Genomic DNA, 115343 nt, shown 5'->3' with positions numbered 1-115343 from the left:
CCGCAATAGGATCTTGCATGCTCATATTAGCTTACTCCGTGACAAGTGCTTACCAGCTGGCCTTACGCAGACCAGGAACTTCACCACGCATGGTTGCTTCACGCAGTTTGATACGGCTCAGGCCGAATTTGCGCAGGAAACCATGAGGGCGGCCAGTTTGATTACAGCGATTGCGTTGACGCGATGCGCTTGAATCACGTGGTAGAGCTTGCAGCTTAAGAACCGCATCCCAACGAGCTTCGTCAGAAGACTCAGGGCTGCTGATGATAGCCTTAAGAGCTGCACGCTTTTCAGCATACTTGGCCACGAGCTTTGCACGTTTTGCTTCACGTGCCTTCATTGACAGTTTTGCCATTTCGCTACCCCTTATTTCTTGAATGGGAAGTTGAAAGCATCAAGCAAAGCGCGACCTTCTTCGTCAGTATTCGCGGAGGTAGTGATAACAATATCCATACCACGAATCTTATCGACTTTATCGTAGTCGATTTCTGGGAAGATGATCTGCTCGCGCACGCCCATCGCGTAGTTACCACGGCCATCGAACGACTTAGCGCTCAGACCACGGAAGTCACGGATACGAGGGATTGCGATGTCAACCAAACGCTCAAAGAATTCCCACATACGCTCACCGCGCAGGGTTACTTTACAGCCAATAGGGTAGCCTTCACGGATTTTAAAACCAGCAACTGACTTACGAGCTACAGTCACAACTGGTTTTTGACCAGCAATAGCAGTCATATCACGGACAGCATTTTCCATGATTTTCTTGTCAGCTACGGCTTCGCCAACACCCATATTCAGGGTGATTTTCTCAATCCGAGGGACTTGCATGACACTGGTATAACCGAACTTTTTAGTCAGTTCAGCAACAACAGTCTCTTTGTATCTATCATGCAGTTTCGCCATCGTTTACTCCAGTTACTTAACGAGTTCACTGTTCGATTTGAAGAAACGGACTTTCTTACCGTCTTCGAATCGGAAACCAACACGATCCGCCTTGCCAGTGACAGGGTTAAAGATCGCAACATTAGATGCTTGAATCGGTGCTTCTTTCTCAACGATACCACCAGTCACACCCAGTTGTGGGTTAGGCTTCTGGTGCTTCTTAACGAGATTGATGCCTTCAACAATTAACTTACCGGTAGTAAGTACACGAGTAACCTTACCGCGCTTACCCTTATCCTTACCGGCCAGTACAATTACTTCGTCTTCACGACGGATTTTTGCTGCCATTTTGAAGCTCCTTACAGTACTTCTGGTGCCAGCGACACAATTTTCATGAATTGCTCAGTACGCAGTTCACGTGTCACAGGTCCAAAGATACGAGTACCAATCGGGGCAAGGTTTGCGTTAAGCAATACCGCTGCATTCCGATCGAAGCGAATGACAGAACCGTCTGGACGACGTACGCCTTTCTTAGTACGGACTACCACCGCGTTATACACATCACCTTTCTTCGCTTTAGCGCGAGGAATGGCTTCTTTAACAGAAACCTTGATGATGTCGCCGATACCGGCATAACGACGATGAGAGCCACCCAAGACCTTAATACACTGAACTCTGCGCGCGCCGCTGTTACATGCGACATCGAGAGTCGATTGCATTTGGATCATTTTAAGTGCTCCGCTATCGTTACTACACAATCCCCACCATGGGGCTAAATAAACACCACTTTTGCCGTTCAAATCGGTCAAAAATGGCGCGCAAGTATAACACCATAAATAGAGAATGGATAGTATTAAAAAACAAACGGCCCCGAAAAGGAGCCGTTTACCAGTTTACCTAATATAAATTAGGCCTTGCTTACTACTTCAACCAGAGTCCAAGACTTAGTCTTAGACAGAGGGCGACATTCGCGAATAGACACGAAATCACCTTCTTTACACTGGTTTTGTTCGTCATGTGCATGGATCTTAGTAGTACGTTTGATGTACTTACCGTAGATTGGGTGCTTAACTTGACGCTCAACAGCTACAGTGATGGACTTGTCCATCTTGTCGCTGATGACTTTACCCTGCAAAGTACGGATTTTCTCAGACATTATGCACCTGCCTTAGAAGTAATAATGGTCTTAACGCGCGCAATGTTACGGCGCACTTGCTTCAGCTGGTGAGTTTGTGCCAGCTGACCAGTGGCGTGTTGCATACGCAGGTTAAACTGCTCACGCAGCAGACCAAGCAGTTCAGCGTTCAATTCCTCAACGCTCTTTTCTCTCAGTTCGCTCGCTTTCATTACATCACCGTCTTAGTTACGAAGGTAGTCTTGATAGGCAGTTTAGCAGCGGCCAGTGCGAAAGCTTCGCGGGCCAGCTCTTCTGAAACGCCATTCATTTCATAGAGTACCTTACCTGGTTGAATCTGACATACCCAGTATTCAACGTTACCTTTACCTTTACCCATACGCACTTCAAGAGGCTTAGAGGTAATTGGCTTGTCAGGGAAAACCCGGATCCAGATTTGACCTTGACGCTTAACGTGACGTGTCATTGCACGACGGGCAGATTCGATCTGACGTGCAGTCAAACGGCCGCGGCCAACTGCTTTCAGACCAAATGTACCGAAGCTAACTTCAGTACCGTTCGCCAGACCGCGGTTGCGGCCTTTGAACATTTTGCGAAACTTCATACGTTTAGGTTGCAGCATTGCCGGCTCTCCTATTTACCACGAGGCTTGCGCTTAGGTTGCTGCTTCGGCTCTTCGATCTGAGGCATGATACCGTCCAGAACTTCACCTTTGAAGACCCAAACTTTAATGCCGATCACACCGTATTGAGTGTGACTTTCAGAGGTTGAATAGTCGATGTCAGCACGCAGTGTATGCAGAGGCACACGGCCTTCGCGATACCACTCGGTGCGCGCAATCTCAGCGCCGCCTAAACGGCCACTAACTTCAACTTTGATACCTTTAGCGCCCAGACGCATAGCGTTTTGTACCGCACGCTTCATAGCGCGACGGAACATAACACGACGTTCCAGCTGTTGAGCGATAGAATCAGCTACCAGCTTGGCGTCCAGCTCAGGCTTACGGATCTCAGCGATGTTAATTTGCGCAGGAGTGCCAGTAATTTTGGCAACTTCAGCACGCAGAACTTCAACGTCTTCACCCTTCTTACCGATCACAACACCTGGACGGGCAGTGTGAATGGTAACGCGGATGCTTTTCGCTGGGCGTTCGATAACGATCTTAGATACTGATGCGGCTTTCAGTTTCTCTTCGAGAAACTTACGCACTTCCCAGTCGCCGTGCAGATTAGCAGCGTAGTCTGCTTTATCAGCGTACCAGGTAGAGATCCAAGGCTTAGTGATACCCAGACGGATACCATTAGGATGTACTTTCTGTCCCATTGCTCTCTCCTAGCGATCTGATACAACCACAGTAATGTGGCTGGTACGCTTCATGATACGGTCGGCGCGGCCTTTAGCACGTGGCATGATGCGCTTCATAGTTGGACCTTCATCAACGAAGACTTTTCCAACTTTCAGTTCATCAATGTCAGCACCTTCGTTATGCTCAGCATTGGCAATGGCTGAATCCAGTACTTTTTTGACCAGTACGGCGGCTTTCTTGGGGCTGAAGGTCAGGATCTCGAGGGCCTTAGAAACAGGCAGACCGCGGATCTGATCAGCTACCAGACGAGCCTTTTGAGGCGACGTACGGGCAAAACGATGTTTAGCTAAAACTTCCATCTTACTCCTCCCGTATTAGCGCTTCTTCGCTTTCTTATCAGCAGCATGGCCGCGATAAGTGCGAGTTGGTGAGAATTCACCAAGTTTGTGGCCGATCATTTCGTCAGTTACGAACACAGGAACGTGCTGACGACCATTATGGACAGCGATGGTCAAACCAATCATGTTTGGAATGATCATTGAGCGACGTGACCAAGTCTTAATAGGCTTTTTGTCACCTGCTTCCACCGCTTTCTCTACCTTCTTCAGCAAGTGCAGGTCAATGAATGGACCTTTCTTGAGAGAACGTGGCATGGCGAATCCTCTTACTATTTATTACGACGACGTACGATGTACTTGTCAGTGCGCTTGTTACTACGGGTCTTGTAACCCTTAGTTGGCACACCCCATGGAGTCACTGGGTGACGACCACCAGAAGTACGGCCTTCACCACCACCATGTGGGTGGTCTACTGGGTTCATTGCAACACCACGAACTGTTGGGCGTACGCCTCTCCAGCGCTTGGCACCAGCTTTACCCAGCTGACGCAGCATATGCTCGGCGTTACCAACTTCACCCAGAGTCGCGCGGCAATCAACTGGCACTTTGCGCATTTCGCCAGAGCGAAGACGCAGAGTGGCATAAGCGCCATCACGAGCTACAACTTGTACATAAGCACCGGCGGAACGTGCAATCTGAGCACCTTTACCAGGCTTCATTTCAACAGCGTGAACTACGCTACCAACTGGGATGTTACGCAGTGGCAGGGCGTTACCTGTCTTGATTTCAGCTTCTACGCCAGAAACGATCTTGTCACCAGCCTGCATGCCTTTGGCAGCCAGGATGTAGCGACGTTCACCGTCTGCGTACAGTACCAGCGCGATGTGCGCAGTACGGTTTGGATCGTATTCCAGACGCTCAATCTTCGCTGGGATACCATCTTTATCACGTTTGAAGTCAATCAGACGGTAGTGTTGCTTATGACCACCACCAACGTGACGAACAGTGATACGACCAGTGTTGTTACGGCCGCCACTCTTAGATTTTTTCGCCAACAGGCCAGCAAAAGGTTTACCCTTGTGCAGGTCAGTGTTCACCACTTTAACGACGTGGCGACGACCTGGAGAGGTTGGCTTACACTTAATAACTGCCATGAGTAATCTCCTTACGCTTCAGCGCCGACGAAATCGATGTCAGCACCCTCAGCCAGAGTAACATAGGCTTTTTTCCAATCGCTGCGACGACCAACACGGGCACCGTGACGCTTGGTTTTGCCTTTGTTCACCAGAGTGCGAACTGAATCAACTTCAACTTCAAACAGTTTTTCAACTGCAGCTTTGATCTCAGCTTTAGTGGCGTCGATAGCTACACGGAAAACTACAGTGTTGTTCTTCTCAGCAACCACAGTGCTCTTTTCAGAGATGTGTGGCGCCAGAATAACTTTCAGTAAACGTTCTTCGCGGATCATGCCAGCATCTCCTCGATTTGCTTAACAGCATCAGCAGTTACCAGCACTTTGTCGAACGCGATCAGGCTTACTGGGTCGATACCAGCAACATCACGAACATCAACCTTGTACAGGTTGCGAGCTGCCAAGAACAGGTTCTCGTCAACTTCGGAAGTCACAATCAATACGTCTTCCAGACCCATGTCTTTCAGCTTGGCCTTCAGCTCTTTAGTTTTAGGAGCTTCAACAGCAAACTTTTCAACAACGATCAGACGTTCTTGACGTACCAGCTCGGACAGGATGCTCTTCAGAGCGCCGCGGTACATTTTCTTGTTGACTTTCTGGCTGTGATCCTGGGTTTTAGCAGCGAAAGTTACGCCACCGCCACGCCAGATTGGGCCCTTGATACCACCCGCACGAGCGCGGCCAGTACCTTTTTGACGCCATGGCTTCTTGCCAGAGCCAGTCACTTCAGCGCGAGTTTTCTGAGCACGAGTGCCCTGACGCGCGTTTGCAGCGTAAGCTACAACTACCTGATGAACCAGTGCTTCATTAAAGTCACGGCCGAAGGTAGTTTCGGAAACTTCAAGAGCGCTTTGCGCGTCTTTCAATACCAATTCCATTACTATCTCCTCAGACCTTAGGCTTTAACGGCAGGCTTGATGATCAGGTCGCCATTGGTAGCGCCTGGAACAGCACCTTTAACCAGTAGCAGGTTACGCTCAGCATCTACACGTACTACGTCCAGATTTTGAGTGGTAACACGCTCAGCACCCATGTGGCCTGACATTTTTTTGCCTTTGAATACGCGACCTGGCGTCTGGTTCTGACCGATAGAACCGTTAGCTCGGTGCGCCAATGAGTTACCGTGAGTCATATCTTGAGTACGGAAGTTCCAACGCTTAACGCCGCCTTGGAAACCTTTACCTTTTGATTGACCGGTAACATCTACTTTCGCTACGTCAGCGAAGATATCTACGTTCAGCTCAGCACCAACTTCAATGCCTTCGCCTTCACCGTCTGCCAGACGCATTTCCCACAAACCACGGCCGGCTTCAACGCCCGCTTTGGCAAAGTGACCTGCTTCTGGTTTAGTGATGCGGTTGGCTTTTTTGGCACCAGTTGTAACTTGAAGTGCACGATAGCCGTCGTTTTCCAGAGTTTTCACCTGAGTAACGCGGTTTGCATTTACTTCAATTACAGTAACAGGGATAGACACGCCATCTTCGGTGAAGATGCGGGTCATACCCACTTTACGACCAATAAGACCGATAGCCATCTCTCAAACCTCTTCTAAGGATCTCAATTAACCCAAGCTAATCTGTACGTCGACACCAGCCGCAAGATCCAGACGCATCAACGCGTCGACTGTCTTCTCAGTTGGCTCTACGATGTCAACCAAACGCTTGTGAGTACGGATTTCGTATTGGTCACGAGCATCTTTATTAACGTGCGGAGAGATCAAAACGGTATAACGCTCTTTGCGCGTAGGCAGTGGGATAGGACCACGTACCTGGGCGCCAGTACGCTTAGCAGTTTCAACGATTTCCGCAGTAGACTGATCAATCAAACGATGATCAAATCCTTTCAAGCGGATACGGATTCTTTGGTTCTGCATTGACCAGAGCTCCTAAAATGGACACATAAAAAATCACCCTCTAGCCATTTCCTTTCTTGGAAAGACAGAGCGAGATGATTTAACCGTTCGACTCCCAATCGGAGTCGCTGTATTTGTGTTTAGCCCCTAGGGCTAAATCAACTATATCGCTTACTCAAGTTAAGCGAGGAGGCCATTATACTCATCCAGTGAAGGATTACAAGTCTGCTGTCGGAATTATCAACAGCCATAATGCCATCAAAAAGTGGCGCAGATTATACTGGCTTTAAATTAGATTGCCAACCGTTTTTAAATGGCTGGCAAAGGTCAAATAAAAAGGCGACCCTAAGGTCGCCTTTTTACATTAGCTCAGATCTGCAATTAAGCGATGATCTTGGCTACAACACCAGCACCAACTGTGCGGCCACCTTCACGGATAGCGAAGCGCAAGCCTTCGTCCATCGCGATTGGGCAGATCAGGGTAACAACCATCTTGATGTTGTCACCTGGCATTACCATCTCTACGCCTTCTGGCAGTTCGATAGTACCGGTCACGTCAGTTGTACGGAAGTAGAACTGTGGACGGTAGCCTTTGAAGAATGGAGTGTGACGTCCACCTTCTTCTTTAGACAGTACGTAAACTTCTGATTCGAACTTGGTGTGTGGAGTGATGGTACCTGGCTTAGCCAGTACTTGACCACGCTCTACTTCATCACGCTTGGTACCACGCAGCAGGATACCACAGTTCTCACCGGCACGACCTTCGTCCAGCAGCTTGCGGAACATTTCTACACCGGTACAAGTAGTCTTGGTAGTATCTTTGATACCTACGATTTCTACTTCATCACCAACTTTGATGATACCGCGCTCTACACGACCTGTTACTACAGTACCGCGACCAGAGATTGAGAATACGTCTTCGATTGGCAGCAGGAATGGCTTATCGATATCACGCTCTGGCTCAGGGATATAGGTATCCAGTGCTTCGGCCAGTTCAATGATCTTCGCTTCCCACTCTGGCTCACCTTCCAGTGCTTTCAGAGCTGAACCCTGAATTACTGGCAGGTCATCACCTGGGAAATCGTACTCAGACAGCAGTTCACGAACTTCCATCTCTACCAATTCCAGCAGCTCTTCATCGTCTACCATGTCACACTTGTTCATGAATACGATGATGAAAGGTACACCTACCTGACGAGACAGCAGGATGTGCTCACGAGTCTGTGGCATTGGACCGTCAGTAGAAGCTACTACCAGGATTGCGCCGTCCATCTGGGCAGCACCGGTGATCATGTTTTTAACATAGTCAGCGTGACCTGGGCAGTCTACGTGGGCGTAATGACGAGTTGGAGTGTCATACTCGATGTGAGAGGTATTGATGGTAATACCGCGCTCACGCTCTTCTGGAGCGTTATCGATCGCTGCGAAGTCACGAGCCTCACCACCGTAAGTCTTAGACAGTACAGTTGAGATAGCAGCAGTCAGAGTGGTTTTACCATGGTCAACGTGACCAATGGTGCCCACGTTAACGTGGGGCTTGGAACGTTCAAATTTAGCTTTAGACACGATATATTCCTTTCTTTTCAGAAGAGTCCGGCGCTGCCGGACACCATCAATCAAAATAACAGTTAATGCCGTTACCTAAATCAGGTACGAGCTTCGATAACTGCTTTAGCAACGTTTTGCGGCGCTTCAGAGTACTTCAAAAACTCCATGGAGTATGAAGCCCGACCCTGAGTCGCTGAGCGCAAATCTGTTGCATAACCAAACATTTCAGCCAAAGGTACCACAGCTCGAATGATCTTGATACCGGCGACGCCGTCATCCATACCTTCGATAAGACCACGACGACGGTTCAGATCACCTACTACGTCACCCATGTAGTCTTCTGGGGTTGTCACTTCAACCTTCATGCAAGGCTCGAGCAACACAGGGTTAGCTTGCAGCGCCCCCTTCTTGAAGCCCATAGAACCTGCAACTTTGAACGCCATTTCGTTCGAGTCCACATCATGATATGAACCGTCGAACAGAGTGACCTTCACGTCCAATACAGGGAAGCCGGCGACAACACCGTTCTTCATCTGTTCTTGGATACCTTTGTCAACCGCAGGGATGTATTCCCTAGGAACTACACCACCAACGATTTCGTTGACAAACTCATAACCGGCACCCTCTTCACGAGGCTCCAGTTTCAGCCAGACATGACCGAATTGACCACGACCACCAGACTGACGCACGAACTTACCTTCCACTTCCACAGCACTGCGGATAGTTTCACGATAAGCCACCTGAGGTTTACCAACGTTACATTCAACGCTGAACTCACGGCGCATACGGTCGATGATAATGTCCAAGTGTAGCTCACCCATACCTGAAATCAGAGTCTGACCCGACTCCTCATCAGTCTCAACCCGGAAAGAAGGATCTTCCATTGCCAGCTTCTGCAGCGCAATGCCCATCTTTTCCTGGTCGGCTTTGGAACGAGGTTCCACAGCAATGGTAATTACTGGCTCGGGGAATTCCATCCGCTCCAGAATTACCTTATGGTCTGGGTCACACAGGGTGTCACCGGTTGTCACATCTTTCAGGCCGATAGCAGCAGCTATATCACCTGCGCGCACTTCTTTCAGTTCTTTACGGTCGTTGGCGTGCATCTGCACGATACGACCGATACGCTCACGCTTCTCTTTTACAGAGTTGTAAACGGCTGAACCCGACTCCAGGACACCTGAGTAAACCCGGATAAAGGTCAAAGTACCCACAAATGGGTCTGTTGCGATTTTGAATGCCAACGCAGAGAAAGGTGCATTGTCATCAGAAACACGCTCAACTTCCTGTTCTCTGTCATCGATGCCCTTAATCGCAGGAACATCAACAGGAGCAGGAAGGTATTCAACAACGGCATCGAGAACTGCCTGTACGCCTTTATTTTTAAAGGCACTACCACAGGTAGCCAGCACAATTTCGTTGTTGATAGTACGTTGACGAAGCGCTTTTTTGATCTCTTCTTCTGTGAGCTCACCTTCTTCAAGGTATTTGTCCATCAGCTCATCAGAAGCCTCTGCGGCACTCTCTACCAGGTATTCGCGCATTTCGGTTGCCTTGGCAAGCAAATGCTCTGGGATCTCTTCGTGAGTGAAAGTCAGGCCCTGGTCTTCTTCATTCCAGTTGATGGCTTTCATCTTGATGAGATCGATAACCCCGCTAAAGTTTTCTTCTGTACCAATATTCAATTGAATAGGTACACAAGTTGCACCGAGACGGTTACGGATCTGTCCTACTACGCGATCAAAGTCGGCACCGGCACGGTCCATCTTATTGACGAACACCAGACGGGGGACATGATACTTGTCGGCCTGACGCCATACGGTCTCAGACTGAGGTTCCACACCAGAAGAACCACAAAAGACCACTACAGCACCGTCAAGTACGCGCAGAGAACGCTCTACCTCAATAGTAAAATCGACGTGACCTGGGGTATCGATGATATTGATACGATGCTCAGTAAACTGGGCATCCATACCGCGCCAGAACGTGGTAACAGCCGCAGAGGTAATAGTAATACCCCGCTCCTGCTCCTGAACCATCCAGTCAGTGGTAGACGCACCGTCATGGGTTTCACCCATCTTGTGGTTTACCCCTGTATAGAACAGGACTCGCTCTGTGGTAGTAGTTTTACCTGCGTCAACGTGAGCACAAATACCTATGTTGCGATAACGCTCAATTGGAGTTGTACGAGCCACGATTATACCCTCTTGACTAAGATAAAAATCTTAGCAATGTCAGAGAAAGCGCGGGCAAGCCCGCGCCCGATATTACCAACGGTAATGAGCAAACGCTTTGTTGGCTTCTGCCATACGATGCACGTCTTCGCGCTTCTTAACGGCAGTACCTTTGTTTTCGGAAGCGTCCAGCAGTTCACCTGCCAGGCGCAGAGCCATAGATTTTTCACCACGCTTACGAGCAGCTTCAACCAACCAGCGCATCGCCAGTGCGTTACGACGAACTGGACGAACTTCACATGGAACCTGGTAAGTAGAACCACCAACACGGCGAGACTTAACCTCTACCGCTGGGCGAACGTTTTCCAGGGCTGCTTCAAGGATAACCAGATGCTCTTCGCCTTTCTTATCGGCTACAACATCCAGTGCTTTGTAGATAATTTTTTCAGCAGTCGACTTTTTGCCGTCCTGCATAATGACGTTGATGAACTTAGCCAGCAACTCACTTTGAAACTTTGGATCAGGTAGGATTTTACGTTGTCCTACTACGCGACGTCTTGGCATAACTATTCTCCGTATGCTTCAGGTATTTCCAAAACTGGAATTTATATTTAGCTTGGCCTTACTTAACGGAAAACCATTAAGACTTAGGACGCTTAGCACCGTACTTAGAACGAGCTTGGCGACGTGAAGTCACACCAGCACAGTCCAGGGCGCCACGAACAGTGTGATAACGCACACCAGGTAAGTCTTTAACACGACCACCACGGATCAGGATTACACTGTGTTCCTGCAGGTTGTGGCCTTCACCGCCGATGTACGAAGTTACTTCGAAACCGTTGGTCAGACGCACACGAGCTACTTTACGTAGTGCAGAGTTAGGTTTTTTTGGAGTAGTGGTGTACACACGAGTACAAACACCACGCTTTTGTGGGCACGCGTTCAACGCAGGCACGTTAGTCTTTTCGACTTTAGGTGCGCGAGGCTTACGTACCAACTGGTTTACAGTTGCCATGTATAGCTCCGAATCAGTTGATTTCAACTCAACAATAAGGTGTGAAAAATCTAATCCCACAATAGTGGGACGCGGAATTTTAGAAAGGTAAGGCTTGGCTGTCAAGAAATAGCCAACTTTTGCAGCGTATTCCAATGAAAAAGGCGCCTTTCGGCGCCTTTTGTAACATCTATGCTACTTATTCCTGACTGCCAGCCAGGTTCAACAGATCGGCCAGGTTCTGTTCGGCTTCACTGGCGCTGATGCTAGGTGCTTCAGTCGCTACTTCACCGCGAGCCTGGTTACGGTTGTTGTGGTAAGCATAACCGGTACCGGCCGGGATCAGACGACCCACGATCACGTTCTCTTTCAGACCGCGCAGGTTATCACTCTTACCGCCTACTGCCGCTTCGGTCAGCACGCGAGTGGTTTCCTGGAACGAGGCTGCAGAGATGAAGGATTCGGTCGCCAGAGAGGCTTTGGTAATACCCAGCAGTTCGCGTTCGAACTTGGCCGGAATCTTGCCCTGCTCTTCCAGTTCGCGGTTAGCGATCTTGACGCGGGACACCTCAACCTGCTCCCCTTCGAGGAACTCAGAATCACCGGCTTCAGTGATCAGACACTTACGCAGCATCTGGCGAATGATCACCTCGATGTGCTTGTCGTTAATCTTCACACCCTGCAGACGATATACGTCTTGTACTTCATTCACAATGTAGTTGGCTACGTTGTGGATACCGCGCAGACGCAGAATATCGTGAGCAGACTCTGGACCATCGGCGATCACTTCACCACGTTCGACTTTTTCACCTTCGAACACGTTCAGGTTACGCCACTTAGGGATCATCTCTTCGTATGGGTTACCGCCTTCAGCAGGGGTAATGACCAGACGACGCTTACCTTTGGTCTCTTTACCGAAGGAGATAGTACCTGTGATTTCCGCCAGAATCGCAGGCTCTTTCGGCTTACGGGCTTCGAACAGGTCAGCAACCCTTGGCAGACCACCGGTAATATCGCGAGTCTTGGACGATTCCTGAGGAATACGAGCCAGTGCATCACCGACGCTGATCTGAGCATTATCTTCCAGGTTTACGATCGCATTGCTGGGCAGGAAGTACTGCGCAGGTACGTCGGTACCAGGAATGGTCAGGTCATTACCGTTTTCGTCAACCAAACGGATCATTGGACGCATTTCTTTGCCGGCGCTTGGGCGCTGGGCAACATCCAATACCACGATGGAAGACAGACCGGTCAACTCATCGGTTTGACGCGAGATGGTGACACCGTCAATCATCTGCTCAAACTTCACATAACCCGCCACTTCAGTGATGATTGGGTGAGTATGTGGATCCCAGTTGGCGATAGTCTGGCCAGCGTTAACTTCAACACCTTCCAATGTTTCCAGCACAGTACCGTAAGGCACTTTATAGCGCTCTTTCTCACGGCCCAGATCATCGATAATCGCCAGTTCAGAGGAACGCGATACGATAACCAGCTTACCATCGCTGTTCTTAACGAACTTGGCGTTGTGCAGCTTCAGGTTACCGGCGTTCTTCACCTGGACACTGTTTTCTGCAGAAGCCCTGGATGCCGCACCACCGATGTGGAAGGTACGCATCGTCAGCTGTGTACCAGGCTCACCGATTGACTGAGCAGCGACAACACCGATGGCTTCACCTTGGTTGATCAGGTGACCACGAGCCAAGTCGCGACCATAACACTTGGCACACACACCGAAGTCGGTATCACAGCAGATTACAGAACGTACTTTAACTTCGTCGACGCTGTGCTCTTCCAACTTATCACACCATGCTTCATCCAGCAGGGTGTTGCGTGGCGCCAGGACTTCGTCGGAACCAGGATAATAAACATCCTCGGCAACAACACGACCCAGTACGCGTTCACGCAGCGGCTCAACCACGTCACCACCTTCAATCAGCGGCTTCATGATCAGACCTTCGTGAGTACCACAGTCATCTTCGATAACGACCAGATCCTGAGCAACATCCACCAGACGACGAGTCAGATAACCTGAGTTCGCAGTCTTAAGTGCGGTATCCGCCAGACCCTTACGAGCACCGTGAGTAGAAATAAAGTACTGCAGTACGTTCAGACCTTCACGGAAGTTCGCCACGATGGGCGTTTCGATGATAGAGCCGTCTGGCTTGGCCATCAGACCACGCATACCCGCCAACTGACGGATCTGAGCGGCACTACCACGAGCGCCTGAGTCGGCCATCATGTAGATGCTGTTGAAGGAAGCCTGTTTCTCTTCTTCACCGTCGCGGTTGATAACCACTTCGGAAGACAGGTTTTCCATCATCGCCTTGGAGACTTTCTCGTTGGCGCTGGCCCAGATATCGATAACCTTGTTGTAACGCTCACCGGCAGTTACCAGACCAGACTGGAACTGTTCCTGGATTTCCAGAACTTCGGCTTCTGCGTCGGCAACCAGCTTGTACTTGGCTTCCGGGATTTCCATATCGTTGATACCGACAGAGGCACCTGAGATAGTGGCGTATTGGAAACCTGTGTACATCAATTGGTCAGCAAAGATAACAGTATCTTTCAGACCCAGCTGACGGTAGCAGGTGTTCAGCAAACGGGAGATCTGCTTCTTGCCCATGTTCTGGTTAACCAGATCAAAAGACATACCGGCTGGCAGGATCAATGACAACAGAGCACGACCTACTGTGGTGTCGACAATGCGGCGCTGCTGGGTGCGCTCACCGTTCTCATCGATATGAGTTTCGGTGATACGAACTTTAACCCGAGCGTGCAGCTCGGCGGCACCTGTGCGATAAGCTTTTTCGGCTTCGGCAACAGACTCAAAGGCCATACCTTCACCGCGGCCATTTACGCGCTCACGGCTCATGTAGTACAGACCCAGTACCACGTCCTGAGAAGGAGTGATAACCGGCTCACCGTTAGCAGGTGACAGAATGTTGTTGGTTGACATCATCAACGCACGGGCTTCCAGCTGGGCTTCCAGCGTCAGAGGCACGTGTACCGCCATTTGGTCACCATCGAAGTCGGCGTTATAGGCCGCACACACCAATGGGTGCAGTTGAATCGCTTTACCTTCGATCAGTACAGGTTCGAACGCCTGGATACCCAAACGGTGCAGTGTTGGTGCACGGTTCAGCATCACAGGGTGTTCGCGGATCACTTCATCCAGTACGTCCCAAACCTCGGCAACTTCACGCTCAACCATCTTCTTGGCAGCTTTGATGGTAGTGGCCAGGCCACGACCTTCCAGCTTGCCGTAGATGAATGGTTTGAACAGTTCCAGCGCCATTTTCTTCGGCAGACCACACTGGTGCAGACGCAGAGTTGGGCCCACGGTAATTACCGAACGGCCTGAGTAGTCAACACGCTTACCCAGCAGGTTCTGACGGAAACGACCTTGCTTACCCTTGATCATGTCGGCCAAGGACTTCAGAGGACGCTTGTTGGAACCGGTAATGGCACGACCGCGACGACCGTTATCCAGCAGGGCATCAACAGATTCCTGCAGCATACGCTTTTCGTTGCGAACGATGATATCCGGAGCAGCCAGATCCAGCAGACGCTTCAAACGGTTGTTACGGTTGATCACGCGGCGATACAGATCGTTCAGATCTGAAGTCGCGAAACGGCCGCCGTCCAGTGGAACCAAAGGACGCAGATCAGGTGGCAGAACCGGCAGCACCTTGAGGATCATCCACTCTGGCTTGTTACCTGAATGGTAGAAGGCCTCAACCAGCTTCAAACGCTTGGTGACTTTCTTGCGACGGGTCTCAGAGTTAATAGATGGCAGCTCTTCGCGCATCTGCTCAACTTCTTTCTCCAGATCGATAGCGCGCAGCAGTTCCAGAACCGCTTCGGCACCCATCTTGGCTTCGAACTCGTCACCATACTCTTCCAGCGCATCCAGGTAGGTTTCTTCGGTCAGCATTTGACCGCGCTCCAGGCTGGTCATGCCTGGCTCGATAACCACATAAGATTCGAAGTAGAGTACTCGCTCAATATCACGCAGAGTCATGTCCAGCATCAGACCGATACGGGATGGCAGTGACTTGAGGAACCAAATGTGGGCAACTGGGCTGGCCAGTTCGATGTGGCCCATACGCTCACGACGTACTTTGGTCTGGGTCACTTCAACGCCACACTTCTCACAGATCACACCGCGGTGCTTGAGACGCTTGTACTTACCGCACAGACACTCGTAGTCTTTGACTGGGCCAAAGATACGGGCACAGAACAGGCCTTCACGCTCAGGCTTGAATGTACGGTAGTTGATGGTTTCAGGCTTCTTAACTTCACCAAATGACCAAGAACGGATCAGATCAGGCGACGCCAGGCCGATCTTGATGCCTTCAAATTCTTCAGTCTTGCTTTGCTGTTTCAGAAACTTTAATAAGTCTTTCACGTTTCTCTCCTGAAGGAGTTAAACCCGGTGCCCCGCTCTCGCGGAGCACCAATTCGTTGCCAAACGCAGGCTTTAAACCGCGTCTTACTCTTGATCCAACTCGATGTTGATACCGAGAGAACGGATCTCCTTCAGCAATACGTTGAAGGACTCTGGCATTCCTGGCTGCATCTGATGGTTACCGTCAACGATGTTCTTGTACATCTGAGTACGACCGTTAACGTCATCCGATTTCACTGTGAGCATTTCCTGCAGAGTATACGCAGCACCGTATGCCTCCAGGGCCCACACTTCCATCTCACCGAAACGCTGACCACCGAACTGAGCTTTACCGCCCAGAGGTTGCTGAGTAACCAAGCTGTACGAACCGGTAGAACGGGCATGCATCTTGTCATCAACCAAGTGGTTCAGTTTGAGCATGTACATGTAACCTACGGTCACAGGACGCTCGAACTGGTTACCGGTACGACCATCAAACAGATTCAGCTGACCAGAAGTCGGCAGACCTGCGAGCTCAAGCATCTGCTTGATCTCTTTCTCTTTGGCACCGTCGAAGGCTGGGGTTGCCGTTGGCAGACCATCCTTCAGGTGTTTGGCCAGACGCAGAACTTCATCATCGGTAAATGAATCGATATCCACGCGCTGCTTCACTTCATCGCCCAGTTCATAGACCTGTTTGATGTAGCCACGCAGTTCAGCCAGCTCACGCTGTTCTTCCAGCATAGTATTGATGCGATTACCAATACCCTTAGCCGCAGCACCCAAGTGAACTTCCAGTACCTGACCAATGTTCATCCGCGAAGGTACACCCAGAGGGTTCAGTACGATGTCGACAGGGTTACCCTGCTCGTCGTATGGCATATCTTCGATAGGACAGATCTTGGAGATCACACCCTTGTTACCGTGACGACCCGCCATCTTGTCACCAGGCTGGATGGTACGCTTAACCGCCAAGTAAACCTTAACGATCTTCAGTACACCTGGAGCCAGATCATCACCTTGGGTGATCTTGCGACGCTTGATTTCAAACTTCTTGTCAAAGTCGGCTTTCAGCTCTTCGTGCTGTTCAGCCAGCTGTTCCAGTTCGGTTTGCTTGGCTTCATCGTCGATAACCTGAACCAATACGTCTTTGCGTGGCAGTTCGGCCAATTTGGCTTCACTGAAACCAGCGCTCAGCAGCAGGTTACGGGCACGGCTCAGAACACCCTCTTCGAGGATCTTGAACTCTTCAGTCAAGTCCTTACGGGCTTGAGCAATGTGCATCTCTTCGATTTCGATGGCGCGCTTGTCTTTTTCAACACCGTCACGGGTGAAGACTTGCACGTCGATAACGGTACCCTTCACTGAGTTAGGTACACGCAGAGAGCTGTCTTTAACGTCAGACGCTTTCTCACCGAAAATAGCCCGCAGCAGTTTCTCTTCCGGAGTCAGTTGAGTTTCACCCTTAGGCGTTACCTTACCAACCAGAATGTCACCGCCTTTAACTTCGGCGCCGATGTAAACGATACCGGATTCATCCAGCTTGCTCAGTGCAGACTCACCCACGTTAGGGATGTCGGCAGTGATCTCTTCGCTACCCAGCTTGGTATCACGAGCGATACAGGACAGTTCCTGAATGTGGATAGTGGTGAAACGGTCTTCCTGCGCTACGCGCTCGGAGATCAAAATCGAGTCTTCGAAGTTGTAACCGTTCCAGGTCATAAATGCGATGCGCATATTTTGACCCAGAGCCAGGTCGCCCAAGTCGGTTGATGGACCATCGGCCAGCACGTCGCCACGAACAACTGGATCACCTACGCTACAGCATGGACGCTGGTTGATGCAGGTGTTCTGGTTAGAACGGGTGTACTTGGTCAGGTTGTAGATATCGATACCGGCTTCACCTGGCATCAATTCATCTTCGTTAACCTTGACCACGATGCGACTGGCATCAACATAGTCGATCACGCCGCCACGCTTGGCGGCCACAACTACGCCTGAGTCAACAGCCAGCGTACGTTCAATACCAGTACCCACCAGAGGCTTCTCTGACTTGAGTGTTGGTACTGCCTGACGTTGCATGTTCGCACCCATCAATGCACGGTTAGCGTCATCGTGTTCAAGGAATGGGATCAAAGATGCCGCCACAGAGATGATCTGCTGTGGAGATACGTCCATATACTGGATATCGGAAGCACGCATAAAGGTGGATTCACCCTTGTGGCGACAGGCAACCTGCTCTTCCACAATACGGCCTTCGCTGTCGAGTTCGATGTTGGCCTGTGCAATCACATAACGGCCTTCTTCGATGGCAGACAGGTATTCCACTTCATCGGTAACCACACTGTCGATCACCTTGCGATAAGGTGTTTCCAGGAAGCCGTATGAGTTGGTACGGGCAAAGGTGGACAGCGAGTTGATCAGACCAATGTTTGGACCTTCAGGGGTCTCAATTGGACACAGACGACCATAGTGAGTTGGGTGCACGTCTCGAACTTCGAAGCCGGCACGCTCACGAGTCAGACCGCCGGGACCAAGAGCCGAAATACGGCGCTTGTGAGTCACTTCTGACAGTGGGTTGTTCTGATCCATAAACTGCGACAGCTGAGAAGAACCGAAGAACTCTTTCACTGCTGCAGAGATTGGCTTGGCGTTGATCAGATCTTGAGGCATCAGTTCGTTCAGATCGCCCAGAGACAGACGTTCACGTACTGCGCGCTCAACACGTACCAGACCAACACGGAACTGGTTCTCGGCCATTTCGCCAACACTACGGATACGACGGTTACCCAGGTGGTCGATATCATCGACTTCATCAAAACCGTTACGGATTTCGATGATCTTCTTCATTACGGCAACTATGTCTTCTTTGGTCAGTACACCGGTACCTTCGTTCTCGTCGATTTCGAGACGACGGTTGAACTTCATCCGGCCCACTTTAGACAGGTCATAGCGCTCTTCGCTGAAGAACAGGTTCTGGAACAGAGCTTCGGCGGCATCCTTGGTTGGTGGCTCGCCAGGACGCATCATGCGATAGATTTCAACCAGGGCTTCCAAACGGTTGGTGGTTGAGTCAATACGCAAGGTGTCAGAGATGTAAGCACCGTGATCCAGCTCGTTGATGTACAGAGTGCTGATCTCTTTGATACCGGCCAGAGACAGATTGGCCAGGTCTTCCAGGCTGATCTCGTTGTTGGCGGTAACCAGTACTTCACCTGTGTCAGGATCGATATAGTCCTGAGCCGCTACTTTACCAATGATGTACTCAACCGGAACTTCCAGTTCAGTGGTATTGGTTTTTTCCAGTTGGCGGATATGACGGGCAGTGATTCGACGACCTTTCTCTACCAGCACTGTGCCTTCTGAATCCTTGATGTCATAGCTGGCAGTTTCACCACGCAGACGATCAGGAACCAGAGTCATGACCAGAGAATCTTTCTTGATCTTGAAGTCGACACGCTCAAAGAAGATGTCGAGGATATCCTGAGTAGAATATTCCAGGGCACGCAGAATGATACTGGCAGGCAGCTTACGACGACGGTCAATACGTACAAACAACGCATCTTTAGGGTCGAACTCGAAGTCGAGCCATGAACCGCGGTAAGGAATAATACGCGCGTTATACAACACCTTACCTGAGGAGTGTGTCTTACCACGGTCGTGGTCGAAGAACACACCTGGGCTACGGTGCAGCTGAGATACGATAACACGCTCAGTACCATTGATAACAAAGGTACCGTTTTCAGTCATCAGAGGGATATCCCCCATGTAGACTTCTTGTTCTTTAATATCTTTTACAGTGCCAGCGGCAGCTTCACGATCATACAGCACCATGCGCAGCTTAACGCGCAGTGGAGCGGAGTATGTCACACCGCGGATTTGACACTCTTTCACATCAAAAACAGGCTCGCCCAGCTTATAGCTGACGTACTGCAGTTCTGAATTACCAGAAAAGCTCTTGATGGGAAAAACGCTACGGAAAGCGGCCTCTAGGCCACGCTCACCGGTAGGATCTTGATCGGTGAACTTCTTAAAAGAGTCTAACTGAATAGACAACAGGTAAGGGATATCCAACACTTGTGGACGCTTACCGAAGTCTTTGCGAATACGCTTCTTTTCAGAATAGGAGTAAACCATGGGTTTCCTCTGCTTGCGAGATGTGACCAAGACTGAATCAACACAGTTAATCCAGCACGTTTGCCCATCACCGTTGATGGCAAGAACCTAACCAATAATCACTGCTAGGGACTGCAAAATCTGGCGACAAACGGTGAAAAAAATCGCCAACGCTTACAGCGCAAAAAAGGCCGACGGTCAAAAAACCGCCAGCCTCCACCCAATTGGCTTGGGTGATTGTAAGTCAATATGACTTACTTGATCTCTACTTGAGCACCAGCTTCTTCGAGTTCTTTCTTCAGAGCTTCAGCTTCTTCTTTAGAGATGCCTTCTTTAACAGCTACTGGAGCAGATTCAGCCATAGCTTTGGCTTCTTTCAGACCCAGACCTGTGGCACCACGTACAGCCTTGATCACAGCAACTTTGTTGTCACCGTGAGAAGTCATAACTACGTCGAACTCGGTTTTCTCTTCAGCAGCAGCAGCTTCACCAGCGCCGCCAGCAACTACTGCAGCAGCAGCAGATACGCCGAACTTCTCTTCCATAGCTTCGATCAGTTCAACAACTTCCATTACAGACATAGCTGCAAAGGCTTCAAGGATTTGGTCTTTAGTGATAGACATAACAAATGTTTCCTATTGTTCTGAATTCAATTCTGTTAAGCAGCCAGCTTGAAATTAAGCGGCTTCTTGTTTTTGATCGCGCAGAGCGGCCAGTGTACGAACGAACTTGCCAGCAGATGCTTCTTTCATAGTCATCATCAACTGTGCCAGTGCTTCTTCGTAAGTTGGCAGTTTTGCCAAACGATCAATGTCAGCTGCAGGGATGAATTCCCCTTCATAAGCTGCACCTTTAACTTCGAAAGCGGCTTGCTCTTTAGCAAAGTCTTTTAACAGACGAGCTGCAGCACCTGGGTGCTCGTTAGAGAAAGCGATCAAAGTTGGGCCAGAGAACACCTCTGTCAGACACTCAAAAGCAGTGCCTTCTACTGCGCGGCGAGCCAGAGTGTTACGTACTACACGTACGTACACACCGTTTGCGCGAGCAGTCTTACGCAGAACTGTCATAGCACCTACAGTCACACCGCGTGAATCGGCGACAACTGCAGAAAGCGCACCTTTGGCAGCTTCGTTGACTTCAGCAACAATCGCTTTTTTGTCTTCGAGTCTTAATGCCATTGGCTTTACTCCTGGATTCTACCTGGGGAATCCCCAGCGTTTACCATACTGAACACAAATGTACTCAGTTACTTACGGTGCAGATAATCCAGCAGAAATAAATCTATCTGGGGCCTGACACCGTCTACGCAGGAAATTAAGTCTTCCAAATGGGCAACACCTGCGGTCTTGGACGGAAGCCCATCTGAGTGAAAACACTCGTCATAGGCTCCAACCCACAAAAGTGCGCGCATTATAGGCTAACACGCGCATTTTGTAAAATTAGTTAGCAGCGTCCAGAGAGTTCTGGTCGACAGCTACACCTGCCCCCATAGTGGTGGAGATGCTTACCTTCTTCACATACTGACCTTTGGCTGCAGCAGGCTTAGCCTTTCTCAGCGCAGACAGCAGTGCTTCCAGGTTTTCTTTCAGTTGAGCAGTTTCGAAGTCCACTTTACCGATGGTAGTGTGGATGATACCGTTCTTGTCGTTACGGTAACGAACCTGACCAGCCTTGGCGTTCTTAACAGCTTCAGCAACGTTAGGAGTTACAGTACCGGTTTTAGGGTTAGGCATCAGGCCGCGTGGGCCCAGGATTTGACCCAGCATACCAACAACGCGCATTGCATCAGGAGATGCGATAACTACGTCGAAGTTCATTTCGCCGGCTTTCACCTGCTCAGCCAGATCTTCCATACCTACCAGTTCAGCACCAGCTTCTTTCGCAGCTTCGGCATTGGCACCTTGAGTGAATACAGCAACACGTACTTCACGACCGGTACCGTGTGGCAGCACAGTGGCACCACGAACGTTTTGGTCAGATTTACGAGGATCAACACCCAGGTTAACGGCAACGTCTACGCTCTCAACGAACTTGGCAGTAGCCAGTTCTTTCAGCAGAGCAACAGCTTCGTTGATGTCGTATGCTTTGGTTACGTCCACTTTCTCGCGGATGGTGCGCATGCGCTTAGTCAGCTTTGCCATTATATTAGTCCTCTACTACCAAACCCATGGAACGCGCAGTACCTTCGATTGAGCGAGTCATCGCTTCAATGTCAGCACCAGTCATATCGGTTGCCTTGGTTTCAGCAATTTCCTGAACCTGGCTACGCTTGATAGTACCCACTTTCTGAGTGTTAGGACGAGCAGAACCTGACTTCAGACCAGCGGCTTTCTTCAGCAAGAAGGCGGCAGGTGGAGTCTTGGTTTCGAAAGTGAATGAGCGATCGTTGTAAACAGTGATCACTACTGGAATTGGCATACCTTTTTCGAACTTTTCAGTACGAGCGTTGAATGCTTTACAGAATTCCATGATGTTCACACCTTTCTGACCCAGAGCTGGACCAACTGGTGGAGACGGGTTTGCAGCACCGGCTGCTACTTGCAGCTTGATGTAAGCTTCAATTTTCTTTGCCATCTGACATTTCCTCAGTTTGGGTTCAAACGCTCAGGCAACATGCCTTGAGCTCCCCGAAAACAACGGGTGCGGATTATATAGAAATCCACACCCGTTGCCAAACGGATTTTGTATTTTATTTAATCAGGATTTTTCGACCTGATTGAAGTCCAACTCAACCGGAGTTGAGCGGCCGAAGATCATCACAGACACCTTAACGCGGTTCTTGTCATAATCCACTTCTTCAACAGTACCGTTGAAGTCGGCAAAAGGACCATCGGTAACCCGAACCACTTCGCCGGGTTCGAACATAACGCGATGAGTCGGAGATTCTGTTGTTTCCTGAAGGCGACGCAGAATAGCTTCGGCTTCTTTATCGGAAATAGGAGCAGGGCGATCTGATGTTCCACCGATAAAGCCCATCACACGAGGGATGCTCTTCACCAAGTGCCAGCTTTGATCGTTCATTTCCATCTGTACCAGCACATAGCCGGGGAAGAACTTACGCTCACTCTTACGGCGTTGGCCGGCACGCATTTCTACGACTTCTTCGGTAGGAACCAGCACTTCGCCGAAGAACTCTTCCATACCATGCATTTTGATGTGTTCAAGCAAAGACTTACATACACGGCCTTCGTAACCGGAAAAAGCCTGAACCACATACCATCTTTTCTTAGCTTCTTTAGCTTCAGTCATTCTAGTGCCTATACGCCAGTAATAAAGTTAACAATGCGCAGCAATACCGCATCCAGTCCCCAAAGGATCAAGGCCAGGATACCTGTCGCAGCCAGTACGATAAAGGTGGTATTCAACGCCTCTTGACGAGTCGGCCATACGACTTTGCGTACTTCGATTTGTGACTCACGGGCAAAGGCCAATGCTTGCTTACCCTTAACGGTTTGTAAGGCAATAAAACCAGCAATAGCGAATACGACAACCACACCCGCGGCGCGGATTGGCGTAGTGAAGACTTCGCTGTCGTTGTACATCTGGTTGCCGACGATCGCCACCGCCACCAGTAGTATAGCTATTACCCACTTTACGATATCCAGAGAGTTGCCCTGGTTTTCAGTATTTGTTGTCATCGGTTAATTCCGTTACTCATTACGACCTGAGCCAAGGGACAGCTGAGTAAGTTTAAGGCTTAAATCAGCGCCAGCCCGCTTTCGAACTCGCCCCTGACGAGAATTCTCCGGCTCAGGGCACAAAAATCGGCCATAGATTGTATTCTTAATCAGCTTTGTTATCAAGGATACACAGGGCGAAACCAGGAGAAAGCCTGACACTTTGCGCCAGCAAGCAAAAAAGGAAGCCGAAGCTTCCTTTTCAAAGTAACCTGTCTCGCAATTAAGCGATGATCTTGGCTACAACACCAGCACCAACTGTGCGGCCACCTTCACGGATAGCGAAGCGCAAGCCTTCGTCCATCGCGATTGGGCAGATCAGGGTAACAACCATCTTGATGTTGTCACCTGGCATTACCATCTCTACGCCTTCTGGCAGTTCGATAGTACCGGTCACGTCAGTTGTACGGAAGTAGAACTGTGGACGGTAGCCTTTGAAGAATGGAGTGTGACGTCCACCTTCTTCTTTAGACAGTACGTAAACTTCTGATTCGAACTTGGTGTGTGGAGTGATGGTACCTGGCTTAGCCAGTACTTGACCACGCTCTACTTCATCACGCTTGGTACCACGCAGCAGGATACCACAGTTCTCACCGGCACGACCTTCGTCCAGCAGCTTGCGGAACATTTCTACACCGGTACAAGTAGTCTTGGTAGTATCTTTGATACCTACGATTTCTACTTCATCACCAACTTTGATGATACCGCGCTCTACACGACCTGTTACTACAGTACCGCGACCAGAGATTGAGAATACGTCTTCGATTGGCAGCAGGAATGGCTTATCGATATCACGCTCTGGCTCAGGGATATAGGTATCCAGTGCTTCGGCCAGTTCAATGATCTTCGCTTCCCACTCTGGCTCACCTTCCAGTGCTTTCAGAGCTGAACCCTGAATTACTGGCAGGTCATCACCTGGGAAATCGTACTCAGACAGCAGTTCACGAACTTCCATCTCTACCAGTTCCAGCAGCTCTTCATCGTCTACCATGTCACACTTGTTCATGAATACGATGATGAAAGGTACACCTACCTGACGAGACAGCAGGATGTGCTCACGAGTCTGTGGCATTGGACCATCAGTAGAAGCTACTACCAGGATTGCGCCGTCCATCTGGGCAGCACCGGTGATCATGTTTTTAACATAGTCAGCGTGGCCTGGGCAGTCTACGTGGGCGTAGTGACGAGTTGGAGTGTCATACTCGATGTGAGAGGTATTGATGGTAATACCGCGCTCACGCTCTTCTGGAGCGTTATCGATCGCTGCGAAGTCACGCGCCTCACCACCGTAAGTCTTAGACAGTACAGTTGAGATAGCAGCAGTCAGAGTGGTTTTACCATGGTCCACGTGGCCAATGGTACCCACGTTAACGTGGGGTTTACTACGTTCAAATTTAGCTTTAGACATGGTATTGCCTCAATCTAAGATTTTCTGGTGGTGAAACCATATATAGTGAAAAAGTCCGATGCAAATGAATGACATCGAACAGATTATAAAAGGTAGAGGTAAAATCTAAGATAGGCTGGTGCTGATAGGCAGATTCGAACTGCCGACCTCATCCTTACCAAGGATGCGCTCTACCACCTGAGCCATATCAGCATGCAAATTTGGAGCGGGCAGCGGGAATCGAACCCGCGTTATCAGCTTGGAAGGCTGGAGTAATACCATTATACGATGCCCGCGCAACCTAACTTAAGGCTACCTACTTACCTTGAAAATGGTGGAGGGAGAAGGATTCGAACCTTCGAAGGCGGAGCCGTCAGATTTACAGTCTGATCCCTTTGGCCACTCGGGAACCCCTCCGATAAAATTGGTGCCGGCACCAAGAGTCGAACTCGGGACCTACTGATTACAAGTCAGTTGCTCTACCAACTGAGCTATGCCGGCACTTCATTTCGGTAGCGGATATTAGGTAAATGTCGGGTCGAGTGCAATAGGAAATTAGTTTTTTTTTCGAAAAAGACCCTAACCGATGCTTTTTCATCCTAATTAAGAGCGGGATTTACACGCGCCGATGATTCTTTATACACAGGGGAAAGAATTCAACCTTACTCTGGGATTTTTTATTGTTCACGAATAATTCATGGTGTACTGTGCCTTGCCTGAGCAGAGGAAATCAGATGACAACAACCAACTCAATTCAACAGGCATTGTATATGCCGTTTCATCGCCAGCAGTGGGCCGAGCTTCGAGAATCGGTACCTTTGACCCTGAGCGAAACCGAATTGAAAAAGCTACGGGGGATAAACGAAAAGGTTTCCCTCACAGAAGTCACCGACATCTATCTGCCCCTCAGCCGCCTGCTTAACTTGATCGTTGGCGCCAAGCAGCAAAGAGGTTTGGTGTTAAATGAGTTTTTGGGGCAAACCCCGGCCAAGAGCCCTTACATTATCAGTATTGCCGGCAGTGTCGCCGTGGGGAAAAGCACCACAGCCCGTATCCTGCAAGCACTGTTGAGCCATTGGCCCGAACACCCTAAAGTCGATCTGATTACTACAGATGGTTTTCTTTATCCCTTAGCAGAGCTGAAACAAAAAGGGTTACTGCAGCGTAAGGGATTTCCAGAAAGCTATGATATGAAACTCTTGGTGGAGTTTATCGCCGCCATCAAATCAGGCGCCGAATTGGTCGAGGCTCCGCTATATTCCCACATCAGTTACGACAGGCTTCCCGAAGTGCAGCAGGTCAGACAGCCGGATATTTTGATCCTGGAAGGCTTGAATGTACTGCAGACAGAGCTGGATTCTCCCGTGAGCATCAAGCGGCCATTTGTCTCTGATTTCGTAGACTTCTCTATCTATGTAGATGCCGATGAATCACTGCTGAAGCATTGGTATATAGACAGATTTTTGCAGTTCCGGCATACGGCGTTTGCCAATGAGCGCTCCTATTTTCACCACTACGCCAAGCTGAGCGATGCCGAAGCCGAACATATAGCCGCCAATATCTGGGACACCATCAACGGCCCGAACCTGAATCTGAATATTGAGCCCACCCGCGAGCGGGCACATCTTATTCTGAAAAAGGGTCAGGACCACCTGATGGATCAAGTGCTACTGCGAAAATAATCAAGCGCTGCGTAAGCTTATTTCTCCACCGACAAAATGCTGTGTGCCTATATCTGTCTGCAGGATAACACCGCCTTGCTCATCCACTCCAAGGTAGTGGCCGTTAATCAGTTGCTCACCCAGCAGCAGTTTGACCTGTTGACCGGCAAAGATATCAGCACTCTGCCACCTGGTGCTGAATGCCGCCAATCCCTGAGTCTCAAACAGCTTAATATCTTTCAATAACTGTTGGTGAAGATTGATAGTCAATTCAGTCTTGTTCGGCATAGATTCAAGCCCACAGAGATCGCTCCAGGGTTGGTCCAGTTGTTCACCCAGTTCAGCAGGCATAGCCATATTCAAGCCTATCCCGATCACCAGATCGCATTCGCTGTCGGCAGTACCACTCATTTCAATCAGTACACCGGCAAGTTTACGGCCATCGAGATAGATATCGTTGGGCCACTTCACTCCCAAACCGGCAATACCGAAAGACTCCAACACGCTAACCAGTGAACAGGCAACCACCAGACTCAAGCCCATCGCCTGAGAAAGGCCTTGAGAGAACTGCCAGTACATAGAGAAATAGAGGTGACTGCCGTAGGGCGACAACCACTGGCGTCCTCTACGCCCTCGTCCGGCAGATTGGTACTCGGCAATACAGAGATCGCCATTACTCAATTCATCGACATGGTTGAGCAGAAATGTATTGGTACCACCGAGTTCATCAAAGTAGAAACAACGGTTATCTATAGTGGAAAGCAAACGCGGCTTATCAATAAGATGCAGGCTTCTCGTTAACTTATAGCCTTTGCCTTTCACGCTGAAGATATCGATCCCAAAAGCGGTCAAGGCACTGATATGTTTGCTGACAGCCATACGGCTGATACCCAGTTGCTCGGCCAGCCTTTCACCGGAGACAAACTCACCCTGCTGCAACAGCTGTAATATTTCCCGTTTGCGCTTCCACTGTTCGGTCATCGTCAGAGACTCCTCTCTCCTGTTGCCGCAAAAATTCGCGGTTCGGGCTGCAATTCAACACCGAAGCGCGCTTGCACTTGCCGGATAATTTCCCGCGCCAAATTGGCCACATCTTCACCGCTAGCGCCGCCTTTATTCACCAGCACCAAGGCTTGCTTATCATGAACTGCGGCTGCTCCCATCTGGAAACCTTTCAAACCTGCCTTATCGATAAGCCAGCCTGCGGCCAGCTTAACCCTTCCATCTTGCTGAGCATAACCCACCAAATCAGGAAAGCGTTCGGCCAACTTAAGATAGTCGGCAGCAGCAACCACAGGATTCTTGAAAAAGCTGCCGGCATTGCCAAGCACTACAGGATCCGGCAGTTTTTCCTGACGAACCTGACATACCCGCTCAAAAATCATGGTCGCGGTCACCTCAGTCTCTTCAGCGAGCGACTGCAACGGCCCATAACTCAGTTTCGGCTGCCAGGCTTTAGGCAGTTTCAAGCCGACAGAGGTGATCACAGCCTTACCCTTGAGCTCATTTTTGAAAATTGACTCACGATAGCCAAAATCACAATCAGCGGCCTCGAGACGAGTTAGCGCGCCGGTCTGCAGGTCTAGATACTCGACCCAGTCACACAACTGACACAGCTCAATTCCATAGGCGCCTATGTTTTGAATGGGCGCTGCACCAACCGTGCCCGGGATCAGAGCCATATTCTCAAGCCCCGGCATCCCCAGCTTAAGCGTTTCGCAGACCAAATCGTGCCAGTTTTCACCGCCGGCAACCTTTAGATAAAAATGCTCTTGATCCTCACAGACATCGATTCCCTTGGTAGCGATTTGAATCACTGTCCCTTGATAATCTTCAAGCAGCAATAGATTACTGCCACCCCCGAGGATCAACATAGGGATCTCATCGCCCTTATGCTGCATACAAGCCTGGACAAGCTCCGCGGTAGAACTCGCTCTGATGAGTTCCCGACAGTAACAGTCGATTCCAAAGGTGTTCAAAGATTTCAGGGAGTGGACTAGAGTTGGCATCTAAAGCTTTCACTGCAAATAAAAGCAGCATTGTAACGGGATTAGCCGGCTATTTCAGCCGCAAAACACCCATAAGCGAATATCCAGCAGCAAGCTACTCGGCTGCTACCGACTCAAAGCTGGATTAAGGCAAATCTCACGGGCCCTAACGCAAAAAAGCCACCTTATTCAGGTGGCTTCTCTACTTAAGTCTCGAGTACCTTCATTGAGGATGCTGGTCAGGTTAAATCTCTGGAGCACAGAGATTTAACCTGACCAGACAAGTGAGTTGAGCCATTCTCAATATCTCCACAGCACCATCTCACATGGGGGCGAAAGACATCTGCTCATCAAGCACAGCTTGATAGATGGCTGTAGCGCGAAGCAGCTTGGCTGCGAGCTGAGGGGCCCGCACTGCGTAAGCAGCTTTGGGCTGCATGTTAAGTCGTGCTCGCTGGAAGCGAGACAAACAAAAAAGCCCTAGCATTTAGCTAGGGCTTTTTTGTTTGTTAGGCGTCTGGCGATGACCTACTCTCACATGGGGAGACCCCACACTACCATCGGCGCGATTGCGTTTCACTTCTGAGTTCGGGATGGGATCAGGTGGGACCACAATGCTATTGTCACCAGACATAAAATTGTACGGAACAAATTTTAAACGCGCTTTAGCGCGGCCCGTTAGGGTCAAATACAGGGATGTATTTGATAAATTCATTCCTAAATTCAGAAAGCTGTGCTCTTTTCAGAGCTTGAGTTCAAACTTCAATCAAGTATCGACTTCTTCAAGTCCGTAAAACCCATCTGGGTTGTATGGTTAAGCCTCTCGAGTCATTAGTACAGGTTAGCTCAACGCCTCGCAACGCTTACACACCCTGCCTATCAACGTCCTGGTCTCGAACGGCTCTTCAGAGGTCTCTAGGACCTAGGGATGACTCATCTTGGGGCTCGCTTCCCGCTTAGATGCTTTCAGCGGTTATCGATTCCGAACGTAGCTACCGGGCAATGCCATTGGCATGACAACCCGAACACCAGCGGTTCGTCCACTCCGGTCCTCTCGTACTAGGAGCAGCTCCCCTCAATCATCCAACGCCCACGGCAGATAGGGACCGAACTGTCTCACGACGTTCTGAACCCAGCTCGCGTACCACTTTAAATGGCGAACAGCCATACCCTTGGGACCGACTTCAGCCCCAGGATGTGATGAGCCGACATCGAGGTGCCAAACACCGCCGTCGATATGAACTCTTGGGCGGTATCAGCCTGTTATCCCCGGAGTACCTTTTATCCGTTGAGCGATGGCCCTTCCATTCAGAACCACCGGATCACTATGACCTGCTTTCGCACCTGCTCGACGTGTCTGTCTCGCAGTTAAGCTGGCTTATGCCATTACACTAACCGTACGATGTCCGACCGTACTTAGCCAACCTTCGTGCTCCTCCGTTACTCTTTGGGAGGAGACCGCCCCAGTCAAACTACCCACCAGGCACTGTCCCTAACCCCGATTAGGGGCCCAGGTTAGAACATCAACACTACAAGGGTGGTATTTCAAGGTTGACTCCAACAAGACTGGCGTCTCATCTTCATAGTCTCCCACCTATCCTACACATGTAGGGTCAATGTTCAGTGCCAAGCTATAGTAAAGGTTCACGGGGTCTTTCCGTCTAGCCGCGGGTATACGGCATCTTCACCGCAATTTCAACTTCACTGAGTCTCGGCTGGAGACAGCGTGGCCATCATTACGCCATTCGTGCAGGTCGGAACTTACCCGACAAGGAATTTCGCTACCTTAGGACCGTTATAGTTACGGCCGCCGTTTACCGGGGCTTCGATCATGAGCTTCTCCGAAGATAACCCAATCAATTAACCTTCCGGCACCGGGCAGGCGTCACACCGTATACGTCATCTTGCGATTTTGCACAGTGCTGTGTTTTTGATAAACAGTTGCAGCCACCTGGTATCTGCGACTGCCAGCAGCTTACGACGCGAGGTCTTCACCGCCGGCAGCGTACCTTCTCCCGAAGTTACGGTACCATTTTGCCTAGTTCCTTCAGCCGAGTTCTCTCAAGCGCCTTGGTATTCTCTACCCGACCACCTGTGTCGGTTTGGGGTACGATTCCTGCTAACCTGAAGCTTAGAAGATTTTCCTGGAAGCATGGCATCAACCACTTCATCCCCGTAGGGACTCGTCATCAGCTCTCAGTGTATGTGTGCCCGGATTTGCCTAAGCACACCACCTACTACCTTAAACGCGGACAACCAACGCCGCGCTGGCCTAGCCTTCTCCGTCTCTCCATCGCAGTTAGCAGAAGTACGGGAATATTAACCCGTTTCCCATCGACTACGCCTTTCAGCCTCGCCTTAGGGGTCGACTCACCCTGCCCCGATTAACGTTGGACAGGAACCCTTGGTCTTTCGGCGAGGGGGTTTTTCACCCCCTTTATCGTTACTCATGTCAGCATTCGCACTTCTGATACCTCCAGCGTGGGTTACCCCTTCGCCTTCAACGGCTTACAGAACGCTCCTCTACCGCACTGATGCAAGCATCAGTACCCGTAGCTTCGGTGAATTGCTTAGCCCCGTTACATCTTCCGCGCAGGCCGACTCGACTAGTGAGCTATTACGCTTTCTTTAAATGATGGCTGCTTCTAAGCCAACATCCTAGCTGTCTAAGCCTTCCCACATCGTTTCCCACTTAGCAATTACTTTGGGACCTTAGCTGACGGTCTGGGTTGTTTCCCTTTTGACGACGGACGTTAGCACCCGCCGTCTGTCTCCCGGATAGCACTCTTTGGTATTCGGAGTTTGCAAAGGGTTGGTAAGTCGGGATGACCCCCTAGCCTTAACAGTGCTCTACCCCCAAAGGTGTTCGTCCGAGGCGCTACCTAAATAGCTTTCGAGGAGAACCAGATATCTCCCGGTTTGATTGGCCTTTCACCCCCAGCCACAAGTCATCCGCTAATTTTTCAACATTAGTCGGTTCGGTCCTCCAGTTGATGTTACTCAACCTTCAACCTGCCCATGGCTAGATCACCGGGTTTCGGGTCTACACCTAGCAACTAAACGCGCAGTTAACACTCGGTTTCCCTACGGCTCCGCTATTCGCTTAACCTCGCTACTAAATGTAAGTCGCTGACCCATTATACAAAAGGTACGCAGTCACGGTCTCAAGTACCGCTTCCACTGCTTGTACGTATACGGTTTCAGGTTCTATTTCACTCCCCTCACAGGGGTTCTTTTCGCCTTTCCCTCACGGTACTGGTTCACTATCGGTCAGTCAGGAGTATTTAGCCTTGGAGGATGGTCCCCCCATATTCAGACAACATATCACGTGTGCCGCCTTACTCGTTTTCATCTCTGGTTAGTTTACATGTACGGGGCTATCACCCTGTGCCGCTGTGCTTTCCAACACATTCCACTAACACCCCAAAGACTTAAGGGCTAATCCCCGTTCGCTCGCCGCTACTTGGGGAATCTCGGTTGATTTCTTTTCCTAAGGGTACTTAGATGTTTCAGTTCCCCTCGTTCGCCTCAATACGCTATGTATTCACGTATTGATGACACCTTATGGTGCCGGGTTTCCCCATTCGGACATCGCTGGCTCAAATGCTTGTTACTAGCTCACCAACGCTTTTCGCAAGTTACTACGTCCTTCATCGCCTCTGACTGCCAAGGCATCCACCGTATACGCTTGGTCGCTTAACCATACAACCCGGATGAGTTTTCATCGGTTTGTATTGCAACCAGCTTAGGTTTACTTGTCTCACCTCCGGGTTAAGGAAGTGGACTCGCCTTGAAGAATTTCCAAAACACTTGATTGAAGTGTTTGAGAACTCAATTTGTATGCATCAAATCCAACTCCTAAGAGTGGTTTTGATGTCTACTATCAGCTTTCCAAATTGTTAAAGAGCGGGCTTAAAAAAGCCAAAGATAAATACTGACTTATCTTTGGCGTCTCTCGTCCTTTGTAGAGTGACGGTTCCAGCACTTCCAAGGGAAGTGGTGGAGCTATGCGGGATCGAACCGCAGACCTCCTGCGTGCAAGGCAGGCGCTCTCCCAGCTGAGCTATAGCCCCGTATTTAATTCCTTCGCCAACTAAACCGAAACCGGTTTAACACAAACAGCGGAAGAATTGGTGGGTCTGAGTAGACTCGAACTACCGACCTCTCGCTTATCAGGCGAACGCTCTAACCACCTGAGCTACAGACCCCCATGCTCTACTTCTTTTATCAAGCAATCTGTGTGAACACTCAACAAACACCAATTATCGCTTAGGTAAGGAGGTGATCCAGCCCCAGGTTCCCCTAGGGCTACCTTGTTACGACTTCACCCCAGTCATGAACCACACCGTGGTAAACGCCCTCCCGAAGGTTAAGCTATCTACTTCTGGTGCAGCCCACTCCCATGGTGTGACGGGCGGTGTGTACAAGGCCCGGGAACGTATTCACCGTGGCATTCTGATCCACGATTACTAGCGATTCCGACTTCATGGAGTCGAGTTGCAGACTCCAATCCGGACTACGACCGGCTTTATGAGATTAGCTCCACCTCGCGGCTTCGCAACCCTCTGTACCGACCATTGTAGCACGTGTGTAGCCCTACTCGTAAGGGCCATGATGACTTGACGTCGTCCCCACCTTCCTCCGGTTTATCACCGGCAGTCTCCCTAAAGTTCCCGGCATTACCCGCTGGCAAGTAAGGATAGGGGTTGCGCTCGTTGCGGGACTTAACCCAACATTTCACAACACGAGCTGACGACAGCCATGCAGCACCTGTCTCAGAGTTCCCGAAGGCACCAATCCATCTCTGGAAAGTTCTCTGGATGTCAAGAGTAGGTAAGGTTCTTCGCGTTGCATCGAATTAAACCACATGCTCCACCGCTTGTGCGGGCCCCCGTCAATTCATTTGAGTTTTAACCTTGCGGCCGTACTCCCCAGGCGGTCTACTTAATGCGTTAGCTTGAGAGCCCAGTGTTCAAGACACCAAACTCCGAGTAGACATCGTTTACGGCGTGGACTACCAGGGTATCTAATCCTGTTTGCTCCCCACGCTTTCGTGCCTGAGCGTCAGTCTTTGTCCAGGGGGCCGCCTTCGCCACCGGTATTCCTCCAGATCTCTACGCATTTCACCGCTACACCTGGAATTCTACCCCCCTCTACAAGACTCTAGTTTGCCAGTTCGAAATGCGGTTCCCAGGTTGAGCCCGGGGCTTTCACATCTCGCTTAACAAACCGCCTGCGCACGCTTTACGCCCAGTAATTCCGATTAACGCTCGCACCCTCCGTATTACCGCGGCTGCTGGCACGGAGTTAGCCGGTGCTTCTTCTGCGAGTAACGTCACAGCTAGCAGGTATTAACTACTAACCTTTCCTCCTCGCTGAAAGTGCTTTACAACCCGAAGGCCTTCTTCACACACGCGGCATGGCTGCATCAGGGTTTCCCCCATTGTGCAATATTCCCCACTGCTGCCTCCCGTAGGAGTCTGGGCCGTGTCTCAGTCCCAGTGTGGCTGATCATCCTCTCAGACCAGCTAGGGATCGTCGCCTAGGTGAGCCTTTACCTCACCTACTAGCTAATCCCACCTGGGCTTATCCATCAGCGCAAGGCCCGAAGGTCCCCTGCTTTCCCCCGTAGGGCGTATGCGGTATTAGCAGTCGTTTCCAACTGTTATCCCCCACAAATGGGCAAATTCCCAGGCATTACTCACCCGTCCGCCGCTCGTCATCTTCAAAAGCAAGCTTTTGAAATGTTACCGCTCGACTTGCATGTGTTAGGCCTGCCGCCAGCGTTCAATCTGAGCCATGATCAAACTCTTCAATTAAAGTTTTGGTTGAACCCGAAGGTTCGACTCAATGAATTCTGTTCGTATGAACACTCTTCATCGAGTTAAATCGTTTTGTCGATTTCTCAATGCCTGTGAGTGTCCACACAGATTGCTTGATAGATTGTTAAAGAGCAATCCCTTAGGCGCTGTGGCCATCGGGTCAGGGCTGCGTATTCTACGCTTTCCTGCTGCGGCGTCAAGAGGTATTTACCATCTTTTTTCGCCTGTCGTTGAAAGGACTCGAGAGCCTCTTTTCTTCGACCCTGTCACGTCTTTCGCGTTGCCGCTGTGCCGTGTCAGTGGGAGCGCATTATAGGGAGCCAAAACATTTACGCAAGGGCTTTTTCCCCCACCAAGCACCAAGCGAACACCTTTTCATCACACTGATTATTAACCGTCCTCCCAACCTCAAATTCGTTCAAAAAACAGCCTTATCATTATTCAAAAATGAGAGCAAAGGTCATTTTTTGGGCATCAGTCTGGTTTAAAGGTAAATAATTCATTACCATAGTCATCGCTGTTAACAGTAATTTATCAACTCTTCTTCACTGAGAACATTTTTTATGCAAAAGTCATTTTTGATTGTGCTGGGTATCGCCATTCTTGGAGCATTTGCGATATACCAGTTCACACCTCAACTGCCTGCATTTTTAGCCTTCCCCATTGGAGCCCTTCTTGCTGCCGCTGTATATACCTTTACTTCTAGCCCAAGTCAGGTTCAAGCAAAAGGACAAGAAACTTATAATGGTCCGACTATGACCCTCTACGTGGGTAATCTGCCTTATAGAGCTCACGATACTGAAGTAAAGTCATTGTTTGAGGAATATGGTCCGGTAAATTCGGTTCGCTTGGTCAGAGACCGCAAGACCGGCAGACGCAAGGGGTTTGGTTTCGTGGAGATGTCTGAAGCCGGTGCTCAAAAGGCAATGACCAAATTAAATGACTTCATCTTTCAGGAACGCACCCTGAAAGTACGCGAAGCCAAATCACAAGAGACAGATAAACAAGAGTAGTCTCAACCCCCGTTCGACTCTATCACGCTGGTCGAAGTCTTGGCCGTTTGAACAAAACCATACTCGGCCAGCGTTGATTTCAATCCTTCTGTAATATCCTTACTGGTATAGAAGGCCCGCTCATTATCGATTTGCTTTAAAGCAGTCGGCTCTTGCTGATATTGCAGCAAGCTCTTGACCCGTTTTGCAATCGCCTCGCCAGAATCCAACAACTGCACACCCGTGCCAACTATTTGTTGTATCTCAGACCTCAACATAGGGAAATGAGTGCAACCAAGTACCAACACATCCAATTCACTGTAGATGACAGGTTGCAGCAACCTTGCAATTTCTTCTATATCGATCACCTGGCCGGCTGCCTTAGCCTCCGCAAGCAACACCAGCTCAGAGCAACCAAAGAGCTCGACTCGGCAATCATCGGCAAAGTGGTTGATCAGCTCCTTAGTGTAAGCTCTCTTGACTGTGCCTGGGGTGGCCAACAAACCTATATGTTTGCGCTTGGAGATAGCCGCCGCCGGTTTAATTGCCGGGACAACACCAACAACCGGGATCGTCAGTTGAGCCCTCAACTCGGGAAGAACCAAGGTGCTGGCCGTATTGCAGGCGATGACCACTATCGCGGCATCTATCTGTTTAGCCATAGTCACAACCAGATTTACACACCCACTTATCAACTCGGCTTCCGCCAACTCACCGTAGGGCAAGCGCGCGTTATCAAACAGATAGCAATACTGTCTCTGTGGTAATAGCTTGCGGATCTCCCCAAGCACAGACAGGCCACCTATGCCTGAGTCAAAAACCAGTATGGGTCGCGACAAGTTGAGCCTCTAAACGATATACAAAAGATGTCGTGGCTTGAGGCCACAACGGCAGATGAAGCGCTATTTTTTCATAGCTTGGGCAAAAGCACAAAGGCGTGAAACTGGACATCGGCGCCACGTAGTATAATATTTGCGCCCCCGTTTGAAGCCAAGAGTGAATATTATGAATTTAGAAGCAATGGACCCAAGTCAATATGATGCGCAGCTGGAACAAAAGCGCCTCAAACTGGAACAGGCCTTTGCCCGCTTCACTCCCCCAGCTCTGGAGGTGTTTCCCTCTGCTCCACAACACTACCGTATGAGGGCTGAATTCCGGGTTTGGCATGACGGGGAAGATCTCTACTACTATATGTTTGACCAACAACAAAAAGCTAAGGTTCGTTGCGATCAGTTTCTGCCCGCCAGCGCGCTAATCAATCAAATGATGCCAGCACTGATGGCCGAGCTGCGCCCCAACTGCATACTGAGGCACAAGCTGTTTCAAGTAGACTTCCTCTCTACTTTGTCCGGCGAGATTTTGGTGTCACTGCTGTATCACAAGCAGTTGGATGATAACTGGCTCAATGAAGCCACGGCGTTGAAACAGAGGCTCGAGAAAGCATTCAAGGTCGACATTATCGGTCGAGCCCGCAAACAGAAGTTTGTGTTGGACAGAGATTTCGTCATCGAACGTCTGCAAGTCAACCAGCAGGAATACATCTATAAACAAGTAGAAAACAGCTTCACCCAGCCCAATGCCCAAGTGGCAACCAAGATGTTGGAGTGGGCGATAGACTGTACCCGCCACAGTAGTGGCGATCTGCTTGAGCTTTATTGTGGCAACGGTAACTTCTCCATCGCCCTGGCACAAAACTTCAACAAAGTGCTGGCAACCGAGTTAGCTAAACCCTCGGTCGATTCCGCTCAATACAATATTGAGCAAAATGGCACTGAGAATCTGCAGATCATTCGTATGTCGGCCGAGGAATTTACCCAGGCCATGACGGGGGAGCGTAGCTTCAGACGTCTGGAAGGAATTGACCTCAAGAGTTACGACTGCAACACCATCTTTGTTGATCCACCGCGAGCCGGCCTAGATCCCGATACTGTTAATCTGGTGCAGGGCTATGAGTCCATCCTCTATATTTCCTGCAACCCGCAAACCCTGGCCGATAATCTCGAACAGTTGAGTCAAACTCACGAGATCAAACGCTTTGCCCTGTTTGATCAGTTCCCCTATACCGACCACATGGAAGCGGGTGTACTGCTTTCCAGAAAAAGCCTATAGATTAGGCGTAGCAAGCCCAATAAGACACTGGCCGATACCATGAAAGACTGCAGAACCTGCAAAGCGATTATCAAAACGGCTTTGCGGGCTCCGCATAAGCGTCACCGTCCAGTTCATAGAGGGACGTCCCCCCTTTTTAACTGCAGTTAAAGAGGAAAGGACTACCGAAGCAACTCAAAGAAATGTGGGACTGCACAGATAAAGCAGAGGTCATAGATGGAATGGAGACTTCAACGGTTCATCCATTACCCCCCTGCCGACTGGAAGGGATGAACCAAACAAAAGAGCCCCGAAAGGCCCTTTTGTTTTGGCAAAAAATTTTTATCAGCGGCTATCGCGCTTTTGCTGCAACGCTTCGGCGCCCGTTGCCACCATTCGCAACTGAGTCACCAGCCGGTCGGCCAGAATCTTGCGATCGGCACGTTTCATATCCAAGGCGGCGGCGCCGGCATTGAACACCAGAGTCACCAATGCCTCGGCCTGTGCCCTGGCCAATTCAGGGCTGCGGCCGGCTGTGTCCTCGGTGTAGTGCGCTAATTCCGAGATAAAGTGTTCTATCTCCCGCGCCACGGCGGCACGAAAGGCGGCCGAAGTGCCAGAGCGCTCATGCAGCAAGATCCTGAATACGTTGGGGTTGGATTCCAATACTTCCATAAAGGTGTCGACCGAGATGCGGATAACACTGCCGCCGGCCTCTGCGCGCTGACGTCCCTTACGCATCATCTGTCTCAACGTCAGGCCACCTTCATCGACCATGGTCAGTCCTAACTCATTCATATCCTTGAAATGACGGTAGAAAGAGGTCGGCGCTATATTGGCTTCTCTGGCCACTTCCCTAAGACTCAGACTGGAAAAGCTACGCTCGGCACTCAATTGATTGAATGCAGCATCCACCAAGGCGCGGCGGGTCTTCTCTTTCTGCTGTGCTCTGATTCCCATCTTTATTCCGTTCGCTGGATCTGTTGCGCAAATAATACAGGCTTTACTCAATAATCACATCCTCGGCTGGTGTCACTGTGATTGTGCTCTAATAGCAACTTAGCGTACACTTGTTAGCTTAAAGTGTTTTGGAAGTCATCATAATGAAAAAACCTCCCCTCATCTGGACCAACCTGATCCTCTTCCTGCTGACGTTTGCCGGTGCCTGTATTTTGGTGCCTTGGCGAGGCATCAGTCATGGCTTTGAACTCAGTGAATGGTTCACCTTTGTGCTGCTGGCCTTTGCCAGTGGTTTGTCTATTACCGCCGGTTACCACAGGCTGTGGTCACATAAGGCTTATAAAGCCCATCCGGCCGTGCGTTTCCTGTTTGCCCTAGGTGGTGCGCTGGCGTTGCAGAACAGCGCCTTACATTGGGCTTCGGATCATCGTGTTCATCACAAGCATGTGGACAACAATGACAAGGATCCTTATTCAGCGAACATGGGTTTCTGGTACAGCCATATTGGTTGGATGCTCAGGGAGTATCAGGCACAGCGTTATCACGATTACAACAACGTCAGAGACCTGCAAAACGATGCCATAGTCATGTGGCAGCATAAGCATTATCTGCTGCTGGCGCTATTGATGAATGTGGGCCTCCCCGCTCTGCTTGGCTGGTTGAATGGCGATATCCTGTCGATGTTGCTGCTGGCTGGTCTGCTGCGCTTGGTGGTAGTGCATCACTGCACCTTCTTCATTAACTCGCTGGCACATATCTGGGGCAAACAACCCTATACAGATCGCAACAGTGCCAGAGATAACGGTGTGCTGGCGCTGTTTACTTATGGTGAGGGTTACCATAACTTCCACCATATCTTTGAAAACGATTACCGCAATGGTATCCACTGGTGGCAGTACGACCCTACCAAGTGGCTGATCCGTTTTCTGTCCTGGTTTAGCCTGGCCAAAGACCTGCGCAAGATCCCTCAGGAACGCATCGAGGCGGCCAAGTTGCAGATGCAACTCAAGCGCGCCCAGCATAAGGTGGCCCATCTGCCCAATTGTGAGGAGGTCCTGGAAAAGCTGCAGGCTGAATACGAAGAGTTAAAGAGCCACTTGCTGGCCTACTTCGAAGCCCAAAAGGCGCTGCTCGAAGCACGCAAGCAGCAGTTGGCCGATAAACATCTGCTGTCGCAGGTGAACGAAATGCGTTTACGTTTTCGCGCCCAGCGCAAACAATGGCACCGACTACGGGCCAGCATCGCCTAAAGTCTTTATTAACAGTAGAAGGTTAGCGATCCGCTTAACAAAATTTATTTGAGTTGTGAAACGGCCGACTTGTACTGCGGCCGTTTCTGTTTATGATCGGGGGTTATTTCAATCATTCAGGGATCCGACTATGTCAGATCAGTCAGTCAAACTCACGGAATACAGCCACGGCGCAGGTTGCGGTTGCAAGATTTCCCCCAAAGTTCTCAGCACTATTTTGGCCTCTCAGCTGCCGGACTTTAAAGATCCCCGCCTGCTGGTCGGCAACCAGAGCCGGGATGATGCGGCGGTCTATCAGCTGGATGATCACACAGGCATTATCAGTACTACCGACTTCTTTATGCCGATAGTCGATGACCCTTTCACCTTCGGCCGTATCGCGGCGACCAACGCCATCAGCGATATCTATGCCATGGGCGGCAAGCCTATTATGGCGATTGCCATTCTGGGTTGGCCGGTGAACAAGCTGTCACCCGAGATAGCCCAGCAGGTCGTGGATGGCGGACGCCAAGCCTGCATGGATGCCGGGATCATGTTGGCCGGAGGCCATAGCATAGACGCGCCTGAGCCTATCTTCGGCCTGGCGGTAACCGGCACAGTGGCGCTGGAGCACCTCAAGCAGAACGATACCGCCAAGGCCGGTGATAAGCTCTATCTCACCAAGCCCTTGGGAATTGGCATACTGACCACGGCACAAAAGCAGAAGAAGCTGGCGCCACAGGATGTCAATATCGCCCCAGAGGCCATGTGCCAACTCAATAAGATAGGTGCCGAAGTCGCCAAGATAAGCACGGTTCACGCCATGACAGACGTGACAGGCTTTGGTCTGGCAGGCCACCTGCTGGAGATGTGTCAGGGCGCCAACCTCAAGGCCAGCATAGATACCGCCAAACTGCCACTGCTGGAAAAAGCCTCCGAGTATCTGGCCATGGGTTGTATCCCGGGTGGCACCCACAGAAACTTTGACAGCTACGGTGAGCACCTCCCCGAGGTTTCCGAGCAACAAAAAGCCTTACTGTGCGATCCGCAAACCAGCGGCGGTCTACTCATCGCCGTCGGCGCCGAGGGTGAGGCCGAACTGCAGCAACTGCTGACCAATCAAGGGCTGGAGCTACACTGTATAGGTGCGCTCGACCATCGCGACGACCGTCAGCAATGGGTGGAGCTGGTATGAGTCGACAGATAATCGCGCCTGCAGAGTACCGGGAGATATTCCTATCCGATCGTCCCCTAGTCGATCTGCGGGCGCCGGTTGAGTTTGCCAAGGGTGCCTTTCCGGCCAGCACTAACCTGCCATTGATGAATGACAGCGAAAGGCAGAAGGTAGGCACCTGTTATAAAGAGCATGGGCAGGCCGCCGCCATAGAGCTAGGCCATTCACTGGTCAAAGGCAAGATCAAGGCCGCGCGTATTCAAGCCTGGCTGGATTTCTTCAGCGCCCACCCAGATGCCAACCTCTACTGTTTTCGGGGTGGTCTGCGCTCTCAACTGACCCAGCAATGGATCCGCGAGGCCGGTCTTGAAGTGCCCTATATTCAGGGTGGCTACAAGGCGATGCGCCAGTATCTTATCGATACCATAGATAACACCCCGCAGCAGCAACAGCTGTTGATCCTCAGCGGTATTACCGGCTCAGGCAAGACAGAGTTTATTCTCAGCCGCAGTGAAGCTGTGGATCTGGAGGGCACAGCCAATCACAGAGGCTCGAGCTTTGGCAAGAATGTGACGCCACAGCCCAGTCAGATCAATTTTGAAAACAGCTTGGCTCGGGAACTGTTGCGGCATCAAGAGAGGCAAGAGTCCTGCCTGCTGCTGGAAGACGAAAGCTTCCTGATTGGCCGCCGCGCCATACCCAAAGCCTTCTTCAGTGCCATGCAACAGGCGCAGGTTGTGGTGTTGGAAGAGCCACTGGAGGCCAGACTCCCTCGCCTTCTGGATGAGTATGTGCACAAGATGCTGCGCGGTTTTGAACAGCATTATGGCGCAGAAGAAGGCATGGCGGCGTTTGGCGCCTATCTGCGTCAGAGTGTCGAGGGCATACGCAAGCGTATGGGACATCAACAAACTGACCAACTACTGGAACTGGTCGACTCAAGCTTGCAGACACAGTTGCAACGCAACACTACAGAGCAACACCTAGAGTGGATTACTCTACTGCTGGAGAAGTATTACGACCCCATGTACCAGTACCAACTGGAAAAAAAGGCCGAGCGGATCATCTTCCGCGGAGACCGTCAGGCCATTCACCAGTGGCTGGATGAGAAGCGGTCAAACCGCTCCAAATGAATTCAAAAGCAAGAGATTCAATCTAAAGAGCCCGGCAAATGCCGGGCTCTTTCGTTGACATGACCTCAGCGGTCGGGTTTGGCCAGCAGATCGGCTACCCGCTGTTGCAGCGAGTGACGGCTCTCCTCTGCACCGGGTACCTGAGCTGCGATATTGACCTTAATCCTGGACCAGAAACGTCTTGGCCGGGTCGTCAGAGCATGGCCATCTTTGTGGCTGAAATAAGATCCCCACAAACCTTGGAGCGCCATAGGCACCACAGGCACAGGATCCTTTGCCAGTATCTGTTCGATACCGGGCCGGAACTCATGCAATTCACCATCGGGAGACAACCTGCCCTCAGGGAAAATACACACCAACTCCTCATTGGTCAGCGCCTGATGAATACGCTCGAAGGCCCGGGTATAGGTATCAATGCACTTTTTCGGTGAGCAGATAGGGATCACCCCGGCGTGGCGGAACAGATACTTGAGCAAGGGCATTTCACTTATGCTCTTATCCATCACAAAGCGCACCGGGCGAGTGGATGCTCCCAGCAGCACCAAGGCATCGACGTAACTGACATGGTTACACACCAGCACGGCAGCCCCCTGCTTGGGAATGTTTTCCCGGCCTTCAACCTTAAGACGATACAAGAGATGGCTCAGCAGATAGCTGATAAACCTCAGCGTAAATTCAGGCACCCGGCTATAGACATACAACGCTACCACGGCGTTGAATACCGCCAGCAGAGTAAATAGCTGAGGGATCGACAGACCCACCAGCTCCAGCAATATTATCGACAATATCGCCGAACACACCATAAACAGGGCATTGATGATATTGTTGGCGGCTATGGCCTGAGCACATTCACCCGGGGCCGAACGCGACTGAATAAAGGCGTACAGAGGCACAATAAACAGGCCGCCACTAACCCCCACCATAAACAGTGCCAACATCAACCTAAAGTGTTCACTGCGGCCGACAAACTCAGTTATGTCATAGAGATATCCCACCGGTAGTTGGCTGTAGTCAGGAATGGCCCACAGCAGATCCAGGCCAAAAAAGGTTAACCCGGCCACCCCGAAAGGCAGCAACCCCAGCTCTACATGACCAAAGGAGAAGCGCTCACAAACAAAGGAGCCGACCGCAATACCTATGGAAAACAGCGCCAGCAGCAGCGACACCACAGTGGCGTCCGAGTGCAGCGAGCCTCTGGCAAAATTGGGGAACTGGGTCAGGTAGGTGGCACCCAAAAACCAGAACCAACTGATTGCCAGAATCGCCATCCAGATTGACGGCGTTTGCCGCACCCGCTTGATACTGGCCAAAGTACCGGACAGGGGCGCAAAGCGTACCTTATCTATCGGCAGCGGCGCCGGCAATGATGGAATCGCCCGGCTGGAGAGGAAACCGGCCAAGGCCAGCACAGATACGGTTATTGCGGCCCACATCAGGCCGTTGTCACTGGTTACCAACAGCCCGGCACTCAGGGTGCCTATCAAAATAGACAGAAAGGTACCCATCTCTACCCAGGCGTTACCGGTGACCAACTCATCTTCTCTAAGCGCCTGCGGCAAGAGCGAGTATTTTACCGGGCCAAAGTAGGCCGATTGAGTGCCGGTGAGAAACAGCAGCAGCAACATCAACAGATAGCTTTGCGCCATAATCGCCGCGGCGGCGCAGGACATGATGATAAGCTCCAGCAGCTTTAATCTGCGGATCATCAGCGCCTTGTCCATATTGTCGGCCACCATCCCCGCATGGGCGGAAAACAGAAAGAAAGGCAGGATGAAGATCCCCGCCGCCAGATTAACAAACAGATCGACACTCATCGGCAGGTTATCGACCTGGCTGTAGGTCACCAGCAGCAACAACACATTCTTGTAGATGTTGTCGTTGAGTGCCCCCAGACATTGAGTGGCGAAATAGGGTAAAAATCGTTTACTCAGGAACATGTTCCCTCCTCCAGTTGCATCGCCGTCCACCACAAGTCCACCTGAAATGTCAGTAACTGCAACCACGAAGCCTGACTGAAGAGCTTATCGTCCAGCGCCAGGCCGGTCAGCCCATGGATACTGCTCCAGAAGCTGCGACTGGCGAGCGCCAACTTGGATGAGGGCAAGTTTGGCAACAAGTCACCGAGTTGCTGTTCGAGCAAGCCTATCAGCTCGGCAATCAGCTGTTGTTGCGATTCTGGCAGAGGTTCTTCCGGCCCCAGATGCAAGGCAAACACCAAACGAAATGCCTGGGGTTGGCTATGGGCAAACTCGGCATAAGCCTTGGCCAGTGCCAACAGCTTCAGCTCGCCGGTTGCGAATGTTTGTTCGCACACCAATTGCATTTGCTCAAGCAGACGCTCCAAGACCCTGGCGGATACGCTCAGGAGCAGATAGTTGTAGCTACCAAAGAGGTTGATTAGGGTACTGGGGGCATAGCCCACTTGGGAGGCGATCCGTCTAAGACTCAGGCTGGTATATTCCTCCTGCGTCAATAACTGCTCAACGGCATCCAGTGCCATGAGGCGGATCTCTTGATGACTGTGTTCCTTGCGTCTTGCCATAGTGTCCATTCCTGAAAAGAGATGGCAGCAGACTAACAGCCTTCAAAATAAAAAACAATGTTCACAATATGATATTTTTTAGACAGGATTGCTTAATACCGTTAGTTAACCTTGGGAAATATCTTCAGAAAAGTGATCGAATCCTGGCAGACCAGCCTCCTGTGCATAGCAGGCACAAGGGCAATACACTCAGGAAAATGAGTTCAAGGATTTGGGAATATGGCTTTATATCGAATGACGTTCTCAACCACGGCCAGGCGCGCTCACCCAACCACCGGGGCGAGCGCAACGCTGTGGCTATTGAGCTTGCCAGCGCAGCAGCAACCTGTGCTCACCAACGCCAAAATAGTCGGCTTCCAGCCCCAGGTTTTCAAACCCCATGCGGCTGTATAGATGGCGTGCAGGATTATCCGGCGCGACCGTCAGTAGCAGTTCATCGACACCATGGCGGCAATCATCCAGACAAGTACTGAGCAAGCACTTGCCTATCCCTTGGCCTTGCTGCGCAGGAGACACGGCCAGTGACAACAACCAATGGCGTCTCGGCTGCTCGCCAGTCACCCGCAGCAGATAACCGGCCAATTTCCCATCGACAAAGGCCCCCAGAAAGGCCGAAGGCCAGGCATCCAGCGCCTGACGGAAAAAGAAGTCCGGGTAGCAGTGCTCACCGAAGGTTGCCAGCTCCAAGGCCAATACGGCATCCAGATCGGCTCTGGATATTGGTCTTATCTGCATCTGTTCAGTCTCCGGCCAACATCTTGTCCCACTCGAGATGAGGGGAGCCGACCACAATAAAGTTGGGGTTTTCCAGTGACTCACGTTCGTTGTAGGTCAGGGGTTGCAACTCGGTATCCATCAACTGGCCACCGGCTTCTTCTATGATGATCTGCGCCGCGCCTGTATCCCACTCGCCCGTGGGGCCCACCCGCACATAGCAATCTGCCCTGCCCTCGGCAACCAGGCAGCTCTTGAGCGCCGCGCCGCCGAGCACCACGAGCTCACAATGTTTGGGTTGATTGAACAGCTTGAGCACAGACTGAGGATCCTGACGGCGACTGACCGCCAGACGCAGAGAGTGGCTCTGTTCTTTCGGCAACTGTTTGCTATGAATTCTCAACTCAGCCTTGGGAGTACGTTTGTAAGCACCAAGACCTGCGATGGCGTAGTAACACACCTCCGTCATGGGTGCATAAACCACGCCCATGATGGGGCGGTTATGCTCGACCAGGGCGATAATGACCGAGAAGTCGCCGCTGCCGGCAATGAACTCTCCGGTGCCATCCAAGGGATCCACCAGCCAATAACGGCGCCAGTGGCCACGTTCAGAGAGGGGAATATCGGCGGCTTCCTCGGACAAAACCGGAATATCCGGGGTCAATGCCTGTAGGCTGCTGCAGATAATATTATGGGCGGCAATATCGGCCGATGTGACAGGGGTGTTGTCTTCCTTGGTTTCCTTGCTGAAACTGCCTTGTTGGTAGATCTGACGAATTTTCTGCCCCGCTTCCGTTGCAATGGCAATAACGTGATCTATCAACTCTTCTGGCTTCATAACTACTCCAAACGCCTTCCATCGGATAAGCAAAAGTCAGTGGCCGGGAGTGGCCAATTTTTAGGGTGACTCAGTCAGTTTCAGCTGTTTCATCGCCAAAAACAAGGCGCTGACGCTGCGTCCTTCTGAAAAATCATTCATATCCAGCAGTTCTTGCCAGCGCGCCAGCGGCCAGGGAACCAGTTCTATCGGTTCAGGTTCATCGCCTTCCAGGCGGCTCTCGTAGAGATCTTCGGCCAGGAAAATCTGCATCTTGCTGGCAAAATACCCGGGGGCCAGGCTCAACTCCTTCAGCTTGGTCAGCTTACGGGCACCGTAACCTATCTCTTCCTGCAATTCACGGTTGGCGGCCTCGGCGGCGGATTCACCCGGGTCGATCAACCCCTTGGGAAAGCCCAGCTCATAGTTATGGGTACCCGCGGCATATTCACTGCCCAGCAGTAGCCACTCACCATTGAGAACCGGCACCACCATCACGGCGCCGCGGCTGGCGCCTTTCATCCGTTCGTAATGGCGTTCCTCTTGATTGGAGAAACGCAGATGTACCTGTTCAATTTGAAACAGACGACTGCGGGCGACAACTTCGGTGTGTAATATTTCCGGCTTCTTCTGCCGCTCTGTCATAGAGGCCTCTGACGCTGACGAACTGAAAATGTGACTCAGGCTACATGTTATACCAATTCACACGAAATAACAGAGCCGCAGCGTTTGCCGGGCCATTTAGGATGTTGGACGGCTGAATACCGCCACGGAAACGTTGAGATCGGCATAAGAGGCGAGTTGACTAAACGGCAGCCGAGACCCCCGACTGCCGACTTATCACCAGCCCGGGATCTTGCCGTTGTAATTGATGGGGAAATATCCCTGGGCATCACGCTTGCCCAGAAATGGCAAAGCTTTTTTCAGATCTTCAGACTGAGCCTGAGTCTCACGAATGCGAGCCTTGACCTCAAGTTGCTCATTGGCCTTGAGCAGCAAGGTACCGGCCACGCCTATGGCGTTTTTCTCCTCATCGGTCGCCAGTTGTACCTGACCGGCAACACACTGCAGACCGAGCTCTATGTCTCCCAAAGGATACTGGCCAAACTGATTCTTGATGCCAACCCGGTTGAGAAAGACTTTACCGCCGAGAGCCTCACACCAAGGTTGGCCTTGCTCTAGGGTGTCCAGTAACACTGAGAGTTCACCGCTTACCTGAGTGCGAAATGGCAGACGACTGCCGGCCAAGAGAAACTCGGCAGGAGCCTCAAAACGCAGCTTCTCAGCGCTGATGCCACCGGCAGCCAGGGTGACTTGGCCCTTGGCATTGACGGCACTGGCGCGACTGCCCAGCTGGAAGTCCAGTTTGGCTCTGCCGGTAAGCAGCGCCCAGGGGCTGAGCTCCCAACTCAGTTGCTCCAACTGACGTTGCTGCAACTTAATCACATCAATGCTGCCGCTCCAGATGGTGCCGCTGACGCCACCAAGCTGCAGATTGGCTGGCAAAGGTGCCAGCGAAACCGCCAAGCGTGCAGGGAAGAGTGCCAGCATAAATGCCAGGTAGATCAGCACACAGAGTATTATTTTACTAATCAGTTTCAAGACAACACCTTACGACTGAGATAACTGGATTCGTCTGACTTTCACCATGCCAGGGCTATCACCCTCGGCCAGATCCAGGCTATCCAGCGACAAGCCCTGTTTCTGTACCAGATCACCAAGATAGGAGATCAGGCTATCGAAGGGCACTTCATCCATCCAGATCTGGATCTGTTTTCCCTGTGGTGCCATGCGGGTGATCTCCAGGTCATAGCTGGCGGCGCTCTGGGTCACCACAGTGCTGAGACTGCCCTTGAGAGCCGGTCTGTTACCACTCTGTTTGATACCGGCAATCTTATTGGCCGTCTGTTTCACAAAGCTGAGCATCTGGGTCTGAGCATTGAGGCTCTTCTGCGCCTGCTGCTCGGCATTGCTGATCGGCGTCCAGATCCCCCAGTAGAGGATACCAACAGCCACTATCACCACCATGGCAGCGACCAGCTGTTGCTCCCTCTGTGCCAGTGATTCCCACCAGTTACGCAAATTTTCCATTTATTTGCTCCTTAGGGTCAGGGTACTGGTGACCGCATTGTCAGTACTGTTCATCGCCCCGCCTTCGAGACGGAATTGACGCCCGGCCAACTCTTTAAACTGCTCTATCTGGGCATAGCTCTTGGCCGTCACCTGCATACGGATTTCATTCCGCCCGGCATCAAATCTCAGGCTGTTGGGCTTGAGATCCGGCACTTGTTTAAAGGCACCTTCGAGTCCATCCAGCATGACAAAGAACTCACCACCCGAACCACTGCCCTGCAGGGTTCTGAGTTGAGACTCCAGCTGCGAGCGCAGATTGACTATCCGCGAACTGCCGGGAACCACCTGGCGATAAATGCTTTCACTCTGAGCCTTCAACTCATCGGCCTCGATCTGCATCTGATGGATATTGAGTCCCTTGTTGACCAGACCGAGCAGCAGCGCGACAGCGGCAACAACGGCTACTCGCTTCCAAAGCAGCAGGTGCTTGCTGTATTCACGCTTGGGGACATAGGGGCCGGACAGCAGATTGATAGGCGACTTGAGCACACCTTTGGCCAACACCAGCATGGGCATCTCCAGCGGCATCTGCCGACACTCCAGCTCTGGCCATTGAAATTCGGTATAGCAGGCCAGGCTCGGCGCGGTTTGCTGCTCTTCGAGCAGTCCAGGCAGCAAGGGCTGCAGCCACTCCTTGGGCATGCTCATCCCCATGCCTTCGCCGGTACGCAGCAACAGCTGATCTTCATAGGCCATCAAGGCCCAATCACAGTCTTCCCGCTCCAGTGCCAGGCAATCTGGCACCATTTTACGCACCTTGAGCCCTGCCTCATTCAGCCAGGAGAGCCAGTTTTGCATCTGTTCGTGAGCAACGACAACGACACTCAGGCTCTCGCCACTGCGGGGGCCAACCACAAAGTGCAGCTCATCAACATTCTGGGCCAGGGTATCTTCAAGCAGAAAAGGTAACGCCTTTAAAGCCTGGCGTTGGCCCTTTTCCGGCAGCTCAACCGAGGTGAGCTGAAGGGCGCTGGCCGGCACCAACACATCGACAGGGCGATTACCGGCCCGCTGCGCCAAGGTCTCCAGTGACCGCGCATCAGCCAGTTCTCCCGAGGCGATAATCTCCTGTTCCTGCTCAGACCAAACGACCCAAGCACAGGGCGAGCCCAGATTTTTGCCTAAACGGATAAATAAGCGTTCACTCACTATTATTCTCCACAATCCCTGGCCTTGGAGGCTTAGGGGCTTGTCTTGTTATTCTTGTCCGCCATATTGCCGGGTCAACACTTCGAGCTGATTACCACCCACTACGTGCAGCATGCTCTCCAAACGGAACAGGGCATCATCCACCCTGGCCTTGGCCTCCAGCTTGAAAAACTTACTGTCGACCACAAAACTGGACTTGAGCTGATCGTCTTGACTGGCAATAGTGGTCAGCGATCCCAACGCCCAGAAATCTTCTATCTTGTCGAAGCCCTCTGCGGGGCGTTGGTTAATAATGCTTTCGGCCTCACCTACCGAGATCTTATTTTCCAGCATGCCGGCCAACAGTGCTGCCTGCTCGACCTTGATGGTATTGACGTTCAGCAACTGTCGGTCATTTCCCGGTATGGCGCAAACATAGGGCCTTAAAATGCGATAAGTCTCTTGGTTAAAACCAAACACGGCCCGCAGCTCACTGCTGTGACTCATTAAGGTATTGGCCGCCCGATAAGGGACCACCCTTGCTTCATACTCGGCATCTTCGGCGCCGAAGGGTGAGGTTATCGAGTCCTCATCCAGATAATCTTTCAGGGTATGCGTCAGCCGCTCAGCGCCGAACTCATCCATCCCCAGGGATTCCAACAACCCCTTGAACTGTCTTGCGGCCAGCGGCATCTTTTGCGACTGGCCGTCGGCCTCTTTGCTGTTGACACTCAAGGCATTGAGGTTAAAGCAGCTGCGAAGGTCAGAAATGGTGCCACCGATTTCACCGTTTTCCGCCGGAAACAGCACATCTGCCATGGCCCAGTATTGCTGCAGATGCACCCGACCTTCCGAGTCATCCAAATCCTGTTTCAATACCTTACGCGCCAACTCTTCGGCCGAAATAGCATACCAGTAAGCCTGGTCGTACTGCGCCAGGTTCAAGGTTCTGCGCACCGACAACTGGTTGCGCCCGGTAATACTGGTGGCCAGCACGGCCACAATCGCCACTATCAGCAACACCACTATTAGGGCGACACCTCTTTGTTTGCCTCCCATCAGAGCTCCTCCTTGCCTTGACCAGAGTTATCGTCCTCCTGGCCATCGGCTCCCGGCTCCTGCGGTTCATCGTCCTGGTTGCCGTTATTGGCACCGCCGCCATTGTCATCCTGTTTGTCGGCCGCGGGGGCCCCAACCGGTAACAGGAATTTGCGGCTAATGATGCCTCTATCCTCAGTCTCTATCTCTATGGCGATCGCCTTGGGCAACTTACTGGCATCGACCTGACGCTGCCATTTATCCTCGACAAAAAACGCGTACTTGACCGATAACACCCTGTCCATCAATACGGTTTTAATCGCTTCGGCGCCAAACTCCGGCTCGGGATAGGGGTAGTACCAACGCTCGAACCGCCCCTCCTGCACTACATAGGCCACAGATTGCAGGCTGCCTCTTGGCAGCAAACCACCCGGATTAAGCCAACCGAGACGAAAGAACACCAGCGCCTCGGATTCAGAATCCAGCATATCTGTCCCGGTCTGCAGCACTGTGTTGCCACGGCCGCCCTCTAGCAGCCTAGGAGTACGGGCCACCATCTGTCCCAGATCCCGCTCCAATACCCCAAAGCCCTGCTGCAGGTACTTGAGCTGCTGTGAAAAGTCACGGGTGACCTCATCATTTTTCAGCACAGTTTGTAATACGGCGTTGGCCGCCAGCCCCAGCATGGCGAAGATCGCTATGGCGATCAGCATCTCCAGCAGGGTAAAGCCGCTATTCCTGCTTGAGTACATATGAGTTCACCTGAGCGATGATCCGCTCGAATTTGTCATCATCACTGACACTGATACGGATCATCCGAAAATTATCATCTGTGGTCTTGACCACTTCTTTGCGCCAATACCAGGTTTGGCCTGCCAGTTCACTGCGACCATCTTTACGCCCTAGGGCCGGAAAGCCCTTTTCCAACCTGGCGTCCACCATCTGGTTATCGGCCACCCACTGCGCCAGGGTGCGCTGTTCCAGAATCGGCATATTGGCAATCTGATCGCCTAGGCTCTTGGTAATGGCCACCGCAGCAATGGCAAATACCGCTAGGGCGACTATCACCTCCAGCAGCGTCATCCCCCTTTGCCGGGCTGGGTTATTCGAAATCATCGAATCTCCCCAGTTTGAGCCGCCCCAGGCTATCGCCGCTGACCAGCACCTCGACGGTTTCGCCCAGGCTATCGCTAGCGATAAAGCTCAGCTCGAAAGCGGTCATTTCGCCACTTGGCAGCAGCATGATCTGCGGCTCGGGAAACTTCTTCTTGTCCGCATCCGACTCGATAAAGGGCTCATCGAACCAGGAGTCCTGTTCTTCATCTTCCTGCACCAAAGGCAAGCCTTCGAGCTCGACCGACAGCGTAATGCCTTCCGGCAACTGCTTTTCGGCCAGCAGTCTGTCCTGCTCCAGCGGTTGCCATTTGTTTTCTTTAAACAGCACGAAGTGGTACTTATCCTTGTCCACCACTATGCCGATAAACTGGCCACTGAGTACAGTTTCATCCAGCACTGTCTCGGTGGCCGCCATAAACCTCTGCGCCTCACGGGTTAACTGCTGCTTGGGGCCGCTATCCCCCATGGTCATGGTCACAGCCGTAGCTGCCAGCCCCATCAGCAGCACCACCAGCATCACTTCCAGCAGGGTAAAACCCCGTGAGCGCCCAATTTGCATCTTATTGGAAGTCTTGCAGATTCCAGTTACCTATGTCGTCTTCTGTGCCAGGTTGGCCGTCAGGGCCTGAGCTGAAGACGTCGATCTTGCCGTGTTCGCCCGGGCTCATCAGCAGGTAAGGATTGCCCCAGGGATCCATAGGCAGGCGCTTAACATAACCGCCGTCACGATAGTTGCGTGGCTCAGGAGAAATGGTCGGCTTCTCGACCAGAGCTTCCAGCCCCTGTTCGGTTGTGGGGTACACGCTGTTGTCCAGCTTGTACATGTCCAGCTGGTTTTCCAATGCGACTATGTCAGACACCGCCTTTTGTTGGTCTGCCTTGTCCTTGTTACCCATCAGATTGGGTACCACCATGGAGGCCAAGATCCCCAGGATCACTATCACCACCATTACTTCCAACAGGGTAAAACCTTTCTGTCTGTTGTTGCTTTGCATTAACTTACTTCCTCCTAAAAAACCTCAAATGGCTGCGGTGAAATGAGACTCAGCCACTAATCATATTGTTGAGCGCCAATATCGGTTGCAAAATCGCCAGAACAATAAACAACACTATCCCGGCCATACTCACCACCAACAGGGGTTCAAACACCCCCAAGGCGATATTGACGTTGGACTCGAACTCCCTGTCCTGGTTATCTGCGGCGCGCTCGAGCATCTGCTCCAGCTCACCACTCTTCTCGCCCGAGGCTATCATATACAACATCATGGGCGGGAACAGCTTGGTATTAGTCAGCGCCGCCCCCAGACTGGTTCCCTCGCGCACTCTGGCCGTGGCCTCTTCCACGGCCTGACGCACCCGCACATTCAACAAGACCTCACTGGCAATCCGCATGCCATCGAGCAGCGGCACTGAACTGGCACTGAGGATACTCAAGGTTCGGGCAAAGCGTGAAGTATTCAACCCCTTACTGACTTTGCCCACCACAGGCAAACGCAGCAACAGCTTGTGATACTTGAGTTTGAAGGCGGGCTTGGTGAGCATCTTCTGAAACAGCAGCGCCAGCAATACTATCGCGCCCAGGACGAACAAGCCGTAATGCTGAACAAAGTCAGAGGCGGCAATCAAAAACTGGGTGGTACCGGGCAACTCCTGACCCATATGTTCGAACTGGCCAACCACCTTGGGCACCACGGCCGCCAGCAGCACGGCGATGACGCCGATAGCCACTGTGGTCAGCACTATGGGGTAGATCATCGCCTGGGTCAGCTTGGTCTTGAGTTGTTGGCGCCGCTCCGTGTAGTCCGCTAGGCGATTGAGCACCACTTCCAGATGGCCGGACTTTTCACCCGAGGCCACCATGGCGCGGTAGAGATCATCAAACACATGGGGAAACTCGGCCATGGAGTCGGCCAGCGAGTAGCCTTCCACCACCCGCGAGCGTACCGCCATCACCATGGAGGCGAGACGGTCCTTCTCACACTGTTGGCCCACTGCCTTGAGGGCCTCTTCCACCGGCAAACCGGCGGCGACCAGGGTCGCTATCTGGCGGGTGATCAGCGCCAATTCGGCCACAGAGATCTTCTTGCGCCGGGCCAACCAACTGCCACTGCTGGCCTTGGCTTCCTTTTCGGTGACCGGGGCGATATCCAGCGGCATCAGCTTCTGCTCACGCAGCTGACTGCGGGCCTGTCTGGCGGTATCGGCTTCGATAACCCCTTTGACCTGCTTTCCGGCTTGATTGAGCGCCTTATACTCGAATGCCGCCATGAATTACTCCTCGCGGGTCACGCGCAGCACTTCTTCCAGGGTAGTGATCCCCGCCAGCACCTTGACCATGCCGTCATGGCGAATGCTGGGGCTGTGCTGACGAATATATTTTTCAATCGCCAATTCGCCACGGCCGCCGTGAATGAGTTCGCGGACATTGTCGTCCACCAGCAGCAGTTCATGGATCCCGGTACGGCCACGATAGCCGTTATGGCCACAGCTCTTGCAGCCCTTGGCGCGATAGATTACCGCGTCTTCATCGCCTATGCCTAGGAGTTCACGTTCGCGGGCATCCGGGGCATGGGCTTCCTTACATTCGTTGCATAGAGTCCGCACCAGGCGCTGAGCCAGCACCCCCAGCAGACTGGAAGACACCAGGAAAGGCTCAACGCCCATGTCCTGCAAGCGGGTAATGGCGCCGGAAGCCGTGTTGGTGTGCAAGGTAGAGATCACCAGGTGACCTGTGAGTGAGGCCTGCACCGCAATCTGCGCCGTTTCCAGGTCACGGATTTCCCCTATCATCACCACATCAGGATCCTGACGCAAAATGGCCCGCAAGCCGCGGGCGAAGGTCATGTCCACCTTGGTGTTGACCTGGGTCTGGCCTATGCCTTCCAGCTCGTATTCGATCGGGTCTTCAACTGTGAGTATGTTGATGTCGTTGTGATTGATCTCGGTCAGACCCGCATAGAGGGTGGTACTCTTGCCCGAACCCGTAGGGCCGGTGACCAAAATAATGCCGTGGGGTTTACGGATCAGCTCATCAAACTGGCGACGTATGCTGTCTTTCATCCCCAGCTGTGCCAAGTCCAGATTACCGGCGTTCTTGTCCAGCAGACGCAGCACGACCCGCTCGCCGTGGCTCGATGGCATGGTCGATACCCGCACATCCACGGCGCGGCCACCGATACGCAGTGAGATCCGGCCATCCTGCGGCACCCGCTTCTCGGCGATATCCAAACGGGCCATAACCTTGATCCGCGATACCAGGAGTGATGAAAGCTTACGGTTCGGCTTGAGCACTTCCTTGAGCACGCCATCGACCCGGAAACGCACCACCAGCTGCTTCTCGTAGGTTTCGATGTGAATATCCGAGGCTTCTTCTTTGATGGCTTCAGACAATAAGGCGTTGATCAGCTTGATGATAGGTGCATCATCTTCCCCTTCCAGCAGATCTTCGGTCTGCGGCATCTCTTCTGCCAGGGTAAAGAGATCCATCTCATTGCCTATGTCCTCCATCAGCTGCTGCGCCTCGGAAGAGTTACTCTGATAGGCCTGAGTCAGGTAGCGCTCAAACTCATTGGCTTCCAGTTTGTGCAGCGGCAGTTCCTGGCCGGCGTAGCGACGCACCTCAAACAACACAGACAAAGGTGTTGCCTGGGTGTAATAGAGGGTCAGCCGTTCATCTTGGCCTTTACTGAGCACCAGATTGTATCTGTGAGCGAAGGCAAACGGCAGTCGCTCACGGCTGCTTGAATGAAACAGCTCGTCACTCTCGGCCTCGGCGGTCAGCGCCAGTTCACTGGAAACCTGAGCCAGATCGTCTGTTGGCGGCTGGACTTCACTCATCGGCTTCGTCCTGCTTGTTTTCTTCCAAGGTCTTCAGGGTGGAGTCTGTCTTACGCATCTTGGTATCCAGTCCCTTACCCTGCTTGTAACGATCGAGGATCTCATTGACTTCGGGTGGCAGGTATTCTTCCTGGCTCCACTCTTCCAGAATAGGTACATCAGTCCTCGGCATCAGGTTGATACCACGTTCCTGCTGTTCCAGCTGCAAAGCACGGAAGTAGTTGTATTTACGGCCGGCAATGCCTTCCATGGTGACACCATCACGGATGATGGTCGGCTTGATAAACACCATCAGGTTCTTTTTCTTCTTGCCGCTGCTGGATGACTTGAACAGGTGTCCCAGAATCGGGATATCGCCCAGGAAAGGCACTTTCTGGACGCTTTCCTGCACCTCTTCGTTGATCAGTCCCCCCAGCACCACGATTTGGCCAGAGTCGGCCATTACGGTAGTCGTCAGGCGACGAGTCGCAAAGGTCACGTCCACATTGGTCTTGCCATTGATGCCAGACACTTCCTGCTCAATGGTGAGTTTAACCGCGTTGCCTTCGTTGATCTGTGGCACCACCTTGAGCTTGACCCCGACTTCCTTACGTTCAACGGTTTGGAATGGGTTGCTGTTGCCATTACTGGAGTTTTGCGCACCGGTGAGGATAGGCACTTCGTCACCGACAATGAAGGAGGCCTCCTGGTTATCCAGGGTGGTAATAGAAGGCGTCGCCAACACGTTGGAGTTGGTATCGCTGGACACAGCTTGCACCAGGGCACCAAAGTCGCCCATGGTCACACCCCAGGCCATACCGTTTACCTTACCGAGCGCCTGGGCCAATAGAGTGATATCGCCTTTAACGTCAGGGTTATCGGTACAGGTCAGGTTGTCACCCGAACCGGTACAGGTCTGGGAAGCCTTCTTGTCCTGCGCATTCCAGATACCCGCGCCTATCTCCCCTATAGTGGGGCCCAGGTTGTTGAACTGAGTACCGCCGCCAGCCTCGGTGGCCCACTGAATGCCGAAGCCCACATCGTCCCCTTCGGCGACCTCGACTATGATGGCTTCCACCAGCACCTGGGCGCGGCGGATATCCAACTGGTTGATCACACTCTCCAGAGTGCGCATCTGATCCGGCTCGGCACTGATCACCAAGGCATTGGTGTCTTCATGGGCCATGATATTGATTTCATTGCGGCGTTTACCAGCGGCGCTACCTGGAGTCGGCGTGGCGCCATCTTTAGCTTCCAGCTTTTGGGCAAAACCGGTCAGCACTTCCACCAGGTCTTCGGCCTTGGCATAACGCAGATAACGCACCTTGGTGTTACCCGTGCTGGCCTGCTCGGCGTCGAGACGATGAATAAGCTCGACTACCCGTTGACGACTGCGTTCATCGCCACTGACCACCACGGCATTGATCCGCTCGTCGGCCACCACCTTGGGCGCCTGTCCCGGCAGTTGTGCCTGGTTGGCGCTGGCGCGATAGAGGGTATCTATGATCCGTACCATCTCACCGGCAGAGGCGTATTCCAAGGGCACTACCTGCACTTCGGTGTCGCCCTGCTTGTCTACCCGGCGCACAATTTCCACCAACTTGTTGACCACATTGGCACGGCCGGTGATCATCAACACATTGGAAGGATCATAGTTGACCACGTTACCGCCACCGGCGTTGTCATTGAGCTGACGCAGCAAAGGCGCCAGTTGCTTGGCTTCTGTGTTGTACAGCGCCACAATGCGGGTCACCATCTCATCACCCAGCCCAGGCGCCTTGTCATCGGCAACCCGAATGGAAGAGGTCTTGGCGTCTTTGTCTTTAATCACCTTGATGACATTGTTTTCCAACTCGACCACGGCATAGCCGTAGACCTGCAGCACGTTGAGGAAAAACTGGTAATACTGCTCATCGTTGAGCATGTCATAGCTGCGGACATTGATTTTGCCGCGTATGGTGGGGTCGACAATGATGGTCTTATTGAGGTTCTTACCAACTATGTTGATAAATTCCTGAATATCGGTGCCTTTAAAGTTGGCCGCATATTGTTCAGACCAAGCACTTTGCTGGGTAAACAAGGCTGCAGAGGCTACCAGACCAGCGATAAGCTTGGTTCGAATCCGTTTATTGTTCATTTATTGTGATTTCCCCTAAACCTGCTTTATTGCGGCAAACTGAACATGATTTCAACCAACTGACCCTCGCGCTCTACCATCACAGAGACATCGGTCAGTTCCGGCAACTGGCTCATCAATTCCAGCGCCTGGCTCATATCAGTTAAATCATAACCATTGATGGATTTTGCCAGGTCATTGGGCTGAAACCCGGCATCCTTGAATAATCCGACATCCTTACCCGGGTTAAGCCGATACCCTTGTACTTCACCATCCTTTTGGACCGGTGAAATTGCCAGGTAGTCGGTGATCTTACTGGGGTCGGCCAATAGCTCATCGCGGGAAGCGCCCAACTCGCGGCCAATGTCGGCATCTCGGCGATCGAGTTTGGTGACATCACCCTCGCTGCGGGCCTGTTGCAAGCGGGCGTTGGCTTGTGACTGAGTAGTATATTGCAGGCCGTCGAGCATCAGGGTCTCGTAACGACCGGCGTTAGTAATAATGATGCGATCGGCATACACCTCTTTCAGTGATGCCGAAGTGCCCTTTATCTTGTCGCCCAGACTGTAGGTCTCCTGGCTGCCTTGAGACTCGATGACCGCCAGGCCTTTCTGCTCGGCACTGGATGCCACCACCCCGGTCAACAAAATAGACAGTGAAGTCTTGGGGGCATCGGTGATCATTTCGACACTGGGTTCAGACTTGGGCTTGACGCTACCGGCCTCTCGCTTGCCGAACAGTGCCAAACCATTGATACTGCCGATATCGACATGCTGGGATTGGGTGCCAGAAACCGGAGTGGGGGTCCAGTTAACCGCCGGCTTCTCTGAGGGGATCAACTTCCAGCTGATCTGGGCCATCAAATACAGAACCAGTAGCATCAGAAGCCAAAATACGGCGGAGCTGGCGGGTTTTTGCGGTATGTTGCCCGTCTTGGCGATAATCTTATCCAATAAATCCATATTTTCCGGACCCTCTAATCAGGTCTCTGTTCTGATTATGTTAGTGACTGAACCCTGTGCCATGCTAACCCACCCGTTTGTTTGCAACAAGACCATAACAGGGGGGAGATTGGCGAAAATTGTACGATTATGCTACCTTTGCGCGCCTGGAAAAGGTGTAAACAGCCCCACTGTTTAACCCCGTACCAACGGCTTGGACAAGGGATTTATCCTCGAGTTGTGAACTCATCCCCTTTTTCAACGGTAAGCAGGAGGAACCATGGCCAATAGCAATGACAACACCGAGGCGGTCCGGCTCGATAAGTGGCTCTGGGCGGCGCGTTTTTACAAGACTCGCGCCCTGGCCAAAGAGATGATCAACGGCGGTAAAGTACATTACAACGGTCAAAGGGCCAAATCCAGCAAACTGGCAGAAGTCGGTGCGCACATTAGGTTACGCCAGGGATATGACGAAAAAGAGATCGTCATAAAAAAAGTTTCCGGTGTCCGTCAGGGGGCGGCTATTGCCCAAAGCCTGTACGAAGAAACGCCGCAGAGTATACAAAAGCGGGAAAGTAATGCTGAAGCCAGAAGGCTCAACATACTGCATAATCCGGCGCCCGATACCAAGCCGGACAAGAAACAGCGGCGGCAAATCATCCGCTTCCGCGAGATCTGAATTAACTGTGAGAAACCCAATGAACCAAGATACTCTCCATCGCTATCTGTTTGATAACGCCGATGTAAGGGGTGAACTGGCCCAGCTTAGCGACAGCTACCGTCAGATAATCAATGCCCAAGATTACCCGGAGCGCCTTAAGGTCCTGCTGGGTGAATTGCTGGCCGCCACCTCGCTGCTGACAGCCACGCTGAAATTTGAAGGTGATATCAGTGTGCAACTCCAGGGTCAGGGCGGCCCGGTGTCACTGGCGGTGATCAACGGTAACAACCGTCAAGAATTGAGGGGCGTTGCCCGTTGGCAGGGCGAGATTGCCAACGATACATCACTGGAACAGCTCTTTGGTCAAGGTTATATGGTGATCACCCTGACCCCGACCGAAGGCGAGCGTTACCAGGGCGTTGTGGCGCTGGATAAGCCCAGCATTGCCGAATGCTTGGAGAGCTACTTTGCCCAATCTGAGCAATTGCCTACCGGTATCTGGTTATTTGCCGATGGCGAACATGCCGCCGGTATGCTGCTGCAGGTATTGCCGAGCGAGCAGAGTGACAACGTTGAGTTTGAACACCTGACTCAGCTGACCGCGACGATTAAGGCCGAAGAGTTGTTCAACCTACCGGCCACCGAAGTCCTGCACCGCCTCTACCATCAAGAGCAGGTGCGACTGTTCGATCCTGTGAGCGTCAGCTTCAAGTGTACCTGTTCCCGTGAGCGCAGTGCCGCGGCGATCCGCACCCTGGCGAAGGAAGAGATAGACTCCATCATTCAGGAAAAAGGCCAGGTGGAGATGGGTTGTGAATACTGCAACCGTCAATATCGCTTCGATGCCATCGATATCGAAGCCATCTTTGCCAACAGCCAGACACCGGATACTCCCCAATAATGGGGCGATAAATCTGTCGTTTTTCAAGAGGGCGAGTGATCGCCCTCTTTTTTTAACCATTTTCCAGATCTTGCTCACACTTTAGCCGAGGCTTAAGTTACAATCGCGCCAACCCGGCAGCAGACCGGGACCATATCAGACCTCACAATAGATGGAGACCTTACTTATGGCGGCAGAAGCAAACCGCATCCACCTCAACCTCAATAGTGCCCAACTGATCGAGCAAGCGATTCTGCGCGGCGAAGGCACCCTGACAGCCAACGGCGCCCTGGTGGCCCAGACCGGCGAGCGCACCGGCCGTTCCCCCGCCGACCGTTTTATCGTCAAGGAACCAGGTACCGAGGCCAATATCGAGTGGGGCGCGGTCAACCAAGCGTTTGAACCGCAAAAATTCGCCGCCCTGTGGGAGCAAGTCGAAGCCTATCTGGCCGACAAACAAGTATTTGTCTCTGAACTGGAAGTGGGCGCCGATGCCGAGCACTACCTGCCGATCCGGGTCACTACCGAGTACGCCTGGCACCAATTGTTTGCCCGCAACCTGTTTATCGTGCCAGAGCACTATAACCAGAGTCACAAACCCGAGTGGCAGATCATCAATGCCCCTGGCTTTGTCTGCTCACCCGAGCGCGATGGCACTAACTCGGACGGTACAGTGATCATCAACTTCGCCGAGCGTAAGGTACTGCTGGCCGGTATGCGCTATGCCGGTGAAATGAAAAAATCCATGTTCTCGGTACAAAACTTCCTGTTGCCGGCCAAAGACGTGCTGCCGATGCACTGCTCGGCCAACGTCGGCAAAGATGGCGACACCACCCTCTTCTTCGGCCTCTCGGGCACAGGCAAGACCACACTGTCTGCCGATCCCAAGCGCTTCCTTATTGGTGATGACGAGCACGGCTGGGCCGAAGGCGGCGTCTTTAATATTGAAGGTGGTTGTTATGCCAAGTGTATCGATCTCAGTCAAAAGAATGAGCCGGTGATCTGGGACGCGATTCGCTTCGGCACTGTGCTGGAAAACGTGGTACTGGACGCGCAGCGCGTGCCCGACTACAAGGATGCCAGCCTGACCGAGAACACCCGCGCCGCTTACCCGCTGGAGCACATCGCTCAGCGCAAGGAAGACAACCGTGGCAACGAGCCGCACGCCGTGGTGTTCCTCACCTGTGACGTTTCCGGTGTCTTGCCTCCGGTCGCCAAACTCAGCAAGGAGCAGGCGGCCTATCACTTCCTCTCGGGCTATACCGCCAAGGTGGGTTCCACCGAAGTGGGCTCAACCGCCGCGATTCAGTCGACCTTCTCCACCTGTTTCGGTGCGCCCTTCTTCCCTCGTCCTGCCGGGGTTTACGCCGAGCTACTGATGAAGCGTATCCAAGCCTTCGGCAGCCAAGTTTACCTGGTGAATACAGGTTGGACCGGTGGCCCTTACGGCGTGGGCAAACGTTTCGACATTCCTGTCACCCGCGCCATTGTTGATGCCATCGTCAGCGGTGAACTCAAAGAAGTGCCAACCGAACATATCGAGCAGTTGAACCTGGATGTCCCGGTTGCCATTCCCGGCGTCGACAGCGCATTGCTGAATCCGGTCAACACTTGGGCCAACAAGGAGGAGTACGCCAAGTACGCCAAGCAGCTGGCCGAATCCTTCCAGAGCAACTTCGCCAAGTATCAGGTGTCTGATGCCATCAAGGCCGCCGGCCCCAAAGCCTGATAACAGCAGATGTCACTCAAACGGCTCCTCATGGAGCCGTTTGTGTTTTAGATTGCCCGAAAGGATAACGAGCCCTTGAGGCATGAGACGGCTGTTGCTATTCTGAGCAGCCCAAAATGAAACGGTCGTTTAAATATGGAAGATTTTACTCAGCGTTACCCACAACACTCACAAATTCCGGTGGCCTGGGGTGAAATGGATGCCCTGCAACACGTCAACAATGTGGTCTATTTCCGTTATTTCGAGACCGCCAGAATCGACTTCTTCAACCGCTACTTTCCCTTGGACGAAATGTACAAGCAAGGCATTGGGCCGGTGATCAGTGAAAACCAGGCCAGATACAAACGCCCGGTCACCTATCCGGATACCCTGCTGGTTGGGGTCCGAGTAAGCGATATCGGCGAAGACAGATTTACCATGCACTACGAAGCCTATAGCCAGGCTCAAAGGGCCGTCACAACCACGGGCAGTTCGGTCGCCGTGATGTATGACTTCAGGAAGGGCACCAAGGCCAAGCTGCCGCAGGAATTACTGACGATCCTCCAACAGCACGGCCAAGAGAGTTAAACAAGAAAATCAGGGCTCGATGACAGGCTGACGTCGGCTTTGTCTCAGCTTTCGTCGGTGAAGTTGAACCAGACGCAGTGCCTGGAACAACTCCTCGTTGGAGAGCTCCAGATATTGGCCCCCGTAAAACCACAGAGGTCCATGCAACTGACGCCCATGGGTAATACTGATAGGTAACATCAGCTCATCTGTCAGTATCAGCTTCAATTTCATCTCAGGCTGCAACCGACAGGCGGTGATCAAGCCAACACCGCCACGGCTGATATCCTTGATATTACCCAGTCCCAGTTTGCCCGGACGCCACCAGTGCCAGTGCCCCAACTGCACCGTCATGCCATCACAGTCGAGTAAAAAGTCAGCGTCATTCCCCAAACGCAAACTAATGCGAACATGTTCCCGCCGCTGCTCTTCACTATCGACTTCGTCTGTCATCACTGATACCTGTCTCTGGGCTGATTAAAGCTGGCCACATCGCTGGCCTGGGAAAGCTCCTGACCGCCAGCCAAACTTTGTAGCTGCGCCGAAGCTTCCTTGGTAAGGATCAAAATTTCAACCCGGCGGTTTGCCGGATTATAGGGGTCCTCGCCAACAAAAGGGACCTTATCGGCCATACCACTGACTTGCAAGATCTGATCTGAGCGAACCCCTCCAAACTCTATGGTCTGTCTGGCAATCAGCGCTCTCTCACTGGACAATTCCCAGTTGGTATAGCTGCGACCGACATACGGTAGAGAGTCTGTATGTCCTGAAAGCGTCAGCTTATTTTTAACCTGCTGCAGTAACGGCGCCAGGGCCAGTAACAGATCTTCAAAGTAGGGGCGCATCTGCGCCTGCCCCACCTTGAACATAGACTGCTCACTGTTATCGTGAATACGGATCCGGATCCCCTGAGGCACGGCATCCAACTGTACGTTTTTGCCCATGCCGGCCTTTTCCACAACCTGGCGGATCTGTCGCGCCAGCACTTCCAGTTGCGCCTGAGTGGCATACTCTCCGGGGATCACCGCATTCAACTTGGGACCCATTCCGGCTCTAGCCTGCCATTTTCCCTCTGGAATACGGGCACGGCTCTCAGGCCCACGCATCTCGTCACCATGGGCCGGTGACGGCACCACGGGTTGCTGCATGGCGGGCTGACCCTCGAGATCGATAATTGAAGGGATATTACGCAGATCGAACGGATTGATATCACCGGATGGGTAGAGTTCGCCATTGAGATACTTGACCACAGTTTCGCGCTCTTTTTGATCGGCAACCTGCATGATCCACAACACCATGAAGAACGCCATCATCGCCAGGGTAAAGTCGGCAAAAGCCACCTTCCAGGCTCCGCCGTGAGCAGCATGTTTTTTGTTCGCCCGAACCCGGCGAATAACGATCTCTTGAGATTTTGAAGCCATTAACTTCTCTGTTCCGTCAGAATTTTTTCCAGTTCCACGAAGCTGGGGCGATTCTCGGTCTGGATCTGTTTCCTACCGGCATCGATCGCCTGGATAGGCGGCTTGCCTTTGGCGAAAGTAGTCAGCATGGCGGCAATACACTTGAGCTGACTGATTTGGCGTTCCACCTGGTGTTCCAGCGCCTTTGACAAGGGTTCAAACAAACAATAACAGGCAAAGATACCGATAAAGGTTCCCACCAGAGCGGCCGCCACTTTGACCCCAATCAAGCTGATAGGGCCATCGATTTTTGACATGGTAATGATGATCCCCATTACCGCCGCCAAGATACCGAAGCCCGGCATAGCCTCGGCCATGCGGCCCAGGGCCTGGGAAGGACGCAAACTGTCTTCTTCGATGCGATGAATCTCCTCTTCCAGAATCGCTTCCAGATCATGAGGGGAAATCTTGCCTATCGATTGCAGCCGCAGGTTATCCACTAAAAACTGCAATAATTGCGGATGTTCCAATACCACCGGATACATCAAAAACAGTGAACTCTCATCGGGGTTTTCAATGTGAGCATCCAGCACCTTCATCCCCTGAGACTGTATCTGCCCCATCAGCATATTCATCAAACCGAATAGCTGGGGATAAAGCTCAGGCTCCGGATTATCCTGACTAGTGACTTTACGTACCTGTTGCCAGAGTTCCTGCAATACCGCACGGGGATTGGCGATCAACAAAGACCCCACACCGGCACCTAAAATGATCAAAATCTCCGCCGGCTGCCACAATGCCAACAGATTACCGCCGGCCCAGGCGAAACCGCCAAAAACACAGCCTAAAATAACCAATAATCCAACTAATTTACTCATTAACAGGGTTCCAAATCAGAGTTGCGCCTGCCGATAAATCGCCTGTAACTGGCGTACGGCGGCCTTGTGTAATTGACAGATCCGGGTCTCTGTCAGCCCCAAGGTGGCGGCTATCTCTCTTAGATTGAGTTCATGTTGATAGTAAAGCGACAAAATAACCTGTTCTCTGTTGCTCAATTGTTTAATTGCTGCAATTAACAGCTGATTTCGTTCAAAATCGACAATTTCTTTGTCCTGGCCACCCAGGGAAAGCCCCTCACCCAGCATTTCATCCAGACTGTTCATGGATTCGGCCAGAGTGGCATGCAGGTAATCCCGGTACTCTTCCTGGGTCAGACCCATTCTTTCTGTCACTTCACTGTCTTTCGGGTAACGGCCCAACTCCCGGGTCAATTGCCTGACAACATCATTGAACGAATGTGCCTGCTGTCTTACCGAGCGAGGACGCCAATCCAGACGTCGCAACTCGTCGAGAATCGCGCCGCGGATCCGCTGCCCGGCAAAGGAGATAAACCCCGCATCGTATTCACCCGGGTAACGCCGGGCGGCCTCAAGCAATGCCATCAAGGCGATCTGTTCCATGTCCTCCTGGCCGATAAGCGGGCCACAATGACTCTTGAGGGCACAAACAGTACGCTTTACCAAGGGCAGATATTGATGCAACAACGCCTGCTCTGACTGCCGCTCATTGTCGTACGCCTGATAACCTAAATCATAGGCTGTCATCTCACTGTCCAAGTCGCCTCCGCTATTGAATTACCATTCGGGTGAACAGCACTTCTTCGATATCCAGGGAAAACTGATCTTCGCTCAAAACCTTGGCCAGCTCTTCCTTGGCTTCCAGCTGCAGCGCCTCGAGATTCTGGGGCTTATTCAGCGTCTTGAACTCTTTTGCGCTGAACATTCTCATCATGGTGTTGCGGATCAGCGGATCGGCCGCCTTAATCTCCTCGGCCGCCTTGTCGCTACGGGATTTGAGCGCCAACTCCAGCAACAAGTAATGTGGATACTCATCTCCAGGAATAGAGATCACCATCTTATCCAAGGGATAGAAGCGGGCAGGTGCAGGTGGTGGCGGCAACTTTTTTTCCGGCGCCAGCAAATTGCCCAAAAATGCCGGAGGGTTATGCCCAATAAAAAAGCCACCAGCAGTGGCCAGGATCAGCAAGGCTGCAATAATTAAATTTCGTTTCATCTTAGTTATTCTGCTCAATCTCTATCATCAGGCCAGTAGATTCAGTTGCCGATCACTCTTGCGCTCGACTTCATTATCAACGGGCAACTCCTCCCCAACGGAAGCAGCAATGCCACCGGCATTGCCTCTGCGAGCGTGTTGCTCTGACGGTCCCTGTTCCGAGCCGGAACCAACATCCAGCGCAATATCTCCCTTGTGCTCCAACGCCAATTCAGTTCGCAAACGCTCCAAACCACTGAGCAAGGCATCCCGCACCTGGTTATTAACGGCATGCATCTGAATATGCAGCCGATCCCCATCCAAGCGAATATTCAACTCAATCCGTCCAAGTTCGGGGGGAGTCAATTGCAGCTCTGCAGTTTGAATCCGCTGATCGATTTGAAATCTCAGCTGATCACGCAAAGGCAACAGGAGTTCTTTGGCATGTTGTACATGGGACGCCTGCGCAGTCAGCGGCAAAGGGCCCCACTGGCTGACAGAGGGCCGCTCATGCAGCTGAACAGTCGCCTCGGTTTGCAACATGCCGATGTCAGCCACCGGCTTAGCCAATGGATCCATGCGCCATTCACTCAATGTAGACGCCGGGGTCGTTGCGGTGCGAGCTTGCACCAGGCCGTGTTCCATCGCATTCAAGGGCACAAATTGTTCGCCTTTAAATGCGCTGACGGTTGTGGGCACTGAACTCACAGCTTGTTGATGTACCAGCGGAACCTGCGCCGAACCTTGTGGCTGTGGCAGTCGATGGCCTTGAGCCAAAGACAGATTAGCCATGGTCGCCATATTGGTTCGAGCAACACCGTCATCCTTGGCCAGCATGGGATTCAGGGCATCGGCCCCTAATGCCTTGCTCGGACTGCCCCCCATAGCCGCAACGCTTACCGACTCAGAGACGGCTCCGGCAACGGTGGCCGTGGTTTGTTGGGCCAAAGGTATAAATTGCCCCACAGGCTGGACTGTCACCGCCGTTTCATGAACCGGCACTTCAGTCATCAACGCCGCCACATTCACACTCTCAGTGGAGGCATCGTCTTTAACCGCCTCGGCAGTGTCGGTCGGAGCAAGGCTATCGGTTTTCCCAGCGGGATCTTTTTTGACCGCGGGTTTATCCGCCTGGGCTTGAGCCTGAGAAACAGACTCCTCTTCCTGCTGGTAACTATGACTATCGCCACTATTATCTGGATGAGACGGTAACGATACTTTTTGCGATGGCGTCTCTACCAGAGATGAGATAAGCGCAATACTCAATACGAGTCTCCTTTAGTGGTTATTTCCGGCTGAAATTCAGGCTGGCTGAGTTGGGTCAGTTGATACGCAGACAGGCCTTCTTGTTGCTCCAACAATTGCCGCATCTGCCGCTGGACTAATGTCTTTTGGGTTTGCAACTGTGCAATTACCTGAGCGTGACAGCTTTCCAGATATTGGCGCGCCAGCAGTTCGGCCTGACTGCTGGGTTTACCACTCTGGCGCAGTAATTGGATCATCTGCTGATTGAGTCGGCGCACTCCCGACCAATTCTCTTCTGCGGCCAGTTGTTGCAGGCGCTGTCCCAGGACTTGCCACCGACTGACTATCGACTCACTCAAGCTGGGCCCAACCTTCCCGGATCTGTTGAATAACCTGCACCACGGGCTGCAATGCCTCAGGGTTGTTTTCCACGCTGGCACTCACCAACTGGCGGCTACAATAGTCATAGAGTCGATTGAGATTTGCAGCGACTTCACCGCCATTTTCAATATCCAACAACACATCGAGTCCATGGATCACATTCAAACACTTGTTGATACTCTGACCCTTGGCCTCGAATGCCTTGCGCTCCATATGCCCCGAAGCGCGGGCCAACTCATCCAGTAGACCGTCAAGCAGCATCCGTACCATCTCATGGGGATTGGCCGCAGCCGCCCTGGCATCCAGACTGGCCTGACGGTAACCGCTAAAAGGATCCTGCTCATAAAACATCGAATAACTCCTCAGTAAAACAATCCACTGGCGCTGTTCAACTCATTGATGGTGCTTTCCATCGCGGTGAACTGCTTCAAATAGATGTCATAACGTTGTTGCATCATGCGATCATGACGCTCCATATTGTCTTCAACCCGATCCAACTGGCGCTTTAGATTGCTCTTCTTCATATCCATATAGCCATCGAAACGGGTGAAAGGCTTGGTGATCTCCTGCACCTTGTCGACCATGCCGCCCTTGGCACCGAAGAGATCGCTGATCCCCTGAGGTTGGGTCTTCAGGGCTGTTTCCAGCTTCTTCTCATCCAGCTTTAATTCACCATTTCGGGTCAGCTCTATGCCGGCATCGGCCAAAGTCAGGCCATTAGGGGCTTTCTGAAAGCTCAATTCACGTAGCTGTTGCTGCAGCGTTCTTAGGCTGGTGTCGCCCTTGAGGATCCCCAGTTGGCTCTCATCTATCTTGTTGGCCTTCTTGTCATCCTCGTCGGTAGAGTCAGAATCCCCAAAAGCCTCGGCTCCCAGACCACGGGTTAAACCACCGATTTGACGCAACAGTTCGTTGACTGTGTCAACATAAGCTTTGATGGCTTCTTTACCGGCTTCCTGGTCGGCCTTAATGCTGATATTGCTGCTGTCACCGGCTTTGTGAACCTTACGCAGTTCAATGTCCACCCCGTCTACCACTTGTTTCAGCATATTGCTGGCCGAGGTAATACTCATACCGTTGAGGGTCGCCTTGGCATCCTGTGCGGCCTGAGTCTCAGTCATGCCCCAATCACCGCCATCCAAAGTGATACTGATACTGTTGGATTTACCGGTTTCCTTGGAGGTCAGCATCAACTGCACCTGGCCACCGGTACGCACCAAACTCGCTTGCACCCCGGGATTGTTGGGATGCTGGTTGATCAAATCCCTAAGCTCACTGACCGAGGTCGCGCCGCCAGCGCTGGTGGTAGCCAAGTCCACCGTCATGGTCTTGCCACCCATGCTGATCTGAATGACACCCGAGGCCGGTAAACTGGCGTCTTCCGATGCAAAAGGCTTAACCAACTGGTGCGCCTGAGCCAATTGCTCTACCGACAGTTGAAAGTTTCCCTGCGGTGCACTGACTGAACTGCTGACATGGATATTTTCATCTGTCACCTCGGCAACACTGCCCTTAAAGGCATCGGTCCCCAAGGTTGTCAGTTTGGTGTTTAAACGATCCAAGCCTTTATCCAGCAGACTGTAGGCATCGAGCTGTTTTTGATAGCCCGCCTTACTGCTTTGATACAGATTGTCTTTGCCGGCTCGTTCAGCGCTAATCAACTGCTGCGCGAATTGGGCACCACTCATTCCGGAAATCATTTTCAACTCCTTCTAGACACTGGCTCGTGTCTTTGGAACATTTGGGATAGCAAGAGGCATGCCATCCAGAAGGCATGTCTAACCCATTGTAAATATTGATAGTTGGTAAGGTAAGAGGCTATTACTTGGTACAGTCTCTTCCCCAGAGACTCGGAAATGGGAAAAGTCACTTCCGCTATTGCGAGCCATTCCCGAATAACATTTAAAAAAAAGCGCCATCTTTGCGGACGGCGCCTGAAACAAAAAGGTTCGCTTAGCCCAGCAGACCCATAACCAGACCAGTGTTCTGGTTGGCACGAGACAGTACGTTGGTACCGGCTTGAACCAGCAGTTGGTTCTTGGTCATGGCCGCAGATTCGTTGGCGAAGTCGGCATCCATGATACGACCAGAAGCAGCCTTGGTGTTTTCGGTCACGTTGGCCAGGTTAGCGGCGGTGTGGCCCAGACGGTTGATGTTGGCACCCAGAGCAGAACGGTTGGTACCGATCTGACCGATGAAGGTATTGATGGTATCCAAGTCGGTAATATCCAGGGCAGATTCATCTGGTTGAGCATCCAGCTTGACTTCCATAGTTTCGGCCTTGCTGGCACCAATCTGCAGAGTGACACCATTCTTCAGTTTGTCGAACAGAGCTTCACCGGCATATTCAGTGTTGGTCTTGATACGGGTCGCTTCACCCTTCAGTGCATCAAATTCAGCTTTCAGAGCGGCTTTATCATCGGCAGAGTTCACACCGTTGGCATGCTGGGTAGCCAGCTCTTTCATGCGGTTGGAGATAGAGCTCAGTTCGCTCAGGGCACCATCGGCAGTTTGCAGCATAGATACGCCGTCAGAGATGTTACGGCTGGCAGTGCTCATACCAACAACGTTGGCGTTCAGGCGGTTGGCAATCTGCAGGCCAGCGGCGTCATCATCGGCGCCGTTGATGCGCAGACCGGTAGACAGACGTTCCATGGCGGTAGACAGCAGGCTGTTATTTTTGTTTACAGAGTTCTGAGCCACCAGAGAGGCGTAGTTAGTATGTACAGACAACATGGTTGGATTCTCCCAAAGAGTGTATTTGTGTCACTAACAACAAAGCGACCCTAAAAAACCAAACTGAAAGCCACACTGAAAAAAATTAAAAAAAAATTACCTGAGCAGGTCTTGAGCATGACCGCGGCCGATATTGGCCTGCGCCAACAAGGCCTCCAGTTGCGAGCCAAAGCAAGCATTCACCTGGGGCAAAGACACTGCCTGCAACTGCTGGGACAAATTACTTAAGAGTTGTTGCTGCTGTGCCTGCCAATCCTGGCGCCAATGTTCTATCCGCCGCTGCGTCCGTTCCAACTTGGCTCGGGTCTGTCGCAAGGTCTCATTACTGTCGAAACGCCACTCCCTGGGATCACGCCAGTCGAGCAACTCCTCCAGTCGGATATTGTGCATCTCGCCGGCCGGCAGACGCATCCCCTGACCACTGAGGCTAAGACTTCCCTGCAACAGTTGCCACAACTGATCATCACACTCCAAGACCGCTTCGTTATTTTCCAGCGCCAGGCTGATACCTAAGGGCGCCAGCTGTTCACCGAGCAGTTGTGCCAGGCTGTTCGGCTCCATATTGGCCGGTAGGTGCAACAATACACTCTGTGGGCCATCGGCGCTTGGTAACAGGAGCTGCAGGCTCTCGTCCCTGTGTTTAGGTTCAAGCAGGGAAACCGCCCGCAGCCGAAAACGGCGCCGTAGCGCCCGACGCCTGGGATAGATGATATTGAACATGGGATCCCACAAGGGATACTGCAGATAACTGGGTTGCAGCTGCTGCAACTGCTTTTGCAGCAGCTGCAGTCGTTCAAACTGCTCGGCAGAGGGTTTCATCAGCAACAAGGGGCGCATTCTCTCGAGGATCCGCTGCACCTCTTCAAAGCCATTATCCACCAGCTGCATGGCACTGATGTTATGTTGCAGCCGAGTGGCCCGCTCCCAACGTTCAAACGCCACTTGCCGGAACGGCAATAGCTCACGCCAGGCGTTCTCCGTCGTACTCACCACCGCCATATCCAGCAGTGGTGCACTCTGACCTATGGGCCTTATCTGTCCGGCCAGTTTCAGGGCATCAGTAACCGAATGGATCATGGCAACCTATGACAGTCGTGATACAAGTGAGGCATCTTCCAAACCCGAATTAAAGATGATTAAACAGTGTCAGTTGACTGATTTTGACAAAACTCTGCTGCGACACCCGCAACGCCGTCAACTTCATCTGAAACTCTGAAGTGGCCGCCGGATAGTCCAACGCCTCGGTTTCACCTATGACTTCCTTGGTAAACAGCGCCATCTCCTGATGACTACTCTTACCCAGACTCAAGCGATTCTGCTTGCCACCTATGTCGGTGATCGCCGCACCTAGGCTGGAGAGAGTATCATCCAGAGACTGCATCATGGCTCCGGCCACGGTTTCGAAGTCGGCATCACCAGGCGCCTTGTTCGGATCCCGCAGCACTTTAATATACTCGGCAGTTTGATTGAGCAGATCCTCGCTACCGTTGCTGAACCAAAACTCCTTCGCCGTCACGTTGGCATCGACCCAGGAATCGGCCGATATCTGCACCTGACGATGCTCGGCATCCCCCTTAAACTGATACTGACCGCTGGCGTCCAACTCCACAGTCGGAGTACGAGTGTGATTGCCGGAGAACAGATAATTACCGGCGGCATCACGGGCATTGAGAATGTCGACACAGGTGTCCATCAGTGCCGACAGTTCATCGGCATAGCCCTCTTGGTCGGCGGCCGAATGTTGACCATTGTTGGCCGAGATAACAATCTCCCGCATCCGATTTTGCGCCTGCACCAGACTGTCGAGATAGGTCTCTGCCCGTTCCAGGCTGGTCGACAGGCTGTCGATGTTATCTATGTACTGATTGGTCTTAGCCAGATCCCGCTCACAGTTGAGCACCTTCACCTTGCCGATAGGATCATCGGATGGACGCAGTAACGCCTTGCTGCTGGATAACTGTTGATCCAACACTCCCAACTGGCTCAGTGTCTGTTGCATGGAGTGCAAATTGCCACTGTACATATTAAACATAGCTACCCGCATCTACGACTCCTTAAATACTGTCAAGCAGGGATTGAAACAGCCGATCGGCGGTGGCTATCACCCGGGCATTGGCCTGGTAAGACTGTTGATAGACGATCAGGTTAACCCCTTCCTCGTCCAGGTTAACCCCACTGGTACTGGCCCATTGGCTCTGGGCTTCTTTCTGCAGCGCCAAGGCGGTCTTGTTCTCTTGCTGCGCCTGGCGGGAAATACTGCCCAGTTCCCCCACCTTGCTGGCGTAAGCATTGCCCAGGGTGGCCTTATTGCCCAAGGAGGCAAAAGCCAACTCCTCATTCGCCAAGGCGACAAAGGCCTTGAGGTTACTGTTATCCCCTGGGGTGCCATCCTTGCCAAAAGCCAAATCACCCGCGCTCAGATTCGGGTTCAAGATCAGGCTACCGGCGGGATTGGATGCATCCCATTTCCAGAAAGTCTGGGTCGCCTTTTTGCCGGACAGATCTGTGCCCTTGTCCTGAATATCATTCATCTGAGTTGCAATCTGAGTCGCCAGTTCATCGAGGAAAGTCCGGCTCTGCTTCAAGCTGGTATCTCGGTAGTTCAGCAGTGCTCCCAACTGGCCACCGGTTTCCTGCAATTTGAATTGTGATTGACCAAAATGCAGTTCTAACTTGAGCTGCTTTGGGTTTGCTGGGTCGGTAACACTCTTCAGTGTCGCCGGAACTATACCGCTCAGCAGCGGTTGCCCTTGAGAGAGGGAGATATTGGCCAGGCCCTTGTCATCCATCACTACTCGAATGTCTATGAGTGAAGATAATTCACTTATGGCGGCATCCCGGTTATCTAACAGCGATGCCGAAGGGATCTTGGAGGCACCATCGGCGGCGATATCTTCATTCAAGCGAGCTATCTTCTCCAACAGTGTATTGATCTCTTTGACGCTGGCTTGAGTCTGGCCGACGATTTGCTGCTCCTGGCTGTCCAGCCCAGAGGCTATGGAGTGAAAGCGCTGCGCCACGCCGTTGGCCTCATTGAGCACCGCCTGCCGGAGCGCGGGATCATTGGGTTGCTCCATTGCCGCGTTCATGGCGGCAAACAGGTGATCAAAACCGGTGGAAAGATTATTACTGTCGGCCGCCATCAACTGTTCCAGTTGACCGGCGTAGCTTTCTTTAACACCGGCAAAGCCCACATCGCTGCCGGTACGCCACAACTGCATCACCTGGTACTGATCTGAAATCCGCCGCACGCCGTCAATGCTGACCCCATGACCGGAGCCATAGGCACCGCCACCGACCGAACTGAGCAACACCTGTTGGCGGGAATACCCCGGCACCATGGCATTACTGGTGTTATTGGACATGGTTTGTAAGGCCGCCATGCTGGCATTCAAGCCGGACATGGCGTTGTTGAGCAGATTCATTCAATCTCCTTATGGACAGGCGGAACCAACAGCGCAGGTTGCATTGCCGTGGTTGTCTTTTCAGAAGAAGCGACCGGTTCGGCACTAAACTGAAGTTTTGCTCCCAATTGACGGCTCATAACATCGGCCAGCCCGGTCGACTGCATCTGTGACAGATGCAAAGCCAGCTCAGAATCGTACCAATCCCGATACAAACCATCGTTGCTGGATGACAGTAGATTCTCTTCATCGGCAATGGCATCACTGGCAGTGCGCATCTGTTTCAACACTGTCTGCAGAAACATGGCTTCAAACTGCTGGCTGACCTGTTGCAGGGCGCCCTTTTCACCATGAGCCTTAATCAAGTCACCGGAGTCGAGCCGCCCCAGCAGCCCCTGGTTTTGAGTTACTTTCATCAGATCACCACCAGATCAGCTTCCAGGGCACCGGCCTCTTCCAGCGCCTGCAAAATGGCCATCAGATCCATAGGCGAAGCGCCCATGCTGTTGACGGCACGTACAATATCGTTCAAAGAACTGCCTTCGGGCCAAACAAACATACGGCCGTCTTCTTCCTGAATATCCACATCCGAATCATTGGTTACCACGGTTTTGCCAGCGGCATCGCCGAAGATCCCCGGATTGGGTTGGCTGACCTGTTGTTTCTCTGTAATGGTCACTGTCAGGTTGCCGTGACTGACGGCGGCCTTGCGCACCACCACATCACCGCCCATCACCACAGTACCGGTACGAGCGTTAAACACCACCTTGGGCGGAATACGTCCCGGCTCGACCATGATGTCTTCCAGCATGGACATGAACATCACTCGTTCACGCTCCGATTGTGGCGCTCTCACCGTCACCTTGGCATGGCTCTCGGCCTTGGCAACATCCGGACCGAACACGGCGTTGATCGCCTTTTCGATATTTCGGGCACTGCGGAAACCGGCCTGTTTCAGGTTGAGAACGACCTGTGGGTTGCTGGCAAAAGAGCTGGGGATGGCCGCTTCCAGCAGCGCGCCCTCAGGAATGGTGCCCACTGTGGGCACGTTGATGGTCATTGAAGTACCGTTTCGGCCCTGAGCCGACACGCCGCCCACCACCAGATTCCCTTGGGCAACGGCGTAGATTTCACCATCGACCGCCCGCAGTGGCGTCATCAGCAAGGTGCCGCCCCTGAGGCTCTTGGCGTCGCCGATGGAAGAGACGGTAACATCCAGAGTCTGTCCCGGACTGGCCAGCGCTGCCACATTGGCCACCACGGCCACGGCGGCAACGTTTTTCAGCTTGGGATCCATGTTGCCATCGATCTGCACCCCAAACTGTTTCAGCATGTTCACCACCGACTGGCCGGTAAACTTCACCTGGTTCTTGTCACCGGTACCGTCGAGACCGACCACTAGGCCGTAGCCTACCAGCTGGTTTTCACGGATCCCCTGCACATCGACCATATCCAGCAGATGGCGGCTCTTTTCGGCCAAGACCTGGCCCGGCATGGAAAGCCCCAACAACAGCAGAGCTAAAAGCAGTCTTGTCATCATCATTCCTGTTACATCGGGAACCAAGGGCTATTGAAGTAGCGTGCCGCCCAACCCATGGCGTTGCTGTCGGCAATGGCCCCCTGGCCACCATAGATAATGCGGGCATCGGCAATCCGCTGTGATGAGATAGTGTTTTGGTTATCTATGTCATCCGAGCGGATAAGCCCGATAAGACGTAGATACTCATCACCCTGACTGAGACGAAGCCATTTCTCACCACGGATCAACAGCACGCCGTTAGGCATCACCTTGGCCACTGTCACTGTGATGGCACCGGAAAGCTGGTTTTGCTGAGTCGTAGCGCCACTGCCATTGAAGCCGCGGCCGAACTTGCCCTCACCATTGGCACTTAAGCTGCTGTCTTCCACCGCCCCCTGAAAACCAAAGTTCAAATCCTGAGACTTATTGGTCTGGGTATTGGCCTTCTTGCTGGAATAGGTCTTCTCATCCAGGGATACAGTGAGAATGTCTCCCTCGCGAAAGGCCCGCTTATCCTTAAACAGGGTCAACATAAAGCCGGGGCGATACAGGCTGCCGTCTTTGGCATCGGGCAGCGAATAGTCCACCTCGGGCGGCGCCCAATCCTTATTGCCCGGCTGTTGTTCTGCGTCGGGGAAGTGGGAGATACAACCACTGAGCGACAGCATCAGCAGTGCCAACAAGAGTCTCATTATCTTCATACCGATTGGTTCAGGAATTTCAGCATGTCGTCAGTGGCAGAGACCACCTTGGCATTCATCTCGTAGGCTCTCTGAGTCGAGATCATCTCTACCATCTCTTCGACCACGTTGACGTTGGCCCCTTCCAGAGCCCCCTGACGCAGACTACCCAAAGCTTCCTCGCCGGGAACCCCTTCGATCGGCACGCCGGATGATGCGGTTTCGTGGTACAAGTTGTTACCACGAGATTCGAGCCCGGCCGGGTTGGCAAAGTGTGCTAGCGTGATCTGTCCCAGCTCAGCGGCCTCGGCCTGACCGGCAACCTTGGCGCTCACCACACCGTTTTCGGCTATGGTGATCCCGGTGGCCGTTTCGGGGATCTGAATATTGGGTACCAAGGGCAAGCCCTGGGAGGTCACCATCATGCCATCACTGTTGCGATAAAACTGACCATCGCGGCTGTAAGCCACTTCGCCATTGGCTTCCTCAATCTGGAAGAAACCCTGGCCCTCGATAGCGATGTCCAGCTGCTGATTGGTCGTCAGAATATCACCCGTGGTGAACACCTTTTGGGTGCTGGCTACTCGTGCCCCGGTGCCCAACTGCAGCCCGGAAGGCAGCTCATTGAGCTCGTCTACTTGGCCGCCGGGTTGGCGTTGTACCTGATAGAAGAGATCGTTGAAGCCAACTCTATCGCGTTTGAAACCTGTGGTATTGACGTTGGCCAGGTTGTTGGCGATGGTCGTCATCTTCACATCTTGAGCCGTTAAGCCGGTTTTACTCACCCATAATGCCGATTGCATCTAAAACTCTCCTCAATAATTAGGCATCACGCAGCAGGCGATTACCTGCCTCGGCCAACTTTTCTGCGCTTTTCATTAGCTTGATTTGCACTTCAAACTGGCGTCCCAGATCCATAGATGCCAGCAGTTCCCCCACGGCATCGACATTGCTGCTCTCCAACGCGCCGGAGGCGACTCTTACTTGCTCGGAGACCTGCGCCTCACCATTGTTGGCGTAAAATAGGCCATCGGCCCCCTTGTGCAGTTCGGTCTGAGCCGCATTCACCAACTTGAGTTGACCGACTTCTTCGATCAGCCCGCCCTGCTCGGCAATAACAGATAAGCGCCCGTCCTCGCTGACGATCAAATCGCTGTACTGAGGCAGAACCATGGGACCGTTGGTGCTCATCAGCGGAAATCCGTTGACCAAGAGCTCGCCATTGGCGTTTTCACTGATGGCACCGTTGCGGGTATAGGCTTCACCTTCAGGTGTTTGCACCGTGAAATAGCCATCGCCCTTGATCGCCAGATCCAAAGGGCGGCCGGTGGTCATCATTTCACCATGCTGGCTGTTGAAACCGGCAATCTGGGTCTGCGGCAGGATCCGCGAAGCGAAGCTACCCTGGGTAACTTCGACCGGAAGCGCAGCAACCCGTTCCAGATCGGCCCGGAACCCCTGGGTATCGGCGTTGGCCAGGTTATTGGCCCGAATCGCCTGGGATTGCAAAATACGGCTGGCCCCTTGGGCCGCGGTATAAATCATCTTATCCATGGGTTATCCGTTAAATGGCGTTCAGCAGGGCCTGCTGCATGGTCGAGTTGGTATCCAGCACCTTGGCATTGGACTGATAGTTGCGCTGCGCCGTCATCAGGCTCACCATTTCGGCGGTGGTATCCACGTTGGATCCCTCAAGATAAGCCCCCTTCAGGCTACCCAGAGTTCCGCTTCCTGGAGCGCCGACTGTGGCTTGACCTGCAGCCGCAGAGGCTTGCCAGGCGTTGTTACTCACAGGCGTCAAACCATTGGGATTATTGAAGTCAGCCAGTGCGACTTGGCCTTGCAGCAACTCCTGACCATTGGTGTAGGTACCATAGATCATGCCGCTGTCATCCAGGCGGATCTTGTTGAACTCACCGGCGGCATAACCATCCTGACTCAAACTGGAGTTGTTATAGTCATTGGCGTACTGGGTGAATCCGTCATAACTGATGGCCAGGCTAAGGTCTTCAGCGCCATCTTTGGCCGGCAATGTCAGGTCTAACTCTTTACCGCTGGTCAGGCTGCCTTTCTTATTAAACTGCAGGCTGTGGCCATCTTTAGGCTCGAGGATGGCAGAGTCCAGCACGAAGTAGACTTTCCATTCATTGTCGCCGGTCTTGGCATAATACTGAGTCAGGGAACGCTGATTACCGAGCGAATCGAACACGCTCACAGTGCCTGAAGAGTGATAACTCGCTGGCTTATCGGGAGAAAATGGTTCTTTGGCCGGATCAATCGCTTCCATACGCGCATCTAAGTTAGACACCTGATTGACCTGTTTCGAGGCCTTGGCCGGCAGAGAACCTGTCTTGATCTGCAAGTCACCCATGGTTCCTGTCTGCAATACCCCCTCGGCATTGGCTGGATAGCCCTGCAAACGGTTACCGACAGGATCTGTGATAAAGCCCAGAGCATCCTGGCCGAAGATCCCGGCGCGAGCATAAAGGTTTGACCCTTCGGTGCCACGCAGCATAAAGAAACCACTGCCCTGGATACCCATATCCAGTTCACGGCCGGTATAGGTCAGCGTACCTTCGCGGGAAAAGTTTTGGCTGGTGTTCATCACATTGACACCGGCGCCCATGCCGCTGTTGTAGATGGCGGCAAATTCACTGCGACCACCACGGAAACCCCAGGTAGAAGCGTTGGCGATGTTGTTACTTATGGTGTTGAGATCCTGGCTGGTAGCCTGCAATCCACTTAATGCAATATTGAAAGACATCTTGTCTCCTGTTACGAAACTTCGGAAATATCCAGCACAGACACTGTGCCCAAACCATTGGCCAGCTCAGCCATCATCATGCCTTTGGCACTGACGAAATGAACCTTGCTGATTTCGCCGGAAAGAAATGACTGAGCCTTCAGTGCTTTATCTCCATCGCTGGCCTGAACTTTCAACTGATATTCCCCCGGAGGCAGACCCAGCCCCTCGGGGTTGATTTGAAAATCAACGTCGCCCGCAGCCTGAGTGCCAAGCTCCAGGGTTTGCACGGTTTCACCATTAAGATCGCTAATTTCGATCGTGACCGATGAAGCGCTGTGCTCGAGGAAAACCTTGCCGTTAATCGCTTGATCCCCAGCGGTAAAGCTATCTGCCGGTACCATGGCCTGTTTGCCAATCAGGGAAGCCGATTGCACCAAGCCGAGATTTTCCATCATGGTCATCTGGTTTTTCTGGTTGTTGCGCATCGCCTCCAGGCTCTCTACCTGGGAAAACTGCGCCAATTGGCCCAGATACTCGCTGGCATCCAAGGGGTTGGTCGGGTCCTGGTTCTTGATCTGGGCGATCATCAGCGACATGAATTCATTTTTCAGTGAATCGGGATCATTGCCATTGGCGCGAATCGCATCGGCCTTTTGTCCGTCTTCGCGAGTCGTGAGACTAGTTACTTGCTGCATCATTTTGTCCCTTATTTACCCAGAGCCAACAGTCCCTGCTGCATGGAGCGGGCACGGTTCATCACTTCGACACTGGTTTCAAACGCACGACTGGCGGCCATCATATCGGCCATCTCTTCCACTGTGTTGACATTGGAATAGGTCACATAGCCTTCGGCATTGGCCAATGGATGGCCGGGTTCATAACGGGTCTCCAACGGCGCATCGGACTCGACCAAGGCCTTCATCTGTACCCGGGCGCTGACACTGTTATCCTGCTGTTGATACAGAGTCGCGAATACCGGCTTGATCGCCCGATAGGCGCTATCGCTGGATTCTGCCGCGACACCGGCGTTGGCCAAATTACTGGCAATGGCGTTCAACCTCAGGGTCTGTACCGTCATGCCGCTGCCGGCGACCTGGTATATCTCTGCAAATGACACGATTATTTCCCTTCGATGGCGGCCTTCAGGCCTTGGATTTTCATGTTGAGAAAGGTCAAGCTGGTCTGAAAGTCCATGGCGTTTTGCGAAAAGCGCGCCTGTTCCTCTCCCAACTCAACCGTGCTGTTATCGGCACTGGCCTGATAAGGCACCCGATACCCCACTGTGTACTGCCCGGTAAAAGGCACTCCGGCATCCAGCTGCGCCATTAAGGCACCAAAGTCCAGATCTCTGGCTTGATATCCCGGGGTTTCGGCGTTGGCCAGATTACCGGCCAGCACCTTGCTGCGCTCTACCCTGAAATCCAATAATTGAGGATGCAGACCCAATGCCGCATCAAGCTTGATAGCCATGGTTTCTCCTAGTAAGGTATCCATAGTTTTCGCTCCTTATAACAAATACCATGCCAATACTTTTTAACCTTTAAATACAATGACTAAAGAGCAATCCCGTTCAAATTGCGGAACCCCAATTTCCTCTTTCGCCTTGTTGTTTCTGCTGTTATTTCCGCTGCTTCCGTTACCGGCGCTCGGCGCTGCCAGCAAAATTGAGCTGACGGCCAGAGAATATTTGCAGCAACAACTGCAGCAATTTGCTGCGGCCCAAGAGATGAAGCCGCTAAAAAGCCAGATCCATATGAACTTGCCCTCCGGGGTCAAACGTCTGGCCGAGTGCCCGCAACAACCCTCTATCAGGCTGGCGAATCCTTCGGCGCCACTCTGGGGGCGGGTGTCACTCGAAGTAAGCTGTCCGGCGGCCGAATGGCGTTTTTTTCTACGCGCCAGGGTCGATGTCAAAGCCAAGCTACCGGTGTTGACCCAGACGCTGCATAGAGGCAGCGTTATCGAGGCGCAGGACATAGAGTGGCGCTGGCTGACCTTGCAGGCCAGCGACCGGGATATCATCGCCAGCCAACGCGAGCTAATAGGCAAACAGGTGGCCCGCAGGGTCCGTGCCGGGGAAGCTATCTTGTTGCGGCAACTGACCCAGAGTGACTGGGTTCGCGCCGGTGAGCAGGTGATCATTCAAGTCAGTCAGGAGGGTTTTGAGGCACAGATGCCAGGCACAGCTCTGGAAAGCGCCTCCCGTGGAGAGGTGATTCGAGTGCGAAATTTAAGCTCGCAAAAGGTCATCAAGGCCTATCCCATCGCCAAGGGAATTGTCACACCGCAAAATTAATTTTATTTTTGGCAATTGCGGTCGCTTTTACTGATCAGAACATATTTTTTCGGGGGTCCCATGGAAATTACGCATCGTCTGCATACAGTTGTCAGTGACAACGGCGTCACTGCGGCGAATCGGCGTCAACGCCAGCAAACCACGGCATCCACAACTGAGCAGGATAAGGTGAGCCCTGAATATCACTGGCTGAACCAGGCTCAGGCTCAGTTGGCCCAAGAGAGCGAAGTGGATCAACTCAAGGTGGCCGAGTTGCGACAGGCACTGCAACAGGGCAGTTTTGAGCTGGATGTCGAAGCGATGGCCACGGCCATGCTGCAGCAACATGGGAAACACGCCAAATGAGCGGAAAACGCCAGGCGTTGAACCATCTGGTCGCCGGGATCCGCCAAGACATACTGGATTACCGAGAATTGAAAGCCCTGTTGCAACAGCAGCGCCAGTTGATGCTGCGCCACGATAATCAGGGACTCATTCAACACAATCAACTGCAGGACAGGCTGGTTGCCAAGTTACAACAGAGTTCACAACAAAGGAGTGGTTATCTGACCCAAATAGGCGTCAGCAATGATCATCAGGGCATCAAGTTATTGGCCCGTAAACTTCCGGCGCCGGCTGGCAGCAAGCTGGAGCAACTGTGGCAACAACTGCTGCAACAAGCCAAGGAGAGTCAGCGGCTTAATGAACTCAATGGTCAGCTATTGGTGCGGCAACAAGAAGTGATCCGCGGCATTCTGGGCATCAATAACGCCGACGAATACCAACAGTCTTCAAGCTCACCTCAGTTTCTCTGAACCCTTAAGTCGCACAGAGCGGCTGCAAGCCAACTCATCAAGTTGAAATTGCTCTTGCTGCTCCTGGCGTTGCCGTTGACGCTGGCGCTGCTGCTCACCGAACCAATTCACCCTTTGATATCGCCCTAACTGCTGCTGCCACAAACCATGCAACCGCTGTTGCTCATTGCCCAATAACTGCTGTTGATTGCTGAGGCTTAATTTCAAGGGTTGCAGCCTTTGCAACAAGGCCTGGCTATTGCGAAGACCCACTATCGAACCCTGACGAAACTGGCTGTAATGAGACTCCAACAAGGCCACCTGCTGTTGCTGCCCTTGCACCTGAGCCTGACGTTGCTGCAACGCCTGCTTTTGTTCTGCCAACTCACTGAGTTTGCGCTGCTCCAAGCTGCTCAGACGTTGCAACAGTTTCATGCTTCACCCCGCAAGGCCTGGGTCAACGCCTGCAACTGTTCCTGACTGCTGGCCAAGTCGACCGCATCTTCTGTGGCTTGAGTGAGATAAGCGGCAATCAATGGATAACATTTTACGGCGGCATCCAACTCGGGATCCTGTCCCGGCTGATAGCCCCCTAACGGCAAGAGTTCCCGTACTTCCTGATAGCGCGCCAACATGCGCCGAACTAACGCCATCTCCTGTTGTTGTTCCTTGGGGGCAATCTGCATTGCCAGACGACTGACCGATGCTCCCAAGTCCAGCGCCGGGAAATGTCCGGCCTCGGCCAGACGACGGCTCAAATAGAAGTGGCCATCCAGTATCGCCTTGGCCGCATCGGCGATGGGATCCTGGGCCTCTTCCCCTTCGGTCAACACGGTGTAAAACGCCGTCAGTGTTCCCTGGGGATGGGTACCGTTACCGGCCATCTCCACCAGAGATGGTAGTTGGGCAAACGCCGATGGCGGATAGCCTTTGGTGGCCGGAGGCTCTCCCAGACTCAGGGCGATCTCCCGCTGCGCCTGGGCGTAACGAGTCAGCGAATCCACCAATAGCAACACCCTATGGCCCTCATCGCGAAAACCACAGGCTATCTGGTGACACAAACGCATGGCTCTGAGGCGCATCAGGGGTGAGGTGTCGGCCGGTGCGGCCACGACCACGGCGCGGCGGCGCCCCTCTTCGCCCAGGGCCTGTTCAATAAATTCACGTACTTCGCGACCGCGTTCACCAATCAGTCCCACCACCACACGGTCGGCCTCGGTGAAACGGGTCATCATGCCCAGCAGCACACTCTTGCCCACACCGGGGCCAGCAAACAGACCGATCCGTTGACCGCAGCCAACCGGCAGCAAGCCGTTGACGGCCCGAACCCCCACATCCAGGATCCGTGATATAGGTTGCCTGGCCAAAGGATTGGGAACCTGAGTCACTGGACGGTATAACTGCACGCCACTCAAGGGGCCCAGTGCGTCCAGAGGCTGACCGAGACCATCGAGAACCCGGCCGAGCAAACCGCTGCCGAGGGGGATCTTATGTGTATCTGTCTGGGGGATCACCCGGGCACCCGGACTGAGCCCCTGGGTATCAGTGATGGGCATAAGACACAGAATGCCTTGATGGAAACCAACAACCTCGGCCTCGACATAGACCCCATCGCGCCGCTCCACCATGGCGCGATCACCTATGCCGAGATTACAGCCAACGGCTTCCAACAACAGGCCACTCACTCGTGTCAGACGCCCATAAATCTGGGCAACCGGTACCATAGGCCAGTTTCCGGTCAAAACATTAGTCTTCATGAGTCTCGACTGGAACCTCTGGGGCTGTCATGACATTGTCATTCAGATGCGCTTCAACCTGATCGAGACAGTTGTTGAGCCGAGTTTCCATGGAGGCATCGGCATCACACTGATCGCAGACCACCCGACAGCTACCTTGGCTAAGGCTGTCATCGGCCACCAGATGCCATTGTGCCACCTTGTCAGCCGCCAAATGTTGTAGCTGTTTGATGGTCGATGATTCCAGATGGATCTTGATATCAACGGCATCCTTGGGCAGGGCCTGCAGGGTTTCTTCGACCAGGGCGATAATTTGCAACGGCTGCAACGACAACTCACAGCGGATCACCTGTTGTGCCACCCTTCTGACCAGGTCGACAATCAGTTGCTGCTGCGCCTGGATCTGCTGCGCCTGACTCTCACTGAGCAGCTGCTGCAGGGCGGTCATCGGAGTCAACAATTGATTCAGCTGTTCATCTATCTGGGCCAGCCCCTGTTGACGTCCCTGCTCTATCCCTTCACGCAGGCCGGACTGCTGTCCCAGTTGACGGCCCTCGGCTTCCCCCTGGGTCTTACCGGCTTCATAACCCTGTTCCCAGCCTTCCTGGTAGCCACGATCCATTGCCTGCTGGAAGTCTTGCCAATTGCCTTGGGGAGCGCCGGTGTCATTTTCACCTTCCAAAGGGGCAAATTGGTAACGGCGTACCGGGGAACTCCCCAGGCGCCAATGCCGTTTATCTTCAGCCATTATTCAACCACCTGCTCTTCAAACAGCTGCAGCTCAATTTCACCGTTTTCCATCATCTCTTTGGCCGTATCCATAATACTGCGCCGCGCGTCATTGGCCATGCTCAGCGGCACCGCACCCAAGGCTTCTGATTGGGTTTCAATGGCTGAAGACATCCGCTTGGGCAGTGCGGTAAGCAGGGTACGTTTGAGTTCGCCATCGATACCCTTGAGCGCCAAGGCCAGAGACTCGGCTTCGACAGCACCGAGGATCTCCTGCAGGGTTTCCGGCTTCTGACGACCCAAGATAATGAAGTCAAACATGTTTTCGGTCACATCATTGGCCAAGTGGCTATCCTGCAGACGTATCATCTGCATCAAGTGCTCACGATCGCCATCGAAACGGTTAAGAATATCGGCCACCTGACGCACACCGGAAACCTGGGTATGGCTCTTTTCCATCGCCATCACCATGCAGCGCTCCACCAGTTGCCGCAGCTCTTCTACCACATCCCGGTCCAACTCGCCGAGGCGGGCGATACGCACCAACACCTCATCCTGATTGTCGCCAGGCAAGTACTGCAGCACCTGAGCGGCAATTTCCGGCGGCAGCAGGCCCAACATGATGGCTTGCAGTTGCACGTGTTCATGCTGCAGCTCCCGCGCCAACAGCTTGGCATCGACCCATTCGAGCCGCTTCACCAGCATCTTGACCTCATCACCATAGATGCTATCGATAAGCCCCTTGGCGACTCTGTCACCCAGAGCCAAGTCCAGCGTCTTCTGCAGATAGGCTCTCGAGGCCCGGGCAATACCCGCCTGTTCTTTGTAGCGGTCGAAGAAACGATTCAGTACCGCTTCCGCTTCATGCTGAGTCACCGAAGACAGGCGCGCCATCTTGTAACTCAACTGCTCTACGTCCTGGCGGTCGAGATGAGCCATTACCTGGGAAGCACCCTCTTCCCCCATACACAGCAGCAACATGGCGGCCTGTTCAAGATTGTCCAGAGTGGTTTGTTCAGTCACGACTTTTATCCTTCATCCAATGGCTGATCACTTCAGCAACCCTGGCCGGTTCTTCGGTTGCCAACATACCAAGATGTTGCATCTTCACTGTCAATGGCGAGCCTGGCGGTGGCAAGTTGGACTGAGGCAGCGCCTGGCTGTCCTCGGCTTGCAATGCCAGTTGTTCCGGTGCGCTATTTTCCAGTTGCGGCTCGGCCTCTACCGAGATGGCTTTGCTGTCATCGGCACTCTTGTCAGACACCCGTTTGGGGCGGGCACTGCCAGTGGTGAGATGTTGCACCAAGGGGCGCAGGACAAACAAAATCAGCAGTAGCGCCAGCAAAGTACCTATGCCGTACTTGAGGTACTCGAACATATGTTCGTTCTGCCACCAGGGCAGCGGCTCTATCACCGGCTTTTCCGGTTCCACAAAGTCAAAGCTGTTGATGTTGAGTTGATCACCACGTTCATCAGAAAAACCTATGGCGTCTTTGACCATATCGCTTATCTGTTGCAACTGCTGTGGTTGCCAACCCTCTTTGCCCGCGGCCTGTTGGTTCAGCAGAATCGCAACCGAAAGCCCTTCCAGCTGCATCTGTTGGTATTTGGTGTGCCGCACCGAGCGTCCAACTTCATAAGAGCGGGTCTCCTGTTGCCGCAGGCTGCTCTCTTCGTTGTCCTCTTTCTTGCCTTTCTTCTTGGAGACCGGCTTATTGCTCAGGGCGCCAGGGATCCCCAGGGCCAAGTTGCCATTAGTCTGATCTTTATTGAGCGTTTCCTGAGTCATCACTGGATTGGGATCCACCGACTCTTGGGTTTCTTCAACCTGATTGAAGTTCACCTTGGCGACCAGTTGCACCTGATAGTTGTCTCGCCCCAGGATCGGCGTCAACATCGCCTCGGCGCGGGCAAGCAGGTCATTTTCCAGTTCGCGGGTATACTTGAGCTGTTTGCTGCGAGATTGGCTGATATCTTGCTCGGAAGTCATCTCAGCATTCAGATAATTCCCCGCCTGATCAACGATTTTGACCTGTGCAGGTGCCATGCCGGTAATACTGCCGGAAACCAAATTGGCAATGGCGGCAACCTGGGACTCATTCAGGCGCGCCCCGGAATAGAGTTCCAACATCACAGATGCTGTCGGCTTTTCCGGTTCGGCTCGAATAAACAGGGTTCGCTTGGGGATGGCCAGGTGTACCCGGGCATAACGCACGGCGTCAATGGCCATTATGGTGCGCGCCAGTTCCCCTTCCAATCCATGCAGGTAGCGGGCATGCTCCATAAACTGACTGGTACCGATTGGCGCCTTGGCCAAGTCTTCCAGTCCTTCGGGCAGTTGCGCCTGTACCCCTTTGGCCGCCAATAAGATCCGCGCCGAGCTCAGCTTGTTTTCCGCGACCAGGATCTGTCCTGAGTTGGCATCCAGGCGATAGTCGATGCCTTCGCCCTCAAGGATCTCTATGATTTGGCTGCTATCAACCTTCTCCTTGAGCCCATACAAGGGCCGATATCCCTGACTGCCACTCCAGAGAAACAACACCAACACACAGGCGACTGTTGAGGCCAGGATGGCCAGCAACAGCATTTGATTCACATTGGATAACTTTCCCTTTATCGCATCCAGCATGGGCTTCTGTCCGGCGGCAGACTGTTTTGCTGGCAGGGCTAAACTCATCGACATCTATTGTCCTTAAATGGGCATTTTCATCACATCATCAAAAGCTTGTACAAGGCGATTACGCACCTGCATCAAGGCCGAAAACGATAAACTGGCTTTTTGAGACGCCACCATGGCGCCGACCAGATCATCGCTCTTGCCGCTATCGACCGCTTGGGTCAGCATTGATGAAGTCAATTGATCTTGGTTGATCTCCTGCAGCTTCTGTTTCATCAGGCTGCCGAAGGAGACGACTTGCGGGGTATGTCCATCTATGGATGGCATGATTGCGCCCTGGGCGATCTCTTTATGGATCGCCAGGGTTTGCTGGATAGTGTTAAAACCGGCGGAAATACTGTTGTTGCTCATTACTGCCATTCTCTGTTATCAGCCGTCAGGCGGCCTTGGCCTTGGCTAAAAGGCTGTCGATATCTATGCCGGCATCACGCATCTGTACCAGCTTGTAACGCAGCGCCCGGGTAGTCATTCCCAGAGCATCGGCACTGCGGCTGCGATGACCGCCAAAGCGCTTTAAAACTTCGATGACATATTGAAATTCAGCATGTTTTTTAGAAGCTTTCAGTCCATTAATCGATTCGGGAACCGCCGCCATGACTTCAATATTGTCCGGTAGCCTGATCCCTAAATCGACCACCTGTAAAATAGTGCCATGGCGCATGACTAAGGCTCGTTGGATCACATTTTCCAATTCTCTGACATTGCCTGGCCAGTCATAACTAATTAAGGCTTTTTTCGCCGCTTCGCTTAAATAACATTCATGACCATTAGTCAAATAGCTATAAAGCTGAATAAAATGTTCCGCAAGCGGAATAATATCTTCCACCCTATCTCTAAGTGGTTTTAATTCCAGCGCCAAGACATCTAAACGATAATAGAGATCTTCCCGGAACCGACCTTGAGAAACAGCTTCTTTTAAATTTTTGTTGGTTGCTGCAATCACGCGTATATTTAAGGGAATGACTTTATGACTGCCGACTCTTTCGACCTCCCTTTCCTGCAAAACCCGCAAGAGTTTAGCCTGTAGAGATAAAGGCAATTCGGCGATTTCATCCAATAACAGAGTGCCACCTTCTGCCAATTCGAATTTACCCGGCTGATCTGATGACGCTCCGGTAAAGGCCCCCTTAACATGGCCAAATAATACCGACTCGAGTATCTGTTCAGGAATAGCGGCACAATTCACCGCCACAAAAGGCTGCTCTCTACGACTGGAATGACGGTGAATAAAGTGTGCCAACGGCTCTTTGCCGGTACCACTCTCGCCGGTAAGCAAGACTGTGGTATCGGCCTTGGCGGTTCGGTGAGCCAACATCAACAACTGCCGACTCAGAGGGGAAGCCACCACCAGTTCACTGTCTTCCTGCTCCATCTGCCGCAGGCGAAACAGCAGCTTGATCAGCTGTCCCTCATCCAGGGGCAGCAGCAAGTAGTCTTGTGCTCCAGCCTGCATGGCTTTGACCGCCAGCTCTGTCTGCTCAGGTTGCAGCAGGGCAACCAGATTGTGAGCCCGCTGTCGATGTAAGCGACCAGCGACCTCCTCGGGGGTGCAATCAGAAATATCAACCAGCGCCAACCAGGATTGACCACTCTCTATGATATTGAAGCCTTCGTCTTCCATGAGCTGAGCCGTCTGAGCCGTTACCAGTCCCTTGCAGCCGACCACGCTGTAATTTTTCAAGACGCTATCCTCATATTGCTTTGACCAGTCGAATCCGTACTCTACGGTTCACTTCAGAGCGTTCTTTGGAATAGGGCTGACGATTGCCATGATGTCTGGCTTCGATCATCTGCCGTTTCACCCCCATTTCCACCAAAGCAGCCACCACGTTTTCCACCCTATCTTTACTCAAGACCAGATCAACCAGGCGCGAGCTGCTGTCATCAGCATGGCCATCGATCAGTATGGTCTTGATAGAGCGGTCGGCTTCCACATAACGGGCAACAGCCGCGATATCAGCCAACATGGCCGAGTCCAAACCTGCGGTGCCTGAAGGGTAAAAAATCGAAAGATCATGTACATATTCATAATCTTGGGGCACTAATTTGTGTCGGCATTGAGACAGTTCCTGCAAGTGATCCTTGGCGCTGAGAGTATCCACTTCCAAGATCATTTCCGCATTCTGACCCAAGGCGAATTTCCAGCGCCATCCCTGCTCCAACCCCTTGAGGTAGATGTCCAATTGGTCTGCTCGCAGACTGGCTTTTCCGGCCTGCCAATGCATAGGATGGCTCTGAATGACGTCCGGGAACCCCTGACTCCATGCCGGATAACTGACACTGGCCTGTGCCGGAATAGCTTGAGTCAACCAAGATGAAGTCAAAGACAAATTAGAGTGCTGCCCAGGAAGCAATTCCAACTGCAACAAGCCGGCTCCGGGAACCCTATAGCTGAGGCGACAAGCAAAGACACTAGTGGTCAGCTGCCAGTCGGTGTCATCGGCAGCGACCCTGTAAGTCACAGGCTGATTGCTTGGTACTGCATGACTGATTGAGCTGAACAGCAAGAAACACAAAGCTAGAGTCAAAGGCTTCAACACAGTAAATTCCAGTTGGTGGTGGGTAAGTGGGTGGAATACCTACGATGCAAATTCCTTTGGCATTACTCCTAATTTCCAGCAGTGAACTCGAAGCGAATAAATTACGATCTATTATCGAATGTTAAATACGTTTTATATCGAATGTCATGCTAATAATTTGGTGTAACTTTATTCACTATGAAAATAACTATTCCAGCAAACTTCAAGATAACAAAAAGTGCTCAGAATAATAAAAATCGCAATTCCAAAGAGAAAATTGACGGCGAAAATACCCCATACAAATGTATCCTGTCAAATTACAAATGCTGTTTTTTGATTAACATCAATGTGTCAATTTTTTGTCTCAATTATGCTTTTTTGACACTGAATAAATACATGCTTTTCAGCTTGTATGATGCGCAGACTCTAGATAATATTCTGCCCCCTATGTCAAATATAGGGCAGGTTAAATTTTTTCGAAAATATGACTTACTTTTGTAGCTGTATTGTTGCGGGCGGCGACTGCGCGGTAATAGTTTAATGAAAATAACTGCACGGTAATAATGTAATGAAGATAACTGCACGGGCAGAGCTAATAAAATCAGATCAGACTCATGATTGTAGGCCAATTGCTCTAATTAGAGAAAAATTAGCCCGTAGCCGTTTATTCGGTCAGTTGGATAACTGTAATCAAGGATTGTTGCAAGCGGTAAATCAAATTCTCAAGCCTTTAACCAGGCAAGGGAGACCGGCATTGATTCGTACCGAATTAACGCCGGGTGAAACTGTACTGAAAAGTTGTAATAAACATCATTGGTTTGCCTTTAAATATCAACGCAAACTATTGGGTTTATTACGAATTGATCGTTGCACTCTGGAACAGTTGGCCAGCAGCTACTATGGCGGTCAATCCAGTCTGCTGTACTCACCTCTGGGAGCCCCGACTCAGTCTGAATATCGCTTGGGACTCAAGGTGATGCAAGGTGTGCTGGAAAGCATGCCCTTTGATCCCATCAAACCGGACGAACTGCAGATAGAGATCCCCAATGACGAAACCGAGTTTTCGGTTGCCGCCGTCTGGTCGATGAGTTTTCCGGAGAGCTATCCGGCCTGTCCCATGCTGTTTGCCATGACAGATGAACTGCTGGGACGTATTGGCCAAGCCGCGCCCCAGTACCAACAAGCAGACAACCTTGAACAGGCGCTGGAACAACATTTGACCCAGATCCCGGTCAAGCTCAAGTTGGAGCTGGGCTGGCAACCCTTGCCGGTACAGGCTCTGGAACAGCTGCAACCCGGTGAAATCATTCCACTGAACCTGCATCAACGCTGTCCGGTATCGCTGGGAGGTCTAACCCTGTTCTATGCCTCGGTACACAGCCATCAGGGCAATCTGGTTGCCCGCCTGAATCAAGATGCTTTACAACAACATGAGGATGACCAAAGTGGATGGACAAACATCGCTGAGTGATGACTTTTTGCTCGACAATGAGCTGCTTGAAGAACCCACACCGACGGCACAGGTTAAACCCAGCCGTGACATAAGCTTCTTCAAACAGTTGCCCGTACAGGTCACCCTGGAACTGGCCAGCACTGAGATGACGCTCGGCGAGCTGACCCATATGGGACAGGGAGATGTGATCGCCTTGGATCGTATGGTGGGTGAGCCTCTGGATATTCGAGTCAATGGCGCCCTACTCGGACGCGGTGAAGTCGTTGAAGTCAATGGTCGTTACGGCGTACGGCTGCTGGAGGTCGTTGCCAGTGGTGCAACCTTGGTCAAAGAATAACAGTCTCTTCCTACTCGGTTTATTGCTGCTATCACTGCTGGCACTTCCCGTGTCTGCCAGCGATGGCATGACACTCTTCACCCTGGACGACGGCCAACAGGCACAAAAGGTCAACATCAAGCTGGAAATTCTGGCGATGATGACAGTGATGAGCCTGTTACCCGCCATGCTGTTGATGATGACCAGCTTTACCCGAATCATCATAGTGCTGGTGATTTTGCGTCAGGCACTGGGTTTGCAACAGAGTCCGCCCAACAAGGTGTTGATAGGCATCGCCTTGGTGCTCAGCATGTTTATCATGCAACCCGTGGGCAAGGAGATCTATCAAAAAGCCTATCTACCCTATGACCAAGGGCAGATAGAGCTGCCGCAGGCCATTGCGATTGCCGAGCAGCCGCTGAGGCATTTTATGCTGGCACAAACCCGGGAAACCGACCTGGAACAGATGCTGAAAATCGCCCAGGAGCCTCTGACCCTGACCCAGGAACAGATCCCCTTCTTTGTGATCCTGCCGGCCTATGTGCTGTCCGAACTGAAAACCGCTTTTCAGATCGGCTTCCTGTTGTATCTGCCCTTTTTGGTGATAGATCTTGTGGTCGCCAGTGTATTGATGTCCATGGGGATGATGATGCTGTCACCGCTGATTATCTCTTTACCGTTCAAGTTGTTGATCTTCGTGTTGGCCGATGGCTGGTCGATGACGGTCAGTACCCTGACGGCCAGCTTCGGATAGCGTCATGGAGCTGAGTGAACTGACAAGCTTCTTCTCCGATGCCATCTACCTTGCGGTATTGATGGTATTGGTGTTGATCAGCCCGGGCCTGTTGCTGGGGCTGTTGATCGCCATTTTTCAGGCCGCTACCCAGGTCAATGAACAGACCCTGAGCTTTCTGCCCAAACTGGTGTTGACCCTGTTGATGGTGCTGTTTGCCGGTCAATGGTTGATCCAAAAACTGCTCGATATGTTCGACCAGTTGTTTCTCTCGATCCCTCATGTGATTGGCTGAGAATGCTGAGCCTGACGACAGACTATCTGCAGCAACTGCTCGGCTCTTTTTGGTGGCCTTTCAGCCGTCTGCTGGGGGCTTTTCTGGTGATGCCCTTCCTCGGTTATATCCATGTTCCCTTGTTGGTGCGGGTATTATTGGCGCTGCTGTTGGCGGCGTTGATCATTCCGATACTACCGGCGGTACCCGTTCTCGATGCCCTCTCCTTCAGTGCCGTATTGCTAGCGCTGGAGCAGCTGCTTTTGGGCATGATGTTGGGGTTGTTTCTCAGCATCATGCTACATATTCTCAGCCTGCTGAGTACCATTTTGTCGATGCAGATGGGGCTCTCCATGGCGCTGGCCAACGACCCCGGCAGCAGTAGCAGTCAGCCTCTGCTCGGGCAGATGTTGGTGATGTATGGCACCCTGCTGTTTCTGGCACTGGATGGCCATCTGGTTGCCATCGGCATCATAGTGGACAGTTTTCGCCTCTGGCCCATAGGCAATGGCCTGTTTGGCCTGCCCTTAATGCAACTCATCGGCCAGTTTGGCTGGATGTTTGCCGCAGCCTTGATGCTGGCGCTACCAGCGGTGATGGCGATGTTGGTGGTCAACCTGACATTCGGGGTGCTCAGCCGCTCGGCGCCCTCTTTGAATATCTTCGCTCTGGGTTTTCCCATGACCATGATCATGGGGCTTTTCTGTGTCCTGCTGTCGTTCTCGACTCTGCCGGACAAATACAGTGACTTTTGCCTCGATGCGTTGTTTGCCATGCATCAGTTTTTGGGAGGGAGCCAATGAGTCAATCCTCCTCCCAGGATAAAACCGAAAAGGCCAGTAGTCACAAGCTGCGCAAGGCCAGGGAAAAAGGCCAGACGCCGCGCTCGAAAGATCTCGGCGCCTGCGTGTTGATGATTGCCGGCTCCATGCTGCTGAGTAGCAGCGGAGATTGGCTGGCGCAGCAACTGATGCAACAGGCAGAGCTGCATATGCTGGTCAGCCGCGAGAGCCTAGATACCCCGGGAATGATGCAAAACCATCTGGCGGCCGCCCTATTGGGAACACTCGAATTACTGGGGCCACTGTTTTTGATGATACTGCTGCTGGCCGCCATAGTGGGCGGTTTGCCCGGTGGCCATGTCTTCAACCTAGGCAATGCGGGCTTCAAGTGGAGTCGTATCGCCCCTTTGAGTGGTCTCAAGCGAATGTGCGGCACCCGCTCTCTAGTAGAGCTGGGGAAATCTTGCCTGAAAGTCAGTCTGCTCATCGGGATCATGTTGCTGTTTTTAAAGCATGATTTCGACCACTTGCTCCATCTGAGTCAACAAGACCTGTTGCAAGGCGCCACCACGGGGCTGCAACTGCTCAGCGACTATATCCTCTACCTCGGGCTCGGGATGTTACTGATCGCCTTGGTCGATGTGCCGTATCAGCTATGGCAGCACTACAAAGAGCTGAGGATGAGCAAGCAGGAGGTCAAGGATGAACATAAACAGATGGAGGGTAAGCCGGAAATCAAGGCCAGAATACGGCAACTGCAACAGCAGTTTGCCCGCTCCCGCGCCTCGGTCGCCGTGCCTCAGGCCGATGTGTTGATGGTCAACCCCAGCCACTATGCCGTGGCACTCAAGTATGACCCGACCCGGGCCGAGGCGCCCTTTGTGCTCTGTAAGGGCCGCGATGAAGTCGCCCTCTATATGCAGAAAATAGCCAAACAACACAGCGTTGAAATCTTAAGGATCCCACCGCTGACCCGCGCCATCTTCCACTCAACGGCGGTCGAGCAACAGATCCCGGCGGCGCTGTTCAAGGCTGTGGCCCATGTACTCAATTATGTGTTGCAGATCCAGGCCGCTCGCGCCGGACGCAAACCCATGCCGGCACCATTGCCGGAATTCCATATTCCACCTCACTTGCGACATGACTAAAGGATAACCCAATGAACTGGCTGCGATTACTGACTGCCAATAAGTCCCATGCCATGGTGCCATTGCTGCTGCTGACCCTGATGGCGATGATCATTCTGCCGCTGCCACCTTGGCTGCTGGATGTGATGTTCACCTTCAACATAGTGTTGGCCATCATGGTGTTGCTGGTGAGCGTGTCGATTCGGCGGCCGCTGGACTTCTCCATTTTCCCGACCCTCTTGTTGCTGGCGACCCTGCTACGGCTCACGCTCAACGTGGCCTCGACCCGGGTGGTACTGATCCGCGGCCATGAAGGCGGTGATTCTGCCGGTAAGGTGATCCAGGCGTTCGGTGAAGTGGTGATTGGCGGCAACTATGTGGTCGGCGCCGTGGTATTCCTGATCCTGATGATCATCAACTTTGTGGTGATCACCAAGGGGGGCGAGCGGATCTCCGAAGTGTCGGCCCGCTTTACCCTGGATGCGCTGCCCGGCAAACAGATGGCGATAGATGCCGATCTCAATGCCGGTCTGCTGACTCAAGAGCAAGCCCGGGACCGGCGTAAAGAGGTCGCCGCGGAAGCCGACTTCTATGGCTCGATGGACGGCGCCTCCAAATTTGTTCGCGGCGATGCCATTGCTGGCCTGTTGATCCTGGCGATCAACATCATAGGCGGTATCTGTATCGGCATCTTTATGCATGATCTCAGCGGCACCGAGGCGTTCAAGACCTATGCCCTGTTGACCATAGGTGACGGCCTGGTAGCACAGATCCCATCGCTGCTGCTGGCAACCGCCGCGGCGATAGTGGTCACCCGGGTGTCTGATGCCGAAGAGATGCCGGCCCAACTCAACGAACAACTGCTGGCCAATCCCAGGACCCTGGCGACGGCATCACTGGTGATGCTGATCATGGGTCTGGTGCCCGGCATGCCCACTTGGGTATTTCTCTGTGCCGCCGTACTCTTGGGCTTTGTCGCCTACAAGCAGTATCACGCCAAACCAGAAATACTGCCGCCGCCACAGGCCAAACAGGCGGGAGAGGCGCTGAGTGAACCGCCAGCCCCCAGTTGGGACAGCCTGCCCTATGTCGATGCGATAGAGGTCAAGCTGGGCTATCGTCTGGTGTCTCTGGTGGAGAAAGAGCGCGGCGCCGAATTGATGAAGCGTTTGACCGGCATTCGCCGCACTCTGTCGGAGCAGGCGGGTTATCTGCTGCCAGAGGTTAGGGTCAGAGATAATCTGGCGCTGAGTCCGACTCACTATCAAATCAGCATCATGGGCACGCTAGTGGCCACGGCAGAGTTGGATCCGGAGCGGCTGCTGGCGATTCGCGGCAGCAATGTCTTCGGTGAACTGGACGGTATCATCACCCGGGATCCTGCCTATAACATGGAGGCGGTCTGGATAGAGCAGGACAAGAAGGCCAATGCGCTGAACCTGGGCTACTCCGTCGTGGACAACGCCACCGTCATCGCCACCCATGTCGCCAAGTTGCTACGGGAGCGCATGGCCGAGCTATTGCAGCACGATGATGTGATTTCGCTCAATGAACGTCTGGCACGTCAGGCACCCAAGCTAGCCGAGTCTCTGAGCCAGGCGTTGTCGCCGATCCAGCAGCTCAAGGTCTACCGGCTACTGCTCAGGGAACAGGTTTCTTTGCGGGATATTTTGACCATAGGCACCACACTGCTGGACTGCAGTGAAAACAGTAAAGATCCCGTGCTGTTGGCAGCAGATGTTCGCTGCGCCTTGAGGCAGGCGATAGTACAGGGTATCTGTGGTGATGCGCCGCAGCTCAAGGTAATGACCCTGACTCCAGAGCTTGAGCGGCAACTGATGAGCGCCCTGAGTACCGCTCAGCAGCAAGGTAGTGTGTCGCTGGACGGTTTCCCGGTGGATCCGCAGCTATTGGCACAACTGCAGCAAAAAATGCCGCAGCTGTTGGCCGAGGCCAAGGCCGCCGGACACCATCCTATCCTACTAGTGCCGCCTCAATTGCGGCCACTGCTGGGACGCTATGCTCTGGCGTTTTCAAGAGGTCTTAATGTGTTGTCTTATAATGAGATTTCTGAGAATAAAGACATTATGGTCGCCGGTCAGTTGGGATAAATAGCCAGTATCGGTAACCACTAAATCGTTGTCATTTACCTTGAACTTATACTAAATTCCTACGAAATAACTGTGGGGAAAGTTCAGCTGATGAGAAGATTTGCCGGTTTACTAATATTGATATGCTGCAACTTTCCGCTTTGGGCAACTGAGCGGCCACAGGCAGAAAAAGGCATTCAGGAGCTGGCTTCGGCCAGCGCCATGCTAGTGGATCTGGAAACCGGGGAACTCCTCTATTCCGATAATCCGCAACAGGTGCAACCCATAGCCTCGATCACCAAACTGATGACGGCCTTAGTCACTCTCGATGCCAAGTTGCCGCTCAACGAGCGGATTACCGTGGATGTTAGTCAGGCCGAAATCATGCAAAACGTGGTGTCTAGGCTTCGTATCGGCAGTGAACTGAAACGCAAAGAAGCGCTGGCGCTGGCGTTGATGTCTTCTGAAAATCGCGCCGCCGCAACCCTGGCACATCACTATCCCGGCGGCTATCAAGCCTTTATCCAAGCGATGAATGCCAAGGCGGCAGAGCTGGGGATGACAGACAGCCACTTTGTCGAACCCACAGGACTATCGGAACAAAATGTCTCCAGCGCCAGAGACCTGGTCAAACTGTTGCAGGAGACTAAAAAGTATCCCTTGATAGGCGAGCTGAGCTCGGCGCCCAATCTCAGCGTTGCGTTTCGTAAACCCAGATATAATCTGGCGTTTTACAACACCAACCGACTGGTAAATAAACCAAACTGGCAGATCTCTCTCTCCAAGACAGGTTATACCGATGACGCCGGTCGCTGTCTGGTAATGCTGACCCAAATGGCCAAGCGGGAAGTCGCCTTTGTGGTACTGGACGCCTTCGGCAAGCTGAGCCATCTGGCCGATGCCAGCCGCTTAAAGAAGTGGCTGGAAACCGGCAAAATCAGTCCAGTTCCCCAAGAAGCACTGGACTATAAACAGCAAAAGCAAACAGAACGTCAGGCCTTGGCCGCCTCTCGTTAATATTCAGTAAACCGCGGTGACTCAGCGCAGGTTTTCACGCTTGCGTAGCCGCACCCGCAACAAGTTTTGTTATCATCCTCCCCCTTTAAAGGCCTTTGGCCTTAGCCGTTACTGAGTCAGGAAGATGCAGTCATTTAAAAAGCACACCCTTATCCCGCTGGATCCCCGGGATCCCCTCTCCATCAGCCAAGCACTGGCTCAATACCGGCAACAACTGCAGCAAGGTACTATTCTGCGCCAGGGCATGTTCGATATTGAATTTGTCGCCGTGACCGACAGCGGCAACCGCCGTCTGCAGATCGACGACCTGCAAGACTCAGGACTGCGCGCCCTACTGCAGGAAGCCCTGAGCCTGGGACCGGATGGCGAAGGGTTCATGCTGCCGCTACTCATCAGTGACGAGTGTGATCTCTACCTCTCTGAACCCTTGCTGTTCGCCATTGCCATGCAACACTCTCGCCTGACAGCCGAACTGCTGGCCACCGCCGAGGCCATGATAGACTTCGCCCGCAGGCACAATGATCTGCAGCGCATGTGGCTGGACGACAGCCGCATTTTCGGGGTCGAGGCCCTGTTTCTGCTGGCCAGACGCACACCCGAACTGGCCTGGCTATTGGCACGCTTCCTGATCCCCGCCTGGGACAATGTCTACAGCAATGGCTATGAGCAATATATGGCACGGCTGCTCGAACTCAATGGCTGGAGCCCGGATATGCTGCGGGCCTTTGTCTGGTGCGACAGTGACCATCTGCGCCAGGGCTTCTTCTACAGCGGCGAAACCGGCATTCAGAGTCATCAGCCTCTGGCCGACTTCCTCAAGCAAAATCCACAGCAATATCCTCTGTTCAAACAGCTGTTGAGCGAGCGTTTACTCAATAGCCCGAAACTGCTCGCCGCCGAAGACCGCCCACTCGGCAGAGTCGATGCCGTGCTGCATTTCTTTGTCAGCATGTATCCGATTGAGTTTGCCTGGTTTGAAGTTGAACAGAGCGAGGGGCTGGATACCCTGCTTGAAAGCCAGTTTATCCGCGCCAGCCTCGAAGAGGAGATAAGCGACCTGCGCGCCGCCATAGAGAGCCAGGCCAGTGGCGCGCTGGCCTGTTACAGATGCGGCATAACCGAGAGTGTTGAAACCGACGCAGATGAACAAGAAGGCAGCTATCAGGATGAGGACGATGAGCGGCCGGGCAGGCTGCTGCGTCTGTTAAAGCCATTGGTACTGGCGCAACCCCAAGGCGCGGCATTGTGGCAATATCTGCATGATGGCAGCCAATCCCAGGCGCTGGCGGCTCAGCAACCAATAGCATTAATTCCCGCCTGTAAGGCCAAAGCCCTGGGGCTCTATCACTATATAGTCGACTACTGCGTTACGGCAGAATCCAATCGACATATTGCCGAAGAGCTGAGCAGTATTCTCAGCGATAGCCGTTATGAACTGCTCTATGGTGATGAAGAAGATGTCGAAGCCTTTGCCGATATTTTGCCATCAAAGAGTCTACCGCAAAGGCAACAGCAGTATTTACGCCTGCTGGATATCTGGTTCGCTTGGCTTGGTAAACCCGAGCTGGAAGAGATCCGCGAAAACCTGGTCGACGATGAAGGACTGCTCGATGATGTCCAATATCTGCAGCGCTACGGCAACCTCAGTGACACCAGTGAGCAGGCGCTGCTCGAGGCGCAACTGGCTAAACTGCTGCAGCAATGGAACGACAAGCGCCAGGTCTACAACCGCCCCTTGTTGAACAAGACCCTGGCCTTATTCCGGCAACACCGCCAGCTTGCCAACCCGGATAACTGGCCACTGAGCCAAATGGAGCTCGGCCACTATGTGTTGCTGGCCTTCCTTTGGCAACAGGACTGTCTGGCCGGGTACCATGACGCCACCAGCCGGGCGCTGAGCGAGAGATTAAACGCTAATAGCCCTTGGGAACTGCTTGCCGGGCAAGTACTCAAACAGGCCGCAGACGATGCCAAGCCGCTCAAGGCGTTTATCTGTCGGCCCGAGTCCTCTCTTTGTGAGCTTGAGGCGCTGCAGCTGGCACAAGACCAGCTCTATCGAAGAGGGCGTGATAGGGTTGGCCGCCAATTGACCCTGGAGCCCATCAGTGACTTCCAGCCCAAATACCTATTGTTCGACAAACAAGACGGTTTTCGCCGCGGTGCCATGCTGTGCTATTTCCTGCTGGCCTCGCAGCACACTTTAACTCACTCCTCGGCTCAGCCAAATGAGCCGCAAGCGCCGGCACTCATACTGGCCCGGCGCCTGTGGCAATGGCTGCTGGAACTGGCGCCACTCAAGCTCTTGCACTATGCCGCCATGCCTTACAGTGACGATAATTTCGACCCTGAGTTTGACTCTGATACCGAGCGCCAGGGCTTTATCGGTAGCATGCAATCACTCGGCGTCAGTGAAGCCCTGCTGACAGTGTTTGACTTCCAACTGTCGCTGAGCAGCGGCGATGGCGATAACACCCTGCGCGCGCTAGCGCAGCTGAGCCAGTTGGCCCAGGCCTCATCGAGCCAGGCAGATCCACTGCTGCAGGCACTGAGACGACTGCCGGATAGAGAGAAGCTCAATGCCTTCGAACTGCTCGAGCTGCAATACCCCGAACAAGGCTTTATCCAACACTCCGAGCTGCAGCGGGAGTGGTCACTCTGCCTCGAGTATTTTATTCGCGACAACCTCAAGAGTTGGCAGCGGGTACTGGCTCAAGACTTTGATGGCCGCTGCCAGTTGCTGGAGCGGGGCATAAAGCAGCCTGTGGTTGCCGCGCCGCAACTTGTGGTTTGCGAGCAGGCCCAAGATGACAGATATGACTGGCTCAACGTCAGCCTGCTTCGGCGTCAGGGTGAAGAGTTGCAGGCATTATTGCTGACCCAAGCGATACCGCCGGAGGGCATGCCCCAAGGTGTTGCGGGCGAGGTGCTGCTGTTTGACGAGAGTGTCAGCGCCGAGGAGATCTTGGCGACATTCAAGGCCCTGTACTCGGTCGATGCCAGGGTCGCCTTGGTCAATGCTCGACTGCAAGCATACCTGAGTGGTGAACTGCCGCTGGCAGCCATGCAAGCCTGCCTGCAACGCCTGTTCGCCCTTGATGAGCTGAGTATCTACTCATCCTGCGAGCGTTATGACCTCAAGCAGTGCCTGTGGCTGCTTCCCACCCCAACCCGGCAGCGACTGCTGCAGCTCCTGCTTGACTATCAATTGGGATTTGAACTGTTCGATAAGCAGCTATTGCGGGCCTTTATGGCCGACAAGGTGCGCCGCGGCGACTGGCCAGCGGCGCGATACATAGACAGGAGATACCAGGACAGCGATGAGCTGCAAGAAGCCGCGCTGAGCTGGTTGCTGCAAACCTTGGAGCCGCTACGGCTTGAGCCGATGAAACTGCTGCGTTTTTGCCTCGGCAAGGGGGAATATGAGGCTCCCTGTGACTGGCTAGTCGCTCAACTGAGAAACGGCACGCTGACGCCCCTTATTACTCAGTTGACTGTCAATGAGAAAATCGAGCTGATCGATTGCCTGGAAGGCGACTATCCCGACGCGGCCGAGTTGCTCTCGGCGCTAGCCAACGATGGCTCCCGCCGGGTCAGAGATGCCATGGCAGGACTAGTCTAACTGTCACCCATGGTAAACAGTGAAGGGCGCGCAGAGACTCTGCATCGAATGGTCTCTGCCGCTCCCCTTCAAACTTCTGAATATGAGAGCATGTATCCGGCAAACAGGCTTGTTATCATCGCCGCCACTATTTCAAGGGTCTAGCCCGCACAGTAACTGAGTCAGGAAGATGCAGTCATTTAAAAAGCACACACTTATCCCGCTGGATCCCCAAGATCCCCTCTCCATAGCGCAAGCCCTGACTCAATACCGACATCAATTGCAGCAAAGCACTATTCTGCGTAAAGGGATGTTCGATATCGAATTTGTCGCCGCGACAGACAGCGGCAACCGCCGCCTGCAGATCGATGATCTGCAAGATTCAGGACTGCGCAGCCTGCTGCAGGAAGCCCTGAGTCTGGGCCCGGATGGCGAAGTATTCACGCTGCCGCCACTCATCAGTGACGAGTGTGACCTCTACCTCTCTGAACCTTTGCTGTTCGCTATTGCCATGCAACACCCTCACCTGACCCCCGAACTGCTGGCCACCGCCGATGCCATGATAGCCTTCGCCCGTTGGCACAACGATGTGTACAACATGTGGTTGGATGAAACCCGGATCTTTGGCGTTGAGGCCCTATTCCTGCTGGCTCGGCGAGCCCCTGAACAGGCCTGGCGGTTGGCGCACTTTCTGGTTGCCAACTGGGATAATGAAGACAGCAATGGTTATGAGCAATTCATGGCGAGGCTGCTCAACCTCAATGGCTGGAGTGAGGAGATGTTGCGAGCCTTTGTCTGGTGTGACAGTGACCGTTTGCGCCAGGGCTTTTTCTACTCGGATGAAACCGGCATACAAAGCCATCAGGCTCTGGCCGACTTCCTCAAGCAAAATCCGCAGCGATATCTCCAATTCAAACAACTGCTGAGTGAACGTTTACTGAGTTGTCCCAAACTGCTGGCAACCGAGTGGCGCACAACGGAGACTGACGATCCGGTGCAACTCTTTTTTATCAGCATGTTCCCTGCCGCTATCGACTGGTTTGACGTCCAGGAGAGTGAAGGTCTGGAGACGCTATTACAGAGCCACTTTATTCAGGCTCGGCTCAAAGATGAAATAGATACGCTACGCGCATCACTTGAACGCCAGGCAGATGGCCCTCTGGCTTGCCCGGCCGAGGGGTGGCAGCAAGATGCCGACGACAATGAGGATTATCGCCCCGGACAGATGCTACGCCAATTCAAGCCTCTGGTATTAGCGCAACCCCAGGGAGAAGCCTTGTGGCAATATCTGCAAGATGGCAGTCACCCTCAGGCTCTGGAGGCACAACGGCCGCTGGAGATACTCGCCGCCAGTCAGGCCCATGCCCCTCTGTTACATCAGCATATAGTGGATTACTGCGTTTGGGTTGAATCCAACCAACAGATAATCCATGACTTTTGGTTACTGACTTATGAAATGGCCAACGAGCTACTCGACAGTGATAACGAAGACGCCGCCGACTTTGCCGATATTTTGCCATCAGCGACCCCACAGCAAAGACAACAGCAGTACTTACGCTGGTTGGATATCTGGTTTACTTGGCTTGGCAAACCAGAGCTGGAGGATATACGTGAGCAAGTGGTCGATAAACTGCAACTGCTCGACCAACAGCAGTATCTCCAACGCTTCGGCAATCATTCTTAGCAAAGCGCTTGAGCGTTCCTCTTGAGGGACGCTGAGCTTAAAACTAACTCCCGGTGAAGCGGCGCCGGGCTCACTTCCGCAACAAAGGCAGCAGACGCTGGCGGATCTCTTCCGGGGTATCAGTTCGACTCTGCCTTACTTGTGCCCTCAAAGGACTCGTTCACCAAACACCTCACCAATACCACAGCCAGATATAGGCCAACGTAGAAGACGCTGCCTTAATCTGTACTTGGAAAACGCCGACTCACTCCCGTAGCAAAGGCAGCAGACGCTGACGGATCTCATCCGGGGTATCAGTTCGACTCTGCCTTACTTGTGCCCTCAAAGGACTCGTTCACCAAACACCTCACCAATACCACAGCCAGAATAGGCCAACGTAGAAGACGCTGCCTTAATCTGTACTTGGAAAACGCCGACTCACTCCCGTAGCAAAGGCAGCAGACGCTGACGGATCTCATCCGGAATAGGTCGACTCTGCTCACAGCTGTAGTCGTAGTGCACCAGGGTGGTCTTGGCTTCGGCGGTCAGCAGCTCTCCCTGCCAACTCTGTTGCAACACTTCGAACGAGCTGTTGCCTATGCGGCTGACCGAGGTCAATACTCTGACTTTCTTGCCGTAATAGGTAGGCGCCTTAAAGGCGATGGTGAATCCGGCCACAATCAGGTTCCAGTTGGTCAGATCCAGACCTGGGTTAAAGATTTCGAACACAGGCTCTCTGGCGGCTTCAAACCACACGGGCAGCACAGTGTTATTGATATGGCCCAGGCCATCGGTTTCATTGAATCTGGGTTGAATATCCAGGCTTAACGCTTCCATAGGGTATCCTATTGTTATTATTGTTGATTAAAACTCGCACTTGTCTTTGCCGGGCTTTAGCTTACCTTGAGGGTCAAACTGTTTGCCGCAAATTTTCTTGCCGTCCCGATACAGGGTTTCATAGCGGCCATCGTGATAGATGCCGATGACCACGCCATCGAAACGGGCACCATTGAAGTTGTAAACCTGTTCACCATTGATCATCCGGTTGTATACAGAGATCCTCGGCTCCTCCTTATGGAGCTTGCCATTGATGTAACGGCGTTCAACCATCTTGTTGGCCGCCGTTAGCTCCTGGCTCTTGAGCAGCCGTCCCTCCCGGTCATAACAGATATATTCCTGTTCATAACCGTAGCTGAGGCGTCTGAAGCAAGCATCCTGACCATCTTCATAGAAGCTGTGTTGCCAACCGCACAAGTTATTGGTGGTTGCCGCGCCGTCATAATCGCAATAGAAGTTGATCTCCTGCAACTGGCCGTTGCGGTGAAAACGATAGCCATCGCCTATGGATATCCCTTTTTCTGTGGTTCGAAAAGAGGAGATCCCATGAGGACTGAAACTGGCCTGCATTCCCTGATCCAACCCTTGACTGAAGTTTTGCAGGCGCTCCAGTTGCCCCTGTTTATCGAAGCGATACCAGCGCCCTTCGGCGCGAGCATCACGATACTGCTGCACCTCCAGCAGTTGCCCGTGCTCGCTGTATCGCAGAACCTGTCCCTGAAGGATCTCATACCAATGACCCTCTTTATCTTGGTAGGCCTGATAATCATACAAACTGCTCAGTTGACCATTTTCATGGAAATACAGCTGTTGGCCGTCTTGCTTACCCTGCTTGAACTGCGCCAGCTTTTTCAACTGACCATTGGCATAGAAGTAACGGCTCTGGCCATCAAGCTGATCGGCAAGATAATTTTCTTCCAGCAGCAGTTTGCCACTGTTATCCAGTCGCTGCAGTAGCCCCTGTTTCTTGCCTTGATGGTAATGGGTCCGCAGCTCAGATTCGCCATCCATCTCAACCCAGAGGCCATCTTTCAAGCCGTGGTCATAAGTCACCCTGTTGCCATCTTCAATCCAGGGGCCATGGCGTTTGTTGTCAAGGTACACGCCCTTGAGCCAGATTTTTGTGGGTGTCGGGTTGGCGTCACTGCCAAAATCGGCCAGAAGCTCCTCGTATTCACCATGCAATAAGCCATCTTTGTAGTTCGCAAACCCCAGCGACAGGGTTTCGTCATAGTCAGATTCCAGCTTCCACAGGCCCTGTTGCTTGCCGTCAACATACTGCCCCCGCCAGAACCTGGCATCGAAGTCAGCCTCTATCCACTCGCCCTGCTGCAAACCATTTTGATAGTCACCAGCGGCGTTGATACGGCCATTACGCGGATTGTAACTGGCCCAACTACCATGCAGCTTACCACCTTGATAATGGGCGCTCAGTGTCACGCTGCCCCAGGTACTACCGGAAGGAGTAAACCCCAGCAGCGGGCCACTGCGACCAGCCTCCCCCTCGATATCATCGCGCTGATAAGCCACTTCGGTCACCATAAAGCCTTCCGCTTCACCAATACCAAAGCTGAGCCGCTCCAAGCTGGCAGTCAGGAAGAATGCCGTCTGTCCCTCTTTAATACTGACGGGATACTTGAGCCGATAGGAGTACGCCTGCTCGGCACGCATCACCACTTGCCCCTCTTCATCCCGGTAACCCAAGAGTTGCCCGTCACTCTCCAGTGTGCCTTGTAGCAAGGCCCTGATATTGGCGTCATCAGTGGCGTCAATGTCGTAAGTCATCAAGTATTGTTGCGGCGGCCAACGCTTCAACTGTTTACGCACTTCGGCCACGGTGAAGTGTTTGAGGGAAGGTGTCAGCCGGTCAAGCCTAGGCTGCAGGCGCTGCAGCCACTGCCAATTGCTGTAGTCCCGGCCATATCCCCTGATGAAATGTTCTGAGCCGCTCTTGAGCATCACCAGCACTTCGCGCTGTTCATCACCATCGAGATCCTGATAGAACACGGCGACCACCTGAGTCGCTGCCGGGAAGCTGTCCAGTGTTTCACTGTCATTGTCACCCTTTATCTGGGCCAGCAGCTGCTCGCCATCCCGGAAGAAAGACAACTGCTCATTGTCTCCTGCCGGCAGTGTCAAAGGGCCGTGAGCCAATTCAGAGGCTGAAGAAAACGACGAGAATATCAGGAGGAACAAGCCTGTGAGCAAGCTTGGTTGGAATAGTCGTTCCATATACTGCTTCCTTGAGAAATAACCTTGGCAACCGGGCCAAGTTTGGGTGCCAATACTACAACAGCCAAGATTAAATCTAAAGGAATCAGGACATTAAAAAAGGCTGCCCAGGCAGCCTTTTTCAGAATTAACCACCATACATGGCGTTAATTTCGCGGGAATATTTGTGATAGATCATCTTGCGTCTGAGCTTGAGTGTCGGGGTAATCAAACCCGCCTCCATAGAGAAGGCTTCCGGCAACAGGGTAAACTTCTTGATCTGTTCAAAACCCGCCAGCTCCTGCTGTAACTGTTTCAAACGCTCTTCAAAGTGCTCAACCACATGGCTATGACGTATCAGCTCCATGGGGGAATCATAACTGAGTCCCTTCTCTTTAGCCCAGGCTTCCAAGGCTTCAAAGGCAGGAACGATTAGCGCCGTCACATAGTTACGGGCATCGGCGATTACCGCCACCTGTTCGATGAAGGGGCAGCAGCCTACTTTACCTTCAACCCGTTGCGGCGCAATGTATTTACCGTTAGAGGTCTTCATCAACTCTTTGATCCTGTCGGTGATAAACAGATTGCCCTGTTCATCCAGGTAACCGGCATCTCCAGTCTTGAGCCAACCATCTTCGAAGGCCTCGGCGGTATCTTCGGGCCGGTTGAAATAACCACGCATCACGGTATCGCCGCGAACCAAAATCTCGTTCTCGGCCCCGAGACGAATTTCCACTTCGGGCATACAACGACCATTGGAGCCTGTCACTATGCTCTCCAATGTATTACAGGTAACGGTTGCCGTGGTTTCAGTCATGCCGTAACCACAAAGCACCGGCAGATTGATGGCCGAGAAAAACGCCGCGACCTTGGCATCCAAAGCCGCACCACCGCAGGGCATCAACCGCAGACGACCGCCGAGAGCCGCCCTGAGTTTGCCATAGACCAGTTTGTCGGCCAGGCGCCATTGCAACGACAACCAAGCGCTGGGTTGGGCGCGACCCTGACGCACTTCAAATTGACGCTCGCCCACAGCCAACGCCCAGGCAAACAGTTTACGACGGGTGGCAGAGGCACGCCCGACCTTGTCCTGCACTGCGCTGTATACCTTCTCCAGAAATCTGGGCACCACACACAGGGTATGAGGACGCACGGCGGCAATGGCTTCTTTCACTCTATGGGTGTCAGTAAGATAGACATTCCGCCCACCACGACTGAGTACATAGAAGGTCCAACCGCGCTCATAGACGTGGCTCAGCGGCAGAAACACCAGGGAAACCTGATCCGCGTCAAAAGGGATCAGTTGAAAATGTTGACGCATGGCCGAAGCGAAATTGCGCTGATCCAGCATCACCCCCTTGGGTTCACCTGTAGTGCCAGAGGTGTAGATCAGAGTCAGCAGATCGTCCAGCGTGGCACTCTGCTCTCTGGCTGCCAGCTCGGCGCGAGCCTCTTCGGATACTGTCTGTTCAAGCAGGGTATCCAGATGTTGGTGATGAGGTTGCTTGAGGGCAACTTGCTTATCGAACACCACCACGTTTGCCAGCGTCGGGCACAAGGATTCCAGTTCGCAGGCCAATTCATACTGAGCCTGATTGGCGACAAACAACAGCTTGGCACCGGCATCATTGATGATATAGGCGGCTTGTTCCAAGGTGGAAGTAGGATAAACCGGCACCACGACACCACGGGCGCGGACGACACCGACATCTACGCAGGTCCATTGCGGGCAGTTGTGGGACAGGATCACGGCGCGATCCTGAACTTCAAAGCCGTTGGCGATCAGAGTTCCGGCAATAGCAGCACTGATACGATTAAATTCATTCCAGCTGACCTTATCCCAAGGCGCAGCCATTTCGAAGCCTTCCAGGGCGATATGCTCTGCACGCGCTTCAAGCTGCTGACGCAAGAGATGGGTGATTCTGTACTGCTCTAGAGACATAACTCGGTTTACCTTTTTAGCTTACAGCTGTTCCGCTTTTTGCGATTCTACCCCAAGGCTCAAGTAAACATAAGAGCTTTTGCTCTAGTTTCGTACAGTATCACGCTTCCCCCATAGAGATCAGACCAGTTGTGGTATCAAGGTTCAACGACTCCTGTACGCCATAATCTACGGCTACAACGATGAAACACTACTAGCGCCAATACCAGCATAATCAGGTCAAGGCTCAGCCAAACAACGCTGCCCGAACCTTGTTGTAACCCCCGTGCCAGGCCGGAACTCCAAGTAGAATTGACAATAAACAGCAGCATGACGCCAGCCAGATAGCCTTTCTGGTGGCTGATACTTCCCAGCGCCAGGAGCAGCGCCGAGCCCCAGAGAGCCGCCAGCAATTGGTGCACTCCAGCTAAGCCTTGGGTTTCGCCGACGAACCAATCCAACATCAGGATCAAGGTTAACATCAGCCCCAACAACGCCAGCAATCGGGTTTGACCGCGGGCAAATGCGGCCGTCAACCCAGCAAGTCCAGTATGCCCGGGCAGCAACAGCAATAACTCAGCCCCTCGCCAGCGTTGCAGCCGACTCCAGTGCACCAGGGAGCAGATGAGCATGGCTAACTGGCCGGCGATATAAATCACCGGCAATTGTTTATGCCAACCTAAATTAACAAGTATCAACAGCAGACTGCTGCCCGGCAGCAGGATCAGCAACCAGCTCAAGGTGGGGCCGATGAAAAAATTGACCGGATGCAGCCAGGCTTCCAACCTCAGCAGCGGCTGCCATATCCCCAGCCTTGGGCCTAAAACCCAACCCGCCTCCAGCCCATTGAGATAGATGCTACGCGCCTGTGGGTGCCAGCAAAGCAAGCGTAACTGTCTGGCGAGCATGACCAATAACACTGTCGTTGCCAACCACCAGCTCCAGGCGGGTAACAGACGGGCAATGGACTCGCTGATTGGCAAGACCAAGAACAGCAGTACCGACCAGTAAAAACACTTGGGATAGCGCAAACATGCCAGTACAAACGCCAGCCCCAGACTCCAGGCAACACCTTGAATAGCCAAATTCGCAGGTGAAATCGCCAAACAAATAAGCTGAACCAGTATCGCCAGCACTGTGGCCTGCAGCAGTAGCGCCTTTTTAAAACCCGGCACCAATACCAGCCATTCACAGGCGGCCAGACGATTGGATTGCCAGGCAAAGACGGCACATCCAGAAAGAATTGCAATTGCCTGGAACATCCCGGTCTTGTCGCTATCCCCACTCAACTGTATCACCAGGGCCAAAAACAAGCCCAGTCCGGCCGTTATCAGGAAGCTGACACTGCCGATATCTTTAAGCCATAAGGCAGGGAAAAAAGCCAGCCTCATGGATGCAGCTCCATAAACAGCTGCTCCAGATTCAGGCGGCGGGCATCTATCATGCCGGGCAAGGCCTGCCCCCGATAACCATCCACCACACAGCCGGCACGGGTTGTCGCCAACAGCCGCATGGATTCAGGCAACTGGATGTCACTGTCTGCAGCGAACTTCAGCAAACGCACCTCCTCCCTGAGCGCATCTATCTCCTTAAACAGCAGTAATTCCCCTGCTTTCAGCAACGCCAGATGACTGGCGACCCGTTCCAGATCTGAAGTGATATGTGATGAAAACAGTACGGCGGAACCTGATTCCAACGCCAGCTCGAACAGATCAGCCATAAAACGACGTCTGGCAACGGGATCCAGACTGGCCACAGGCTCATCCAACACCAGCAACTGGGGTCGATAGGCCATTGCCATAATGAGCGCCAGAGACTGACGTTGTCCCCCTGAAAGCCGTTGCACCTGAGCTTTGAGATCCAGACCGAAACGCTGCAACCATTGTTGCTGCAACTCCATGTCCCACTGAGGATAGAAACTGCTGTGCATGGCCAGCGCCCGCTCGACACTGAACCCCTCATAACCGAAGGGCTGCTGCGGCACATAGCCCAAACGCTGCTTACGGCCTGAATCCAGCTGCTGCGGCGCCTGTCCCAGAGTCGTCACCAGGCCAATGTCACAGGGAATGATCCCAAGCGCAATACGCATCAGGGTCGATTTACCAGCGCCATTGGCACCAAGCAGCCCTACCACCATCCCTGGCTCCAACTGCAGATCTACCGCGGTTAAAACAGATTTGCCGTCGAAGCTCTTGTCGACCTTAGTGAAACACAATAATGACCCGGCTGGCTGTTCCATACTTTTTCCCTGTTATTCCTTGGTTTGGGGCCAATATTTGACTACCAGCTGCTGCAGCCCCTGCTGCGACAACCCCAACTGTTGCGCCGTCACCAACAAGTCTTCAAGCTGCGGCGTTATTATGGCCTCGGCCGATAGACTCTGATGAGCCTGACGCAGGGCTACCCGGGTTGCCTGGCCGCGTCGCCGCTCCAGCCATCCCTGCTCCACCAACTGCTGCACCGCCCTGGAAACTGTCATGGGGTTTACAGCCAGATGCTCAGCCATCTGCCGCACCGAGGGCAATACGGTTTCCTCGGGCAGCTGACCGCCGACGATCAGATGAATAATCTGCTCGCTCAATTGGCGGTAGATGGGGTCGCCGCTGCTGGGGTTGACATTCAATAGTTCTAACATTAGCCTTGAAACACTGTATTAATACATTGATACAGTAGTTAAACTAACACAATCCGGCAGGAATGCCAAAAAGGGACACAAGCATGAAGCAAAGGAACTTTGGCCAACAATACTGGCCTGCCGTAACCAGCATGCTGTTGTTGGCACTGGGGCTCTGTTGGACGCCGCTGAGTCAGGCACAGACAGCTTCCGAAAGCACGGGCTGTTATATCGACGGTCTATCTGAGCGTCTGCGTTGCGGCACAATTCGAGTCGCGGAGGATCCGCAAAAACCCGATGGCCGCCAGTTGGCAATCCACTATGCCGTCTTGCCGGCCATCAAGAATACCGCCCCCGATGAAGCCGTATTGGCCATTTCAGGTGGGCCGGGACAGTCGGCCATCGAAAATGCCGCCACCTTCAACCTGATCTTAAGCAAAGTGCGTCAAAACCGGGACATATTGCTGATAGATCAGCGCGGCACCGGCCAGTCCAACGCCCTTGAGTGTGCGGCGTTGGATCTTGAACAAACCCTGGCCTATAACGACGAAGCGCTCGATGTCGAACAGGAAACCCGCAACTGCCTGAGCAAGTTGGATGCCGATATCAGCCAATACGGTAGCGAGCAGGCATTGCACGACTTCGAGGCAGTTCGCCGGCATCTGGGTTATCAGAAACTGCACCTTTATGGCATCTCCTACGGCAGCCGCATGGCCCAGCTCTATATGCGCCACTATCCAGAGGCACTGAAGACAGTGACCCTGGATGGCGTCGTGCCTATGCAGCAGAGTGTGCTGGCCATAGGCGCCGCCATTGGCCGAGCCCAGGATCTGCTGCTGAGCGATTGTGAGCAGGACGCTTTGTGCGCTCAAACCTACCCACAGTTGCGTCAGGAACTGAACCAGCTGGCCGAGCGCCTGGGGCAACATGCGGTGATGAAGAAGGTGCCTCATCCGGTAACCGGCGATATCGCCATGCTGACCCTGACCCGTAGCAAGCTGCTCGGCAGCCTGAGAATGGCGCTCTACAGCCCCTCGGTCAGAGCCTTGCTGCCCTACGCCATCCACCGGGCGGCAATGGAGGAATACCAACCCCTGCTGGGGCTGATGGCTCTCAGTGTCGATAGCACAGGTATTGCCATGGGCATGCACGCCGCCGTGGTTTGCGGTGAAGATTGGCCCAGATTGACCGCCGCCGAGCGTCAACAGGCCGAGGCCAGCGTCATAGGCAAAGAGATGCTCAGCAGCCTGGACAGAAGCTGCCCCATCTGGAATGTCCCTGCCGCGGCGGCCACCTTTGCCGAACCGATAACCAGCGATATCCCCACCCTGCTGCTTTCCGGAGCCAAGGACCCCGCCACGCCGCCTTCCTGGGGCGAGCTGGCCATGGCCCAGTTGAGCAACGCCAGACACTTGATCTCCCCCTATGCCACCCATGGTGTTGCCGCCCAGTCCTGCGCCAATGAGTTGATCGCCGAGCTGGTCAAGGGCACGGCGCCGGACAAGTTGGATGGCGAGTGTCTTAACAAAGATGTGCGTCGCAGTTTCTATCTCAACGCCAGCACAGTGGAAGCCATTCCAGGAGGAACAAAATGATCAAGGTGACCAATCTGAGTAAGCGCATTGGCAAGGTTCAAGCCCTGGATGGCCTGAGTTTCAGCGCCGAAGATGGCATGATTACCGGCCTGCTCGGCCCCAATGGCGCCGGCAAGACTACCTGCCTGCGCACTGTGTTTGGCCTGTTGAAACCGGACGAAGGCATAGCCGAAGTCGACGGCATAGATGTCGGTCGCAATCCGCTGGCGGCCAAGCAGCAACTGGGGTTGTTTCCGGATCCCTTCGGCCTCTATGAACGCCTGAGTCCGAGGGAATATATTCGTTTCTTCGCCGAACTCAGCGGCATGCCGAGCAAGGCCGCCAAGCAGGCGACTGCCGATGTGCTCGGCAAACTCAAGATGGACGATATTGCCGACCGCCACTGCAAGGGCTTTTCCCAAGGGCAGCGGATGAAGACGGCGCTGGCTCAGGCCATAGTGCATCAACCTACCAATATTATTCTCGACGAACCCACCCGCGGGCTGGATGTGATGAGCACCCGGGTTCTGCGGGAGCTGCTGTTGGATCTCAAACGCCAGGGCCACTGTGTGTTGTTCTCCAGCCATGTGATGCAGGAGGTCGCCGCCCTCTGTGACAAGGTGATAGTCATGACCCAGGGACGCGTAGTGGCCGTTGGCAGCCCGACCGATCTATGCCGTCAAACCGGTAAGGAGTCATTGGAAGATGCCTTTATACAATTGATAGGCACGGATGAGGGGATAGCCGCATGATGAGTCGACTCTTGACACTGGTTCGCAAGGAACTGCTGGATGCCGCCCGCGACAAGCGTTCTGTGATGGCCGGACTCTACTATGCCATAGGCACGCCGCTGATCATGTGCGGTCTGTTTGTGGTGCTGATTGGTCAGCTCTCCAGCCCGGATGATCTGCAAATTCGCATAGACAACGCCGAACAGGCGCCGGATCTGGTGCGCTATCTCGGCCAGAAGGGGATCAATCAGGACAGCGGCGAGCAGGCAGGCGCTCTGATACTGCAGATAAGCGAGCAATATCGGGCGCAGATGGCCAAAGGCGAAAGGGCCGAGGTGATCCTGATAGCCGACAACTCGGATGAAAAGCTGCAGAAATCGATTCGCCGTCTGGAGCGGGCGCTGCAGGGTTATTCCTCCGAAATGGGCAGCCTGCGCCTACTGGCCCGCGGTATAGATCCCAGGATAATGCAGCCGATTAAGGTGCAACTGCAGGATCAGGCCACGCCCGACTCCAAGGGCGGAATGATCCTCGGGATCGCCATTTTCACCATGATCTACTCGGTATTTATTTCCGGGATGAATCTGGCGATAGATACCAGTGCCGGCGAACGTGAACGCAACTCATTGGCGCTGCTACTGAGTCACCCTGTCACTCCGAGGCAATTGGTGATCTCCAAGCTGCTGGCGGTGACTGTGTTTGCCATGCTGGGCTTGATGCTGATTTTGCTGATCTCCAAGTTTGCCTATCCCATGGTGCCCTGGCAGGAGCTCGGCTTCAGCATCAGTATCAGCGCCGAGTTTATTGCCCTGATGCTGTTGATAGGCTTGCCGGTCGCCCTGCTGGCCGCCAGCATGCAACTGTTTGTGTCCTTCCTGGCCAAGACCTTCAAGGAAGCCCAGTCCTATCTGACCATAGTACTGTTCGTGCCCTTGGCCCTGGCAATGACCGCCAGTTACGACATAGCGCCGGACACCTTGCAGTGGTTGCCGGTCTCGGGGCAACAACAGGCACTGATGGCTTTTATCAAGGGTAAGGAGTTGCCGCTGCTGCAGCTATTGGTATCCAGCTTGCTGACGTTGGCCATCGCCGCCGCCCTGGTGCTGGGACTGGAACGCTCACTCAAGAGCGAAAAGGTGGTGTTCGGCCTCTGATCCCCCAAGGCCGCAAAAGAAAAGGCAAGCCGAGATTCAATATTGGCTTGCCTTTCGATTGCCGAAACCCCGAAACCCGTCCCCCGAAACCCAAGGGTATCGGCCGGGTAAAAACCGGGTTGGCTTATTTCGCCTTGGGACGAAACGGCTTGATCACTGTCTCATCACATTCGAGGAAGGGGCCTTCCATCAAATCGATACAGTAAGGAATCGCCGGGAATACCGCATCCAGGCACTCACGAATCGACTTGGGCTTACCCGGTAAGTTGACTATCAGGGTGTCATCTCTCAGCCCGGCGGTTTGCCGTGACAAAATCGCTGTCGGAACAAACTTGAGTGACTCGGCGCGCATCAGCTCGCCAAAGCCAGGCATCATACGATCGCACACGGCTTCGGTCGCCTCGGGCGTAACATCGCGCTTGGCCGGCCCTGTGCCCCCTGTGGTCACCACCAGACAACAGCCGTCTTCATCGGCCATCCGCTTGAGGGTGGCTTCAATCACCGCCCTCTCGTCCGGGATCACTTCATAAACACTTTCCCACTCACTGGTGAGATAAGCATTGAGAGTCTCTATGATCGCCTTACCGGAAATGTCTTCATAGACTCCGGCGCTGGCACGGTCACTAACGGTTACTATCCCGATTTTGGCTTTGGCCATGCTGTTCCCCTTGGCAAAAATACTTGTGTTGCAGTGGCGCCTAACATACCACAATTAGGCTTTGCTGCCCCCATCAGCGGGAGCATTTTGTCGTCTCGGGGTCGGGAGTCTCAAGAGGCTTGGTTCTCAAGCGGTGCCAGACGCTCAACACCAGCAAATACAGGGTTGCCACCACAAACGCCAGCGCAGTTCCCCAGGCAATGCCGAGCAGCGGATAGAGCCAGCTCACCGCAATCACATAACACATGAGCGACCCCAGGCCTCTGGGATAATGCTTGATAATGGTTTGTGCCTGCGGCGCCCCATAGGCCAGATGAATGATCAACAAAAACGGATAAAGCGTAATGGGGAAGGCGGCCAGAATACCGGCCTGAGCCGGCGTCAGCAGTTTGGCAGCCGCCGTGACCAACAGCACTATCATGGCCGCCGCCGCAGCCCTAAGCAGCAATACCAGCGGGCTGAGTCGAACGGGCTTGGCCACAGTGGCGTCCGGTATTTTGGCAAGCACCAAGCCCACAAGCACTATCGCCAGCAGCAGCGCCAGGCTCCCGCCGAGGAGATTAAGATTCAACAGACTCAGAAGATAGCCACTGAGGCCAAAGGCCAGCAATCCCAGCCCTGAACCCAGCAGTGCGACTAACGGCAGTGGCCGCTCGCCGCCGAGACGAATACCCAGGGCATAACCACAAATCAGCAGCAACGAAGCGATAAAACCGGACAAGGCCGCGGTGGCACTAGCGGCGGCAAAGGGCTCACCCAACTCAATGCCGATAAAAAACAGCGCGATAGCCGTACCAAGTGGATAGCCAGATAAAATACCCGCCACTCTGGGGCTGACCCGCTCAGCCACCAGCGACAGGCCCACCACGGCTATGATGGCGGTCGCTATTTTGGCGAGCAACAGGCTATCCATTTCCCTTCTCCCGACACTAGAGCAGGCGCCTGGCCTGCCAATATTTTTGCTTCCAGTAGCTGTTATCCAGCGATGAGATCATCACCCCCTGACTGGTAGAGGCGTGCATAAACTCATTGTTGCCTATGTAGATCCCCACATGGCGGCTACTCCAGCCAGTCTTGAAGAACAGCAGATCGCCCACCTTGAGCTGACTTTTCTTGACCGCAAACCCCAGCTTGCGCTGTTCATCCACGGTGCGCGGCAGCATGATGTCGCTCAAACGCAGGTAAGTCAGGCTGACAAAGCCCGAACAGTCGACACCTCGCTTGCTCATGCCTCCCAAACGATAGGGAACCCCATGCCATTCTCGCTGCATCGTCAGCAGCCGCTGCTGTGACAAGGGCGCTTGCTCAGAGCGCTTGGCTTCGGACTCAGTGCCCACTTGGGGCTTAGCCACTGTAGCCGGAGCGGAAACAGGATCGGGACGACCGGAACAGCCACTCAGGGCGCCCAACAACAGGAATGTCGCCAATATCTGCCACAGCTGCATGCACTTTCCAACTCAGATGCCATTGAAGAACCCC

115 protein-coding genes, 6 tRNA genes and 3 rRNA genes (1 of these 124 only partly in view) are annotated in these 115343 nt (G+C 52.9%); 26 read left to right on the top strand and 98 right to left on the bottom strand.

Annotated elements, in window-relative coordinates; all coding sequences use genetic code 11:
• From rpsH to K5621_RS00940, 33 genes are all read right to left on the bottom strand, one after another.
• Positions 1-25, bottom strand: the start of a protein-coding gene (rpsH, locus tag K5621_RS01100) for a 30S ribosomal protein S8 (RefSeq protein WP_025011970.1). It extends 371 nt beyond the left edge of the window; 25 of the gene's 396 nt are visible here — the first part of the coding sequence; the start codon lies at positions 23-25; the stop codon falls past the left edge of the window.
• 24 nt (positions 26-49) lie between these two features.
• Complete coding sequence (gene rpsN / locus K5621_RS01095) at positions 50-355, bottom strand: 30S ribosomal protein S14 (protein ID WP_025011969.1); 306 nt, start codon at positions 353-355, stop codon at positions 50-52.
• A gap of 11 nt (positions 356-366) precedes the next feature.
• On the bottom strand, positions 367-906 hold the full coding sequence (rplE, locus tag K5621_RS01090) for a 50S ribosomal protein L5 (protein ID WP_025011968.1): 540 nt from the start codon (positions 904-906) through the stop codon (positions 367-369).
• 12 nt (positions 907-918) lie between these two features.
• The gene (gene rplX, locus K5621_RS01085; RefSeq protein WP_025011967.1) at positions 919-1233 is read right to left on the bottom strand and encodes a 50S ribosomal protein L24; all 315 of its coding nucleotides are present in this window, start codon (positions 1231-1233) and stop codon (positions 919-921) included.
• A gap of 11 nt (positions 1234-1244) precedes the next feature.
• Positions 1245-1613 carry a 50S ribosomal protein L14 gene (gene rplN / locus K5621_RS01080; protein WP_011494644.1) on the bottom strand — a complete coding sequence of 123 codons (369 nt, stop codon included), beginning with the start codon at positions 1611-1613 and terminating at the stop codon, positions 1245-1247.
• Between the two features lie 179 nt (positions 1614-1792).
• Positions 1793-2041, bottom strand: a complete 249-nt coding sequence (gene rpsQ / locus K5621_RS01075; RefSeq protein WP_025011966.1) for a 30S ribosomal protein S17 — start codon at positions 2039-2041, stop codon at positions 1793-1795.
• Positions 2041-2232 carry a 50S ribosomal protein L29 gene (gene rpmC / locus K5621_RS01070; protein WP_011758342.1) on the bottom strand — a complete coding sequence of 64 codons (192 nt, stop codon included), beginning with the start codon at positions 2230-2232 and terminating at the stop codon, positions 2041-2043. Before rpmC ends, rpsQ begins: the two co-directional genes overlap by 1 nt.
• Complete coding sequence (rplP, locus tag K5621_RS01065) at positions 2232-2642, bottom strand: 50S ribosomal protein L16 (protein WP_100141799.1); 411 nt, start codon at positions 2640-2642, stop codon at positions 2232-2234. Before rplP ends, rpmC begins: the two co-directional genes overlap by 1 nt.
• 11 nt (positions 2643-2653) lie before the next feature.
• A complete protein-coding gene (gene rpsC / locus K5621_RS01060) occupies positions 2654-3343 on the bottom strand; it encodes a 30S ribosomal protein S3 (RefSeq protein WP_025011964.1) in 690 nt (229 codons plus the stop codon).
• A gap of 9 nt (positions 3344-3352) precedes the next feature.
• Complete coding sequence (gene rplV / locus K5621_RS01055; protein ID WP_039036040.1) at positions 3353-3685, bottom strand: 50S ribosomal protein L22; 333 nt, start codon at positions 3683-3685, stop codon at positions 3353-3355.
• Positions 3686-3700: 15 nt separating this feature from the next.
• Positions 3701-3979: a 30S ribosomal protein S19 gene (rpsS, locus tag K5621_RS01050; RefSeq protein WP_025011962.1), complete on the bottom strand. Its 279-nt coding sequence runs from the start codon at positions 3977-3979 to the stop codon at positions 3701-3703.
• Between the two features lie 14 nt (positions 3980-3993).
• The gene (gene rplB, locus K5621_RS01045; RefSeq protein WP_025011961.1) at positions 3994-4818 is read right to left on the bottom strand and encodes a 50S ribosomal protein L2; all 825 of its coding nucleotides are present in this window, start codon (positions 4816-4818) and stop codon (positions 3994-3996) included.
• Between the two features lie 11 nt (positions 4819-4829).
• A complete protein-coding gene (rplW, locus tag K5621_RS01040; RefSeq protein ID WP_039036038.1) occupies positions 4830-5132 on the bottom strand; it encodes a 50S ribosomal protein L23 in 303 nt (100 codons plus the stop codon).
• The gene (gene rplD / locus K5621_RS01035) at positions 5129-5734 is read right to left on the bottom strand and encodes a 50S ribosomal protein L4 (RefSeq protein WP_100141800.1); all 606 of its coding nucleotides are present in this window, start codon (positions 5732-5734) and stop codon (positions 5129-5131) included. The genes rplW and rplD overlap by 4 nt, the downstream gene beginning before the upstream one ends.
• Positions 5735-5751: 17 nt before the next feature.
• Positions 5752-6390, bottom strand: a complete 639-nt coding sequence (rplC, locus tag K5621_RS01030) for a 50S ribosomal protein L3 (RefSeq protein WP_100141801.1) — start codon at positions 6388-6390, stop codon at positions 5752-5754.
• Positions 6391-6417: 27 nt separating this feature from the next.
• Positions 6418-6729 (bottom strand): 30S ribosomal protein S10, encoded by a 312-nt coding sequence (gene rpsJ / locus K5621_RS01025; protein WP_011635639.1) that lies wholly within the window; start codon positions 6727-6729, stop codon positions 6418-6420.
• A gap of 360 nt (positions 6730-7089) precedes the next feature.
• A complete protein-coding gene (gene tuf / locus K5621_RS01020) occupies positions 7090-8274 on the bottom strand; it encodes an elongation factor Tu (RefSeq protein WP_221050213.1) in 1185 nt (394 codons plus the stop codon).
• An 80-nt stretch (positions 8275-8354) separates the two neighbouring features.
• A complete protein-coding gene (fusA, locus tag K5621_RS01015; RefSeq protein WP_025012040.1) occupies positions 8355-10451 on the bottom strand; it encodes an elongation factor G in 2097 nt (698 codons plus the stop codon).
• Positions 10452-10523: 72 nt separating this feature from the next.
• Positions 10524-10994, bottom strand: a complete 471-nt coding sequence (gene rpsG / locus K5621_RS01010) for a 30S ribosomal protein S7 (protein WP_025012041.1) — start codon at positions 10992-10994, stop codon at positions 10524-10526.
• 76 nt (positions 10995-11070) lie between these two features.
• Positions 11071-11445, bottom strand: a complete 375-nt coding sequence (rpsL, locus tag K5621_RS01005; protein WP_025012042.1) for a 30S ribosomal protein S12 — start codon at positions 11443-11445, stop codon at positions 11071-11073.
• A gap of 178 nt (positions 11446-11623) precedes the next feature.
• Complete coding sequence (gene rpoC, locus K5621_RS01000; RefSeq protein ID WP_100145969.1) at positions 11624-15835, bottom strand: DNA-directed RNA polymerase subunit beta'; 4212 nt, start codon at positions 15833-15835, stop codon at positions 11624-11626.
• Positions 15836-15919: 84 nt separating this feature from the next.
• Positions 15920-19951, bottom strand: coding sequence for a DNA-directed RNA polymerase subunit beta (rpoB, locus tag K5621_RS00995; RefSeq protein WP_100145971.1), 4032 nt, complete (start codon positions 19949-19951; stop codon positions 15920-15922).
• A 233-nt stretch (positions 19952-20184) separates the two neighbouring features.
• Positions 20185-20553, bottom strand: coding sequence for a 50S ribosomal protein L7/L12 (rplL, locus tag K5621_RS00990; RefSeq protein ID WP_100145973.1), 369 nt, complete (start codon positions 20551-20553; stop codon positions 20185-20187).
• A gap of 54 nt (positions 20554-20607) precedes the next feature.
• Complete coding sequence (gene rplJ / locus K5621_RS00985; RefSeq protein WP_025012044.1) at positions 20608-21108, bottom strand: 50S ribosomal protein L10; 501 nt, start codon at positions 21106-21108, stop codon at positions 20608-20610.
• Between the two features lie 261 nt (positions 21109-21369).
• Positions 21370-22071 (bottom strand): 50S ribosomal protein L1, encoded by a 702-nt coding sequence (gene rplA / locus K5621_RS00980; RefSeq protein ID WP_100145975.1) that lies wholly within the window; start codon positions 22069-22071, stop codon positions 21370-21372.
• Positions 22072-22075: 4 nt separating this feature from the next.
• The gene (gene rplK, locus K5621_RS00975) at positions 22076-22504 is read right to left on the bottom strand and encodes a 50S ribosomal protein L11 (protein WP_025012046.1); all 429 of its coding nucleotides are present in this window, start codon (positions 22502-22504) and stop codon (positions 22076-22078) included.
• Positions 22505-22627: 123 nt separating this feature from the next.
• On the bottom strand, positions 22628-23179 hold the full coding sequence (gene nusG, locus K5621_RS00970; RefSeq protein ID WP_100145977.1) for a transcription termination/antitermination protein NusG: 552 nt from the start codon (positions 23177-23179) through the stop codon (positions 22628-22630).
• Between the two features lie 8 nt (positions 23180-23187).
• Positions 23188-23568, bottom strand: a complete 381-nt coding sequence (secE, locus tag K5621_RS00965; protein ID WP_100145979.1) for a preprotein translocase subunit SecE — start codon at positions 23566-23568, stop codon at positions 23188-23190.
• 262 nt (positions 23569-23830) lie between these two features.
• On the bottom strand, positions 23831-25015 hold the full coding sequence (gene tuf, locus K5621_RS00960) for an elongation factor Tu (RefSeq protein ID WP_221050213.1): 1185 nt from the start codon (positions 25013-25015) through the stop codon (positions 23831-23833).
• A gap of 116 nt (positions 25016-25131) precedes the next feature.
• Positions 25132-25207: transfer RNA gene (locus K5621_RS00955), tRNA-Thr, on the bottom strand.
• 9 nt (positions 25208-25216) lie between these two features.
• Positions 25217-25290, bottom strand: a tRNA-Gly gene (locus tag K5621_RS00950).
• Between the two features lie 36 nt (positions 25291-25326).
• Positions 25327-25411, bottom strand: a tRNA-Tyr gene (locus K5621_RS00945).
• An 8-nt stretch (positions 25412-25419) separates the two neighbouring features.
• Positions 25420-25495, bottom strand: a tRNA-Thr gene (locus K5621_RS00940).
• 233 nt (positions 25496-25728) lie between these two features.
• Between K5621_RS00940 and coaA the strand changes: the two genes are divergently transcribed.
• Entirely contained in the window at positions 25729-26676 is a 948-nt protein-coding gene (gene coaA, locus K5621_RS00935; RefSeq protein WP_221050212.1) for a type I pantothenate kinase, read from the top strand.
• Here coaA and birA read toward each other — a convergent pair whose 3' ends face one another.
• The 7 genes from birA to K5621_RS00900 form a co-directional block, all read right to left on the bottom strand.
• On the bottom strand, positions 26677-27636 hold the full coding sequence (birA, locus tag K5621_RS00930; RefSeq protein ID WP_221050211.1) for a bifunctional biotin--[acetyl-CoA-carboxylase] ligase/biotin operon repressor BirA: 960 nt from the start codon (positions 27634-27636) through the stop codon (positions 26677-26679).
• Between the two features lie 2 nt (positions 27637-27638).
• Positions 27639-28664: a UDP-N-acetylmuramate dehydrogenase gene (murB, locus tag K5621_RS00925; protein ID WP_100143496.1), complete on the bottom strand. Its 1026-nt coding sequence runs from the start codon at positions 28662-28664 to the stop codon at positions 27639-27641.
• 494 nt (positions 28665-29158) lie between these two features.
• Positions 29159-29274 (bottom strand): 5S ribosomal RNA (rrf, locus tag K5621_RS00920).
• A gap of 179 nt (positions 29275-29453) precedes the next feature.
• Positions 29454-32345: ribosomal RNA gene (locus K5621_RS00915) — 23S ribosomal RNA — on the bottom strand.
• A gap of 295 nt (positions 32346-32640) precedes the next feature.
• Positions 32641-32716 (bottom strand) — tRNA-Ala (locus K5621_RS00910).
• 58 nt (positions 32717-32774) lie between these two features.
• A tRNA-Ile gene (locus K5621_RS00905) sits at positions 32775-32851 on the bottom strand.
• Between the two features lie 66 nt (positions 32852-32917).
• Positions 32918-34462: ribosomal RNA gene (locus K5621_RS00900) — 16S ribosomal RNA — on the bottom strand.
• Together the 16S, 23S and 5S rRNA genes with 2 tRNA genes alongside form the textbook arrangement of a ribosomal RNA operon.
• Before the next feature lie 566 nt (positions 34463-35028).
• Here K5621_RS00900 and K5621_RS00895 point away from each other — a divergent pair.
• Entirely contained in the window at positions 35029-35478 is a 450-nt protein-coding gene (locus K5621_RS00895) for an RNA recognition motif domain-containing protein (RefSeq protein WP_100144317.1), read from the top strand.
• Between the two features lie 2 nt (positions 35479-35480).
• On the opposite strand, the gene murI is transcribed toward K5621_RS00895, so the two are convergent.
• Positions 35481-36296, bottom strand: coding sequence for a glutamate racemase (murI, locus tag K5621_RS00890; RefSeq protein WP_221050210.1), 816 nt, complete (start codon positions 36294-36296; stop codon positions 35481-35483).
• A 166-nt stretch (positions 36297-36462) separates the two neighbouring features.
• Between murI and trmA the strand changes: the two genes are divergently transcribed.
• Positions 36463-37566 (top strand): tRNA (uridine(54)-C5)-methyltransferase TrmA, encoded by a 1104-nt coding sequence (gene trmA, locus K5621_RS00885; protein WP_221050209.1) that lies wholly within the window; start codon positions 36463-36465, stop codon positions 37564-37566.
• 324 nt (positions 37567-37890) lie between these two features.
• On the opposite strand, the gene fabR is transcribed toward trmA, so the two are convergent.
• Positions 37891-38505: an HTH-type transcriptional repressor FabR gene (fabR, locus tag K5621_RS00880; RefSeq protein WP_025010659.1), complete on the bottom strand. Its 615-nt coding sequence runs from the start codon at positions 38503-38505 to the stop codon at positions 37891-37893.
• 143 nt (positions 38506-38648) lie between these two features.
• Here fabR and K5621_RS00875 point away from each other — a divergent pair, with 143 nt between their 5' ends.
• From K5621_RS00875 to mnmH, 3 genes are all read left to right on the top strand, one after another.
• Positions 38649-39755: an acyl-CoA desaturase gene (locus K5621_RS00875; protein ID WP_221050208.1), complete on the top strand. Its 1107-nt coding sequence runs from the start codon at positions 38649-38651 to the stop codon at positions 39753-39755.
• Between the two features lie 130 nt (positions 39756-39885).
• Positions 39886-40929 (top strand): selenide, water dikinase SelD, encoded by a 1044-nt coding sequence (selD, locus tag K5621_RS00870; RefSeq protein ID WP_100144325.1) that lies wholly within the window; start codon positions 39886-39888, stop codon positions 40927-40929.
• Positions 40926-42041 carry a tRNA 2-selenouridine(34) synthase MnmH gene (gene mnmH, locus K5621_RS00865; protein WP_221050207.1) on the top strand — a complete coding sequence of 372 codons (1116 nt, stop codon included), beginning with the start codon at positions 40926-40928 and terminating at the stop codon, positions 42039-42041. The genes selD and mnmH overlap by 4 nt, the downstream gene beginning before the upstream one ends.
• A 65-nt stretch (positions 42042-42106) precedes the next feature.
• On the opposite strand, the gene K5621_RS00860 is transcribed toward mnmH, so the two are convergent.
• The 17 genes from K5621_RS00860 to gspC form a co-directional block, all read right to left on the bottom strand.
• Positions 42107-43978, bottom strand: a complete 1872-nt coding sequence (locus K5621_RS00860) for an MFS transporter (RefSeq protein ID WP_221050206.1) — start codon at positions 43976-43978, stop codon at positions 42107-42109.
• Entirely contained in the window at positions 43969-44583 is a 615-nt protein-coding gene (locus K5621_RS00855) for a TetR/AcrR family transcriptional regulator (protein ID WP_157929092.1), read from the bottom strand. The genes K5621_RS00860 and K5621_RS00855 overlap by 10 nt, the downstream gene beginning before the upstream one ends.
• 297 nt (positions 44584-44880) lie before the next feature.
• Entirely contained in the window at positions 44881-45318 is a 438-nt protein-coding gene (locus K5621_RS00850; RefSeq protein WP_221050205.1) for a GNAT family N-acetyltransferase, read from the bottom strand.
• Between the two features lie 4 nt (positions 45319-45322).
• Positions 45323-46135 carry a 3'(2'),5'-bisphosphate nucleotidase CysQ gene (gene cysQ / locus K5621_RS00845; RefSeq protein ID WP_100144334.1) on the bottom strand — a complete coding sequence of 271 codons (813 nt, stop codon included), beginning with the start codon at positions 46133-46135 and terminating at the stop codon, positions 45323-45325.
• 60 nt (positions 46136-46195) lie between these two features.
• Positions 46196-46759 carry an ADP compounds hydrolase NudE gene (gene nudE, locus K5621_RS00840; RefSeq protein WP_100144336.1) on the bottom strand — a complete coding sequence of 188 codons (564 nt, stop codon included), beginning with the start codon at positions 46757-46759 and terminating at the stop codon, positions 46196-46198.
• 195 nt (positions 46760-46954) lie between these two features.
• Entirely contained in the window at positions 46955-47716 is a 762-nt protein-coding gene (locus K5621_RS00835) for a type II secretion system protein N (RefSeq protein ID WP_221050204.1), read from the bottom strand.
• Between the two features lie 9 nt (positions 47717-47725).
• Entirely contained in the window at positions 47726-48205 is a 480-nt protein-coding gene (locus K5621_RS00830) for a type II secretion system protein M (RefSeq protein WP_221050203.1), read from the bottom strand.
• Positions 48206-49396, bottom strand: a complete 1191-nt coding sequence (gene gspL, locus K5621_RS00825) for a type II secretion system protein GspL (RefSeq protein WP_221050202.1) — start codon at positions 49394-49396, stop codon at positions 48206-48208.
• Positions 49397-49444: 48 nt separating this feature from the next.
• Positions 49445-50434, bottom strand: a complete 990-nt coding sequence (gene gspK / locus K5621_RS00820; RefSeq protein ID WP_221050201.1) for a type II secretion system minor pseudopilin GspK — start codon at positions 50432-50434, stop codon at positions 49445-49447.
• Entirely contained in the window at positions 50434-51165 is a 732-nt protein-coding gene (gene gspJ, locus K5621_RS00815; protein ID WP_221050200.1) for a type II secretion system minor pseudopilin GspJ, read from the bottom strand. The genes gspK and gspJ overlap by 1 nt, the downstream gene beginning before the upstream one ends.
• A complete protein-coding gene (gspI, locus tag K5621_RS00810) occupies positions 51146-51529 on the bottom strand; it encodes a type II secretion system minor pseudopilin GspI (protein WP_100144347.1) in 384 nt (127 codons plus the stop codon). The genes gspJ and gspI overlap by 20 nt, the downstream gene beginning before the upstream one ends.
• Complete coding sequence (gspH, locus tag K5621_RS00805; protein ID WP_221050199.1) at positions 51516-52088, bottom strand: type II secretion system minor pseudopilin GspH; 573 nt, start codon at positions 52086-52088, stop codon at positions 51516-51518. Before gspH ends, gspI begins: the two co-directional genes overlap by 14 nt.
• Before the next feature lies 1 nt (position 52089).
• Positions 52090-52524 (bottom strand): type II secretion system major pseudopilin GspG, encoded by a 435-nt coding sequence (gspG, locus tag K5621_RS00800; RefSeq protein ID WP_100144351.1) that lies wholly within the window; start codon positions 52522-52524, stop codon positions 52090-52092.
• Between the two features lie 49 nt (positions 52525-52573).
• Positions 52574-53797, bottom strand: coding sequence for a type II secretion system inner membrane protein GspF (gene gspF, locus K5621_RS00795; RefSeq protein ID WP_100144353.1), 1224 nt, complete (start codon positions 53795-53797; stop codon positions 52574-52576).
• Positions 53798-53800: 3 nt separating this feature from the next.
• Complete coding sequence (gene gspE / locus K5621_RS00790) at positions 53801-55366, bottom strand: type II secretion system ATPase GspE (protein WP_100144355.1); 1566 nt, start codon at positions 55364-55366, stop codon at positions 53801-53803.
• Positions 55359-57482 (bottom strand): type II secretion system secretin GspD, encoded by a 2124-nt coding sequence (gene gspD, locus K5621_RS00785; protein WP_100144357.1) that lies wholly within the window; start codon positions 57480-57482, stop codon positions 55359-55361. Before gspD ends, gspE begins: the two co-directional genes overlap by 8 nt.
• Positions 57483-57508: 26 nt before the next feature.
• Positions 57509-58423, bottom strand: a complete 915-nt coding sequence (gspC, locus tag K5621_RS00780) for a type II secretion system protein GspC (RefSeq protein WP_221050198.1) — start codon at positions 58421-58423, stop codon at positions 57509-57511.
• Positions 58424-58682: 259 nt separating this feature from the next.
• Here gspC and hslR point away from each other — a divergent pair, with 259 nt between their 5' ends.
• The 4 genes from hslR (at position 58683) to K5621_RS00760 (ending at position 62239) form a co-directional block, all read left to right on the top strand.
• Entirely contained in the window at positions 58683-59081 is a 399-nt protein-coding gene (gene hslR, locus K5621_RS00775) for a ribosome-associated heat shock protein Hsp15 (protein ID WP_100144361.1), read from the top strand.
• 19 nt (positions 59082-59100) lie between these two features.
• Entirely contained in the window at positions 59101-59964 is an 864-nt protein-coding gene (gene hslO / locus K5621_RS00770; RefSeq protein ID WP_100144363.1) for an Hsp33 family molecular chaperone HslO, read from the top strand.
• Positions 59965-60130: 166 nt separating this feature from the next.
• Positions 60131-61672, top strand: a complete 1542-nt coding sequence (locus K5621_RS00765) for a phosphoenolpyruvate carboxykinase (protein ID WP_221050197.1) — start codon at positions 60131-60133, stop codon at positions 61670-61672.
• Between the two features lie 135 nt (positions 61673-61807).
• A complete protein-coding gene (locus K5621_RS00760) occupies positions 61808-62239 on the top strand; it encodes an acyl-CoA thioesterase (protein WP_100144367.1) in 432 nt (143 codons plus the stop codon).
• Between the two features lie 9 nt (positions 62240-62248).
• On the opposite strand, the gene K5621_RS00755 is transcribed toward K5621_RS00760, so the two are convergent.
• From K5621_RS00755 to K5621_RS00650, 22 genes are all read right to left on the bottom strand, one after another.
• The gene (locus tag K5621_RS00755; RefSeq protein WP_221050196.1) at positions 62249-62671 is read right to left on the bottom strand and encodes a PilZ domain-containing protein; all 423 of its coding nucleotides are present in this window, start codon (positions 62669-62671) and stop codon (positions 62249-62251) included.
• Positions 62671-63639, bottom strand: coding sequence for a flagellar motor protein MotB (locus tag K5621_RS00750; RefSeq protein WP_100144371.1), 969 nt, complete (start codon positions 63637-63639; stop codon positions 62671-62673). The genes K5621_RS00755 and K5621_RS00750 overlap by 1 nt, the downstream gene beginning before the upstream one ends.
• Complete coding sequence (gene motA, locus K5621_RS00745) at positions 63639-64496, bottom strand: flagellar motor stator protein MotA (protein ID WP_100144373.1); 858 nt, start codon at positions 64494-64496, stop codon at positions 63639-63641. Before motA ends, K5621_RS00750 begins: the two co-directional genes overlap by 1 nt.
• Positions 64497-64511: 15 nt before the next feature.
• On the bottom strand, positions 64512-65222 hold the full coding sequence (locus K5621_RS00740) for an RNA polymerase sigma factor FliA (protein WP_100144546.1): 711 nt from the start codon (positions 65220-65222) through the stop codon (positions 64512-64514).
• 22 nt (positions 65223-65244) lie between these two features.
• A complete protein-coding gene (locus K5621_RS00735) occupies positions 65245-65691 on the bottom strand; it encodes a flagellar basal body-associated FliL family protein (RefSeq protein WP_100144375.1) in 447 nt (148 codons plus the stop codon).
• Between the two features lie 27 nt (positions 65692-65718).
• Positions 65719-66936, bottom strand: coding sequence for a flagellar hook-length control protein FliK (locus K5621_RS00730; protein WP_245003122.1), 1218 nt, complete (start codon positions 66934-66936; stop codon positions 65719-65721).
• Positions 66933-67274: a hypothetical protein gene (locus K5621_RS00725; protein WP_100144377.1), complete on the bottom strand. Its 342-nt coding sequence runs from the start codon at positions 67272-67274 to the stop codon at positions 66933-66935. The genes K5621_RS00730 and K5621_RS00725 overlap by 4 nt, the downstream gene beginning before the upstream one ends.
• Complete coding sequence (gene fliS, locus K5621_RS00720; protein ID WP_221050195.1) at positions 67267-67647, bottom strand: flagellar export chaperone FliS; 381 nt, start codon at positions 67645-67647, stop codon at positions 67267-67269. Before fliS ends, K5621_RS00725 begins: the two co-directional genes overlap by 8 nt.
• A gap of 11 nt (positions 67648-67658) precedes the next feature.
• On the bottom strand, positions 67659-68996 hold the full coding sequence (gene fliD / locus K5621_RS00715) for a flagellar filament capping protein FliD (protein WP_221050194.1): 1338 nt from the start codon (positions 68994-68996) through the stop codon (positions 67659-67661).
• Between the two features lie 253 nt (positions 68997-69249).
• A complete protein-coding gene (locus K5621_RS00710) occupies positions 69250-70032 on the bottom strand; it encodes a flagellin N-terminal helical domain-containing protein (RefSeq protein ID WP_221050193.1) in 783 nt (260 codons plus the stop codon).
• A gap of 96 nt (positions 70033-70128) precedes the next feature.
• Positions 70129-71109: a hypothetical protein gene (locus K5621_RS00705; RefSeq protein WP_221050192.1), complete on the bottom strand. Its 981-nt coding sequence runs from the start codon at positions 71107-71109 to the stop codon at positions 70129-70131.
• A gap of 49 nt (positions 71110-71158) precedes the next feature.
• Complete coding sequence (flgL, locus tag K5621_RS00700) at positions 71159-72076, bottom strand: flagellar hook-associated protein FlgL (RefSeq protein WP_100144387.1); 918 nt, start codon at positions 72074-72076, stop codon at positions 71159-71161.
• 10 nt (positions 72077-72086) lie between these two features.
• The gene (gene flgK / locus K5621_RS00695; RefSeq protein WP_221050191.1) at positions 72087-73457 is read right to left on the bottom strand and encodes a flagellar hook-associated protein FlgK; all 1371 of its coding nucleotides are present in this window, start codon (positions 73455-73457) and stop codon (positions 72087-72089) included.
• Positions 73454-73852, bottom strand: coding sequence for a rod-binding protein (locus tag K5621_RS00690; RefSeq protein WP_100144391.1), 399 nt, complete (start codon positions 73850-73852; stop codon positions 73454-73456). The genes flgK and K5621_RS00690 overlap by 4 nt, the downstream gene beginning before the upstream one ends.
• The gene (locus K5621_RS00685; RefSeq protein ID WP_100144393.1) at positions 73852-74973 is read right to left on the bottom strand and encodes a flagellar basal body P-ring protein FlgI; all 1122 of its coding nucleotides are present in this window, start codon (positions 74971-74973) and stop codon (positions 73852-73854) included. The genes K5621_RS00690 and K5621_RS00685 overlap by 1 nt, the downstream gene beginning before the upstream one ends.
• A gap of 11 nt (positions 74974-74984) precedes the next feature.
• Complete coding sequence (flgH, locus tag K5621_RS00680) at positions 74985-75647, bottom strand: flagellar basal body L-ring protein FlgH (protein ID WP_100144550.1); 663 nt, start codon at positions 75645-75647, stop codon at positions 74985-74987.
• Between the two features lie 5 nt (positions 75648-75652).
• Complete coding sequence (flgG, locus tag K5621_RS00675) at positions 75653-76438, bottom strand: flagellar basal-body rod protein FlgG (protein WP_100144395.1); 786 nt, start codon at positions 76436-76438, stop codon at positions 75653-75655.
• A gap of 19 nt (positions 76439-76457) precedes the next feature.
• Positions 76458-77189 (bottom strand): flagellar basal body rod protein FlgF, encoded by a 732-nt coding sequence (locus K5621_RS00670; RefSeq protein WP_100144397.1) that lies wholly within the window; start codon positions 77187-77189, stop codon positions 76458-76460.
• Between the two features lie 10 nt (positions 77190-77199).
• Positions 77200-78399: a flagellar hook protein FlgE gene (flgE, locus tag K5621_RS00665; RefSeq protein WP_221050190.1), complete on the bottom strand. Its 1200-nt coding sequence runs from the start codon at positions 78397-78399 to the stop codon at positions 77200-77202.
• Positions 78400-78410: 11 nt separating this feature from the next.
• The gene (locus K5621_RS00660) at positions 78411-79079 is read right to left on the bottom strand and encodes a FlgD immunoglobulin-like domain containing protein (RefSeq protein WP_245003121.1); all 669 of its coding nucleotides are present in this window, start codon (positions 79077-79079) and stop codon (positions 78411-78413) included.
• A gap of 8 nt (positions 79080-79087) precedes the next feature.
• Positions 79088-79498 carry a flagellar basal body rod protein FlgC gene (gene flgC / locus K5621_RS00655; RefSeq protein WP_100144404.1) on the bottom strand — a complete coding sequence of 137 codons (411 nt, stop codon included), beginning with the start codon at positions 79496-79498 and terminating at the stop codon, positions 79088-79090.
• A 2-nt stretch (positions 79499-79500) separates the two neighbouring features.
• Positions 79501-79851, bottom strand: a complete 351-nt coding sequence (locus K5621_RS00650) for a flagellar basal body rod protein FlgB (protein WP_100144552.1) — start codon at positions 79849-79851, stop codon at positions 79501-79503.
• A gap of 79 nt (positions 79852-79930) precedes the next feature.
• On the opposite strand from K5621_RS00650, the gene flgA reads away from it, so the two are divergent.
• From flgA to flgN, 3 genes are read left to right on the top strand one after another with little or no spacing between them, the layout of a single operon-like run.
• Complete coding sequence (flgA, locus tag K5621_RS00645; RefSeq protein ID WP_100144406.1) at positions 79931-80677, top strand: flagellar basal body P-ring formation chaperone FlgA; 747 nt, start codon at positions 79931-79933, stop codon at positions 80675-80677.
• A gap of 60 nt (positions 80678-80737) precedes the next feature.
• Entirely contained in the window at positions 80738-81022 is a 285-nt protein-coding gene (gene flgM / locus K5621_RS00640) for a flagellar biosynthesis anti-sigma factor FlgM (protein ID WP_100144408.1), read from the top strand.
• Positions 81019-81471, top strand: coding sequence for a flagellar export chaperone FlgN (gene flgN / locus K5621_RS00635; protein WP_221050189.1), 453 nt, complete (start codon positions 81019-81021; stop codon positions 81469-81471). Before flgM ends, flgN begins: the two co-directional genes overlap by 4 nt.
• Here flgN and K5621_RS00630 read toward each other — a convergent pair.
• The 8 genes from K5621_RS00630 to K5621_RS00595 form a co-directional block, all read right to left on the bottom strand.
• Positions 81454-81885 (bottom strand): hypothetical protein, encoded by a 432-nt coding sequence (locus K5621_RS00630; RefSeq protein ID WP_100144412.1) that lies wholly within the window; start codon positions 81883-81885, stop codon positions 81454-81456. The two genes, flgN and K5621_RS00630, sit on opposite strands and share 18 nt — an antisense overlap.
• The gene (locus tag K5621_RS00625) at positions 81882-83207 is read right to left on the bottom strand and encodes a FliI/YscN family ATPase (RefSeq protein ID WP_100144414.1); all 1326 of its coding nucleotides are present in this window, start codon (positions 83205-83207) and stop codon (positions 81882-81884) included. Before K5621_RS00625 ends, K5621_RS00630 begins: the two co-directional genes overlap by 4 nt.
• Entirely contained in the window at positions 83197-83934 is a 738-nt protein-coding gene (fliH, locus tag K5621_RS00620) for a flagellar assembly protein FliH (RefSeq protein ID WP_221050188.1), read from the bottom strand. Before fliH ends, K5621_RS00625 begins: the two co-directional genes overlap by 11 nt.
• Positions 83934-84920, bottom strand: a complete 987-nt coding sequence (locus K5621_RS00615; protein ID WP_100144554.1) for a flagellar motor switch protein FliG — start codon at positions 84918-84920, stop codon at positions 83934-83936. The genes fliH and K5621_RS00615 overlap by 1 nt, the downstream gene beginning before the upstream one ends.
• Before the next feature lie 10 nt (positions 84921-84930).
• Positions 84931-86598, bottom strand: a complete 1668-nt coding sequence (fliF, locus tag K5621_RS00610; protein WP_221050187.1) for a flagellar basal-body MS-ring/collar protein FliF — start codon at positions 86596-86598, stop codon at positions 84931-84933.
• A 9-nt stretch (positions 86599-86607) separates the two neighbouring features.
• Positions 86608-86943, bottom strand: a complete 336-nt coding sequence (gene fliE, locus K5621_RS00605; protein ID WP_100144420.1) for a flagellar hook-basal body complex protein FliE — start codon at positions 86941-86943, stop codon at positions 86608-86610.
• A gap of 25 nt (positions 86944-86968) precedes the next feature.
• Positions 86969-88213 carry a sigma-54 interaction domain-containing protein gene (locus K5621_RS00600; RefSeq protein ID WP_221051098.1) on the bottom strand — a complete coding sequence of 415 codons (1245 nt, stop codon included), beginning with the start codon at positions 88211-88213 and terminating at the stop codon, positions 86969-86971.
• 70 nt (positions 88214-88283) lie between these two features.
• Positions 88284-89132, bottom strand: coding sequence for a MotY family protein (locus K5621_RS00595; RefSeq protein ID WP_100144422.1), 849 nt, complete (start codon positions 89130-89132; stop codon positions 88284-88286).
• A 733-nt stretch (positions 89133-89865) separates the two neighbouring features.
• On the opposite strand from K5621_RS00595, the gene K5621_RS00590 reads away from it, so the two are divergent.
• The 10 genes from K5621_RS00590 (at position 89866) to K5621_RS00545 (ending at position 102185) form a co-directional block, all read left to right on the top strand.
• Positions 89866-90582, top strand: a complete 717-nt coding sequence (locus K5621_RS00590) for a FliM/FliN family flagellar motor switch protein (protein ID WP_157929093.1) — start codon at positions 89866-89868, stop codon at positions 90580-90582.
• Positions 90548-90901 (top strand): flagellar motor switch protein FliN, encoded by a 354-nt coding sequence (fliN, locus tag K5621_RS00585; RefSeq protein ID WP_229672024.1) that lies wholly within the window; start codon positions 90548-90550, stop codon positions 90899-90901. The genes K5621_RS00590 and fliN overlap by 35 nt, the downstream gene beginning before the upstream one ends.
• A 67-nt stretch (positions 90902-90968) precedes the next feature.
• Positions 90969-91634 carry a flagellar type III secretion system pore protein FliP gene (gene fliP, locus K5621_RS00580; RefSeq protein WP_229672027.1) on the top strand — a complete coding sequence of 222 codons (666 nt, stop codon included), beginning with the start codon at positions 90969-90971 and terminating at the stop codon, positions 91632-91634.
• A 4-nt stretch (positions 91635-91638) separates the two neighbouring features.
• Positions 91639-91908, top strand: a complete 270-nt coding sequence (locus tag K5621_RS00575; RefSeq protein ID WP_100144427.1) for a flagellar biosynthetic protein FliQ — start codon at positions 91639-91641, stop codon at positions 91906-91908.
• 2 nt (positions 91909-91910) lie between these two features.
• Positions 91911-92690 carry a flagellar biosynthetic protein FliR gene (gene fliR / locus K5621_RS00570; RefSeq protein WP_221050186.1) on the top strand — a complete coding sequence of 260 codons (780 nt, stop codon included), beginning with the start codon at positions 91911-91913 and terminating at the stop codon, positions 92688-92690.
• Positions 92687-93817: a flagellar biosynthesis protein FlhB gene (flhB, locus tag K5621_RS00565; RefSeq protein WP_100144431.1), complete on the top strand. Its 1131-nt coding sequence runs from the start codon at positions 92687-92689 to the stop codon at positions 93815-93817. Before fliR ends, flhB begins: the two co-directional genes overlap by 4 nt.
• A gap of 11 nt (positions 93818-93828) precedes the next feature.
• Complete coding sequence (gene flhA, locus K5621_RS00560) at positions 93829-95907, top strand: flagellar biosynthesis protein FlhA (RefSeq protein ID WP_100144433.1); 2079 nt, start codon at positions 93829-93831, stop codon at positions 95905-95907.
• Positions 95908-95997: 90 nt separating this feature from the next.
• Positions 95998-96903 carry a D-alanyl-D-alanine endopeptidase gene (gene pbpG, locus K5621_RS00555; RefSeq protein ID WP_221050185.1) on the top strand — a complete coding sequence of 302 codons (906 nt, stop codon included), beginning with the start codon at positions 95998-96000 and terminating at the stop codon, positions 96901-96903.
• Positions 96904-97027: 124 nt separating this feature from the next.
• A complete protein-coding gene (locus K5621_RS00550; protein ID WP_221050184.1) occupies positions 97028-100522 on the top strand; it encodes a hypothetical protein in 3495 nt (1164 codons plus the stop codon).
• Positions 100523-100691: 169 nt separating this feature from the next.
• Positions 100692-102185: a hypothetical protein gene (locus K5621_RS00545; RefSeq protein WP_221050183.1), complete on the top strand. Its 1494-nt coding sequence runs from the start codon at positions 100692-100694 to the stop codon at positions 102183-102185.
• Between the two features lie 417 nt (positions 102186-102602).
• Here the strand turns inward: K5621_RS00545 and K5621_RS00540 are convergent, their stop codons facing one another.
• The 6 genes from K5621_RS00540 to K5621_RS00515 form a co-directional block, all read right to left on the bottom strand.
• The gene (locus tag K5621_RS00540) at positions 102603-103001 is read right to left on the bottom strand and encodes an acyl-CoA thioesterase (RefSeq protein ID WP_221050182.1); all 399 of its coding nucleotides are present in this window, start codon (positions 102999-103001) and stop codon (positions 102603-102605) included.
• Between the two features lie 27 nt (positions 103002-103028).
• A complete protein-coding gene (locus K5621_RS00535) occupies positions 103029-105233 on the bottom strand; it encodes a toxin-antitoxin system YwqK family antitoxin (protein ID WP_221050181.1) in 2205 nt (734 codons plus the stop codon).
• A gap of 127 nt (positions 105234-105360) precedes the next feature.
• Positions 105361-107154: an AMP-dependent synthetase/ligase gene (locus tag K5621_RS00530; RefSeq protein ID WP_221050180.1), complete on the bottom strand. Its 1794-nt coding sequence runs from the start codon at positions 107152-107154 to the stop codon at positions 105361-105363.
• A gap of 137 nt (positions 107155-107291) precedes the next feature.
• Entirely contained in the window at positions 107292-108524 is a 1233-nt protein-coding gene (locus tag K5621_RS00525; RefSeq protein WP_221050179.1) for a hypothetical protein, read from the bottom strand.
• Positions 108521-109372 (bottom strand): ABC transporter ATP-binding protein, encoded by an 852-nt coding sequence (locus K5621_RS00520; RefSeq protein ID WP_221050178.1) that lies wholly within the window; start codon positions 109370-109372, stop codon positions 108521-108523. The genes K5621_RS00525 and K5621_RS00520 overlap by 4 nt, the downstream gene beginning before the upstream one ends.
• A gap of 12 nt (positions 109373-109384) precedes the next feature.
• A complete protein-coding gene (locus K5621_RS00515) occupies positions 109385-109768 on the bottom strand; it encodes a GntR family transcriptional regulator (RefSeq protein WP_039034579.1) in 384 nt (127 codons plus the stop codon).
• 131 nt (positions 109769-109899) lie between these two features.
• Here K5621_RS00515 and K5621_RS00510 point away from each other — a divergent pair, with 131 nt between their 5' ends.
• From K5621_RS00510 to K5621_RS00500, 3 genes are read left to right on the top strand one after another with little or no spacing between them, the layout of a single operon-like run.
• The gene (locus tag K5621_RS00510; protein WP_245003162.1) at positions 109900-111342 is read left to right on the top strand and encodes an alpha/beta hydrolase; all 1443 of its coding nucleotides are present in this window, start codon (positions 109900-109902) and stop codon (positions 111340-111342) included.
• A complete protein-coding gene (locus K5621_RS00505) occupies positions 111339-112073 on the top strand; it encodes an ABC transporter ATP-binding protein (RefSeq protein ID WP_025888473.1) in 735 nt (244 codons plus the stop codon). Before K5621_RS00510 ends, K5621_RS00505 begins: the two co-directional genes overlap by 4 nt.
• Entirely contained in the window at positions 112070-113206 is a 1137-nt protein-coding gene (locus tag K5621_RS00500; protein WP_372584299.1) for an ABC transporter permease, read from the top strand. The genes K5621_RS00505 and K5621_RS00500 overlap by 4 nt, the downstream gene beginning before the upstream one ends.
• Before the next feature lie 124 nt (positions 113207-113330).
• Here K5621_RS00500 and mog read toward each other — a convergent pair whose 3' ends face one another.
• The 3 genes from mog to K5621_RS00485 all read right to left on the bottom strand — a co-directional run bounded on the left by mog (position 113331) and on the right by K5621_RS00485 (position 115309).
• Positions 113331-113864 carry a molybdopterin adenylyltransferase gene (gene mog / locus K5621_RS00495; protein ID WP_025009110.1) on the bottom strand — a complete coding sequence of 178 codons (534 nt, stop codon included), beginning with the start codon at positions 113862-113864 and terminating at the stop codon, positions 113331-113333.
• A 73-nt stretch (positions 113865-113937) separates the two neighbouring features.
• The gene (locus tag K5621_RS00490; RefSeq protein ID WP_221050177.1) at positions 113938-114777 is read right to left on the bottom strand and encodes a hypothetical protein; all 840 of its coding nucleotides are present in this window, start codon (positions 114775-114777) and stop codon (positions 113938-113940) included.
• A 16-nt stretch (positions 114778-114793) separates the two neighbouring features.
• Positions 114794-115309: an NlpC/P60 family protein gene (locus tag K5621_RS00485; protein ID WP_221050176.1), complete on the bottom strand. Its 516-nt coding sequence runs from the start codon at positions 115307-115309 to the stop codon at positions 114794-114796.
• Positions 115310-115343: the final 34 nt, after the last annotated feature.

The sequence above is a fragment of the Shewanella carassii genome, assembly GCF_019670705.1.
Taxonomy (GTDB): domain Bacteria; phylum Pseudomonadota; class Gammaproteobacteria; order Enterobacterales; family Shewanellaceae; genus Shewanella; species Shewanella carassii.
The sequence above is the reverse complement of the archived record's forward strand: the minus strand, read 5'-3'. Positions and strand labels throughout refer to the sequence as shown.

Coding starts and splice junctions, on each gene's coding strand:
- fliD (WP_221050194.1), bottom strand. CDS start 68,996: ATGATTTCCGGAATGAGTGGTGCCCAATTCGCGCAGCAGTTGATTAGC.
- flgL (WP_100144387.1), bottom strand. CDS start 72,076: ATGCGGGTAGCTATGTTTAATATGTACAGTGGCAATTTGCACTCCATG.
- gspK (WP_221050201.1), bottom strand. CDS start 50,434: ATGGGAGGCAAACAAAGAGGTGTCGCCCTAATAGTGGTGTTGCTGATA.
- nudE (WP_100144336.1), bottom strand. CDS start 46,759: ATGACAGAGCGGCAGAAGAAGCCGGAAATATTACACACCGAAGTTGTC.
- rplL (WP_100145973.1), bottom strand. CDS start 20,553: ATGTCTATCACTAAAGACCAAATCCTTGAAGCCTTTGCAGCTATGTCT.
- hslO (WP_100144363.1), top strand. CDS start 59,101: ATGAACCAAGATACTCTCCATCGCTATCTGTTTGATAACGCCGATGTA.
- K5621_RS00855 (WP_157929092.1), bottom strand. CDS start 44,583: ATGGCAAGACGCAAGGAACACAGTCATCAAGAGATCCGCCTCATGGCA.
- gspH (WP_221050199.1), bottom strand. CDS start 52,088: ATGCAAATTGGGCGCTCACGGGGTTTTACCCTGCTGGAAGTGATGCTG.
- rplA (WP_100145975.1), bottom strand. CDS start 22,071: ATGGCAAAGCTGACTAAGCGCATGCGCACCATCCGCGAGAAAGTGGAC.
- K5621_RS00685 (WP_100144393.1), bottom strand. CDS start 74,973: ATGACAAGACTGCTTTTAGCTCTGCTGTTGTTGGGGCTTTCCATGCCG.
- coaA (WP_221050212.1), top strand. CDS start 25,729: ATGACAACAACCAACTCAATTCAACAGGCATTGTATATGCCGTTTCAT.
- K5621_RS00510 (WP_245003162.1), top strand. CDS start 109,900: ATGCTGTTGTTGGCACTGGGGCTCTGTTGGACGCCGCTGAGTCAGGCA.
- flhA (WP_100144433.1), top strand. CDS start 93,829: ATGAACTGGCTGCGATTACTGACTGCCAATAAGTCCCATGCCATGGTG.
- flgA (WP_100144406.1), top strand. CDS start 79,931: ATGACTAAAGAGCAATCCCGTTCAAATTGCGGAACCCCAATTTCCTCT.
- rplD (WP_100141800.1), bottom strand. CDS start 5,734: ATGGAATTGGTATTGAAAGACGCGCAAAGCGCTCTTGAAGTTTCCGAA.
- K5621_RS00490 (WP_221050177.1), bottom strand. CDS start 114,777: ATGGATAGCCTGTTGCTCGCCAAAATAGCGACCGCCATCATAGCCGTG.
- hslR (WP_100144361.1), top strand. CDS start 58,683: ATGGCCAATAGCAATGACAACACCGAGGCGGTCCGGCTCGATAAGTGG.
- K5621_RS00760 (WP_100144367.1), top strand. CDS start 61,808: ATGGAAGATTTTACTCAGCGTTACCCACAACACTCACAAATTCCGGTG.
- K5621_RS00670 (WP_100144397.1), bottom strand. CDS start 77,189: ATGGATAAGATGATTTATACCGCGGCCCAAGGGGCCAGCCGTATTTTG.
- flgE (WP_221050190.1), bottom strand. CDS start 78,399: ATGTCTTTCAATATTGCATTAAGTGGATTGCAGGCTACCAGCCAGGAT.
- K5621_RS00545 (WP_221050183.1), top strand. CDS start 100,692: ATGCAGTCATTTAAAAAGCACACACTTATCCCGCTGGATCCCCAAGAT.
- rpsN (WP_025011969.1), bottom strand. CDS start 355: ATGGCAAAACTGTCAATGAAGGCACGTGAAGCAAAACGTGCAAAGCTC.
- K5621_RS00750 (WP_100144371.1), bottom strand. CDS start 63,639: ATGGCTTCAAAATCTCAAGAGATCGTTATTCGCCGGGTTCGGGCGAAC.
- K5621_RS00550 (WP_221050184.1), top strand. CDS start 97,028: ATGCAGTCATTTAAAAAGCACACCCTTATCCCGCTGGATCCCCGGGAT.
- K5621_RS00850 (WP_221050205.1), bottom strand. CDS start 45,318: ATGCAGATAAGACCAATATCCAGAGCCGATCTGGATGCCGTATTGGCC.
- rplN (WP_011494644.1), bottom strand. CDS start 1,613: ATGATCCAAATGCAATCGACTCTCGATGTCGCATGTAACAGCGGCGCG.
- rpsC (WP_025011964.1), bottom strand. CDS start 3,343: ATGGGACAGAAAGTACATCCTAATGGTATCCGTCTGGGTATCACTAAG.
- rpsS (WP_025011962.1), bottom strand. CDS start 3,979: ATGCCACGTTCTCTCAAGAAAGGTCCATTCATTGACCTGCACTTGCTG.
- K5621_RS00755 (WP_221050196.1), bottom strand. CDS start 62,671: ATGACAGACGAAGTCGATAGTGAAGAGCAGCGGCGGGAACATGTTCGC.
- fliP (WP_229672027.1), top strand. CDS start 90,969: ATGACACTCTTCACCCTGGACGACGGCCAACAGGCACAAAAGGTCAAC.
- rplX (WP_025011967.1), bottom strand. CDS start 1,233: ATGGCAGCAAAAATCCGTCGTGAAGACGAAGTAATTGTACTGGCCGGT.
- gspI (WP_100144347.1), bottom strand. CDS start 51,529: ATGATTTCGAATAACCCAGCCCGGCAAAGGGGGATGACGCTGCTGGAG.
- nusG (WP_100145977.1), bottom strand. CDS start 23,179: ATGACTGAAGCTAAAGAAGCTAAGAAAAGATGGTATGTGGTTCAGGCT.
- gspD (WP_100144357.1), bottom strand. CDS start 57,482: ATGAACAATAAACGGATTCGAACCAAGCTTATCGCTGGTCTGGTAGCC.
- gspF (WP_100144353.1), bottom strand. CDS start 53,797: ATGGCGGCATTCGAGTATAAGGCGCTCAATCAAGCCGGAAAGCAGGTC.
- fliE (WP_100144420.1), bottom strand. CDS start 86,943: ATGAGCAACAACAGTATTTCCGCCGGTTTTAACACTATCCAGCAAACC.
- fliF (WP_221050187.1), bottom strand. CDS start 86,598: ATGTCGATGAGTTTAGCCCTGCCAGCAAAACAGTCTGCCGCCGGACAG.
- cysQ (WP_100144334.1), bottom strand. CDS start 46,135: ATGAAGCCAGAAGAGTTGATAGATCACGTTATTGCCATTGCAACGGAA.
- secE (WP_100145979.1), bottom strand. CDS start 23,568: ATGACAACAAATACTGAAAACCAGGGCAACTCTCTGGATATCGTAAAG.
- K5621_RS00660 (WP_245003121.1), bottom strand. CDS start 79,079: ATGATGCAGCAAGTAACTAGTCTCACGACTCGCGAAGACGGACAAAAG.
- flgK (WP_221050191.1), bottom strand. CDS start 73,457: ATGAATCTGCTCAACAACGCCATGTCCGGCTTGAATGCCAGCATGGCG.
- flgH (WP_100144550.1), bottom strand. CDS start 75,647: ATGAGACTCTTGTTGGCACTGCTGATGCTGTCGCTCAGTGGTTGTATC.
- K5621_RS00525 (WP_221050179.1), bottom strand. CDS start 108,524: ATGAGGCTGGCTTTTTTCCCTGCCTTATGGCTTAAAGATATCGGCAGT.
- rplJ (WP_025012044.1), bottom strand. CDS start 21,108: ATGGCATTAAGACTCGAAGACAAAAAAGCGATTGTTGCTGAAGTCAAC.
- flhB (WP_100144431.1), top strand. CDS start 92,687: ATGAGTCAATCCTCCTCCCAGGATAAAACCGAAAAGGCCAGTAGTCAC.
- rplC (WP_100141801.1), bottom strand. CDS start 6,390: ATGGCTATCGGTCTTATTGGTCGTAAAGTGGGTATGACCCGCATCTTC.
- mog (WP_025009110.1), bottom strand. CDS start 113,864: ATGGCCAAAGCCAAAATCGGGATAGTAACCGTTAGTGACCGTGCCAGC.
- K5621_RS00530 (WP_221050180.1), bottom strand. CDS start 107,154: ATGTCTCTAGAGCAGTACAGAATCACCCATCTCTTGCGTCAGCAGCTT.
- motA (WP_100144373.1), bottom strand. CDS start 64,496: ATGAGTAAATTAGTTGGATTATTGGTTATTTTAGGCTGTGTTTTTGGC.
- rpoB (WP_100145971.1), bottom strand. CDS start 19,951: ATGGTTTACTCCTATTCTGAAAAGAAGCGTATTCGCAAAGACTTCGGT.
- mnmH (WP_221050207.1), top strand. CDS start 40,926: ATGAGTCGACAGATAATCGCGCCTGCAGAGTACCGGGAGATATTCCTA.
- K5621_RS00535 (WP_221050181.1), bottom strand. CDS start 105,233: ATGGAACGACTATTCCAACCAAGCTTGCTCACAGGCTTGTTCCTCCTG.
- K5621_RS00520 (WP_221050178.1), bottom strand. CDS start 109,372: ATGGAACAGCCAGCCGGGTCATTATTGTGTTTCACTAAGGTCGACAAG.
- K5621_RS00515 (WP_039034579.1), bottom strand. CDS start 109,768: ATGTTAGAACTATTGAATGTCAACCCCAGCAGCGGCGACCCCATCTAC.
- K5621_RS00860 (WP_221050206.1), bottom strand. CDS start 43,978: ATGTTCCTGAGTAAACGATTTTTACCCTATTTCGCCACTCAATGTCTG.
- K5621_RS00895 (WP_100144317.1), top strand. CDS start 35,029: ATGCAAAAGTCATTTTTGATTGTGCTGGGTATCGCCATTCTTGGAGCA.
- K5621_RS00500 (WP_372584299.1), top strand. CDS start 112,070: ATGATGAGTCGACTCTTGACACTGGTTCGCAAGGAACTGCTGGATGCC.
- rplP (WP_100141799.1), bottom strand. CDS start 2,642: ATGCTGCAACCTAAACGTATGAAGTTTCGCAAAATGTTCAAAGGCCGC.
- rplE (WP_025011968.1), bottom strand. CDS start 906: ATGGCGAAACTGCATGATAGATACAAAGAGACTGTTGTTGCTGAACTG.
- birA (WP_221050211.1), bottom strand. CDS start 27,636: ATGACCGAACAGTGGAAGCGCAAACGGGAAATATTACAGCTGTTGCAG.
- K5621_RS00710 (WP_221050193.1), bottom strand. CDS start 70,032: ATGTTGTCTGTACATACTAACTACGCCTCTCTGGTGGCTCAGAACTCT.
- gspC (WP_221050198.1), bottom strand. CDS start 58,423: ATGGATTTATTGGATAAGATTATCGCCAAGACGGGCAACATACCGCAA.
- flgM (WP_100144408.1), top strand. CDS start 80,738: ATGGAAATTACGCATCGTCTGCATACAGTTGTCAGTGACAACGGCGTC.
- K5621_RS00625 (WP_100144414.1), bottom strand. CDS start 83,207: ATGAAGACTAATGTTTTGACCGGAAACTGGCCTATGGTACCGGTTGCC.
- rplK (WP_025012046.1), bottom strand. CDS start 22,504: ATGGCAAAGAAAATTGAAGCTTACATCAAGCTGCAAGTAGCAGCCGGT.
- rpsL (WP_025012042.1), bottom strand. CDS start 11,445: ATGGCAACTGTAAACCAGTTGGTACGTAAGCCTCGCGCACCTAAAGTC.
- rpmC (WP_011758342.1), bottom strand. CDS start 2,232: ATGAAAGCGAGCGAACTGAGAGAAAAGAGCGTTGAGGAATTGAACGCT.
- K5621_RS00830 (WP_221050203.1), bottom strand. CDS start 48,205: ATGGAAAATTTGCGTAACTGGTGGGAATCACTGGCACAGAGGGAGCAA.
- K5621_RS00540 (WP_221050182.1), bottom strand. CDS start 103,001: ATGGAAGCGTTAAGCCTGGATATTCAACCCAGATTCAATGAAACCGAT.
- flgG (WP_100144395.1), bottom strand. CDS start 76,438: ATGCAATCGGCATTATGGGTGAGTAAAACCGGCTTAACGGCTCAAGAT.
- rplV (WP_039036040.1), bottom strand. CDS start 3,685: ATGGAAGTTTTAGCTAAACATCGTTTTGCCCGTACGTCGCCTCAAAAG.
- K5621_RS00485 (WP_221050176.1), bottom strand. CDS start 115,309: ATGCAGCTGTGGCAGATATTGGCGACATTCCTGTTGTTGGGCGCCCTG.
- K5621_RS00575 (WP_100144427.1), top strand. CDS start 91,639: ATGGAGCTGAGTGAACTGACAAGCTTCTTCTCCGATGCCATCTACCTT.
- gspJ (WP_221050200.1), bottom strand. CDS start 51,165: ATGTACTCAAGCAGGAATAGCGGCTTTACCCTGCTGGAGATGCTGATC.
- gspG (WP_100144351.1), bottom strand. CDS start 52,524: ATGCAAAGCAACAACAGACAGAAAGGTTTTACCCTGTTGGAAGTAATG.
- pbpG (WP_221050185.1), top strand. CDS start 95,998: ATGAGAAGATTTGCCGGTTTACTAATATTGATATGCTGCAACTTTCCG.
- rplW (WP_039036038.1), bottom strand. CDS start 5,132: ATGATCCGCGAAGAACGTTTACTGAAAGTTATTCTGGCGCCACACATC.
- K5621_RS00705 (WP_221050192.1), bottom strand. CDS start 71,109: ATGATCCATTCGGTTACTGATGCCCTGAAACTGGCCGGACAGATAAGG.
- K5621_RS00650 (WP_100144552.1), bottom strand. CDS start 79,851: ATGGCTATCAAGCTTGATGCGGCATTGGGTCTGCATCCTCAATTATTG.
- gspE (WP_100144355.1), bottom strand. CDS start 55,366: ATGAGTGAAGTCCAGCCGCCAACAGACGATCTGGCTCAGGTTTCCAGT.
- K5621_RS00505 (WP_025888473.1), top strand. CDS start 111,339: ATGATCAAGGTGACCAATCTGAGTAAGCGCATTGGCAAGGTTCAAGCC.
- K5621_RS00690 (WP_100144391.1), bottom strand. CDS start 73,852: ATGAAAGTAACTCAAAACCAGGGGCTGCTGGGGCGGCTCGACTCCGGT.
- flgN (WP_221050189.1), top strand. CDS start 81,019: ATGAGCGGAAAACGCCAGGCGTTGAACCATCTGGTCGCCGGGATCCGC.
- fliH (WP_221050188.1), bottom strand. CDS start 83,934: ATGGCTGAAGATAAACGGCATTGGCGCCTGGGGAGTTCCCCGGTACGC.
- K5621_RS00630 (WP_100144412.1), bottom strand. CDS start 81,885: ATGAAACTGTTGCAACGTCTGAGCAGCTTGGAGCAGCGCAAACTCAGT.
- K5621_RS00875 (WP_221050208.1), top strand. CDS start 38,649: ATGAAAAAACCTCCCCTCATCTGGACCAACCTGATCCTCTTCCTGCTG.
- K5621_RS00765 (WP_221050197.1), top strand. CDS start 60,131: ATGGCGGCAGAAGCAAACCGCATCCACCTCAACCTCAATAGTGCCCAA.
- rpsQ (WP_025011966.1), bottom strand. CDS start 2,041: ATGTCTGAGAAAATCCGTACTTTGCAGGGTAAAGTCATCAGCGACAAG.
- fabR (WP_025010659.1), bottom strand. CDS start 38,505: ATGGGAATCAGAGCACAGCAGAAAGAGAAGACCCGCCGCGCCTTGGTG.
- tuf (WP_221050213.1), bottom strand. CDS start 25,015: ATGTCTAAAGCTAAATTTGAACGTAGTAAACCCCACGTTAACGTGGGT.
- murB (WP_100143496.1), bottom strand. CDS start 28,664: ATGCCAACTCTAGTCCACTCCCTGAAATCTTTGAACACCTTTGGAATC.
- fliS (WP_221050195.1), bottom strand. CDS start 67,647: ATGTTTTATGAGCAGGATCCTTTTAGCGGTTACCGTCAGGCCAGTCTG.
- K5621_RS00740 (WP_100144546.1), bottom strand. CDS start 65,222: ATGACAGCCTATGATTTAGGTTATCAGGCGTACGACAATGAGCGGCAG.
- trmA (WP_221050209.1), top strand. CDS start 36,463: ATGAATTTAGAAGCAATGGACCCAAGTCAATATGATGCGCAGCTGGAA.
- fliN (WP_229672024.1), top strand. CDS start 90,548: ATGACCAAAGTGGATGGACAAACATCGCTGAGTGATGACTTTTTGCTC.
- rplB (WP_025011961.1), bottom strand. CDS start 4,818: ATGGCAGTTATTAAGTGTAAGCCAACCTCTCCAGGTCGTCGCCACGTC.
- K5621_RS00735 (WP_100144375.1), bottom strand. CDS start 65,691: ATGAAACGAAATTTAATTATTGCAGCCTTGCTGATCCTGGCCACTGCT.
- rpsJ (WP_011635639.1), bottom strand. CDS start 6,729: ATGCAGAACCAAAGAATCCGTATCCGCTTGAAAGGATTTGATCATCGT.
- selD (WP_100144325.1), top strand. CDS start 39,886: ATGTCAGATCAGTCAGTCAAACTCACGGAATACAGCCACGGCGCAGGT.
- fliR (WP_221050186.1), top strand. CDS start 91,911: ATGCTGAGCCTGACGACAGACTATCTGCAGCAACTGCTCGGCTCTTTT.
- rpsG (WP_025012041.1), bottom strand. CDS start 10,994: ATGCCAAGACGTCGCGTAGTAGGACAACGTAAAATCCTACCTGATCCA.
- K5621_RS00600 (WP_221051098.1), bottom strand. CDS start 88,213: ATGGAAGACGAAGGCTTCAATATCATAGAGAGTGGTCAATCCTGGTTG.